The organism is Rhodopila sp., from assembly GCF_965276935.1.
In the GTDB taxonomy this organism is placed as follows: domain Bacteria; phylum Pseudomonadota; class Alphaproteobacteria; order Acetobacterales; family Acetobacteraceae; genus Rhodopila.
In genome coordinates, this window is record NZ_CBDIBS010000004.1 from 2185151 (window position 1) to 2300493 (window position 115343).

The window sequence follows — 115343 nt, forward strand, 5'->3', positions numbered from 1 at the left end:
GCCTGGTAGGCATAAAGCGGATCCATCACCAGCGGCAGCACCAGCCGCGACGGATCGGCGACCCGTGAGAAGCCGCCGTTGCGATCCGGCGACCATTGCATCGGCGTACGGACACCGTTGCGGTCACCTAGGTGGATATTGTCGCCCATGCCGATTTCATCGCCGTAGTAGATCACCGGCGTTCCGGGCATCGACAGCAGCAGATAATGCATCAGCTCTATCCGCCGGCGATCATGCTCCAGCAGCGGCGCCAGGCGGCGGCGGATACCCAGGTTCAGGCGGGCGCGCCGGTCGGCGGCATAGGTTTCCCACAGGAAGTCACGCTCGGACTGCGTGACCATCTCCAGCGTCAGTTCGTCGTGGTTGCGCAGGAAAATGGCCCACTGACAATTCTCCGGGATGTCCGGCGTCTGGCGCAGGATGTCGGTGATCGGGAAGCGGTCTTCCCGCGCGATCGCCAGGTACATGCGCGGCATCAGCGGGAAATTGAATGCCATGTGGCATTCGTCGCCGTTGCCGAAATAATCTTTGGTGTCCTCCGGCCACTGGTTGGCTTCGGCCAGCAGCATCTTGTCCGGGTAGTGCGCATCCATTTCCGCGCGGATGCGCTTCAGCGCCGTGTGGGTCTCCGGCAGGTTCTCGTTGTTGGTGCCTTCGCGTTCAACCAGATATGGCACCGCGTCCAGGCGAAGCCCATCCACCCCCATCTCGGCCCAGTAGCGCAGCACGGACAGGACCTCACGCATCACGCGGGGATTATCGTAGTTCAGATCGGGCTGATGAAAGTAGAAGCGGTGCCAGAAGTAAGCGCCCGCGGTCTGGTCCCAGGTCCAGTTCGAACGCTCCGAGTCGACGAAAATGATGCGTGTGCCGGCATATTTGCGATCGTTGTCGGACCACACATAGAAGTCGCGATGCACCGAACCGGGTTTGGCCTGACGCGCCCGCTGAAACCACGGGTGCTGGTCAGAGGTATGATTGACCACCAGTTCGGCGATCACCCGGATGCCACGATCGTGCGCGGCGGCAATAAACCGCTTGACATCGGCCAGCGTGCCATAGTCCGGATGGACGCCACGATAATCCGCGATATCATAGCCGTCATCCAGCAGCGGTGACGGATAGAATGGCAGCAGCCAAATCGTGTTGACGCCCAGCTCGGCAATATAGTCCAGCCGCGAGATCAGGCCAGCGAAGTCGCCGATTCCATCGTTGTTGGAATCGAAGAACGATTTGACATGAAGCTGATAGATGATCGCGTCCTTGTACCAGAGCGGATCGGTATCAGCGATCTGCCCAGTACGCGGACTGGTACGAGGATGCGGATGCAGTACATTCATCTCTGGACCCTTAGACCAGCGTCAATCGCCATATGCGAAACGGTAGCTCCGCGGGATCGAGCTGGATGCGTTGGGTCTTTCCATACCAGATGAATGTATCGCCGCGCATCAGATCTTCGACCGCGATGCCGGCACCGTCGGGCAGGCCGAATTCCCAAAGTGGGATCTCGATCGTGGCCGCCTGCACATTATGCGGATCAAGACTGACCGCGATCAGGATATCGCCCTTAAGATACAACAGGATCTGTTCGTTATAAGCAGTCTGAAAACTCAGCCCCAGATGGCTCTGCAACGCCGGATACAGCCGGCGGAGACGGTTCAGCGCGGTGATCTCCGGCACGATGTTTCCGGCGGCGGCATAGTCACGCGGCCTGATCTCATACTTTTCCGAGTCGAGATATTCTTCCCGCCCCGGCAGCGGCGCCGCCTCACAGATCTCGAAGCCGGAGTAGACGCCCCACAGGCCCGACAAGGTCGCCGCCAGGGCCGCCCGGATCAGGAAGCCGGGCCGTCCGGCGGTTTGCAGGAAGATCGGATTGATGTCCGGCGTGTTGACGAAGAAATTCGGCCGAAAGAAATCCGCCACCGGCGGCGTGGTCAGCTCGGTCAGGTATTCCGTCAACTCCTGCTTCGTGTTGCGCCAGGTGAAGTAGGTGTAGGATTGCGAGAAGCCCACCTTCGCCAGGCGGTACATCAGCTTGGGCCGGGTGAACGCCTCCGCCAGGAACAGCACGTCGGGGTGCCGGCCTTGGATATCGCCGATCATCCAGTGCCAGAACGGCAGCGGTTTGGTATGCGGGTTGTCCACCCGAAAGATGCGGACACCCTGATCGATCCAGAACTGGATGACGTCGCGCAACGCCAGCCAGACCGCGGGAAAGGACGCCTCGCCAAAGAAGTCCGGATTGACGATATCCTCGTATTTCTTCGGCGGGTTCTCGGCGTAGCGCATCGATCCATCGGGACGCCAGCGGAACCAGTCCTTGTGCTGGCTGACCCATGGATGGTCGGGCGCGCACTGGATGGCGAAATCGAGCGCGATCTCCAACCCGTTGGCCCGGGCCGCAAGCAGCATCGCGCGGAAATCGTCCAGGCTTCCCAGCGCCGGATGCACCGCATCATGACCACCTTCAACGCCGCCGATGGCATAGGGACTGCCGACGTCGTCGGCCTCGGCCCGCAGGCTGTTGTTGCGGCCCTTGCGGTTGACCGTGCCGATCGGGTTGATCGGTGGGAAGTACAGCACGTCGAAGCCCATCGCGCGGATCGCCGGCAGGCGCTCGATCACGCCGCGGAACGTGCCGTGCACCTTGGGATCATGCGTGACAGATCGCGGAAACAGCTCATACCAACTGGCGAAGCACGCGGCCGGCCGGTCGGCGCGAACCGTGCGGACCGCGCTTCTGGTGGCGAAGGGACGATCATCCGCCGCCCGCATCGCCACCGTCATGTCATCGGACAGCAAAGCCGCCACCTGCTCGGCAGGATCGGTGGATCTGCCGAGGCGGTCGATGATGGTGCAGCCCTCCCGGCGCGACGCCTGCTCGACCAACTGGCGGCCTTCCTGAATCTCCAGGTCCACAACCTGACCGGCGGCGACCTTGGCATTCAGATCATGGGTGAACGTCGCCCACTGATCCCACCAGGCTTCGACCGCGAACTGGTACAGCCCGATCCGATCAGGCACCACGGACGCCGCCCACCGGTCATTCGCTACCAGCCGCATCGGCACGCGCTGCCACGTGGTTTCGCCCGCCGCCCGCCAAAGCACGGCGGCGGCCAGGATGTCATGACCATCGCCGATTATGTCCGCGCGGACGGTAAGCTCCTGGCCGACCACCGTCTTGGCCGGGAAGTCGCCGCCCTGAACCACCGGTTCCACGGCCTCGATCGCCAGGCGGGATGACTCGGCCCAGGAACGGTCCAGCTCAAGCCCTGATCCACCAATGATGTCGGTGGTGCGGCAGCATGCCAGAACGCGCACCTCACCGGGCCGCAGGGCCTGATCGGCGGCCGCCGTCTCCCGCACCGAGAACGCCGCGCCGGCGGACGGCGGCAGTGGCGCCAACTCGATTGGCATGGCTCTGGGGCGTACGGTGTCCGGGTTGATGACCACCAGGCTGGCGACCACCGCATCCCGAATATCGGCTGCCGACGTTCGTATCCAGGCAGTGACGGACGCACCTGGGGCGGTGATGGGCCGGATCAGGGCCGCGCGCGGCAATTCGCCGGCCATGCGGTTTGCCGCGCTGATGTCGGCCGACAGATCAACCGGCGCCTCATCGCGCGCCGCTGTCATGTCGGCCGGTTCGGCGCGTATCGCATCGAAGCGGCGGGCGGTCGCGTATTCAAACCCCATCGGCATGAACAGACCGTCCCCGGTAGCGGCCGCGACGCCAAGCGACAGCCGATACGCGGTGGCAAGATCGGCATCGGGCGGCAGGCGTGCGGCCAATCGCTCTCGGAAGGATGGTTCCACACTAGCGAGGGACGGCGCCACCTGCCGCAGCGCCTCATGTTCGTCCAGCAGCCAGGCAGCTCGGCCGTCCCACCAGGCGGCGGAGGAGCAGGTCAGATCAAACCCCACCCCAGCCAGGCCAGGAAGCATCTCCCACGCCACGCCGGGCGTCCAGGCCAGATACACCAGGGCGTTGGAGGACGCGGCGCGGCCAGCGGCGATCACGCGGCGCCAGAACGATCCCGGCACATGGTCCAGGGTCAGGCAGCGGAACCCGGCGATGCCGGTTGTCAGCAACCGCCCGAGTTGCTGGATCCACCAGTCAGAAATTGCGTCCGACAAGGCGGTTTGGTCAAACCGCGGAACCGCGACATCCGGCGGACCAGGCGGCCGTCGCGGATCAGGCGCGGCGCCATCGGCGGTGGCAAACCATTCCGGCTGGCGAGAGCGAACCGGCGCATCGATGGCGATCTGCCCCGGCGCGATATCCAGCAGAAGCTTCAGACCATGAGCATCCGCCTGCCGTACCGCCAATGCCAGTCCCGCCTCGGCGCTGCCATCGAAGCGCAGGGCAGGGTGCAGCCGATCAAACGTCGCATGCAGGAAGATATCGCCATTGGCGCCAGGCGCGAAGGGCGGCGCCAGGCACACCTGGCTGAACCCCATCGCGGCGACGCGGGCGAACGTCGCAGGCCAGGTGTTCAGCGGGCCGGCGACAAGCGGATGCAGGTGATAGATTCCAGGTCGCATGCGATCAACCGCTCATACCGGACGGGGAGTGGAACAGACCTGCAACAGCATCGTGACCGGCCGGCGAATGGGACGGCAGGAGGCCGTAGAGGAGCAAGTTCATCACGCGGGGACAACGCCCGCACGCGCATCGAGGTTCCGCTTCGCCCGGATTAACGCAACGCCAGACCCGGTTCACACCAGTGTCAGAAGTCCCGGTCGCCTGTCACGCCGCCGCGCTTTTCAGGGATGTCGACGCCGTGGGCGGTCCCGCCCTCAGTCGTTCGGCATCGATTTCGCGGATTTCACGATAGATCGCATCGGTGATCGCGCGCGGCGGCAGAGCGAACCATACATCATCGGTGTATCGGCCTCGCACGCGGGTAAAGGCTTCCTCGACAATTTTATCGCTCATGTAATGTTGTCTCCTCATCCCGCCCAGTGACGCGAATGTCGGTTTGATGGCGTTGACCAGAGCCTGTTTTGTAATAGAACGTGAAAAAAACGTCAAAACCTCATTATCTTCAGGGATGCTGGCCACATGACTGAGTCGCACAGACATATTTTGATACTGGTTACGCAGATTGTGGCAGCGCAAGTCCGCCATAACGCAGTCGCGGCTGATGCGATACCCAGTCTAATTCATAGCGTATACAATACACTATCGGATATCGGCCAAACGTTTTCCCGCGGCGCGAGCAAGACCGCACCAGCATCGGATGGTGTTGATGGCCATCATCACAACCATCAAGAGCAGAACGAAAAAGGTCTCAGCTCTGCGTTGTGTGCATATGTGCATCCCGCCTACGGGCAGACAGTGTTTGAAGATCGCTTGATCTGCATGGAGGACGGGCTGAGCATGAAGATGCTAAAGCGCCATCTTCTCGCGGTTCATGGCATGACGCCTGAGGAATACCGCGCGAAGTGGGACCTGCCGGACGAGTATCCGATGGTCGCTTCGGATTATGCCAAGCTCAGGTCCAGCCTGGCGCTGCAAAGCGGGCTGGGTCTGAAACCGGACCCGCGCGCCGGCAAGCCGCGCAAGGGACGCTGATCGAACCCCGGCCGGGGGATGAACGCCTGGACAACCGATCCCCAGGCACCAGGAACCGGTTGACCCGCATCAATCATCGCAATCATGTGACCATAATGTCGCGCTGTCAGGCCAATATCGCCGGCGCGAGCGGATTTACCCGCGTTTCTTGCTTGCGCCGGCCATCCGCGACGGTGTCGGCGACGCGGCTCTGGCCGAGCGTTTCACTTTCGCCGCGGCTTTCGGCGGTGCCTTGCCGGCGCGCAGATCCGCGATCGTTGCCCGCGTCGTGATCTGGTCCGGGTTCATGCGCAATTCGATCAAGGCCGGCCTGCCACTCTCGATGGCGCGCTGAAAGGCAGCGGTAAAGGCATCGGTTTCGGTCACCACCTCACCGTGCCCGCCGTAGGCGTCGATCAGACGGGCGAAGTCGGGGTTGGTCAAGGCGGTGCCGGAGACACGCCACGGGTAGGCCCGTTCCTGATGCATGCGGATGGTGCCATACATCTGGTTGTTGAATAGCAGCACGATCGGCGCGACGCCGTGGTGGAAGGCGGTGGCGATCTCTTGACCGGTCATCATAAAGCCGCCGTCGCCGACCATGCTGACCACCATGCGCTCCGGGAAGGCGATCTTGGCACCGACCGCGGCGGGCACGCTGTATCCCATCGCGCCGTTGGTCGGGCCGATATAGCGTTGCCCGTCGGAAAAATTCAGGAACCGGGTTGCCCAGCCGGCGAAATTGCCGGCATCCGTGGTGACGATGGCATCGGGCGTCAACAGCCCCTCAAGGTCCCGCATCACAGTACCCAGATTAAGCGTGCCCTGGTAGTTGGGAACGGCACGTTGCGCCTCCCGCAGCGACCGCAGCTCCTGCGTCCATTTCGACCAGGTAGGCTTGATCGGCTCCAGTGCCGCCGCCGCCACGGCGAAGCTGTTGAGGTCGGATACCATCCCGAGCGCGGTACGGAAGACTCGGCCGATTTCGGCGCCATCCGGCAATACCTGGATGATCGGCACGCTGCCGGCCATGTCCAGCAGGGTGTAGCCCTGGGTGACCGCGTCGCCAAGGCGGCTGCCGATCGCCAGGATCAGGTCCGCCTCCTTGAACTTCGTGACAAGCCCCGGATCGGAACCGACACCAAGGTCGCCGGCGAAATTCGCCTGCGTGCCGTCGTAATGCGCCTGGCGGCGGAAACCCACCGTGACCGGCACCTGGTTCGCCAGCAGGAACCTTCGCAGTGCCGCTCGGCCTTGCGCCGTCCAGCAGGAGCCGCCGACGACCGCGACCGGCTTTCTCGCCTTCGCCAGCATGGCGCGCATGCGCAGCAGCGCGTCCGGATCGGGGAAAGCCGAGGTGACGACAGCGCGCGGCAGGTCGGCAACAGTCACTAGGTCCTTCTGCATCTCCTCGGAAAGGGCGATGACCACGGGACCAGGGCGGCCGCTGGTGGCGACATCCACCGCGTGGGCGACAACCTCCGGAATGCGCTGGGCGTCATCGATCTGAGTGACCCATTTGGCCAGCGGCGCGAACATCTGGCGGTAGTCAACCTCCTGGAAGGCGTCCCGGCCGGTGTCTGCGTGCGCGATCTGGCCGACGAACAACAGCAGCGGCGTGCTGTCCTGCATGGCAACGTGGACCCCAATCGCGCCATGGCACGCGCCTGGCCCGCGCGTCACCATCGCCGCCGCCGGGCGCCCCGTGAGCTTGCCGTAAGCGTCCGCCATGTTCACCGCGCCAGCTTCGAACCGGCAGGTCACCAGCTTCAGCTTCTGCCGCTGATCGTAAAGGCCATCCAGGGTATCAAGAAAGCTCTCGCCCGGCACCTCGAAAACATGATCGATGCCCTGCGCGACCAGCGCATCCGCCAGTATGCGGCCGCCATGACGTACCCCGCCGCGCATTGCTGGGCGAACCCCTGGGCGCAGCGTGTTACGCGACTTGCGCGCCTGAGCCGGTTCCATCCGTCATTACTCCCCTGTCCGAAGGACGATAGGCGCCCGCTGTTGCGGCGTCACGCCCCGTCGCCTTAGCCAGGCGATAACGCCCCTGGCCGCCTCGGCCAGACGATAACGCTCCTGGCGGCGTCGGCCAGGCTGATAACGCCACCGTGCTGCGCTGCCACAAAGCCACCACGAACAGCACCTTGTGTTGCCGCGACCGCTGCCGATCTTGCGTTGCATCAATACCGGGAACGGAGAGTTTCATGCTGCGGAATCTGGCTTGGCAGGCGACCGATACGCTCACCCGCGCGCAGTTGCACATGGTGGAGGCGCTGGCCGATGCGATCAGCCTGACCGGTGATGATCAACGCCGAGCCCTGAACCTGACCACAGGGCAATGGTCCGCCTGGACTGACTTCCTGGCTGACGACGCGGCACTGCCAGCCGAACCAAACCTGCCCGAGATGCTGCGGAGGTTGGCGGAGGTTGCCTTCAACCTGTCAACGCTGGTCGAGCGACGCTCCATCGCCACCTGCGGCGGGTAGCGCAAGCCAGCCGCGTCGATTACGTTCCTCGGATTGTATCGGTCCGGCCGATACCAGAGCGGGAGGCGATGATGCGGGCGATCTTCGTGCAGGTGAAATGCGAGATGGGACAGGCCTATCGCGTCGCGCGCGAGGCGGCCGACCGGATCCCGGAGATGTCGGAGTTGTTCTCGACCTCCGGCCAATATGATCTTCTGGGGAAATTCTATCTCGACGGAGACCAGGACATCGGTCAGTTCGTGACGGAAAAGATCCAGACGCTGCCGGGGGTCAAGGACACCTATACGCTGATTACCTTCAACGCCTTCGGTGGCGTGGCGGGATAGCTGTCGCCTGAGCCGGATCAAGCTGCTTGATCGCGGGCTCGCGTGCTGCGAAAAAGGCCCGGCAACCCCCACCAACCGTCCAAGGAACCGCAGTGCCGCCCACCACCAGAACACTGACCGAAGGTCAACGTGCCTACGAAGCCAAGCGCGCCGCCAAGGCGGGCATGAGCCTGGACAAATGGCTCGCCAGCAAGCAGCGGCAGCAGGAAGCCGAGGTCAAGGCCAGACTGAAGGCCGAGATAGCCGTGAAACCACCGAAGCCGCCGGGCTTTTTCGCTCGCCTGCTGGAACGCGCGCACCGCCCGTTTGGCTCCTGATACCCACGCCAGCCTGGCTGCCCATGCTGACTGGAGCGTCGATCCGCGTAAACGCTGGGTCACTGTCGCCTACCGCACCGGCATTGGCTGGGGCCTTGTCGCGCCGAACCTGGTCGGGCCGATGGACAGCTTCCTGTCCCGCCTGATCCAGCAAGCCGCGGGCGGCGCGGTGGCCTTGGGCGTCGACCTGCCGATCGGGCTGCCCCGCGCCTACGCGGCAACCCGTCCGGAAGCCGGATTTCCGACATTCCTGGGCAATCTTGCCACCATGCCGGATTTTTTTTCGGTCTGCGCCACGCTGGCCGACATTCGTCATGACCGCCCGTTCTACCCCGCTCGCGGTCTTGCCGGCATGACCCGTCTCTCCCACGCTCAGGCGCTCGGCCTGTCGAACGCCGCCGACCTATCCCGCCAGTGCGACCGAGCCACGGCGGAACGCCCCGCCGGTGCGCCGCTGTTCTGGACCTTGGGGGCGAACCAGTCCGGCAAGGCCGCCATCGCCGCCTGGTTGGGCGTCATCCTGCCGGCGCTGCACCGCGAGGCATCCTTGCATCTATGGCCTTTCGAAGGATCGTTCCGGTCATTGCTCGCGCCGGGATACGTTGCGCTGGCGGAAACCTATCCGGCCGAAGCGCTCCGCCACCTCGACATCCGGCTGCGCGGCAGCAAGCGGCGTCAGGCGGATCGTATCGCCTGTGCCGGACCCCTGCTCAGCGCCATGGACCGTCTGTCAGTCACGCCCGATGATGCGATGCGGCGGCAGACGCTGGCAGGCTTCGGCGCCGACGCGGCCGGCGAGGACCGCTTCGACAGTGTCGTGGGCGTGTTGTGCGTGCTGAATGTGCTGGCCGGTCATCGGCCCGATACCGCGCCGGACGACGGATGGATCCGCAACTGGGAAGGCTGGGTGCTGGGTCAGACCGCATCGCCGCTTGATCGGCCCTGTTCACTGCCACTACCTCCGCGTGGCGGCCGGTGACAATCGTTGACCGGTACATCGGCCCGCAGCTTCCAGCGAAGTCATTCATGCAAGCCACCGGAACGATACCCTGCAATTTCGTGGCCCTGGCCCCATGTCGCATCCGCCCGCACATCATGGCGCTGCCTAGGATATCTTGGACGAAGACAGCATGAGCAATTCATTGAGCCGACTCGCCACCCATGCCGCGTATGGCGCCAGCCAACTGCCGCGCCTTGCCTGGTACGTCGGGCATGGCGTTGCCATGCGCCGGCTGTCGCAGGTGGCCCGCGTCCAACAGAACGAGAGCAAGCGGCCTCGCGCCCGCACCAGCAAGCCGGTGCCGGATCGGCGCCGCCTGCTGGCCGACATGGCCATCCTGCTCCGCCAGGACGTCGCCAACATCAACGCCGGACTTTACCCGTTCCCAATCGACCATGATGGATCACTGTGGACCCGGCTCGACCGCTCGCGCCTGTTCTTCGCGGATTTGCCTGAAATCCATCGCCGCCGAGAGAATGGGATGAGCAGCGAAGTGCTCAGCCCGCAGTTCCTCGGCAAGCGGCCGCGTTACTATCTGCAGAACTTTCATTTCCAGTCAGGCGGCTGGATGACGGATGAATCCGCCCAGCGTTATGATACCCAGGTCGAGGTGTTCTTCAGCGGCACCGCCAACGCGATGCGCCGGCAAGCCTTGCCCGCGCTGCGTGAGGCCTTCGCCGAGCGCGACCAGCGCGGCTTGAGACTTCTTGATGTCGGCTGCGGCACGGGGCGCTTTCTCGATTCGATCAAGCAGACCTGGCCACGGCTTCGCATCACCGGCCTCGATCTGTCGGAAGCCTACATTCGCGAGGCGAAGTCTCATCTGCGCCGCTGGTCCCACACTGATCTGTTGGTCGCGAATACGGAGGCGATTCCGCTGCCGGACGCCAGCCTGGACGCGGTGACCAGCACCTTCCTGTTTCACGAGCTGCCGCCGAAGGCCCGCCGTAACGCCTTCGCGGAATTCGCACGCGTGTTGAAGCCAGGCGGCCGGCTGATTGTGCTGGATTCGCTGCAGTCCGGCGATGATCCGGATTACGAGGGCACGCTCGAACTCTTTCCGCAGAACTTCCACGAACCGTATTTCACCAGCTACACCAAGGAAAATTTTCCCGAGCTCTCGCAGGATGTTGGACTGGCCTACAGGCGCGACGTCAGAGCCTTTGTGTCCAAGGTCATGGTGTTCGACAAGCCGTCGTCATGACCCGCCGCCATGCGACCGCGTTCCATCAGCATCTTCCTCCCAGCCGATCGCGCGCCGAAGGAATGTCATGCCGAGGGCGGCGAAGCGCGCGATCTCCGCGTTGTCCTTGCCGTAGCCGTGGCCGCCCGCTGCCGGTTCATAAAATAACGCATCGTAGCCCATGGCCTGCAGCTTGGCGGCCATCTTCCGGGCATGGCCGGGATGCACCCGGTCATCGCGACGGGTTGTGGCAAGCAGGACAGGCGGGTACGGCCGTCCCGGTTCGGCCGTGTGATAGGCGGACAGCTTGCCCAAATACGTCCAGTCCTCCGGCTTGTCCGGGTTGCCGTATTCCGCGATCCAGCTCGCGCCGGCCAGCAATCGGCTGTAGCGGCGCATGTCGATCAGCGGGATGGTGCAGAACAGCGCGCCGAACCGCTCGGGATAGCGGGTCAGCATGTTGGCGATCAGCAGGCCGCCATTCGAGCCGCCTTCCGCCGCGATCCGCTTCGGCCTTGTCACGCCGATCCGCACCAGGTCGGCGGCGACCGCGGCGAAATCGTCGTGGCTGAACCGCTTGCCGGCAAGCCGGCCGGCTTCGTGCCAGCGCGTGCCGAACTCGCCGCCGCCGCGGATGTTCGCCAGGACCGTCGTGCCGCCCCGCTCCAGCCAAAGCTTGCCCGTGGCAATGCGGTAGCTGGGCAGGGACGAGATGCCGAAGCCGCCATAGGCGGTCAGGTGCACCGGTGCCTCGCCGGTCGGCTTCGGTGGCCCGCACATCACATACGGGATGCGTTCGCCGTCGCTGGAGACGGCCTCATGGCGCGTCACCGCCAGCCCGGTGGCGTCGAACGCCGGCGGCAGCCGCTTCAGTACCGCCGGCGTGGCACTGCCGGCGCCGGTCAGCAGCAGGGTAGGCGGCGTCACCGGATCCTGCGCGATGGCCAGCAGGCTGCCGTCGCTTTCCTCCGCCTCGTTGTCCAGGCGCCAGGCGTTCACCGTGCCGATCGGCGGCAGCCCGGTTAGCGGCACAGGCTGCCAGTCCGTCGGGCTAAGAACCAGATAGACCGGCCGCAGATCATCCAGCACGCTCAGCAGCAGCCGCCCGCTGGTCCAGAAAAACCCTTGCAGGGCAAGACGCGGTGCCGGCTCGAACACCTTGGTGAAACGTCGGTCGCCGGTCAGGAAGTCGTCCAGCCGGATTGCCGCCACCACGTCCGGCTGGAAGGTCTCGGTCCCCGCCGTCCAGGCCGAGCGGCCACGCACTGCCAGCCAGTCGGCGTCCCAGGTGAACCATGCGTCGGTCGGCAGGTCTACAAGCTGCTGCGGCCCGGTGCGGTCGCCGAACCAGACCTTGCTGTCGAAAAATCCGGTCCTCTCCGCGAAGATCAGCCGCTTGGTAGCGCGGTCGAGGCCGCCCCAGGCGCTCATGTTCGCCGGGTCGGTCTGGAACAGGACCGGACCGTCGGCCCACGCCGAACCACGGCGCCAGAGGCGGACGCTGCTGGCATAGCCGGATGCGGTGGCGCCGCCCAACGCGGTGGACAGCAGCAGCGTGTCGTGATCGAGCCACTCGACGCCGCTCTTTGCCTCCGGCAGCACGAAGCCGTCCGTCACGAACCGGCGCGCGACGAGATCGAACTCCCGCAGCACGACCGCATCGCTGCCGCCCCGCGACAACCGGAGCATGGCTCGCGCGTGCTCCGGCGGCAGCGTCACGGCGCCCTGCCAGATCCAGTCCGCGGCCTCGGCGGCGGCCAGCGCGTCAAGGTCCAGCAGGACATCCCAGTCCGGTGCCGCGGCCCGATAAGCGTTTAGCGTCGTCCGCCGCCAAACCCCTCGCCGGTGATCGGCGTCCTTCCAGAAATTGTACAGCAGGCCGCCGCGGCGCGTTGGCACCGGCAAGTTGTCGGGCCGGTCCAGCAGGCCGCACAACATGTCCCCATCGGCCGTGAGGCGCGCGCCGCCCAATCGTTCAATCGTGGTTCGGCTCTGCATATCCGCCCAGGCGGTGGCACCGGCGCCGTCCACCTCCTCGAGCCAGAGGAACGGATCGTCATCGGGATCGGCCAACGTCGGGCGCGGGTCGCTCATCCTTGGATGGATCGGCGGCATTGTTTGAAGGTCTGCACTCTCAAGGCCAGCGCACCTCCGGCGGCAGGCTCATGAGGATCGCCTCCACGTTGCCGCCGGTCTTCAGGCCAAACAACGTGCCGCGGTCGTGGATCAGGTTGAATTCCACATACCGGCCGCGGCGGACAAGCTGGTGGTCGCGCTCTGCCTGGGTCCAGGCCTGCGTCATCCGCCGGCGGACAATGCGTGGATAGATATCAAGAAACGCCTCCCCGACCTCGCGGGTGAAGGCGAAGTCCGCCGCGGCATCGCCGGTGGTATGATGGTCGAAGAAGATGCCGCCGGCACCGCGCGGTTCCTGCCGGTGCGGCAGATAGAAGTAGCGATCGCACCAGGCCTTGAACGTCGCGTAGTAGCCCGGGCCGTGCCGATCGCAGGCGAGCCGAAGCCTCGCATGGAAGTCGGCCGCGTCCTCGATCGCCTCGGGCGTATCGAGCCGCATCGGCGTCAGGTCGCCGCCGCCGCCGAACCAGCCCTTGGTGGTCACCAGCATGCGGGTGTTGAAATGCACCGCCGGCACCAGCGGACTTTGCATATGCGCGACCAGGCTGATGCCGCTGGCCCAGAACCGCGGGTCCTCCGCCGCGCCCGGAATCTGGGCGCGGAAATCCGGGCTGAACGTCCCCCAGACGGTGGAGACGTTTACCCCGACCTTCTCGAACACCCGGCCGCGCAGCACGCTCATGATGCCGCCGCCGCCCCCTGCCTCCGCGCCAAGTGGAAACTCCGCGCCCGCCTCGGTCGGGCGAGTCCAGGCGGTGCGTTCGAACCGCCCTGCCGGCCCGTCGGCCAGCGGCGCATCCCGCGGCAAGTTTTCCTCGATCGCCTCGAACGCGGCGCAGACGCGGTCGCGCAGGGACTCGAACCAGCCGCGGGCGTCCGGCTTCAACGCCTCATAGGCGCTGTTCGAGGCCAAAACCGATGGAGCTTCGTTCATCAAAGGGCTTGTTCCAGCACAACAGTCAGGCTAACCCCCTTGTCGCCGGTATTGCGAGAAAGCGGGAGCGGTTGAAAGAATGCGACAATTATGATGAACGGGGCAACCTGATCCTTGGCAATTCGCCTGTTCAGGCCAATTGTTCAATTTAACAGCAACCAGCCGCTCAGTCTTCTTGGCTGAAGCGGCAATTTGAGGCAAAGATGGCTGATCGATACGCCGCTACCGCGCCCTTCAATAAGGTCGCTAAACGCGAACCGCCGCAATCGATTGCCGGCGCCGCGGCGGTTGCTGGCGCCAGGATCATGACCTTGCCGCTTTGTGACGCCCCGCTTTGTGGCGCAACGCATCCACCCAGCAACGTGCTGGCGCTGCCGTTGATGCACATTGGTCTGACGCCGGTCACCAAGGCTCAAGCCACTACAGTTGCATGGCAGGGCAAGCCGAACTTCGTCCGCCACGATCTGGCGTTCCCGCTTACGTGATTGCATCCGATACCAAAATCAGCGTCGGCTGACACCGTCAGTCTTCCGCCCGCGACAGGAAACCAGCCATGGCCGGCATGAGCAAGAGTGATTTCGCCAATCCAGTGATCAACTGGATCGACACCCGTCTGCCTATCTTCTCGATGATCCAGAAGGAATACGGAGTTTTCCCGACTCCCAAAAACTTCAATTATTTCTGGAATTTTGGTGCGCTGGCATTGGTGACTTTGGTCATCATGATCGTGACCGGCATCTTCCTGGCGATGAACTACCAGCCGAACACGACACTCGCCTTCGACTCCGTCCAGCGCATCATGCGCGACGTCAACTATGGATGGATGATCCGCTATATTCATCAGAACGGCGCGTCGATGTTCTTCATCGTCACCTACATCCATATCTTCCGTGGCTTGTACTATGGCTCATACAAGACGCCGCGCGAACTGCTGTGGATGCTGGGGGTGGTAATCCTGCTGCTGATGATGGCGATCGCGTTCATGGGCTACGTTCTGCCCTGGGGCCAGATGTCCTACTGGGGTGCGACCGTCATCACCAACCTGTTCTCGGCTTTCCCGATTGTCGGCTCGAAGATCGTCACCCTGCTCTGGGGCGGCTTCAGTGTCGACAACCCGACCCTGAACCGGTTCTTCGCCCTGCATTACCTGCTGCCGTTCGTGCTGGTGGCAGTGATCTTCCTGCACGTTGCCGCGCTGCACATCACCGGTTCCAACAACCCGTTGGGCATCGACGTGAAATCGCCGCAGGACACGCTGCCGTTCCACCCGTATTACACCATCAAGGACAGTGTCGGCATCTGCGTCTTTCTGCTGGTCTTCGCCCTGCTGGTGTTCTTCGCGCCCAACTTCCTGGGCGACCCGAACAACTTCATTCCCGCCAATCCGCTGCAAACCCCCGCTGACATCGTGCCGGAGTGGTACTTCCTGCCGTACTATGCCATCCTGCGCTCGGTGCCGAACAAGCTGCTGGGCGTCTGCATGATGTTCGCCTCCATCCTGGTGATGTTCGTGCTGCCGTGGCTCGACACCTCCCGCGTCCGCAGCGCGCGGTTCCGCCCGATCTACCGCCAGCTCATCTTTGTCTGGGTGGCGGCGTTCGTCGGGCTCGGCATTTGTGGCGCCCACAGGCCAGAGGGCATTTGGGTTGTCCTCAGCCGGGTTTGCACGGTCTACTACTTCCTGCACTTCCTGGTGATCCTGCCGGTCCTCGGCAAGCTGGAACGGCCGCTGCCGTTGCCGGAGAGCATCAGCCGTCCCGTCATCGGCAGGCGAGGCGGCGGTCCGCTGCCATCCGGCGCCGCCGCGAAGCCGATGGAGAAAGCCTGATGCGCACGCCGCGTTTCCTGCTGGCCGGCACTTTTGTCGCCAGCCTGGCCGCTGCCGGTTCCTTAGCCACGCCGGCGGTGGCGCAGGACGAACCCCTGCCGCACCAGAAATGGAGCTTTGCAAGCCCGTTTGGCACCTTTGACCAAGCCGCGCTTCAGCGTGGATTCGAGATCTATTCCCAGGTCTGCTCCAACTGCCATTCGATGACGCTGATGCATTACCGGGACCTCACCGGCATTGGCCTGAATACGGCGCAGATCCAGGCGGTCGCCGCCGCCGTGACCGTACCGCAAGGCGTTGATGATCAGGGCCAGCCAAAGGATGGGCCGGCCTCGCCAGCCAGCCAGTTCCGCTCGCCGTTCCCCAACGCCAAGGCAGCGTCGGCCGCCAACAATGGCGCCGTGCCGCCGGACCTGTCGATGATCGTCAATGCGCGGGAGGGCGGACCAAACTACGTCTATGGCGTTCTGACCGGCTTCGTCCCGCCACCCGCCGGCTTCAAGGTTCCGGAAGGTCTGTATTACAACAAGCAGTATCCGGGACATCTGATCCACATGCCGCCGCCGCTGCAGGACGGCACCGTCAGCTACACCGACGGGACAAAGGATAACCTCGCACAGGAAGCCCACGACGTCGTCACCTTCCTAAGCTGGACTGCAAACCCCGAGATGGTGGAACGCAAGCAGCTTGGTGTGCGTGTCGTCCTGTTCCTGGTGTTCATGACCGGTCTCACCTATGCCGTGAAGCGCAAGGTCTGGTCCGACGTCCACTGATCCAACCCAGCCGGTGATCGGGATCATCGGCGGCTCCGGCCTGTATGATATCGACGGCCTGGAGGCAAAGACCTGGCGCCGGGTCGAGACCCCGTGGGGCACGCCGTCCGACGAGCTGCTGTTCGGGCGCCTCGCCGGCATTGACTGCGTCTTTCTGCCCCGGCATGGACGCGGCCATCCGACATCGCCGACCCACCTGAACTATCGCGCCAATATCGATGCGCTGAAGCGCTCCGGCGTCACCGACGTGATCTCGCTATCGGCGGTCGGCAGCCTGAAGGAAGCGTTGCCGCCCGGCCATTTCGTCGTCGTGGACCAGTTCATCGATCGAAGCTTCGCGCGCGAGAAAAGCTTCTTTGGCGACGGCATCGTGGCACATGTCTCCATGGCGCAACCGGTCTGCACACGGCTCGGCGACGCCTTGCACGCCGCCGCCGCCAACCTGGCGCTGCCAATTACCCGTGGCGGCACCTATCTGGTGATGGAGGGCCCGCAGTTCTCCACCAAAGCGGAAAGTGAGCTTTATCGAAGCTGGGGCTGCAGCGTCATCGGCATGACCAACATGCCGGAAGCCAAGCTCGCCCGTGAAGCCGAGCTTTGCTACGCGACGGTTGCGATGGTGACGGATTTCGATTGTTGGCATCCGGGCCACGACCATGTCACGGTTGAAGCCGTGGTCCGAGTTCTTCTGGCCAACGCGGATCACGCGCGGTCGCTCGTGCAAAGCGTTGTGCCGGCGATCGGGCAGAAGCGGTCGCTGTGTCCCTGTGGCTGCGACCGCGCGCTCGACCATGCCGTGATCACTGCATCCGATCGCCGCGATCCGGCGCTTGCGGCGAAACTGGATGCCGTCGCGGGGCGTGTGCTGACGTCCTGAAAGCACGGGTGTCAAAGGGGCCCGCCGCCTTTGGTCTACCGATCAGCGGTCTCGGTCTTTTTCGGCTCGGTCAGGGACTTCGTCACCTCGGTTGCCTGCCTGACTTCAACCGGGCTCGCCGCCGCCGCGCCGGCGCCCAGTTTCACGCCGCCATCAGGCTGCGGCACGGTGATTGGTTTGACCTCCACAGGTGCGACGCCCTGTTTGCCGATGTCCAACTGTGTCGCGACCTTTGGGGCGAGGTCCACGACCCGCCCGTCGACGTATGGTCCGCGGTCCTCGATCTTCACCGTGGTGGTTTTTCCGTTCGCCAGGTTTGTCACCTTCGCCACGCTTCCCAGCGGCAGCGTCTTGCTGGCCGCGATGTTGGAATTCGGGTTCATGCGGCGGCCGTCCGCCATCTTTCGGTTGGCGAAGTGACTGGCGTAGAACGACGCGCGTCCACGTTCCTTGCGGCCCGAGCGGTCGACATGCACCCCGCCATGCGGCGTCGTATCCGGCATCTTGTCCAGACGCTCGGCCTCCTGCTTCGCTTGCGGCGAGTCTGGCGACAGTTCGGCCGCGATTGCGGCAACTGGTACACTGCCGATCAACCCAGCGAGCATAAGCGCACGCCATGCTGTCATTATCTTTGTCTCCTTCTTTGTTCGGTATAGGATGCGAAAGCAGAAGGTTCCAATCAACACGACGAATTTGTTCCTAAATAGGAACAAATGGGATGAGCCTGCGTATCTCGCTATCGCCGCGGATACGGTGAAAAAGACCTGCGAATCCAGACCTTGATCTGGAACCGGCACTCATTCCCGCGCAGCGCCACGGTCCGCTTGAACGCAACGTCCTGGTGCAGTCAAATTAATTTGAAATGTGTTACGGTATGGTGGAAAGATGTCATCGCCATGTCGCCGGTCTACTTCCTCTGCGCGCCCGCGTTCTCCCACACAACGTCGAGACAGCGGGACTTCTTCAGGCCAGACGATAGGGGCTGTCTCTCAACGGGTAAATATTTGGAATGGTTAATGATCTTGAAGGCAGCATGTGTCGGAGTCGACCAATCAGCATGCTGACGCAATTCCTAGCCATTCTCATGGCTTTCCTGTCCCTGAACCTGATCCAGCCGCGATCTGCCCAGGCCAATGGGTCAGCGGACGCGATTGCCGACGTCGTTGCGAAGGTCGGGCCTGCGGTTGTCAGGATCGTGACCGTGAAACCGGCCAAACCGGCAACCGATAAGCCAGGAATGGATGTCGCCAGCGCCTCGGGCGAGAAAAACACCATGGCAATAGGATCGGGCTTTCTGATTGATCCATCCGGCTTCGTGACCACGAACAAGCATGTCATCGAAGACGCGGTCGCGGTCTATGTGGCAACCGCCGATGGTGTCCGCCACAGGGCGTCCATCATCGGCATCACCTCGAAAGCGGACATGGCGCTGCTGAAGATCGATACCGACAGACCGCTGCCTGTCGTTCGGTTTGGCGACAGCGACAAGATGCGCGTCGGCGACACGGTCATCGCCATCGGCAGTCCATTCGGCTTCGATGAGACCGTCACCGCCGGCATCGTCAGCGCCATCAACCGCGACATCATGGAAAGCCCGTTCGACGATTACATTCAGACCGACGCACCAATCAATCATGGCAACTCGGGCGGCCCGCTCTTCAACCTGTTGGGTGAGGTCATCGGCATGAACAGCGTCCTGTATGCGCCCAGAACCTCCGCCGGTTCGGTCGGGCTCGGGTTCGCCATCCCATCCAATGAATTGCATTTCGTCATGCGGCGTCTGATGAAGGATGGTCAGATCAGGGCAGGCATGCTGCCGATCCGCACGCAGCAGCTCACCTGGAGGATCGCGCGGGCAATCGGCGCGCCCGGCCTGCATGGCGCTCTGGTCGACTCGCTCGATACCGGGGGCGACGACATGATGAATGGTCAGATCAGGTCTGGTGATGTGATCCTCGCGTTTGACGGGCAGCCCATCTCGGATCCGCGTGACCTGGCACGGAAGGTGGCACAGGCACCGATCGGCGGCGACGCCTTCCTTGACATCTTTCGCGACGGTGCGCGGCAGGTCGTCCACGTGGCGATCCAGGGATGGCCTGAAGGCAGGCCGCCCGTGCTCCGCGAAACCTCGCCAAGCAGCTTTGGCCTGCAACTGGCGCCGGCATCGAAAGACGGCGTGCTGGTGAGTGCCGTTGATCCGACCGGCTCAGCGGCCGACAGCGGCATCCAGAAGGGCGACGTTATTCTGCAGGTGCAGCAGCAGCCGGTGTCCGATCCCGACCAGGCGCTGCGCGTTCTTCAGGCGACCCGCACGAACAAGCGCGCCTTCACCGCGCTTTTGGTGGAACGCCACAAGCAGCGCACATGGATCGCGATCGCGGTTCCCGAGTAGGGACCTGTTGCGGCGTGCCAACCAGACCATGAATGCCTGATTGAACAGCGCTGGCGTGAGATCCGTCGTGGCCGGCGCACGCTGGCGTTCGGCCGCGATGCCGCCGAAGCCCCGCCTTTCAGTCAGGTCGGGCGCTCCCGTCGCGTTGCGACCGACCGCCCTACGCGCGCCGCGCAATGTCATGCATCATGGGACCGTTCTCACCACCAGCACGGAGTCGCCTGATCATGCATCCATGCCGCCGTCGCTTGGCCCTTGCTTTCGCTGTGTTCGTGCTGGCCGCGCCGGCGCTCGCGCAGCGGCCCGATACAGGGACATCGCCGCCCCCGCCTGGGCCGACAGCCCCTCAGGCGAGTCCTCCTCAGGCAGGCCCGTCGCGCAACCCTGACGCCGCGGACCGTGACATGATGGCCAGCATGGAGAAAATGGCCCAGGACATGACAGATGTGCCGATGACCGGCGACCCGGACCGCGATTTCGCCGCGATGATGATCCCGCACCATCAGGGTGCCATCGACATGGCGCGGGTGGAGCTGCGCTACGGCAAGGACCCGACGCTGCTGCGACTGTCCCACAAGATCGTGGCCGCCCAGACAAGGGAAATCACCCAGATGCAGCGCTGGCAGCTCCGCCACCATCCATCGCAATAAGACATCCCGCATGATCGCCTGCTTATACGTCGCCTTGGGTGGCGCCCTGGGCAGCGTCGGCCGGTATGGTTTTGGGCTGATGGCAAGCCGCGTGTGGGGCGACGCGTTTCCCTGGGGCACGATCGCCATCAACATCGTGGGCAGCTTCGTCATCGGCTTCGTCGGCGCGTTGACCGTGGCGGACGGCGCCATGCCGGCCGGTCCAAACCTGCGAGCCTTCGTGATGGTGGGCGTCTGCGGCGGGTTCACCACCTTCTCCTCGTTCAGTCTGCAGACATTCTCCCTCGCACGGGACGGCAACTGGTTCGGCGCGATGGGCAACATCATGCTGTCGATCGTGCTGTGCCTGTTGGCCGTCACCGCCGGCCAGATGTCCGCCGAACGGATCGGCGCCGGGCGGAAGCAGGCAGGCTTCATGTCACCCACGATACTCGCGTTGCTGGATCGGCCCGAGACGGCTCGTTCGGTGCTTGCCGCGGCCGCGCTGGCGGCGGATCGGTTCGGCTCCGGCCGCATCGAGGCGCTGCACATCCGTTACGACGCGATGGAAGACTTCATGCCCACCGAAGACGTCATGACGGAGGATCGCCAGCGCGAAGTCGATGGCCGCGCCGCCCGCCGCACGGCGGAACTGCACGCCCTGTTCGATGCCTGGCTGCCCCGCGACGACGCGGCGACGTGGCGGGACGTGACGGGGGAGACCGCGAAGATTGTCACCGCCGAAGCCGCCAATGCCGGCCTGATCGTCATGGGTCGGCCGCCCGCCAGCCACCCTGGCGGCATGCGTCAGGCCCTGCATGCCGCACTGTTCGACGCTCGCCTGCTGACGTTGCTGGTGCCGGACGTTGCGCCAGGCGTGCTAGGGCAGCACGTCGCGGTCGCCTGGAAGCCGAGTGAGGCGGTGGACAAGGTGATCGAAGCGGGGCGGCCGCTGCTGCTGCGGGCGGATCGGGTGACCGTGCTGATCGGACGGGAGGAAGCCGGCCATGAGGCGGAGCCAGCCAATTTGCTCCGTGCGCTCACGAACGCCCATGTGCCCGTGGAGGTGAAGCGCTTCCAGGTCGGCGGCCGGAGCATTGGCGAGGCTATCCTGGCCGAGGCGCGCCTCGTCGAGGCCGACCTGCTGGTGATGGGTGCCTACACGCGCAGCCGGATCATCGAGATGATGCTCGGCGGCGCCACCCGCGACGTTCTGGCGAACGCCGATCTGCCGGTGCTGCTGCATCATTGATCTGCGGCGGACATACCGTGCCTGGGATCATAAGAAGGCGCATGGCGGGCAAGACCCACGGAATCAGCCCGCGCCGGCGCTATTTCGCTCCGTCGATTTGCGTCAGGTAAGCAACAATGGCCGGCACGTCCTCCGCCACGATGGGCGCTTTGTAGGTGGTCCGCATCTTGTTTACCTCCGTTTGCCAAACGGACGCCGGCAAGGGCGGCTGGGTCAGCACCATGCCTGGTGAATGGCAACCGGTGCAGTTGTTGTTGACCGCCTCCGCTCCAGCGGCATTCGGGAAGGACCGGTCGCTGCCAGGAAGGTCAACGCTCACTGAGTGCAGGGTAACACCGGCGGCCGTGACAGTGGAGGAGTCCGCGCGCACGGCGCCAGACCCCCTGACGGCGGCCCACATGACGACCGCAAGCACGACAACGATGCGGTTGACTTGGGAATTGCTGAACACGGCCATGGCGAACCTCCTCGGTCAGGCTTCGCGAACGGTCAGATGCACGCTCTCGATGACATTGCGCATGAAACCGCCACTGTTCCAGTTCGGCTGCGATGGCTGGACCACACCCGCGGTGTTGGTGCACCGCGCCATCAGGGTCAAGACGCCCGATGCCGGCGCGCGGACCTCGGCTGTCCACTGCCGAAACCCATAGGTCCCTTCGTCGCGGCCTAGTGTTGTATTCAGCCAGGTCTTACCGCCATCGGCGGACAGGTCCACCCGCGCGACGCCACGGTCGCCGCCGAAGGCAATCCCACGCACGGCCACCGGTGCATCACGCCTGATGGTGGTTGCATCGGACAGGTTGGTGAAAAACGATCGTGGCACCATGCGGTTGATCGGCACGTTGTTGAACCCGGTCTCGCCGGGCTTGACGCTGGCACCCGGCGTGTCGGGAATGAGATAAGCCGCCTTCATCCAGTAATTCTCGTCCGGCGCGTCCAGGACCTCGATATCGTTCAGCATCTTGACCCAGTAGGTCGAGTACCAGCCGGGCACGATCAGGCGCAGCGGAAAGCCGTTCAGCAGCGGCAGTTGCGCCCCGTTCATCTGATAGGCCAGCATGACCTCACCGTCGCGCGCATGATCGATGCCGAGCGACTTCATGAAATCCGGTGCGCCATCCACCACCGGCTCATCCAGGCCATTGAAGCGTGCGGCGACGGCGCCGGCCTTGACGCCGGCGCGGTCCAGCACGTCGCGCAGCCGCACGCCGGTCCATTTCGCGTTGCCCATGGCGCCGTTCGCCCACTGGCCGCCGGAAACGCGTGGCTGGAACAGGCCGCGTGAATTGCCGGAACACTGGTTGACCGCGGCAAGCTCGACCCGCGGCAGAGCCAGCACATCCGCCATCGACAGCGTCAGCAGCTGGTTCACCTGACCGCGCACCGTCAACCGGAAGGCCGCCACGTCGATCTGTTCGGGTATCACCCCCCAATGCCAACGCACGAAGAACTGGTCGTTCGGGGTGAAGACATCGCGGTCGAACACGGGAAACGGGGTCTCCAGCAGCGGCGGCCGGGTCCGCTGCAGGATCATCTGGCCCTTTTCCGGAAAAGCCGTCGTCAGCGCCCGCTCATCTGGGCCGCCCGGAAGGTCGAGTTTGACGACGTCATCGGCCCAGGCTGGTGCCGCGGCGAGCATGGCCGCCGCCGCCTGCAGGACATGACGCCTGCTTCGAGCGTGATTGATCCATTCCAGGCTTGACATGCCCCATCTCCTCCAATCGCGTTCATCCGACGGCGGTCTCGCGGCAGGATGGTAGGGGCGCCTTAACCGTCCGCCCGGACAGCATCACCTGTTAAAGCGCGATTGGTTTAGGTTGACCCACGAATCGCGCTTTAACTCGTTGTTTGATCGCGTGATTCACGCTTTCTGACTGGGTCAGCCTCAGGCAATCACGCTCTAGTGAAAGACAACAGGCCGATATTGCTCCCACGGGACATCACTCGCGGGAGAACCGGGCGCGCTGCATGACGACGCCCTGCCTGCCGCCGTGTCGTCTGCTACTGCACCGTCGATTTCGGCGTTGGCACGATCCGCGTAATCACCATGGCGGAGCGATCCAGGTACTCCGGCGTTCGCGGCGCGATCTGCGTCTTCCAATGATCCGACTCATAGACCGCCTTGTACAGGGCTTCCCGCTGCGTCTCGCTTTCGAACCGGCGCAACCAGACGTACACGGACGCATCCGTCTCGCCCTGGAAGCTGCCGCAGATCACCATGCCCTTCGACATCTGGAAGGGAATGATCTCCTGTTCCATCATCGTCACCCAGTCGTCCATCTTGCCGGGCAGCACCTTGTATTGGCGCAGTTCGTAGAATGCCATCGGTTCCTCCTGTCAGGATCGGGACGCCCCCGCCTGCTTGCCAGCAAGCCACGATCCGCGTCGGGACGCAACGTTCGCGGCCGGTTCAGCGCGCCGTGGCCGGCGTCTTCCCGCCTTCGGCGTTCTGTTGCTGGGCGGGCAGCGCCTTGCCGCCCGCCTCGGCCCGCGCCTGACGCAGCAGGTTGCCGCACCGCGCGTCCTGCGCGTCCGAGGTGCCGAACTGGATCGTCGGCAGGATCGCCAGCGGGGCGAACAGGATGCCAAGCCCCACCGCCGCGCCCGCCCGCGCCGCGACCTCCGCCGCCGGGCGGATGCTCGGATCCCTGAACGTGCCGCCAACATCGATGTCGGTCGGCAGCGACAGGACACTGAAGTGTTTGGCGGCGGTTTTTAGATGCAGGTCGACCTTCTCGTCCCGCAGATCAACATTGCCGCCAACGTTGGTCAGCGCCTCACCGGTATCGAGCAGGAACGCCTTGAAATCTAGTACTCCGCGCTTCAGCGGCAGGTCGCCGACAAAGCACTGCACGTCCGTCTTCTGCGGAATGCCGAGTGCCGAGAGCAGGGCGTTGCCGAACTGAAGACCGGTCAGATCGACCAGCAAGGCTGACAGGTTGCCGCCGGCCATCGCCATCTTCACCCCGCCATCTCCGTTCGCCATCAGCGATGCCATCGAGTTGCCGGTGCTGTCGATCGTGCCCACGCCGCTGACGGTGCCAGCTCCCTTGAAGGTGTGCGTCGCCGCCATCAGGCGCGACACATCCAGGTTCTGCATGCGCAGATCGATCTTCGCCCGCACGTTCTTTGTCGATTCAGGCGTCAGGTCGACATCGCCGGTCAACTGTCCCTTGCCGACACCAAGGCTGATCGGGTGCACGGTGATGCGCCCGTCCACCACGTCCAGCACGACCGTAAGGTTGTCGAACGGGACGTCCTTGCCTTCGATGTGCGCGCTTTTATAGCGCAGGTGGATGTTGGCCCAGGTCAGCCGCGGCACGCTGATCGGCGTGTTCGGCAGCAACTCCGGGCTGGCTCTCGCCGCCGCGACCTCCTTGCGCTGCCGCGGCGTCTCATCCTTGCCGTTCAACTGGCCCGGCTGGCCGCCGATGAAGCCATTGAGGTCGGTCAGGTCAACCCGGTTCGATCGCAGGTCCATCGTGACATCTGGAATCTTCTTCTTGCCGGTTTCGGCCGCGTCCGGTTTCTCCTCGATGCTGCCCTCGACATCGGACTGGCCCAGCCGGCCACGAAAATCCTCGAACTTGATGTCGCTGAGACCAGCGAAATCCAGCTTGCCCGCCACTTCGTACGAGGGTGTCTTGGGAATTGGAAAGCCTACCAGCGGCTCCAGCAGCCCCATGTCCGGGCCGCTGAAACGCAGGTTCAGGTCCGCCCCCTTCAGCGCCAGCGGATCCCGCACCGTACCCTTCAGCCCAACATGGGTGGGACCGTTCGCCACCGTCAGGTCGATCGGCCAGGGATGCTCCTTGTCGCGCAGCGACAGCAACGCGCCGCCAACCAGGTGGGCCTCGATCGGCTGGGCGGCGTAGGTGCCGTTAGCGCTCACCACGATGGACGAGCCGTTGCCCGCATCGTCCCGCGTGGCGATCCGCGCCTTGAAATCAGCCTTCAACTGCGGCAGCACGACATGCGCATCACCGTCGGTGATCTTCAGGTCACCGATCTTGGGCGACGCGCCGCCGCCGCCGCCGCTTCCAGTCGAGAACTTGAAGTTGGCGGAGCCGTTCGTCGTTTCGGCCGCGTAGACGACAGGCCGGTCGAGCCCGATCAGCGGCAGGACCAGGCCGTGGCCCTGGATGTAGGCCCACACATCGGCCTGCACCGTCAACTGCTTGACCGATGCCAGCGGCGGATCGCCGCTCCGCCAGTCCGGCGGGTTGGCGATCACCACGTCGTCCGCGGCGATCTCGGTGACGCGGCCCAGCCGGACGTGCAGGTGGGCGATGGTGACCGGCCGGCCAAGCGCGGCGGAGGCGCGGGACTGCACGATTGGGATGAACCAGTCCCAGTTCCAGAACACGACCAGCAGAACGATCAGCACCACCGGAATGCCGACCCAGAGCAGACGTCGTGTGGTGCGGCTACCTGTCATGCAGACGTAACGGGCCGAATCATCGAAGGTTTCCGATTGGTTTCCGCACAGATCATAAAAGCCTTGTGTAGTAAACGTATCGAATCTTCAAGCGCGGAATGTCACCGGCAGGCGGCTGCCGCTACCGATCCTCCAGCCAGCCCAGCAGCGCGTTGCGGAACGGCAGCACACTCTTGTAACGCAGGATTTCGACTGGCAACGCCCGCACCGCGGCAGCCAGCGCCGCCGCCCGAGCGGGCCTGTCGATGGCTTGGGTCAACGGGTAGACATGCACGCGGATGCCGAACAGCACCGCCTCACTCGCCGGCAGGCGCCGCAGCGTCTGCCGCTCCACCCGCAGGAACAGCCGCGATCCCGCGTTCTCCGGCGTGACGTCGCTGCCCCCATCGACCCGCCATTTCCCTTCCGGCTGGAACAGCGCCGGATCGTCCAGCACCGACCAGTTCAGCCGGGACGCGATCGGCCCCACCTTCAGATGCCGCATGAACCGGTCCACCGGGCGAGCCAGGCGGTCGGCGTAGAACGGCACCGGACCGTGAACGCCGACCAGCGGTTTGCCGATCTTGTCGATCAGCCGCCACCGGCTGGGAAAGCACAGCACCGCGGCGGTGAACACCGGCCCTTCGGCACCGTTCTGGATCACGCAGAGATCCTCCTGCACCAGCCTCCCCGCCAGTTCCAGCGGGTCCAGCGCCGGGTGTTCCAGATCCCACGTCTCATGGCTCAACTGGTTGTGCAGCCTCTGGCCCTGGCGGCTGAACCAGTCCGGGTGATGCGCCGTCAGGGCCGCCGCGATCAGCGCCAGCGCCTCCGCCCGCGCCGGACCAGAGGCAGCGCCGGCGGCGAATACCTGATCATGCGCGGTTTCCAGCAGACGCCGGCGCTCCGCCATGTCCGGCTTGTAGGCCTGGTCGAGTTCAAACCACGCCGCCTCCGGCACGGTCACCAGGTCCATCGCCATGCGATAGGGTGCAGCCTCGAACGGCAGATGCACCGCCTGCTCCGGCAGCGGCCGCATCGTCTCAACCGCTCAGGAACGATCGGATGAGCATGATCTGCGCCGGGTCGAGCAGCGCTGGCGCGTGCCCGGTCTCCGGCACCTCGGACAGCACGGCGCCGGACGCCGCCATTCGGGCGGCTGTCTCCGCCAGCAGCAGATCGCTGGCCGCACCGCGGATCACCAGACGCGGCATGCGAATGCGGTCCCACAGCGGCCACATGTCCACATCAGCCGGATCATGCCCACGCAGCGGTTCGGCGATGCGGGGGTCGTAGTGCATGGTAAGCCGCCCATCCGGCAGCGCCCGCGCCGAGTTGCGCGCCAACTGCGCCCATTGTTCGTCGGTCAGCGGTCCGAACGGCGCATGGATCAGGCGCAGATGCCGCTCGATCGACTCAATATCCGGAAACCGCGACATCAGCGGCGAGTCGCCGGAAGCCACCATGTAGTCCCGGATCCGTGCCAACGCGCCGGCCGGGATGAACGGACCGATGTCGTTCAGCACCACCCGGGTGATCGGCGTGCCTTCGGCGGCAGCGATCAGCATGCCGCAGACGCCGCCCAGGGAGGTGCCGACCCAGGCGACCGTCGTCCCGATCCAGGCCAGCAGGTGCGTCAATGCGGTGACATAGTGCTGTGCCTGATACAGCATCGGATCGGCGAGCCAGTCCGACTCTCCGCGCCCCGGCAGGTCAGGGCAGATCACCCGGAACCGGTCGGCCAGGCCGGCTGCCAGCGCATCGAAATCCCGTCCGTTGCGCGTCAGGCCATGCACGCAGACCACCACCGGCGCCGCCGGATCGCCCCACGCCTCGAATGCCATGCGGTGAAACTGGCCGGCGAGCAGGTAGCGGACCGAGCCGGCCATGGGCGCATCGGAACGGCGCACCGCAAAAGGGGATGCCACGGAAGGGGGCGCCACGCAGGACCGGGCATCCGCAGGCAGCGAACCGGGGAACGGCGCGCCCATCAGACCACCCCCTTCTCCCGCAGCGCCGCGACGGCAGCCGCGTCCAGGCCCAGGCGGTCACCCAGCACCGCCTCGGTGTGCTCCCCCAGCAGCGGCGGGGGAAGCCGGTAATCCACCGGTGTCGCCGACAGTTTCACCGGATTGGCGATCATCTTCACCGGCTGGCCGGAGCCGTGCGCCATCTCCAGCACCATGTCGCGCGCCAGCACGTGCGGGTCGGAGAATACCTCGGACAGCTTGTTGATCGGGCCGCAGCCGATCTTCAGCGTCTCCAGCCGCTCGACCCACCAGCCAGTCGGCTGCTGCCGCATGATCGGGCTTAGGGTGTCGGTGACAAGCTGGCGGTTGCCGACCCGCGCGGCATTGCTGACGAAGCGCGGATCCTCCAGCAGATGGGTCAGCTTGAAGGCCTCGCAGAAGCGCTTGAAGGTGGCGTCGTTGCCGATCGACAGGACCATGTGGCCGTCGGCGGTGGGGAACACCTGATAGGGCACGATGTTGGGATGCTGGTTGCCCAGGCGCACCGGATTCTCCCCGGTCGCCAGGTAGTTCATGCCCTGGTTCGCCAGCCAGGCGACATGAGTGTCCAGCATGCCGATGTCGATCTGCTGGCCTTCCCCGGTCAGGTCGCGGTGCCGCAACGCCGCCAGGATGCCGATGCAGCCGTACAGGCCGGCGAACAGGTCGGCCACCGGCACGCCGACCTTCTGCGGCAGGCCATCCGGCTCGCCGGTCAGGCTCATGACGCCGCCCATCGCCTGGATCAGGCTGTCGTAGCCCGGCCGCGGCGCATAGGGACCGGTCTGGCCGAAGCCGGTGATCGAGCCGTAGATCAGCCGCGGGAACCGGGCGCGAAGCTGCTCGTAGCCGAGACCGTATTTCGCCAGCGCGCCGACCTTGAAGTTCTCCACCAGGATGTCGCTGCCGGCGATCAGCTTCAAGGCGATCTCCTGCCCTTCCGGCCGGCCGATATCCAGGGTGACCGATTGCTTGTTGCGGTTCACGCCGACGAAATAGGCGCTTTCACGGGTGCCCGACATGGTTGGCGGGGCGAAGCCGCGGGTGTCGTCGCCGGCACCGGGCCGCTCGATCTTGATCACCTCCGCGCCAAGGTCCGCCAGCATCTGCGCACAGGTCGGACCGGCCAGGACACGGGTCAGATCGAAGACGCGCAGGCCCCGGAGCGGACCGGTGGCTTGTACGCCCGCAGGTTCTGTCATATCGCCCTCCAGTTGTAGTTGATCTTTCGCAGCACAACTCGGTAAACAGTCTAGATCGCCAAGAGGCAAGCGACCAATCCCGAGAGCGGGATATGGCCGAACAGCCCGGGACGGGGATACACGGAAAATGACTCAGGACTCGATTGAAGGACCGCGATCCTGGCACGCCGCTCTGCTGACGTTGCTGATTCTGTCGATTTCGTTTGGCTCGCCTCTGATCATTGTTGTTGGCCTGAAGCCGATGCAGGCGGCGCTGCATGTCGATCGCGGCGTGCTGTCGGTGGTGGCGGCGCTGGTGTGGATCGGCAACGGTCTCGGCGGTATCCTGATGGGCTGGCTGGCGGACCGCATCGGCGTGCGCCGGACGGTGATGCTGGGCGTGACCATGATGGCGGCCGGTCTGGCCCTGTCCAGCCTGGGGACCATCTGGGCGCTGCTCGTCGGCCATGGCCTGCTGATCGGTTTCCTGGGCAATGGCGCCATCTATGCGCCGCTGATAGTCCATGTCAGCCGCTGGTTCGATCGCCGCCGTGGCACCGCCATCGCATTGATATCCTCCGGCCAGTATGTCTCGGGCATCATCTGGCCCACCGTCATGCAGGCCGGGATCGATCGCTATGGCTGGCAGGCGACGATGCTGGCCTACGCCGTGGTGGTGCTGGCACTGTTGCCGCTGCTGCCCCTGCTGCATGCCGCCCCGGAAGCCAAATCCTCGCCGCTCGGCCCTGCCGCCGGCTTGCCTGGCGCCGGCCAAGCCGTCCTGGGCATGCCGCCCAATGTCGCGATGGCACTGATCTGCCTGGCCAGTTTCCTCTGCTGCGTGCCGATGGCGCTACCGGCGTCCCACCTTGTAGCGCTCTGCGGCGATGTCGGAATTCCCGCCGTCCAGGGCGCCGCGATGCTGTCGGTGATGCTGGCCTGCGCCTTTCTGTCCCGCCAGTTCTGGGGCGCCTTCGCCGACCGCTTCGGCGGCCTGCGCACCATAATGACTGGATCATTCTTTCAGATGCTGGCAATCGGCGCCTTCATGCTGACCCGGAACGAGATTGGCCTGTTTACCATCGCTGGCGCCTTCGGACTTGGCTTCAGCGGCATCATACCATCCTATTCGGTGGCCATCCGTGACCTGTTCCCGGCGAAGCAGGCGTCCTGGCGCATCCCGATGGTGTTGTTCACCGCGATGTCCGGCATGGCGGCCGGCAGTTGGTTCGGCGGCTGGCTGTATGATGTGTATTTGTCCTACACGGTCGCCTTCGGCGTCGGGGTGCTGTTCAACCTCGGCAACCTCGTGGTGATCGTCGCGCTTGTCAGCCGCCTGGCGCGTGATCCCGCGCGGCGGCGCTCCGGCCTGATGCGGGCGAAGGTAGGCCAGGGCGCTGCCTTGGACCCGCAAAGGGGCTGATGCCCCTTTGATCCCCGTCCAGGGATTTGGCGGAGAGGGGGCTACTCAGTCGTTGCAACCGCCTCGGTCGCCCCCTCTCCGCCAAATCCCTAAATGGGTTCCAAGGGCGTCAGCCCTTGGCGGGGTTCGGGGCAGCGCCCCGATCTTGCTTCCTCTCACGCCGCCGCTCCGCGGCGCAGCAGCACCAGCATCAGCAGCATTCCCGGCACCGCACCGGCCATGCACACACCATAGAACAACGGCCATCCCAGCGACGCTGCCATCACGCCGGACACCGCGCCAAGCGTGTGAATGGCAAGCTGCGGCAGCGAGGACAGCAAGGCGTATTGGGTCGCCGCGAATTCCCGCGCGCACAGGGCTGACAGGAACGTGAGGAATGCCGCATCCGCCAGACCCTGGGCAAATGCCTCCAGCGTGACGGTTGCATACAGGGTCGGCTGATCGCCGGCCGCACCCGCCAGCACGACGTACATCCCCATCGCCACGGTCTGCGCCCAGCCGGTGATCAGCAGCGTTCGCCCGACACCGATCCGCGTCACCAGCCAGCCGCCGAAGGTGATCCCGGCCAGCGTCGCGCCAAGCGAAAACAGCCCGGTTCCGGCGATCGCCGCCTTGTCGAACCTCAGATGCCGGTAGAACGGCGCGGTCATCAGGCCGGCCATCGCCTCGCCCAGCTTGAACAGCGCCACGAACGCGACGATCAGCAGCGCCGAGGGCCGCGCCAGGAACGATCGCACCGGCTCGACCACCGCATGACGCAAGCCGGCGGCCGGACGTCCAGGGCTGGGCGGTTCGCCCGGCGCCAACAGCGTGATGCCACAGCCGCAGGCCATCAGGGCGGCGCCCCCCAGCAATGCTGCGCGCCAGCCGAACAATCCAGCCGCGGCGATGATGCCGGTGGTGGAAACCAGCAAGGCGATCCGGTAGCCCCACACATAAGCCGCCAGTGCGACCCCCTGCCGCCGCTCCGGAAAGACCTCGATCCGCCAGGCATCGATGGCGATGTCCTGAGTCGCCGACAGGACCGCCACGCCGGCCGCGGCACCAAATGCCAGCATGGGAACCCCCAGGACCAGAACCCCCGGATCGGCCAGCGCCAGCAGCACCGCGGCAACCGCCAGCAGCGGCTGGATCAGCATCAGCCAGCCGCGTCGTCGCCCCAGCACGCGCAAGCCCGCCATCGGCGGCGGCTGGTCCAGCAGCGGCGCCCAAAGGAATTTCAGTGAATAGGCAAGGCCGATCCATGCCGTCAGCCCGACCACCGCCAGCGAGACCCCGCCATCGGACAACCACAGACGCAGCGTGAAGCCGGACAGCGGCAGCGGCAGCCCCGAGACGAAGCCATAGGCCGCCATCACCGCCAGTTGCCGATCAAGGCGCATCCGCCGGACTTACGCCATGATCGGTTCAGAATGCATCATCACCAGCGTCCGATCATGGCTTGACTCCCGGTCTGATCACGCGATCCACGCCTTCCGACGGGTGAACCTCGTGGCATCACGCGCTACGCCGGAATATTCGCATCCCCCCGGCCCAACGCGCGCTGCATGGTCACGACATCGACCCAGCGGCCAAACTTCACACCGGCGGACTTCATCGTGCCAATCATATGAAAGCCCAGGCTGGCATGCACCCCGATCGAGCCGACATTCTCCGAATCACCGATCACCGCGATCATTTGCCGCATCCCCTGGGCGGTGGCGAGTTCAATCAGCTTCGCCACCAGCGCCTTGCCAACGCCCTGGCCGCGCACGTCCTCGCGCACGTAGATGCTGTCTTCAACGGTATAGCGGTACGCGGAGCGTTCGCGAAACGGTGTATAATAACCAAACCCGAGGACGCCGGTCGCATCACAGGCCGTCAGCCAGACGCAGTCCTGCCGCATGACCTTGCGCAAGCGTGCCAGCATCTCCTCCACCGGCGGCGGCTCTTCCTCGAAGGTTCCGGTTCCGTTCAGGACGTGATGCGCGTAGATGGTCTGGATGTCAGCGATGTCGGCTTCCGTTGCATGTCGAATATCCATATCCGTCACATTCCTTCCTGATCGCTGCCCCGAGACTATGCGGAAATTTTCGCCTTGACGACTGGCCGTTCCACGGCACGCCACGAATAATGGGGTTTCGCTGCTGACCCTCGCCTGACAGTATCGGAAACGTCGTAAGGCGCCAGCTTTGTTCGGCGGCGGTTCTAGTGCGATGTCGAAATAAAGATTTCTGTTGGATCGCCGGCTTCAATTCGACATAATCGTGACCGTGATCGACAAGTCGCCGAGATAATGACGATTTGGGGATGTGGTTCGCGGAAATCGGCCCCACCGGTCCGCTATTCGGTGGATGTCGGGGATCTTGCATCCGTGTTATCAACCGGGCGAAGCAACGTGGCCACCTGGATCATCGCCGGGATGGTTCGCCGTTGCCTGCTGCGCCGCTAAAAGGGTTAGCTTGTGGATATATCCGACGGACACTCACCGGGGTCACTCGGCGGCAACCGCGCGCCGATAACGGTTGCCCGGTCGAATGCGAGTGGCGGCGGCAGCGGCGCTGGCATGTCGTCCGCCGCGGCTGCCCCCGGCAGCGGGCCGATCCATCCGCGGCTGCTCGCGTTGATGATGGCGGCCCGCTATTACGGTCTGGAACTCGATCCCGCCGATTTCCGGCCCGGTCCGAACGAAACCGCGCCCACCGCCGCGGCCCTGTCGAAATGGGCCCAGGATACCGGCATGTGGTCACGCGCGCTTCGCCTGCGCTGGCGGCATCTGTTCTCCGTCACCGGCGCCGGCCCCGTCGTCCTGCTGTTCAACGACGGGTCCGCCGGCCTGCTGACCGGCTCCAACGCCGAAACCAGGATCGTCTTCATCCGTGATCCGCGCGCGCCGGAAGCCGAACCGCCGATCCCGGTCGACGAGATGCGCCTCGCCGAGGTCTGGAGCGGTGATGCCGTCCTGCTGCGGGCGGACCGCAGCCAGTCCGAGGCCGACCCGCCCTTCACCCTGCGCTGGCTGACCAGCCTGGTGATGCAGGAAGGCAAGCACCTCCGCGACCTGCTGATCGCCTCGTTCTCCATCAGCATCCTGACCATCGTGCCGCCGCTGATCGTCATGCAGGTGGTCGACCGGGTGCTGTCCCACCACAGCTACTCGACGCTGTTCCTGATCTCCAGTTTCGTCCTCGTCCTGGTGCTGTATGAAACCTTGCTGGGCTACGCCCGCCGCCTGATCATCCTGGTGGTCGGCGTGCGTACCGACGCCAAGCTCAACCTGCATGTGTTCAACCGCTTGATCCGTCTGCCGCTGGACTACTTCGAGCGCCACCCGGCCGGCGAGACGATGTATCGCGTGACCCAGGTCAACGCGGTGCGCCAGTTCATCACCGGCAAGCTGATGACCACCCTGCTGGACATGATCACGCTGGCGGTCCTGCTGCCGTTCCTGTTCTACCTCAACGCCACCCTGGCATGGATCGTGCTGGTCTGCGCCACATCGATCATGCTGATCATCCTGGCCTTCCTGCGGCCGCTCCGACTGATCTACAGCAGGGTGATCGCCGCCGAGACGATGAAGTCCGCCGTGCTGGGTGAGACGATCTTCGGCATCAAGACCGTCAAGTCGCTGGCGCTGGAGCCGCAGCGCAAGGCGCTGTGGGACGAGAAGGTCGCCGAGGTCGGCAAGTGGCGCATGGAACTCGGCAAGCTGTCCAACTGGCCGCAGACCCTCGTCACGCCGATCGAACGGTTCATGTGGATGGGCGTCATCCTGGTGAACGCCTACCTGGCGCTGTCGGACGAGAGCGGCACCTATCAGATGGGCAGCATGATCGCGTTCATGATGCTGGCCCAGCGCGTCAGCACGCCGCTGGTCAGCCTGGCACGCCTGGTGGAGGAATGGGAGGAGGTCGCCGGCTCGATGATGCAGGCCGGCGAGGTGCTCAACCGGCCGCTCGAGATCGATGCCGCGTCCGGCGGGCTGCGACCGAAATTCGCCGGCGCGGTCAGCTTCGACGACGTCACCTTCACCTATGCCGGCACCAAGCTGCCCGCGCTCGACCGCATCAGCTTCTCAGTTCCAGCCGGCACCATGCTCGGCCTGGTCGGCCGCTCGGGTTCCGGCAAATCCACCGTCACCCGCCTGTTGCAGGGCATCAACCGGGAATATTCCGGCTTCCTCAAGATCGACGGCGCCGACCTGCGGGAAATCAACCTGCGCCACCTGCGGTCCAGCTTCGGCGTCGTGCTGCAGGAGAACTTCCTGTTCCGCGGCTCGATCCGCGACAATATCCTCGCCGGCCGTCCGGGCCTCACGCTCGATGACGCGATCCGGGCCGCCCGTCTCGCCGGCGCCGAGGAATTCATTGAGCGGATGCCGAACGGCTATGAAACCTATATCGAGGAAGGCTCGCCCAACCTGTCCGGCGGCCAGCGCCAGCGCCTGGCAATTGCCCGCGCGCTAATCACCGACCCGCGCATCCTGATATTGGATGAGGCGACCAGCGCGCTCGATCCGGAATCGGAGGCGCTGGTGAACGCCAACCTGGCGCGTATCGCCCGCGGCCGGACAATGTTCATCGTCTCGCACCGGCTGTCCTCCCTGGTCGATTGCGACCTGATCCTGGTGCTCGAGCGGGGCCGGCTGATGGATATCGGCCCGCATGCCGCGCTGCTGGAGCGTTGCGCCATCTACCGCACGCTCTGGAACCAGCAAAACCGCCATCTCAACAAAGAAGGTTCAGGTCATGCAGCTCTTGCTCCGACCCTCCTCCAAGGCGATTAGTACGGCGGCGGCTGACCGGCACGATCCGACCTTGCCGGCCATCCTAGAGTATCAGTCGCCCTCCAGCGCGATCATCAACATGCCGATGCCGCGGATCGCGCGCGGCTTCACGATGACCATCACCAGTATGATCCTGGCGCTGATCGTCCTCGCCGCCGTCATCAAGGTCGACCAGGTCGTCACCGCCAGCGGCGTGGTTGTCTCCCGCGCGCCCACCGTAGTGGTGCAGCCGCTGGAGACATCGATCGTTCGCTCGATCGACGTGTCGGTCGGCGACGTCGTGCATGCCGGCCAGGTGCTGGCCCGCCTCGATCCCACCTTCGCCGCCGCCGACCTCGGCGCGCTGGTCGCGCAGGTCGCCGCGCTTCAGGCTCAGGTCTCCCGCATGCAGGCCGAGATGGCCAACCGCCCGTTTACCTACACCGGCCTGGAACCCAACCTGGCGTTCCAGGCCGCCGTCTATGCCCAGCGCCAGTCGGAATTCAACTTCAAGATGGAGAACTACCGGCAGAAGGCGGACAGCCTGGCCGCCACCCTGGCCCGCTCCCGCGCCGACGAGGTCAGCTATGCCGACCGGCTGAACTACGCCAAGACGCTGGAGCAGATGCGGCGCGACCTTGAGCATATGAACGTCGGTTCAAAGCTGAACACCCTGTCGGCGATGGACAGCCGAGCCGAGATGCAACGCAATCTGGATGCCGCGCGGGAGACCTCGGCCGGTGCCCAACGAGACCTCGCGGCGCTGATCGCCGAACGCAACGGCTACGTGCAGAGCTGGCATGCCGATGTGGCGGAGAAGCTGACCGATGCCCTCGCCAAGCTGTCCGATGCCCGAGAAAACCTGAACAAGGCGCAGCTCCGCCGCCAGCTCGTCGAGCTGCGCGCGGAACGCGATGCCACCGTGCTGACGGTCGGCAAGGTGTCGGTTGGCTCCGTGCTGACCGCGGGCCAGCAGTTCATCACCCTGGTGCCGTCCGACGCGCCGCTGGAAGTCGAGGCCAATATCGCCGGCAAGGACGATGGACATGTCCATGTCGGCGATCCCGTCGATATCAAGTTCGATACGTTCCAGTACTCGCAATACGGTCTGGCGCACGGCGTTGTCCGCCTGGTCAGCGCCGACAGCTTCTCGGCGCAGGACGAGCAGCGCAACCCGACCGGCGCCGCACCGATGCAGCAGACGATGGGCACGGTCTGGTATCGCTCCAGGATTACACTCGATGAGATCAACCTGCATGGCACACCGAAGAACTTCCATCTGGTTCCCGGCATGCCGATCGAGGCGGACATCCGGATCGGCAAGCAGACCGTGATGCACTACCTCCTCGGCAAGCTCGTGCCGCTGGCCACCGAAGGCATGCGGGAGCCGTGAAGGCTCCCCGCCAGCCGTAACCGGACCGAAACAGACCCCGGACGCAACAGACATGGCTCTTTTCACCAGGCTCATCGCGGGGTTCTCGCCGCAAGCTGCCTTGAGGCGGGCAATCCGGCTGCAGGAGGACGGCGACGTCAAGTCCGCCTTCCCGCTGCTGTCGAAGGCGGCGCGCTCCGCTCTGCCGGAAGCCGAGTTCCGCATCGGACGCTGCTACCTGGAAGGCGCCGGCGTCCCGCCCAGCCGATCCGAAGGCGTGCGCTGGGTCGAGCGTGCGGCGACCAGGGGCTATGTGGAGGCGCAGGCTCTGCTCGCGACACTCTGCCTGCACGGCATGGCGGCCGGCGAGTCCGAGGCCGGCCCCGCCGTCGGCAGTGGCCTGTTCAGCGGTCAGAGTCTAGGTGAACCCGATTTCGCCGCCGCCGCCAGATGGGCGCGTCTTGCGGCGGAGGGCGGCTCCGTCGAGGGGCAGGCGGTCCTTGGATATATCCTGACCGGCGGCCCGGAAGACTTGCGCAACCTGCAAGAAGGCGACGATTGGTACAAGAAATCCGCCGCCGGCGGGTGTCCGCAGGGCCAGCTTGGCTATGCCCTCGTCCTGGCCCGGGACGCCAACAACCCGGAGAACCAGGCGGAACTGCTGCGCCACCTGCGAGAGGCGGCGGACAAGGGCTTGGCAACCGCCTTGTACCTCTTCGGCATGGTCAATGAACGTGGCCTTGGCGTGCCGCAGGATCGCGCCGTCGCGGCGAATTGCTACCGCCAGGCGGCGATCAAGGGCCATCGCGGCGCCCAGGCCCGGTGGGGCTTCGCGCTCATGCAGGCCAACGGCGTCGAGGCGAACCCCGTGGAAGGCGAGTCCTGGCTCCGTCGCGCCGCGCTGGCCGGCGATGCGGAAGCCGCCGCGCTGGTCGGCGACATCTATGCCAAGGGCGGTAGCCTGCCGCCGAACTACGCCGAGGCGGCCATGTGGTTCAAGCGGGCGGCGGACGCCAACCATCGCGGCGCCGCCCGTGCCCTGGGTATGCTGCACCTGACCGGCGCCGGCGTGCCGCGCGATCAGCAGGAGGCCGCCAGGCTGTTCCGCGTCTCCGCCCAGGCGGGTGACACCAACGCCCATGTCGATCTCGGCAACCTGCTGCTGCGCGGCCATGGCGACGAGCAGGACCAGGTCCGCACGCGGGAATGGTTCGAACAGGCGGCGGCCTCCGGCGACCTGATCGCGGCGTTCAATTTCGGCGTCTGCCTGGCCGAGGGCGTCGGCATCGAGCGTGACGACCGCAAGGCCGCCGAATGGCTGCTGCGCGCCGCCGATGGCGTGGTCAACGCGCAATACTGGTACGGCCGCATGCTGGTGGAAGGTCGCGGCGTCGAAGCAAATCCCGAGGCAGGCCGCATCTGGATTACCAAGGCCGCCGATGCCGGCATGATCGACGCCCAGGTGATGCTCGCCGACATGATGCTGTCCGGACGCGGCGGGTCCAAGGATCATCCGGCTGCCCTCGTCCTGTTTCAGAAAGCCGCCGACCAGGGCCATGTCGGCGCCATGTTCGCCATCGGCGCGATGCATGGCGGTGGTCACGAGGTGGCGATGGACCGCGTCGTCGCTCAGCGCTGGTTCCAGTCCGCCGCCGAACGCGGCCATCCCTATGCCCAGATGATGCTGGGGCGCTACCTGTACCGCAACCTCGCCGGCGTGCAGGATACCGAGACCGCCCGCCGCTGGCTGGAACGTGCCCTCGCCCAGGGGATGCAGGACGCCAAGGCCGATCTCGCCGCGCTGCCGCCCGCGCGGGAGACGCTGCCGGAGACCACTCAAACAGCGGCGATTCAGGCCGCCGGCGACTGACCGGTGCGGCCGAGCGGCACCGGTGAACAATCCGTCGTCGCGCTCGCCCGCACTGCAGTGGCGCATGGCCATGCCGCACTGGCCGCCGGGCAGACCGGCCTCGCGCTGCGCTGGCTGGATCGCGCCCATCGGCTGGTGCCGGACGATCCGAATGTGATGTTGTCGCTGGCGAGCGCCTGCCTGGCGCAGCATCCCAGCCGAGCCGCCAGCCTGTTCCGCATCGTCGCGGAAAAGCACGATAACCGCCATGCCTGGTTCGGCGTCGCCGCGGCAACCCTGCGCAGCAGTGCGGCCGCCGCGGCCGCCGAACCGCTCGCCAGCGTGCTGGCTGGACATGCCTTCAGGCCGGATTTGGCGGCCCTCGCGGATCAGGTTGCCTGCGTTGCCGGCGCTCCGGGATGGTGCGGCCTGAGTTCCGGCGGCACGCTGGAAATTCATCCCGCGAGCCCGGCCAGGATCGAGATCCGTCTGGACGGCAAACCGCTTCGCGGCACCCGCCTGCCTGCCGGCTGGACAAGCAACCGCCGCATCGACGTGTCGATCGGCGGCCGACCCGCCTTGGGCAGCCCAATTCAGATCAGCCGAATCCGCCGCACCGTCGGTTGTGTGGAAGCCTGGCAGGGCGGCATCCGCGGCTGGGCCTGGCATCCTGGCGACCCGGACTCGCCCGTGGTGCTGACCGTGACGGGCCCGTCCGTTCGGCATCAGCGGACCGTCCACGCGAGCGCCGAGACCGTCGATATACCGGATACTGGACCGCTCGCCCGGCCGCGGCTCTTCAGCTTGACCGCCGACGCCCTGATGCAGGCCCAAGGAAACCCCAAGGGGAACGTCCAGGGGAAAGACAGCGGGAATACCAACGCGCTGATCCATGTCCGCGGCCCGGACGGCTGGGACCTGCTGGGCAGTCCGCTTGATCCCGCCGCCGAACCGGCAGCCCAGCGCGACGCGGCTCGCCTGCTCGCGCGGCTCTATCCTGCCCAACCGCGCACGGCAGCGGCCCGCGGCCGCATCGCCCTGTCAGGTCCCATGTTGCGCGCCAATGCGCCGGTTCCCGCCGAACCGGTTGGCGTGGATCGTCGCAAGCGTGAGGTCACCGTGGTGATCCCGGTGCACGACGGCGCGGCGGTCGTCACGGCGTGCCTGGCCAGCGTGCTCGCCGCTGCCGCTTCGGGTACACGCGTTCTCGTGGTGGATGACGGCTCATCGGATGCGGCACTGATCGCCACGCTGGATAACCTGGCGCGGCGCCGCGAGATCAGGCTGATCCGGCACACCCGTGCGCTGGGCTTTCCAGCCAGCGCCAACGCCGGGATCCTGGCGGCGGCCGGTCGCGACGTGGTGCTGCTGAACAGCGACACGCTGGTGCCGCAAGGAACATACCAGGCGGTGTCGCAGCCGAAGCCCCAACGCTGGCTGGATCGCCTGCGCGACGCGGCCTATAGCGCGCGCAACATCGGCACCGTGACGCCGCTCTCGAACGACGCCTCCATTCTCAGCTATCCCGGCAATACCGGCACCAATCCTCGTCCCGACCAGGCGACAACCGATCGGCTGGATCGCCTGGCTTGGCGCGCCAACGGCGGCGAGGTCGTCGATATTCCCGTCGGCGTGGGATTCTGCCTATACCTTCGCCGCGACTGCCTGAACGCGGTGGGACGCCTGCGTGCCGACCTCTTCGCCCAGGGCTACGGCGAGGAGAACGACTTCTGCCTGCGCGCGCGCCGGCTGGGCTGGCGCAATGTCGCGCTGGCCGGGCTGTTCGTCGGCCACCATGGCGGCACCAGCTTCGACACCAGCGCCAGCCATCTGCGCGCGCGCAACGCCCGCATCATCGAACGGCTGCATCCAGGGCACGACGCCCTAATCGCCCGCTTCATCGCGCAAGATCCCTTGGCGCCCGCCCGCCGACGCATCGATCTGGCCGCCTGGAGCGCCGGCGGGCGGGGCAGGGAACCCGCCGTCATCCTGATCACCCACAACGACGGCGGCGGCGTCGAGCGACGTATCGAACAAGCCAGACGCGACCATGCCGCCGCCGGGCGGCGCCCGATCGTGCTGCGCCCGGCGGCGCAGCCGGATGGCGGCCTCGCGATCGCTGTTCAAGACGGCACCGCGCGCGGTTTCCCGAACCTGATCTATGCCATGCCACGCGAACTGTCCGCCCTGCTCCGGTTGCTGCGCGCTGCCAGGCCGGCCTGTGTGGAGGTGCATCATGTCCTCGGCCATTCACCCGCGATCCATGATCTGGTGACCCGCCTCGGTGTGCCATACGACGTGCATGTCCACGACTACGCCTGGTTCTGTCCGCGCCTGTCGCTGCTGGGCGCGCATGATCGATACTGCGGCGAACCCGATCTGACGGACTGCGAGGCATGTGTCACCGACCTCGGCCATTTCTTGTCGGAGACCATCACGGTCGCCGCGCTGCGAACCCGTTCGGCACGCTTCCTGGCCGCGGCACGCGCTGTCGTTGCACCTTCCAACGATGCCGCCATCCGGATGCGGCGGCATTTCCCCGGCCTGTCGCCGGTGGCCATTCCGCATGAGGACGATGCCGCCATCCCGTGCGCTGGCCGGCGCACGCAACGCGACGGCCGGCTGCTGATATGCGTGGTCGGCGGCATTGGCGTGCACAAGGGCTATGACGTCCTGCTCGCCTGCGCGCGCGATGCGGTTCGGCGGGACCTGAACCTTGAATTCGTTGTTGTCGGCCACACGATCGACGATGAACGCCTGCTGGCGACTGGCCGCATCTTCGTTACCGGTCATTATCAGCCGGACGAGGCGGTTGCCCTGATCACCGCCCAGCATGCGCGCCTGGGTTTCGTGCCGTCGATCTGGCCGGAAACATGGTGCCTCAGTCTCGGCGACATCTGGCGGGCCGGCCTGCCGGCCGCGGCATTCGATATCGGCGCGCCGGCTGAGCGCATTCGTGCAACCGGAAGAGGTTTTCTGCTTCCATTAGGTCTATCTGCGGGTGCTATTAATAACGCATTGGTTGTAGCGGCCGGGGCGCCTCATCATGCATAACACCGCGAACGCGCTTCATCCCGCCCGCGACCCTGCCTGAGCCGTCGCATAAGCTGAACAATGCCCAGAACACCAAGAGGTCGAGACAATTCCATGTCCGAAGTCATGAGCGCCGAGGTGGCCGCCGCCAAGCCGGGACGGCCCAAGCGGAAGGCGGAAGATGCGCCCGCGTCCCCAGGTCGCGTCGCTGAACTACGTGTGTCAGCGCATTTGATGACGCTGGAGACAGGCCTTTACTGTGTGTTCCCGACACCGGGAAGCCCCGAGCCGGATCCGGCCACCGGGCTTCCCGGTGTCCGGGTAACGCCCGCACCCGGCATAGCCGGCCGGCCGGAGGCTGTCAGCGTCAGCACTTTCCGGGAAGACGGCTGGCTCAACGGCACCGCCGCGCTGGTGCGGGTGACCGACGGCGCCGCACAGATCCTCGTGTCGGTCTATCAGAATATCCGTCAGGGTGCCGATGCGGCGCCGCGCCTGCAGGTTCTGCGGCTGAGCAAGGAGCCAAACGGTGCCGCGTCCGAACCGCAGCCGGCGGCGCTCCGGCCTCCGCCGCCCGCCGACCATGCGCCGCCGGAAAACGACCCGGCGGCCAATCCGGAAATCATGGCCCACGTACAGCGCATGGGCGACGTCGGCGGCACCATCGGCGACTGGATCGGCGTCAAGGGCAGCAAGCAATGGATGGAAGGCTTTGGCCTCGCACCCCAGGGCCATATCTCGATGCAGGACATCGAATACCAGGCCGTGCTTGGCCGCAACTGGCTGTCACCCTGGGTCGAGGGTGGCAAATACTGCGGCAGCCGCGGCATGGCACTCCCGCTGCTCGGCCTCAAGGTCCGGCTGAAAGGCGAGGCGGCGACGGCGTTCACCTGCACCTATGCGGCGACCTTTGTCGATGGCACCGCCGTTGGACCGGTCAATGCCGGCGAATCCTGCGAGGCGGAAAGCCTGGCGCCGCTGGAAGCCTTCCAGATCATCATGCAACCGCATAACGCCGCGGTGAAGCTCGTGAAGGACCTGAAGAAGGCGGACGACAAGAAGCCAGTCCCAAGGCCGAAGCCAAAGCCGTCCACGAAGCTGGCCGCGCGCCGCTAGCACATCCGATGGGACGAGTGCCGAATGCGAACAGCGCCTGAAGCGGATTCCAGGCGCCTTCGGTTACCAGGATCATCGCGGTACGCTCCACGTCCGGATGGAAGCAACCGCGCTAGCCGGCGGATCGATCACGTGAGGAACCCAGCTTGAAGTTTCTGTTTGTCCATCAGAATTATCCCGGGCAGTTCCTGCACATCGTCCGCCATCTGGTCGCCATGCGGCGGCACGAGATCCTGTTCATCACCGAGCCGAACATGAACGAGATCGCCGGGGTACGCAAAATTCCCTATCTGCGTCCGGCACTGAACAACAAGGAAACCCATATCGCCGCGCGCGAACTGGATGACGGTGTCAGGCGGGCGGAGACCGTCTTCAAGGCAGCCTATGGCCTGAAGCATCTCGGCTTCAGGCCCGACATCATCATCGGCCACCATGGCTGGGGCGAGATGCTGAACCTGCGCGACGTCTGGCCGGACGTGCCGATGCTAGGCTACATGGAATTCTACTACCAGTTCAACGCCGCCGACGTGGGCTTCGATCCGGAATTCCCGCACGATCCACTCGACTACCCGCGGATCAGGGCGAAGAACGCCATCAACCACATCGCGCTGAACCTGGGCGGGGCGGGGCAGACCCCAACGCGATGGCAGTTGTCGACCTATCCGGACTGGGCGCGCAAGCGGATCGACGTGGTCTGGGAAGGCGTCAATCTGGACGCCTGCAGCCCGGATCCGCGAGCCCACAGAAAGCCGCTCAAGATCGGCGGCATGACGATCCGCCCGACCGACAAGCTGGTAACCTACGTCGCCCGCGACCTGGAGCCGTATCGCGGTTTCCACATCATGATGCGCGCACTGCCGCACCTGTTGCGGGCGCGTCAGGACATCAAGGTCGTCATGATCGGCGGCGATGGCGTCAGCTACGGCAGCGCGCCCCAGCAGGGCGGCACCTGGCGGGAGCAGATGCTGAAGGAACGCGGCGCCGAGATCGACCTGGACCGTGTCGTGTTTCCCGGCCGCGTCAGCTACGAGACCTACATCGCCACCCTCCGGCGATCCGACGCGCATGTCTATCTGACCTACCCCTTTGTCGCATCATGGTCGCTGCGCGAAGCGCTGGCGGTCGGCTGCCCGGTGCTCGGCAGCGACACCGAGCCGGTGCGCGAATTCATCACCCATAGCGATAACGGGTTGCTGGTTCCGTTCCTCGAGCCGGCGGCCATCGCCACGGCGGTGCTTGATTTGCTGGAGGACAAGGCGCTGTCCCGCAAGCTGCGCGGCAATGCGCGCCGATACGCCGAACAGCGGCTGGCGATGGAGGATTATCTCGCCGCCTATGACGCCACGATCGGACGGCTGACCGGAGAGAATCCCGCCTCCGCCGCCGTGGTGGCGGTGCCCAACCTACCGACATCTTTCGCCACCCTCAGGCGGCGCAAGGCCGCCTGAGCAGAAACCGGCATGCCGATGGCGGTCGGCATCATCGTCATTCATGCTGAGTGAAACATGCTCCAACTGGGCATCAGACGCTCATTTCATCTCGGCGATCGATGCCGTTTACAGCGGCTCCGATGCTAACGATTTCTTAACAAACGAGCGATATAAGGAAGCAACCAGTCCTCGGGAATTGCCTAAAAGTAAACACCAACGTCGGCCATGCCAAATCTTTCGATCATCTCCCATTTTTACAATCAGCCGCACCTTGTGCAGGAGCAAATCGCTTATTGGGAGACGCTCCCGGACGCCATTCTATCGCAGGTCGAGTTCATTCTGATCGACGATTGCTCGGAGCAGCCCCTGCTATACGGTCCTACCAGGATCGACTTGAAGGTATTCCGTATCGTTACACAAATTGCATGGAACCAGCCTGGTGCAAGGAACCTGGGCAGCTTTCATGCGCGCGCGGAATGGGCGCTGTTTTTCGACATCGATCAGCGATTTTATAGCGAACCTCTCGACGCTATTTTAAAGAATCTGGCTCATATGGACCCGATGACGATGTATAACTTGCGCAGCAAGAAATCTCGTCTGGGCGATCAGGATTGGTCCGACAGGCCTAATTCAGCCTCGGATCTCTGTTTCCATCTTAATACGTTTCTAGTCAACCTGCCCGCGTTCAAACTTCACGGCATGTACGACGAAGATTTTTCCGGTCATTACGGTTACGATGACACCTACATGCTCAATGTTTGGGCCAAACAAGGCGGCAAGCGCGTTCTATACAACGATCACGAATACTTTAACGAGGTGGGCATCGGGACGGCCGGCCTCGATCGCGATCTTGGCTACAACCTGTCATTGGCGGAAAACAAGGTCCGGGCGGGACTGCATAACTCCAGTGGCGTCTTGCGCTTTGCCTGGGAGCCGGTGCAACTCGTGACTGAACGACAGACACCCCTTGCGGACGCACATCGCGATCCGAACCCGACCTGCCGGGATCTCATGCGGCGGCTCCAGGGCACGGATATTTATGCCGGGTTCGTCCCCACTTTCGCCGAGGATCGGCAAGGCTGGAACAGCCAGCATCCGGCGTTCGATTGCATCGTCGCCGAAGTCCGCCCGAGCGTCATCATCGACGTCGGCGTGTGGAAGGGCGGATCAACCATCTATCTCGCTGAAGCACTCGAAAGGCACGCCGTCAAGGGAACTGTCATTGCCGTCGACACGTTCCTGGGCAGTCTCGAGCATACGGACATGGCATCGGATCTGGTCGATCTCATCCCCCGGCGCCATGGCACGCCGCTGTTGTACGAGCAGTTTATTACCAACGTGGTTCGATGCGGCGTGAGCGACCGCGTCGTCCCGCTCCGCCAGACATCAACGCTCGCTGCCAAGCTGCTACAGCGCATCGGTGTGCAGGCCGGCCTTATTCACATCGATGCTTCGCATGAGTATGACGATGTGCTGAAGGATGCCCGGGCCTACTGGAATATTCTCGCGCCAGGCGGTTATCTGGTGGGCGATGACTATCACCCGGTTTGGCCTGGGGTGATGCAGGCCGCCGATGAATTTTCCGCCGAAGTTGGTGTGTCGCTATCCATTCAAACGCCAAAATGGATCATCCAGAAGCCGCGTTGATTGTCGGGCGGCATGCCGCCCAAGGTGGTTCCATTCGCGATTCAGGATCTGTTCAGGTATCTCGATTGCCCACGGCGCGGACACGGCGTTGAGCTCGGGCTGAAGACCGAGGTGGATGTTTTGCCATCAGCACCACAAGACGTCGCTGCCGTGCCATACAAGGTCTTGCTTGGCGCCCTTTGGCCGAGGCCGCGGGTCAGGACTTGGGCCCGTTGGTCTAAAAGAGGTTCAGATGGATGTCAGGCTGGAAGGGATGATTGGGACGATCGAGGGTGCCTGGTATGGGCTCTACCGCGAAACCGCGAAAATCGCCCAGGTCCCGGCGCAACAGGCTGATTTCCAGGACTTTGGGAATGGCTATGCCTTGGACAAACGCCATCCCGCCATAATTGTTCGCATGCAGATGCACCGGCAAATGATGCAGCGTGAGTTTCTCCATTAGCGTTATGACCTTGCCGAAAAATGCCGGCTCGTTGAGCCGGTCAAGATCATGGATTTCACAGACGATGACTTCAAACCGTTGAAGGCTTCGCGGATCAACCGACGAAAACACGTCATACTCGGCGCCTTCGATATCAAACTTCAGCAGCGGACGTTTGCCGCCGAGCGGTTCAAGTTTCGAACAGATATCGGTGAAGTCCAGGTAGCTGCCTTCACTGCTGGTTCCCCAACCAGCCTTGTAGAACGTGAAGTTGTCATGCGACGTCGGGGCGTGTTCGATCGTGTGATCAAATTGCAGGATACGCGCGCCGGCCTCCGCCAGTCGCAGATCGAAGCTGACATCGGAACCCACTCCGATCGACAGGACGACATCGCAACCAAGGCTGATCGCAGGTAGCACGTAGCCGCCGTCATAATCGTTGCCGACTCGAACTTTCTCGGCTGGAAGCATCGACCAGGGACGGATCATCCTGATGAGGTCCAGCACCTCTTTCTGAACGATTGCATGGGCACCGGGCATGACCGGTCCGACATCGGCCTTCGCCACCGGCGGAACGGCCGCGATTTGGGCTCCCCCCGCCGCCAGTTTCGCTAGTTGCCGCGCGGCGTTCTGCCAATTGAATACATCTAGAACCCGCCCACGCGCTGCGTTGAAATGCGTCCTTTCGAGGGTCTTGCCGACAGCGAAGCCGTCCATCGCACTGATCAGTGCCTCGAGATCAGGCTCGATGTATCGCCTGACGGACCCTTGCTCGGGCCGCTCGATCGCACGGAACTGTCCAGCGATCCGGCAAGCCACGCCGTCAGGACAGAAGTCATCGGTTGCCCCACCGTCCGTAACGATCACCGATGTGCCGCAGGCAATCGCCTCCAGCACCGGCAAATTGAAACCCTCGGCCCGATATGGCGAGACGTAGCAGTCCGCGATGCCATAGAGCGCCCGCAACTCCGCCCCGCTCAGATTGCCGCTGATCACCGAGATTGCCGCCAAGGTGTCGCTGGTCAGCAGTGATGGGTGATCCTTGCCGACGTTTTGGACCGTCTGCTCGGTCGTGACGCCGTACAGGCCGCGCTGGTCCTTGACGATCAGGCGCGCCCTGCGGCCCTGCTGGCGCAGCACGGCAAAAGCCCGCAGAAGCAGGTCGACGCCCTTGTTCCAAAACGAGCCGCCGACATTGACAAAGACGATCTCATCGTCGCGGATGTTGAGTGTGGCCCGGTTGATCGCGCGTTCCTCGCCGGTGAGCGGGCTGAAAACAGTGGTATCAACGCCAAGCGGAACGATCTTGACCTTGTCGGCGGCGAATCCGAATTCAACGATACGGTCGCGCGACCACGATGTCGTTGTTACGATGCAATTATCGTCGCGCGAAAAAAACCCATAGCGGCTCGGTTCGACCGCTAGGCTATTCCTCTCAAGCCCTAATTCGGTGATCATGAAGGTCAGGGTTCTGCGCCGGTCGTTGTCGGCTCCGGCGATGAAGGGGTAGGAGATCCGATAGACACAGTCAGTGTGGGCGTCCCCCGCGGGTGCGAGCGCGTCGATCTGCTGCTGTGCGATCGATGAAAAATTCGGCGCGTTGGTCTCCCGGCTCCACGCCTTGTTGAAGAATGGCAGATCCTGATGGAATAGCTGCAGGCCGTCGATCTTCAGCAACTCAAGGATCTGGTATTGGTTGATTAGCCCGTAGGAATGATTAAGCCCTCGCCATCCCTCGATGAGCAGCGCCGTGCGGGGCTGCGCCGCGACTTCGGTCCTGATCGGCGACCCGGTGTATGGCGGCATGTCATTCTCTATGTCTTGGTCGGCCTGGCTTGGCACGGGCGGCGTGGGACTAGGTTCGGCGATTTGTCGATCAGGGCAACCAGTCAGCGCCTATCCCACCGTGACAGTTGCGCGCCAGTCAGCGGTTACCGCGGCGGCAAAGCCTCGCGCCGAACCAGTTGCCCAGCATTGGGACAACTCGGGGCGTGCTCAAAGCGGAAGCCCGATGAACTGTTGGCGGTTGGACGAAGCGGAATCATCTGCTGCATCTCAGGCTCCGGAAAGGAACCCAACTCTGCCCTGCCGTTTGTTAAGGAAAGGTTAACACCTGACGTTGCCGCAGGCTACTTTCGGCGGTCGATCTCGTCGGACGCGTCCCGGCTGCTCGTCGTGAACCGGCGCACCCCGCGGGTCGCTACGTCCAGACCATTATCGATCGCCTCTTACTACATCCCGGCGCCTTGTGGCGCGACAAGCGACGCAATGCCGCCGATCGCGGGCAAAAGGACCCTCATGGCCGATAGCGCCGCCGCGCCCATCCACCTTCAAGGCAATCTGATGCAAGGCCGGCGCGGACGATGTGCCGGGGCAGCCGATCGTCCGGATGGCTGAACAGCATGGCGCCGTCAGTTGCAGCTATACGCCGTTCTTTGATCAGAATGTCTGCCTGCCGAACGGTGCCGTGGTGTTGTGCTGAATGGACTACGCGCTCAAGCACCGGATCGGCAACTTGCTGGAGCAGGATTATTACGACATGCTTGCCTCCGGCCGCCTGGCTCGGCTAGTCGGCGAGAACATCGACCCGCGCTTCTCTCGCAACTCGCTGTGCAAGATCTGCGATTGGGCGAAGCTACATCACGTCCAAGCGGTCAGGCAGTTCTGGCACAACGCCATGTGATGGGTGAAAGTTTGAGCATGCTGGAACGGCAACCGCGTTGAAATTCGTCAAAGCGGATCAACCCTATCACCGAATGTGTTCGTTGATCTGTATTACGCTCATTATGTTTCAATCGTTCAAGCCGATGGCCTCGAGGATCCAGGACTTTTTGTCCCTGAAGAACATATTGTCATGGTAGTAAAACGTCTGGACCAAAAAGTCCGTGCGCGAAGTCAGTCTCGGCACCTCCTTTTGGATTGAAGGTTAATGCTTCAAAAAACATTTTGCCGCATCAGACGTTTGTTTCTGAATACGCGGTGTCTGATATTCTTGATCCTTGCGATTACCGCGGCCCTGACGGCTCTGACGTTCCGACCCGCGATTGCTGGCAACGATGTGGCTATTCAGATTGTTGATGCATTCCAGGCTTTATTCGGTGTGCATGAGCATTTTCGGCCTGTGCATGCAAAGGGCATAGTTTGTGAGGGCAGCTTCATGCCGGCTCCAGGAGCAGCATCATTGAGCCAGGCTGCCCATTTACAGGGCGGCGATGTCCCTATTACGGTACAGTTTTCGGACTTTTCTGGAATACCCACGATCTCTGACAGTGGCGCCTTCGCCGGTCCGCGGGGCATGTCTATCAAGTTCATGCTTCCGGACGGGAGTGACACCGATATTGTCGCGCATTCCTACAATGGCTTCCCAGTCTCCACGCCTGAGGACTTTCTTGCCTTCCTGAAGGCGCTCGCGGCAGCGACCCATGGAGGCCCGTCCAAAGGTTCTGAACTCGACCAGTTTGCCGCCGCACATCCACACGCTCGCGAATTTTTAGATTCTCCCATGCCGGTCCCGCTCAGCTATGGCACGGAAAGCTTTTATGGAGTGAATGCGTTTCTGTTTACCAATGCTGCTGGTCAGAGCCGCTACGGGCGCTACATTATTCGGCCTTTGGCGGGGGAGGCGCACCTTACGCCAATGGATGCTGCTGGCCGCGGCCGCAATTTTCTGGCACAGGAGCTTTCAGGACGGCTGAAAGCAGGACCTGTGGAATTCCGTCTACTTGTTCAACTTGCGGAAGCAGGAGATAACGTCCGAGATGCCTCGGTGCCGTGGCCGCCAAATCGCCCCATCATCGAGCTTGGGACACTGTCACTTGGTAAACTTGCCGCTGATAATAGTGCGCTGCAGCGAGAGCTGTTTTTCACGCCCATGAACCTGCCACTAGGCATCGGAGGTTCAGGCGACCCATTACTTGCCGCTCGGACTCGGGCATATGGCAATTCCTACCACCGCCGCCACGACTAGAAGACATGCGGATGGTGATACACCGGATGCCGTACGGACCGTCGCATGACTCGGATGCCAAGTGTCCGGCCGTCGGCCCACGAACAGCAACGGCCAGCCCAATTCAACCGCGAAACCGCCCGCGCCTCTTGCCCCGGCCCATCGGGTTGTGCGACGACACATACAGTCGCGGACCGCGCCGAACATCGCGAGCAAGAGGTACAGATGGCCGACAGCGCCCCCGCACCAATCCCCCACCTCCAAGGCAGCCTGATGCAAGGCCGGCGGGGCCTCATCATGGGCGTGGCGAACGACCGGTCGCTCGCCTGGGGCATCGCCGCCGCCTGCGCCGCGCAGGGCGCCGACCTCGCCTTCACCTTCCAGGGCGAGGCGCTGGAGCGGCGGGTGCGCCCGCTGGCGGCACAGGCCGGGTCCAATCTGCTCTTCCCCTGCGACGTGGCCGACGAGGCCAGCATCGACGCCGCCTTCGCCAGCCTGCGGGACCGCTGGGACGGGCTGGACTTCCTGGTCCATGCCATCGGTTTCGCCGACAAGAACTTCCTGCGCGGCCGCTACCTGGATACCCCGCGGGCGGCGTTCCAGCAGGCGATGGACATCTCCTGCTATTCCTTCACCTCGGTCTGCCAGCGGGCGGTGCCGATGATGAAGCCGGGCGGCAGCCTGCTGACCTTGACCTACCTCGGCGCCGAACGCTGGGTGCCGCACTACAACGTCATGGGCGTGGCCAAGGCGGCGCTGGAAGCGTCGGTGCGCTATCTCGCCGCCGATCTGGGGTCGGCCGGCATCCGCGTCAACGCCATCAGCGCCGGCCCGATCAAGACACTGGCCGCCTCGGGCATCGGCGACTTCCGCTACATCCTGCGCTGGAACCAGCTCAATTCGCCGATGCGGCGCAACGTCACCATCGAGGAGGTCGGCGGCGCCGCCGTCTATCTGCTGTCCGACCTCGCCGCCGGCGTGACCGGCGCGGTGCAGCACGTCGACTGCGGCTACAACATCGTCGGCATGAAGCATCCGGACGCGCCCGACATCGCCGTGGTGGAGGGCTGACAGCTCGGCGGCATGTCGCACAACAGCTTCGGCCACCTGTTTCGCGTCACCACCTGGGGCGAGAGCCACGGCCCATCCATCGGCGCCGTGGTGGACGGCTGCCCGCCACGCCTGCCATTGACCGAGGCGGACATCCAGCCCTGGCTCGACCGCCGCCGCCCCGGCCAGTCCAGGTTCACCACCCAGCGTCAGGAACCCGACCAGGTGCGCATCCTGTCCGGCGTGTTCGAGGGCCTGACCACCGGCACGCCGATCAGCCTGATGATCGACAACCAGGACCAGCGGTCGCGTGACTACGCCGCCATCGCGGCACAATTCCGGCCTGGGCACGCCGACCTGACCTATGACCTGAAATACGGCATCCGCGACTATCGCGGCGGCGGCCGCGCCTCGGCCCGGGAAACCGCCATGCGCGTTGCCGCCGGCGCCATCGCCCGCCACGTTCTGGGTCTGGGCGCGACCATCCGCGGCGCGCTCGTCCAGATCGGCCCGCACGCCATCGACCGCGCCCGCTGGGACTGGGCGGCAATTGAACAGAACCCGTTCTTCTGCCCGGACCCGGTGATGGCGCGCACCTGGGAAGCCTACCTCGGCGACGTCCGCAAGGCCGGCTCCTCCGCCGGCGCGGTAATCGAGGTGATGGCCGACGGCGTGCCGCCCGGCCTGGGCGCGCCGATTTACGGCAAGCTCGACGCCGACATCGCCGGCGCGCTGATGTCGATCAACGCTGTCAAGGGTGTCGAAATCGGCGACGGCTTCGCGGCGGCGTCACTGTCGGGTGAGGCGAACGCCGACGAGATGCGGATGCAGGACGGCCGCGTGGTGTTCGGCTCGAACCATGCTGGCGGCATCCTCGGCGGCATCTCCACTAGCCAGCCGATCGTGGCGCGCTTCGCGGTCAAGCCGACCAGCTCCATCCTGGCATCGCGTGCCTCGGTGGACCGCTTCGGCCAGGACATCGATGTCGTCACCAGGGGCCGTCACGACCCGTGCGTCGGCATCCGCGCCGTTCCGGTGGGGGAGGCCATGCTGGCTTGCGTCCTGGCTGACCATCTGCTGCGGCATCGGGCACAGAACCCGGATGCGCCCATGGCGCCCCGCCTGCCGCGCAACTGATCGCTAGGCATCATCAACCCGCCTTGACGGTTCGAAATAAACGCGCGTGTATGATGTGTTTTTAACAACACGCAAGACGTCATGATCCCGCACCTCACCTTTGCCGCATCAGCAACAACGGAGCCTTTCGTTCGCCTGATCGGTGGCGAACGCTGGCGTCAACGCCTTGCGGAGATCCGCGATCTGGCCGCGGCCGGTCCCCGCGCCGGCCAAGCGATCCGCCAGCGGCACGCTCTGGAACTCACCGTCGAGAAGTTGCGGCGGGTGCGCAACGCGCCGCTTTCGGTTTCCGAGGCGCTGCTGGGGCGTCTCGCGGTGGAAATCCCGCTGCTCGCCGCCAGCCTGTCGCCAGCCGGCCGTGATCGCCTGCTCGAGCGGCTCTGGCTTGCGCTGACCGATCAAAATACCCTGATTCCGGTGTTTCATCTGATCCGCACCGCCATGCTGCAACGCGCCCGCGGTTTCGCCGTGGTGTTTACCGGCCTGGAAAACGACACCCCGCACGACCTGCTGCTGACGCGGAATGCGACCGAAGCGGAAGTCGCCTGCGATGTTCTGACGGCCGAGGAAGGCCGTGACGTGCACCGTGGCGCCTGGTTCCGCTTGGCCGACCGGATCGATCCGGACCTGCAGACATGGCTGGCGGCACATCCTGGACGGTATCTGCTCAAGATGACCCTGCCGCAGGGCCTGCGCGGCGGCCTGCACGATTCCGGCCCGGACAGCGAGCCGCTGGCGCATCTGCACCAGCGTATCACCACCATGCTGGAAACTAGGACCCGGCAGGATTACGACCCGGCGATCGTGCTGCGTCTCGATCCGCTGCTGCTGGCGGGCGCGCAGGCGGAGGACATGGGACTGCTGTCCTCGCTGCGGCGGGAATTCGGGCCGGAAGCGCATCTGTCGGTCACAACCGCCGGCGGTGGCGTCTTCGTGATGGCCGCCCGCGCCGGTCGGGAAAACGAGGTCGCCATCGCCATCCGCCACCGGCTGGCCGCGCTCGCGCCGGTCCGCCTGAGCGGCGAGCGGCCCGGCATCCTGTCGATGTTTGTCGAGGACACCGACCGGCTGGAATGGCGCGGCCTGCGCGAACGGCTGGAGTTGGAGGGCGAGGCCCGTCAATTCATGACCAACAAGGCAGCCCGACCCGTGGTTGCCGTGACCTTTGCGTCCCGGCTGGAGCTGTTCGGCCTCGGCGAGCCCGATGCCGCGGCGGAAGGCGAGATCAGGTTTCGCAACCCAGGCCACCCCGCCGCGGGAATCGCGGCGCTGGCGCCCGCGGTGCTGTCGTCTGGTTGATCGCGCGATGGTGTGATCGGCGCCGGTATCGGTTTAAGCGAGACGCCACCTCATATCCAACGCTTCGGCGTGTTGCCGCCTTGTCTTCTTGGCTGGATGCGCGGATCGGCTGGCGATTGGAGAGGTGGAGCATGACGGACGCTGAGTACAGTCAGAAACTGGACGAACTGGATCAGCTTTTGAATGACCCTGCGGTGCCGATGCAGCCGGATCGGATCTGGTCGCTGCTGGCCGATGTTTCCGGGCGCGACCTGACGCCTCCGGCCAGGGGCGGGACCAGCGAAATACCATCCATGGCAGGGCGGTAGACCGGGCGCGGCCATTCCAACATGTCAGCCAACGACCCAAGATACCATACGTCATCACCCAAGGGCTCAAGCCACACGCAGCCTCGCAGTGGCTCGGTCCTCGCGTCTTGCCACTTCAGCAGCAATGCGCCGGGTTTCGCGTTCAAATCCGCGCGGAGAAGAGCCTCCGTCGTTCAATCGCCAGAGAGATAGCTGGCCTCCGTACTCCAGCCAAGTGACGGCCCGGTGCCTCGATATGCTCGGTTCATGAGCGCGACGATGGTCGGGATGTCGTCGTCCTCGACGGGTATGAACACGCTGCCTCTTTCCTGCTTCCTTTCGTGCAGCGACTCCTTACCGGAAGCGGCAGCGAACTGCGATATGGACGTGTTGGGTCAAGCCGGCGCTGGAAGTCGCCGGGCGATCTGAACCGAACTTTCGGCTCCGCTACGACCGGACCCCTAACTCGCTGGCTTCGGGCATATCGGTTTCCCTCGGCCAAGGGACGGCTGCCATTGCTCAAGACGCCCGCCGCATAGCTCTGTCGACGCCCTGTCTGGTTTGGCGTTGTGCCGTTCGCCACATCAGTGTGATCTGCGTTCACGAACCGACGGCCGTCGCCGGTCTAGTCCGTCACATCGCGGTGCGGCGCGAACCCGAGGCAAACTCGGGGGTTGCCATTGGGCGTCACCCAGAATGGAGATTTCAATGGCTGAGGATGTGCGAGTTGCCGCTTTTCTACACGCAAAGGCGAGCCAGGATCACGCCGTTCGAGATGCGGCCCTGGCCTGCGTCGAGCCGACCCGCGCGGAGGCCGGCAACGAGATGTATGTGCTGCATCGCGACGCCCAGGATCCCCTGCTGTTCGTCTTCATGGAGCACTGGAAAAGCCAGCAGGCGCTTGATCAGCACATGCAGACGCCGCATTTCAAGGCCTTGACGCAGGCGCTGGATGGCAAGCTGGCCCAACCGATGATCGTCCACGTCCTGCACCCGGTGTAAATCAACGCGCGGTCCGTCCGCTCGGCCTGGCCGGCTGGCGGCGCACCATGCTCTCGACGCCACGGCGACCGCGCAACCGCCGTGGACGCCTCGCGGTGCCGGCCTTGCCTTGACACAGGTTTGGATGGCTACCCTGTGACCCATCTTGACCACGTCCCTACGCGATCGCCTCCCGTCCCATCGCCAGGAACTTCTCCCGTCGCCTGCTCCGCAACGTCGCCGCGTCCAGGCCGTCGAGAGCCGCCAGCGCCTCCTGCACCGCTTGTCCGACCGCCTGCAGGGTGGCCGGCTTGTCCCGCTGCGCGCCGCCCAGCGGTTCGGCGATCACCTGGTCCACCAGCTTCAGCCGCAGCAGGTCTTCGGCCGTCAGCTTCAGCGCCTCCGCCGCCGCCGGCGCCTGCGCCGCATCGCGCCACAGGATCGAGGCGCATCCCTCCGGCGAGATGACCGAATACACCGCATACTCCAGCATCAGCACCCGGTCGCCGGTGGCCAGCGCGACCGCGCCGCCGGAGCCGCCTTCGCCGATGATGGTGGCGACGATCGGCACCGGCGCCTCCAGGCAGGCCTCGATCGAGCGGGCGATCGCCTCCGCCTGGCCGCGGGCTTCCGCATCGATCCCCGGAAACGCGCCGGAGGTGTCGATGAACGTCAGGATGGGCAGCCCGAAGCGCCCGGCCAGCTCGATCAGTCGCCGCGCCTTGCGGTAGCCCTCCGGCCTCGCCATGCCGAAGTTGTGCTTGACGCGAGATTCGGTGTCGGTGCCTTTCTCGGTGCCGAGAACCATGACCGAGCGTCCCTGAAACCGGCCCATGCCGCCCAGCACGGCGGCGTCGTCGGCGAAGGCGCGATCGCCCGCCAGCGGCGTGAACTCGGTGATCAGGCCATCAATGTAATCCTGCGCCTTCGGCCGGTCCGGGTGACGCGCGACCTGGGTCTTTTGCCACGGAGTCAGGCGGCCGTAGGTGGTCCGAAGCTGCTTGTCGGCCACCGCCGTCAGGCGGGCGATCTCATCGGTGATGTTGATGCCGTCCGGCTCCGACATCCGCCGAAGCTCCTCGATCTTGCCCTCAAGTTCGGCGATCGGCCTTTCGAAATCGAGGAAATGTCGCATGCGGCGCGCCGTTTAGAGCAATATCAGCCTGACTGGAATAGCGAAGCGATCTCAGGCTGATGAAATTGCTCGTGAAACACAGCTAGAGCGGTTCCACGCTTGGTGGAACTGCTCTGGCACATTTTCGGGCCAGCGAAAGAATGTCCAGGCGAGGATTGCAAAGAACATCGCCCGAAAGATCGCGCCAATGCAGGCGCCGCTGTCTTGACGTGGACGGCTGGCAAACCACGTCTCGACTTCGGATGTAGCCTCGGCTACACTATGTGGTGAAGGGCGCAGGGTATGGCCGATACTTTATCTTTCCTGGAAATCGAGCACCGTCAAGGATGAACGATGCGGTAACGGTTGCAACCCTGTCCGATCGGACCTCGACCGCGGCGCGCACCGCGCTGTCCGGGCGGCGCGGCGGACTGCGGGGCTTTCTGCCCTTTATCGGCCCGGCGGTCGTCGCCTCCATCGCCTATATGGATCCCGGCAACTTCGCCACCAACATCCAGGCCGGCGCGCGCCACGGCTATATGCTGCTGTGGGTCGTGCTGCTGGCGAACGTCATCGCCATGCTGTTCCAGGCGCTCTCCGCCCGCCTGGGCATCGTTACCGGCCACAGCCTGGCGACGCTGTGCCGGCTGCATTTCCCTCGACCCCTGGTCATCGCCATGTGGATCGGCAGCGAGGTCGCCGCCATGGCCACCGATCTGGCGGAGTCCGTGGGTGCTGCGATCGGCATCAGCCTGCTGCTGCATCTGTCGCTGATGAACGGGCTGCTGATCACCTTCGCCATCACCTGGGGCCTGCTGATGGTGCAATCCCGCGGCTTCCGCCCGATCGAACTGATCATCACCGGCTTCGTCGGCATAATCGGTCTGTCATATCTGATCGAGATGATCATCGCCCCGCCGGACTGGGGCGCCTTCGCCTTCCACAGCGTGGTGCCGCGGTTGACCAACGCCGATAGCGTGGCGCTTTCGGTCGGCATCATCGGCGCCACCGTCATGCCGCACGCCATCTACCTGCACTCCGCCATGATGCCGGGGCGGGTGCATGCGCAGGGCGACGCGGAACGCCGGCGGCTGCTGCTGTTCTCCAACATCGAGGTGGTGGCGGCGCTGACGGTCGCCGGGCTGATCAACATGGCGATGCTGGCGATGGCGGCGACGATGTTCCATCGTGGTCATGCCGACGTGGGCGAGATCAAGACCGCCTACCATACACTGCTGCCGCTGCTGGGCGGCGTGGCGGCGGCCGCGTTCATGACCTCCCTGCTCGCGTCGGGGATCTCCAGTTCAGTGGTCGGCACCATGGCCGGCCAGTCCATCATGCAGGATTTTGTCGGCTTCCGTATACCGCTGTGGGTGCGGCGGGTGGCAACCCTGCTGCCGGCGCTGGTGGTGGTTTGGGCCGGCGTGCAGCCGACCCAGGCCCTGGTGCTCAGCCAGGTGGTCCTGAGCCTGTTCTTGCCGGTGCCGATGATCGCCCTGCTGGTGCTGATCCGCCGCCCGGCGGTGATGGCGCAGTTCGCCATCAACCGCTTTGTTCAGACGCTGGCGGTGATCGCAACCGTGACGGTGCTCGGCCTTAACGTGATTTTATTGTTGCAAACCTTGGGCATTTCGCCAGACCTGTTCGCCAGCACCTGACTGATCATGTTTGCCATGGCGCAATCCCCCGCTCGGCCGGCCGCCGACACGGCGCTGCCAGCCGAACCCACCCAGGCCAACCGGTTCGGCAAGGCCCGTACCGCGCAATCCGGCGCGCTGCTTGAAGACTACGTCGAACTCATCTCCGACCTCCTCACCAACGGCGGTGAAGCTCGGCCGACCGATATCGCCCGCCGACTGGGTGTGGCGCATGCCACCACGATCAAGACGATCGGCCGACTGAAGCGGGAGGGGCTCGCGGTCGCCAAACCGTATCGTGGCGTGTTCCTGACCGAGGCAGGGGAGACCCTGGCCGCCCGTGTGCGCGCGCGTCATCGGGTCGTGGTGGATTTGCTGTTGGCCGTCGGCGTGCCGTCGGAAGCGGCGGAGTCGGACGCCGAAGGCATCGAGCACCATGTCTCGGACGCGACGCTGGCGGCATTCGCCCGGTTTTTGAAGCCACGCACTTGAGCTCGCCATCGTGGCGACGCCGGCTTGAGGCGGTTTCAAAACCGGTATTGGTGCCTGCCGGTCGGCCTATGCGGACATGACGGGCCCAACAGGCCAAAGCTCGATACCTGGCCTGCAACTTGTGGCCAGCCAAGAACGATATGCTGCCATCTCCCGTCGCATCGGTGGCGACGTGGAGCGGATCAAGACGCGCCTTCTTGCTGACGCGCCGGCAGTCTGGACGTTGGCGTTCTGGCTTCTGCTAGACTGACATCCGACCGGACGGTTGCGATGCAGTGCTGACATCAAGTCCGTTTTCGATGCTCCACCCGACAAGGCGGAAGACACCCAGCTTGATGCCGCGACCAAAGCTGACATCAGGCGTGGCCTGGGCATCCCAAACGCGGCGGCGGGAATGGCTGCTGAAGCTGGTCCGAGGCGAGCGGGCGGCATCCCCCATTGCCTGATGCGCGAATGGGTGGCGGAATGTCCCTGTCTCATGCACGACAGGACCACCCGCGGCGGCATCCGCATTCCCTGGCTTCGCGATGGGTTTCGACGAGACCCAACGAAGCCTTGAGTCGTCATTGGGGCACCCTCGCGCCATGTTTCCACGTCGCTCGGTCCATACGATCTCCCTTGCCAGACCTACGCCTGTGCCCGCCATTGCCTGCCCCGCCGGTTTCCCCTATTTCCAGCCGACCGGCTTCGTCCGAACCCATGTCATCAGCAAGGTGTAACGAGATGGCTGATTTTGTCATTCCCCCTCCCGCGATCACCGCCGTGCCGGTCGCCGGCGGCGGTGTGTTTCCGGTCCGCCGGGTGTTCTGCGTCGGCCGCAACTATGCGGAACATTCGCGGGAGATGGGCAGCGACCCCGACCGGGAGCCGCCGTTCTTCTTCATGAAGCCAGCCGACGCGCTGCTGCTGAACGATGCCGACATGCCGTATCCGCCGAAAAGCACGCAGCTTCATCACGAGATGGAGCTGGTCGTCGCGATCGGCGAGGGCGGCGCGAACATCGCCGAGGCCGACGCGCTGGCGCATGTGTGGGGCTATGCCGCCGGCCTGGACATGACCCGCCGCGACCTGCAGAACGCCGCCAAGAAGGAAGGCAAGCCCTGGGACATGGGCAAGGGGTTCGACCACTCCGCGCCGATCGGCCTGATGGTGCCGGCGTCCAAGGTCGGGCATCCGGCGTCCGGGCTGATCGAGCTGAAGGTGAATGGCCGCGTCCGCCAGACCTCCGACCTGTCGAAGATGATTTGGAATGTTGCGGAGACGATCGCCTACCTGTCCGGGCTGGTGAAGCTGGCGGCCGGCGACCTGATCTACACCGGCACGCCGGAGAACGTGGCGGGTGTGGAGCGCGGCGATCTGCTGGAAGGCGTGGTCGAGGGTGTCGGCACGGTGCGGACCCGCATCGTCTGATGCCTGGTCTGCGGGTCGCGACCTGGAACATCAACTCGCTGCGCCTGAGGGTCGGATTGCTGGACCATCTGGTCGAGGCACTGAACCCCGACGTAATCTGCCTGCAGGAGACCAAGGTGCCCGACCCGCTGTTCCCGGCCGAGGCGTTGCAGCCGCTAGGCTACCCGCACACCGTGTTCCGCGGCATGAAGGGCTACAACGGCGTCGCCATCCTGTCCCGCCTGCCGATGGAGGTACACGATGCCGCGCCGGACTGGTGCGGCAAGGGCGACTGCCGGCACGTGGCGGCGCGGATTTCGACACCCAGCGGGCCGATCGAACTGCATAATTTCTATGTGCCGGCTGGCGGCGACGTGCCGGATCGGATGGAGAACCCGAAATACGGCCACAAGCTGGCGTTCATTGCCGAAACCCGCGCCTGGTTCGCGGCCCAGCCCGGTCTGCCGCGCACCGTGCTGGTGGGCGACCTGAACATCGCGCCGCTGGAGAACGATGTCTGGAGCCACCGGCAGTTGCTCGACGTGGTCAGCCACACGCCCGCCGAAACCGCGGGTCTGAACGCCTGGATGAACGCCGGCTTCATTGATGCCGTGCGACATTTCGTGCCGGCCGAGCAGAAGCTGTTCACCTGGTGGTCCTACCGCAACAAGGACTGGCGCATCGCGGACCGCGGGCGAAGGCTGGACCATGTCTGGGTCACCCCGGATCTGCGGTCCATGCTGAAAAGCCAAACGATCCTGCGCGATGCGCGGGATTGGCCGCGTGGGTCGGACCATGTGCCGGTGTGCGTGGAGATGACGGTTTAGCAGCCTGCCGGAATAAGGGTCTCTGCGCGATAACCGTTAATGGCGCGGCACCATGCGGACATCATGAATGTACAAGCTGGTTCAAAGCTCATACAGGGGCTGAAGCCTATGCGGTCGGCGCCGGCCGGACCGCCGGCGGATGCCGAACCCGAGCGACATCCCAGTTTCGATCATAGTTCGCCTCGTCCCGCCATCTGCTTGATCCGGTCCGCCGTGCGGCAGGCGATCGCCTGGATGGTCTCGGACGGGTTCACCCCGCCCACCGTCGGGAATACCGAACCGTCGCAGATCCACAGGTTGGGGATGTCCCAACTCCGGCAGTCCGCGTTGACCACACTGGCGTTCGGATCGTCGCCCATCCGCGCGGTGCCGTTCAGGTGGTTGGTGTCGTCCTCCTGGCGAAAGATGTCCCGGCCGCCGGCCGCGCGCAGATGCTGCTCCATCTGGTCCATGCCGTGCCGGATCAGACGTTTGTCATTCTCGCTGTATGTATAGGTGATCCGCGGGATCCGCAGGCCGTACTGGTCCTTGTCGTCGGCCAAGGTGACCTGGTTATGCTCATAGGGCAGCAACTCGCCGACCATCCGCAGCCCCGCCTGGTGGTTGTACTGCATCATTTCAGCGCGCAGCTTCTCGCCCCACAGACCGCGGGCGCCTGCCTGCACCGCGACCCACTCGAGCGGCAGCGGACCTTGGCTATAGAACAGATAGGAGCCATCAAAGTCCTTCGTCGGATGCTGATCGACGTAGTTCCAGTGCTCGTTGATGGTGAGTGACGGCGGACCCTTGTAGCAGCGGATCTCTTCCTGCATCACGCCCCAGACGGACTGGTTGGACTGGGTCATCAGGTATTTGCCGACAAGGCCGCTGCTGTTCGCAAGTCCGTCGGGAAAGCGGCTGTTCTCCGACAGCAGCAGCAGGCGCGGCGTTTCCACCGCATAGCCGGCGACGACGACGTTGCGGGCCTTCTGAAAGCGCCAGCCGCCGGCGCGGTGGTACTGAACCCCGGTTGCCCGTCCGGCGTCGTTCGTCTCGATCCGCCCGACCATCGCGAGGTCGCGTATTTCGGCGCCGGCCGCGATCGCCCGCGGGATCCATGTGGTCAGAGCACTCTGTTTGGCGTTGGTGGAGCAGCCGATCCGGCAGAAGCCGCGGTAGACGCACGGCGGCGACAGGCCGCGCGGGGCGGAAACGGTGGCGAGCGGGCAGGCGGCCCATGCCGTGCCCATGGCATTCGCGCCGCGCGCCAGGACCAGTCCGGCGGCGTTCAGCTCATGCGGGCGGTAGGGATAGCGCCGGCGCTTCGGTCCCCATGGGTAGTTGATCGGACCCGAGATCGCCAGCGCCGCCTCGACCTCGTCGTAGTAGTGCCACATCTCACGCCAATCGAGCGGCCAGTCCACGCCGTAGCCAAGCTTGCTGCGCGACTTGAACCACTCCGGCCGGAAGCGCAGCGACACCATCTGGAAATGCACCGTGCTGCCGCCGACCGACTTGCCGCTGTTGTTGACGCCCATCTGGATCGGGTTTTCACCGTCAATGATCCGGTCGTCGGTCCAGAACAGCTTGGTCTGCTCGGTTTCGTCGGAGGCGAAATCCTCCAGCGGCCGCCAGAACGGCCCGGCATCCAGCGCGACGACGGAAAAGCCGTGTTCGGCAAGCCGGCAAGCGAGCGTGCCGCCGCCGGCGCCCGTGCCGACAATGGCGAAATCGACTTCCTCGGTATCCGAGTACTCGCGCATCGGTGTCCACGCGCCGGGGCGAAACACGTCGGGCGCACGCCCGCCGGTCGCACGCGGCCGATCGAACGGATCGCTCGCGGCGGTAACGTAGCCTTCATAACAATTATCCTTGGCCGACACGCCTGTTCTCCCGCAGTGCCTTGGCTTCCTCCCCGGGCTTGGCTTCGGCTGCCTCCCAGGGGTCGTGACGGTCGAAACCCATCCGGACATAGCCGCGCGGACTTGCGGGGCCACCCCAGCCGATCTCGTTCCAGGCGATCGGATGGGCGTAATAGGCGTTGATCACGTCATGAACGACGCGTTCCTTGAAAAACAGCTTGCTCGGCATACCGCCCCAGGCCGGCCCGGACAGCGCGCCCTCCTGCATGCTTTTCAACAGCGCATCCTGGTCCGCCGAACCGATCTCGTGAAAGCGGCGGCCGTCATGAGCCCGTTTTGCCTCGTCATCGAGCGCGGCAAGGCCTCGCTTCCAGGCCTCGCCCTGCAGCGGCATGCCGGCGTGCCGGTACCCGTCCTCTCGGCCGATCCAGACCTTTTCGTCGACATAGGCGGGAAGCGGAACCGCCGGCCGGTCCGCCGGCTGGGGCATCATCCGGCGACAAAGCGCCTCCAGCGTCCGCCACTCGTCGGCGGTGAAGAAGCGCGGCCCGTCCGGCACATTCAGCCGCCGGTCAATGGCGCGCCGGGTCTGCTCGTTCCAGGATGGGGTATCCCGCTTGGAGAGCACGTCATAGCCGGGATAGCGGGCGTCAGTCATCGGTGTCGCCTCCCAGCAGGCGCAACGCGGCGAGGCCGGCAATCGCCAGGCCGGTGAAGCTGGGCGGGGCCGGGATCGGCGGACCGTTCAGCAGGTTCTGGCTCCAGTTGCGCCACCCTCTCATGCCGCGGCCCACCCCGTAGACATGGAAACCCGCGCCGGCGAAACCGAGCAGTGCGGTAAAACGCAGCCACCAGCGGGTGGTGCGCCGAAGCGCAGGCGATGTCTTGGGCAACAACGCCGTGGCGGCGATCAGCGCCGCGGCGACGGGTGGCGCGGCCACCGGCAGGACCATGAACGGATCATGGAAGGAGCCACGGAAATGCAGCAGCCCGACCTCGCCGACGGTCCCGGCAATCCCAGCGCCGGTGATCGCGGCCACGGTGCGGCCAGCCGGCAGGCCGAGCAGGCGCGGGGCGACGCCGAGCGGCATATCGCGCAGGCGCTCGGACAGAAAGCCCAACATGCCGGACAGCGCGAGCGCCGCCGGCGCGCCGACCGGTGCCGCAAAAAACAGGTTTATCCAGCTAAGCCCACCTTCCCGCTTGCCGATGTTGTAGAGGTGAAAGCCGGTTCCAGCCACGCCGGTCGCCGCGGCCAGGGTGTAGATCACGTTTCGCACCGGATGGCTCCTGCCGCGCTGATCGACGATGCCATGCGCACTCACCGCCAGGTTCAATGCGGATGAAATCAAGGGCACGAACATCATCCTGTTCTCGAAGGAGCCGCGGTAATGCTCGATGGCGCTATCCGCCAGGACCGAGGCGGCAAGCGTGGCCGCCGCGCGGTTCAGGCCGCGGGCCGCGTTCAGCGACGTGGCTCGATCAGCGGTCTTGCCGGGGCGCGCCGGCGTGGCCTGGTAGGCGACCGTTACGACCGCATCCGCTGCTTTGGCCGCGGTGGGAGACGCAATGTCGGCCACTGTGCGACCCAGGCCAGCAGGGCCGGAAACTCTATTTCCGCCCTGAACCACGTCGCGTTGAACCACGTCGCGTTGCAGGGCGGTTCGCACGCCTTTTGATCCGCGGCCTGTCCCACGGCGAAGGACAGTGCGCCACCTGGCAGGTACCGCCGCCTCAGCCGCCCCGTGCCGGAGCTTTCCAGCGATGGTCTCCATGTGTCCACCTCTTGCCGGCATCGCGGTCTACGCCAGGCCGTATCTGTGCAGCGTGTTCGCGACGCTTTTGTCTTCGTCCGCCTATCGTGCACGGTCACCGCTTGCGGGGCGTGGCTTGCCCGACATCACGACAGGCCGCGCCGCCTTTCCTGATGTCAGGTCGGGTAATGCGCGCTGTCACCGCCGGTGACGTCATAGGTCGCGCCGCTGACCATCCGCGCCTCATCCGAGGCGAGGAACACCACGACGGGCGCCACATCCTCCGGCGCGATCCAGGGGAGACCCAGGGGTGTCTTCTTGGTCTGCGCCTCGGCCGCCGTCTTCTCGTCCTGTGCCTCATCCCCGGTCGGCTGCTTGCCAGCCGTCCCGATGGCTTGCTCGTAGCGCGATTCATGCCGCGTCAGCGGCGTGTCAATGAGACCTGGTATGAGAGCATTCACGGTGATCTTTCGCGCGCCGAATTCCAGCGCGGCGGACTTCATCAGCCCGATGATGCCCCATTTGGAGGCCGAATAGGCGGCGCCGGTTTTCGTGCCGTGCTGCCCCTGGGTGGAAGACGTCACGATGATGCGGCCGCCACCCCGCTTGACGAGGTAGGGAGCCACGGCGCGGATCGCGTTGGCCGTGCCTGTCAGGTTGATATCGATCTGATCGTGCCAGTCCGCATCCTGCATCTCGAGCAGCGGCTTGAACGCCTGGATGCCGGCATTGGCGAACAGGATGTCGATCCCGCCGAACACCTTCTCAGTCTGCTGCGCCGCCTCCCGGAGCGCGCCGAGGTCCCGCTGATCAAGCTGGATCGAGAGCCAGCGGCCACCTGCCTGCTTGACCAGGCGGCCGGTCTCCTCAAGCTCCTGCTCGGTCGGCTGCTCGAAGTCGGTGGTGGCACTCGCCCGCGCGGCGAGGTCCACACCGACCACCTCCGACCCTTCCCGCGCGAAGGCCACGCAGGTTGCCCTGCCAATGCCTCGTGCCGCGCCGGTGATGATGGCCACCTTGCCGGCGAGCCGCCCATTTCGCGGTGTTTGGCTCATGTCCCGTCCTTTGTGTTTCCATGCATCACCGGCAGCTTCTCCTGCGGCAGCGCGTCGAGCAGGCGGCGGTCGATATGCAGATGCGCCTGCACCAGTTCGTGCGGCGTCAGCGCCATCCATTGCTTGAGAGAGATGTCGGCGAAGCGGTCGCTCCTGAACATTTCAAGAAAGCGCAGCGTCGTGGAGCCGGTGTTCTCGATGTAGTGGCCCATCGCGTGTGGCACGTAGCCGACATCGCCGGCCCGGTAGTCGAAGGTGCGCGCCTTGCCCTCGGAGGCGAACACCGTCATCCGCGCCTCGCCGTCGATGTAGTACTGCCATTCATCGGCCTGCGGGTGCCAGTGCAGCTCCCGCAGGCCACCCGGTTCCACCTCCACGAACGCGGCGGCAACCGTGCGGGATGCGGGAAAGTTCCGCGAATCCACGATCCGCACGGTGCCCCCGCTGGTCCGTTGCGGCGCCTGTGCCAGCAGGCGGTAGCTGAAGCTCTGCCGCGCCCGTGGGCCGATGCGGTTGCCGTCGATCGGTCCGGGCACCTCGGTTGGAAAGATGTAGAGTTCCTGCTTCGGTATCGCAGCCAGGGCGCTTTCCGGCCAGCCGAAATTCTTGGCGAGCACGCTTTTGGGCGTATGCGCGAACCAGTCCGAAATCAGGAACGTGCTGTCCTCGGAAAACCCGCCGCTGTCGAAGACCAGAAGGAACTCGCAGCCGTCCGGCTCCAGGCCCTGGATCGAGTGCGGATAGCCGGCCGGAAAGAACCAGAGATCACCCTGCTGGACATCGTCGACGAACTGCCGCCCCTCCTCGTCGACGGCGGTGATGCGGGCGGAACCATAGAGCATGTAGGACCACTCGCCTTCCTTGTGCCAGTGCAGCTCGCGCACGGCACCCGCCTTGAGTCGCATGTCCACGCCGGCCAGCGTGGTCGCGACCGGCAGCTCACGTTCGGTGACCTGCCGCGCCCAGCCGCCCGGTTCCAGCCGGTTGTGCGAATCGGCGAAGGAGAACTTGAGGTTGGGGATCGTGCCGCGATCCGTCTCCGGCGGCGCCAGAACGTCCTTGTTCTCGCGGTCGCGCAGCACGTCGCGTGGCCCCGGATCGTCCGCTCCCTTGTCACCGCGGATCGGCTGCGGGTCACTGCCTTGTTGCTGAGAGGGAATGTCCATGCGCTGCTTCCTGCTTGGAATCTGCGGCTATAAGCCTTGATCCATGGCGGGAGTTTGGGACTTGCGCGTGAATTCTTGTTGAGGGCAGGTTCGCGTGAACCCTCGCGAAGTTTCATGATCACGGGTTGTGGAACTCGGCCTCGGGTCGATCTCGCCATCGCCGACAGCCGGATCGGCAATACCATTGGCACTCTTCCGACCAAAGTCGCCCTGCTATCGCAGACGCAGGCGCCGAGGCTTTTTCGCGGACAGGGGGACTGGGCTCTCCTGTCACGCCCCGGTGCGACACATGGTGGGAACAGCTATGCGGGAAGGATTTGCCCAGCGTCACACCGGCCGAATTTCAGAAAAACTTCGGCTGCTACCGGGGAAACCGCCGTCCGGTAAACCATTACCATCACCGATCACGACCGCGACAACCTGGTGCTGCTTCCCGCAGACGACTATCGCCGGCTGAACAAGCGCGACCGCGAGGCTTTGCATGTTGCAGAGTTGAGCGACCAGGATATCGAGGCGATCCGCACTGCCGAAGTCCCCAGGGACACCGCTGCTCTTGACCACGAACTAAAGTTCTGACGCGTCTCCCTTCCGCAATTTTCCCAGGAAGGTCACATCTGATCAGGCGCAAGTTTCGTTAGGAAAACGCGCGCCGTAATCATTCGGACAATTTGAAACTGGCCGAGCGCCAGCAGGTCCTTGTCGCTGGTCACGATAACCCTGGCCTTCACGGCGATGGCCGTGGCGATAACATGGTCATCGTTCGGATCGCGGCAAACCTGGCCAATGTCCGGCAGCGAATCAAGAAACACCGCGGCGGTTTTCCGCAGCGCGTCGCACCAGGTCAAGACCGCCTCTTCCGCGACGCCATAAGCGGATTTCAAGCGCGGCGACACCAGGGCGTCCCATGTTTCATCGAGCAGGATCGGCGAAAGATGCAGGGTGAATGTGCTCCGGTTAGCCAGCGTCAGGACCAGGCCGGGAACAGAAAGGCGCTGACAAGGACAGACGCATCAACGACGGCGCTTGGCGGCATGGAAGGCTCTTGCTTCGTCAACCGCCGCGAGGATGTCCGCTTCCTGCTCCGGCGTCGGTTCGCGGCCGGCGATGCTGACCGGCTTGAGGATGATGGTGCCGGCGGCGGTTACTTCCGCCTCCAGATAGTCGCCTTCCTTCAGTTGTGCCGCCGCACGGATGTCTTGCGGCAGTGTGATCTGCGCGGCGCGGCGTAGCCGGACGAGCGACATCGGCGGGTCTCCCGAATGCAACACGGGCATGCTTCTATCTCTTGGATGCGAAAATCGCAAAATAGGAATTTACGATTTTACTATATTTCATCACCGGACTAGAGACATATTGGCAATAGTCCTTATGGCCGTCCCTTAACCCGAACTTTGCTGTGTTTTTGAGCCATCCGGTTGATTACCAAGGAAACGTGCCACGAACGTAGTCAAGCATTTGGCGAATTTCTCCTTGACACAGGCCGAACCGGTTTGATTCCATGCCTCATGCACATCGCCAAGGTCCCAAACCGTAACGCCAAACCGTCCTTCCTCCTGCGCCAAACCTATCGCGAGGACGGCAAGGTCAAGAACCGCACGCTGGCCAACCTCTCCAAGCTGCCGGTCGAGCGCATCGAGACTCTGCGTGCTGCCCTGCGTGGCGACCCGCTCGCCCCGGTTGGTGACAACGGCTTCGAGATCCGCCGCTCGCTGCCGCATGGCCACGTGCTTGCGGCGCTGAGCGTGGCACGGCGCATCGGCCTCGACGATCTGCTGCCGCGCCGCGCCCCGCCGCGCCGCCGTGACCTGGCGCTGGCGCTGATCGTCGCCAGACTGCTCGACCCGGCGGCGAAGCTGGCGACAGCGCGCATGCTCGACAGCGCCACCGCCAGCCACTCGCTGGGTGAAAGCCTCGGCCTTGGCTGCGTTACCGCCGGCGAAATCTACACCACCCTCGACTGGCTCGGCAGCGAGCAGGCCTTCATCGAAAACCAACTCGCCCGCCGCCATCTGAAGAACGGCGCGCTGGTGCTCTACGACGTCACCTCCACCTACCTCGAGGGCCGCTGCTGTCCGCTGGCCCACCACGGTTACAGCCGCGACAGCCGTGGCGATCGGCCGCAACTGGTGATCGGCCTGCTGTGTGCCGCGGATGGTTGCCCCGTGGCGGTCGAGGTGTTCGAGGGAAACACCGCCGACCCGGCCACCGTCGCGGCGCAGATCAGCAAGCTGAAGCAGCGCTTGCGGCTGCGCCACGTGGTGATGGTCGGCGACCGCGGCATGCTCACCGCCGCACGGATCGAACAAGCCCTCCGCCCCGCCGGCCTAGACTGGATCACCGCGCTGCGTGCCCCGGCGATCCGGCAACTGGCGGAAGGCGGACAGCTGCAATTCTCCCTGTTCGACACCCGCGATATGGCTGAGATCAGCAGCCCGGATTATCCCGACGAACGGCTGGTGGTGTGCCAGAACCCGCTGCTGGCGGCGGAACGCCAACGCAAGCGTGACGCGTTACTGGCGCTGACCGAGGCCGACCTGAGCAAGATCCAGGCCCGGGTGACGCGCGCGAAGAACCCTCTGCGCGGGGCTGGGGACATCGGCCGCGCGGTCGGCGCTCTCCTGGGCAAACGCAAGATGGCCAAGCATTTCGCGTTGACCATCACCGACGCCGCATTTGACTTCACGCGCAAGGCCGAAGCGATCGCCGATGAAGCCAGGTTCGATGGCTTTTACGTGCTGCGCACCAACCTCCCCGCCAAGCAGATCGATACCGCCGGGACCGTGCGGGCCTACAAAGCCTTGGCCCAGGTAGAGCGCGCGTTCCGCTGCCTCAAGAGCGTCGATCTGGACCTGCGGCCGGTGTTCCATTGGACCGCGCCGCGGGTACGCGCGCATGTCCTGCTGTGCATGCTGGCGTATTACCTGGAGTGGCATATGCGCCAGCCGCTGGCGCCGATGTTGTTCGACGATCATGACCGCGCGTCGGCCGAAGCAGAGCGGACGTCGCCAGTGGCCAAGGCCAAGGTCTCCAAGGCGGCTTATCGCAAGGCCTCGACGCAGCGCGTGGTGGACGCTAGCGGCGAGCTCCAGCCGGTGCACAGCTTCCGCACCCTGCTGGGCGATCTGGCAACATTGGCCCGAAACACCGTCTGCTTCGCAGGGCAGAAGATGCTTACCGTTCAGACCACCGCAACGCCGATACAGCGCCGCGCACTCAGTCTGTTGGGGGTCGAATTGACGGCAGCGTAGACAGCAAGCAGGTGGGGTCCGGAGTCGGATCAATGACTTACGTCGAAAAGACGGTAAAGTTCAGCTTAAGGGTTGCGCTTCGGACATTTTTTGTGGGTAAGGCAATTCAACAGGTTGCCTTGGTCTGGGGGCAGGTCCTATCTGCGCTCCTCACACCACGCGCGCCAAGCATGCCGCAGAGCCGTGCCGAGGCTGCGCCCGAACCGCGGCGCATCGCATAGCGGACTGCGCCGCACCTGCTCCCGCAAGCCGGCCCGCAGCGCAGCCAGCGCCGGAAGGTCGGCGGCACGCGCCACCGCCATCTCGATGTAGTCCGCCACCGACCCGGCCAGCCAATCCGCCAGGCCGGCATTGCTGAGGTGGCTGGCCGAATGCCGCGCCGCGAACAGCTCGGTCGGCAGGGTGATCGTGGGCACGCCCATCCAGAGCGCCTCGCACGTGGTCAGGCCGCCGGAGTAGGGGAACGGGTCCAGCACCATGTCGATGCCGCCATACTCGCCCATGAAACGACGATGGCCGGAGGAGCCGCGCAGTTCGATGCGCTCGGGATTGATCCCATGTGCCGCGAAGGCCGCCAGCACCCGATCGGCGGTCGGTTCGTCGCCGAACTGGTGGGTCTTCAGCACCAGGCGCGCGCTCGGTATCCGGTGAAGGATGACCGACCAGGTTTCGATCACCCGCGGCGTGATCTTCGCCAGGTTGTTGAAACAGCCGAAGGTGACATAGCCGTTCGCCAGGGCGGGCAACGGCCCGACGTCCGGCGCATAGGGCGGTGGGCTGTAGCAGACATAGCCGTCCGCCAGGCGCAGCAGACGCTCGGTGTACAGCGGCTCGAACCCCGGCGGGGTTTCCCACCGGTCGGTCATGAACCAGTCAATCTCCGGCAGGCCGGTGCTGTGGTTCTGCATGCCGACCCACTTGATCTGCACCGGCGCCAGGCGATGGGCGCAGGCGGGCATGCGGCCGGAGTCGCCGTAGCCGCCCAGGTCGATTAGGATGTCCAGGCCACGTTCCCGCGCGGTGGCGACCAGCGCGGCGTCGTTCATCGTATCGACGCGCAGCCAGTCCCGCGCCACGGCGCGGAAGCGGCACGTGATCGGGTCCTCCAGCGTGGTGTTCTGGGTCAGGCAAACAAGGTCGAACCGCTCGGGATCCAGGGTCTCGATCCCGGCCACGGTCAGCCATCCCACTGGATGGGAGCGGAATGATCCAGACAGCAGACCGACCACCAGCTTGCGATCCGGGTCGGGGGAGTTGCCGAAGGCCGGTTGATCGGTGCGCGGCAAGGCAGCGGTGGAGTCATGCAAGGCGGCCAGCAGATCCCGTGGCGTGGTGGCTTCGTGGTACGGCAGGACGTTGCACAAGGTCCGTCGCGGCAGCGAGGCCACCGGATCGAGCGCAATGGCCTGGCGGGCCGCCGCCACGGCTTCATCCTGCAAGCCGAGGCAGACCGTGGTGCTGGCCAGATTGCAGAGCACGGAGGGGTTCGGCCCGAACCGAGCAAGCACCGCCAGCAGGATCGTCCTGGCTTCGGCGTGCCGGTGCAACTGCATCAGCACCGCGGCGTGGTCGTTGTGCGCCTGCGGATTGTCGGCTTGCAGCGCACGCAGACGGCGCAGCACCGCCTCGGCCTGCCTGAGCCGCGTCGACCGCGCCAGCAAGCCGCCGAGCAGGGCAAGTGGCGCGACCGCGTCGGGGGCCAGCACGGTCGCTGCCTCCAGCGCGTCGATGGCGTCGGCGCGGCGGCCCAGGCGTTCCAGCAACATGCCCCGTGCGGCCTGCGGCATGGCATTCAGCGGGTGCCGGTCGCAAGCCACCTCCAGGCGGCTCAGCTCCGCCTCGGCCTGGTTCGCCTCGATGGCGACCTCGACGCCGTGCAGGACGTAGGACAGCTCGTCCGGCCGCAGGCATTGCGCCTTGACGAACGCCGTCAGGGCGATGCCCGGTGCGCCGGTTGCCCGCAGCGCGAGACCCAGCGTGTCCCACATCTCGGCGTTGTCCGGCGTCACGCCGCAGCAGCGCAGCAGCAGGTCGCGGGCTTCCAGGGCTTCGCCACGGGACAGCAGCAGCCCGCCGAGGGCGATCAGCGCCGCCGGCCGGATTGGATTGCGTTCAAGGACCTCGCGATAGGCTGCCTCGGCGCCCGCCAGATCGTTGCCGGCGCGCAGGCTTTCGGCGATGCGCAGCACCGGCTCATCCCAGTCGGGCAGGTGCGCCGCGACCTTGTGCATCAGCGATCGGGCTGCCTCCCGCTCGCCCGTCCGGTCCTTGGCGATCGCCAGATTGAGCACGGTTGATGGATTGCGGTCTCCCAGCGCGACCGCGCGCCGCAGCGCGCTCAACGCCTCCTGGAACCGGCCGCCGGCGAGCAGCGCCATACCGTCCGCCGCCTGCCGCTGGCCGGAATCCTGGTCCAGCGGTTCAGCGATCTGGGCTTCACCCGTCATGACGCAGGCGCTCGACCACGATCAGCATTCCGGGGACCCCCTGTCCGGCTTCCTGTCGCATCGGCTGGCGGTCCATGCGGACCATGCGAAAGCCGGCGGCGCAGGCAGTCTCGAAGATGTAGTCCGCGGAGTGGGCATAGCGGCCCAACCGGTGCAGTGCCCATGATCCGTTGCCGGGGACGACACCGGCATGATCCGCCAGCAGATCCTCGATCGAGAAGACAAACCAGCCGCCGGGTTTCAGTCGTGCATGCACGGCGGCGAAGACGTCCTCCAGCGCGCCGAAATAGACCAGCACGTCGGCGGCGATGATCAGCGGCCACTGTTGCGGGCTGTCCGCGGTCAGTTCGGCCATGATGTCGGCTTCCCGCAGATCGGCGTAGAGGCCCTTGGCGCGCGCCTGATCCAGCATGCGCGGCGACAGGTCGACGCCGGTGATCGGTCCCAGCGGCAGGTCGCTGGCCGCCAGCGCCACCAGGCCGGTGCCGCAGCCGAGGTCGAGCACCGGGCCGAGCGGATGTCCCGCGGCAATGACTGGATGGGCTTCGAGCGCGAGGCGGATGCGGACGGGCACGGTGTAGCTCAGCGAGATCAGATGGGCCTCGAACCGATCGGCATAGCCATCAAACACCGCCTTGATGTACTCCTCCGGCGCCCGCTTGCCGCTCGGCATTGCCCCGGCCGCCATGACAAGATGGCGGACATAGGGATCCTCGGGACCAAGCTTGAGGGCATCCTGATAGGCGATGGCGGCTTCCTCGTGGTTGCCCAGGCTGGCGAGGGCGTGGCCTTTCATCCCGAAGGTGCAGGCATCGGCGATGCCGAGCAGGCGCGCCTGTTCCGCCATGCGGACCGCACCGTCGAAGTCGCGCCGGCGCATGCACAGCAGCGTGGCGGCGTTGTTCAACGCGACGTTGGCCGGACTGATCGCCATTCCCTCTCGCAGCAGGCGCAGCGCCGCCTCGGTTTGTCCGGCTTTCTCCAGCGCGGTGGCGAGGGCCTCGCGATACGTCGCCGCGGATGGCGCGGCGGCGACGGCGTCGGTCAGGCAGGCGATGGCATCGCCGGTGCGGCCGAGTTCCAGCAATGCGTTGCCCAGCAGGGCCTTGGCCGCGGGATCGACACGGTCGAGGATCACCGCCTCGGCCGCATCCCGTGCCGCGCCATCCAGATCGCCCTGCGTCCGCGACAGTTCGGAGCGGGATTTTCGCAGGCCGGCATGGGCGGGGGAGGCAATGATCGCGTCGGTCAGGGTCCGCATGGCGCGGTCGAGGTTGCCGTCCCGCCAGTCAAGGCGCGCCATCAGCAGGGCGATGTCCGGGCAGCCGTCGGGCGACAATGTGCGGGCGGCGGCCAGCAATGGGCGGGCGGCGCCGGTCCGGCCGGCATCGATCAGTTGCGCGACCCGGTTGCGCAGCGCACCGGCATCAGCGGTGACGGGAGTCATGTCCATGGAAAGGCTCCTTTTGAGCCGGCCGGTTGCAGTCAGACCAGGATGCCGCCCGAGGGGGATGATGTGGACGCGTTGGCCGCGTTGGCGACCAGGTAGCGTTGAATGAAGTTCTGGACGAATTTCGGGTCCTGGAACTGCGATATGTTGAGCCGGCTGCTGATCGCCCTCTCCTGCGCCTCCAGCGGCTGGATGGCGATCGCCTCGGGTAGCCCCAGCGCCGTGGTCACCACCGTCCGCAGGGTGGAGTTGCCGAGGATCTGGTCGACCGAGGTGATCGACGACGCCTGTTGCCCAAACGCCAGAGCGTTCGCCACCCCTGGGTTGGCGTTGTCCTCGTTCTGCTCCCAGACGGTCTGGGCATAGGCTTGAGCGATGGCGTTGATGGTGGTCGGGTTCTGGATGACGGACAGGCCACTGGTGGCGAAATTGTAATTCGCGGCAGCGGTTTTCCAGCGCGTGTCGGTCAGTTGGTTGGCCAGCGAGTTGGTGTTGGTCAGGTCGGATGTCAGCGCCGCCTTCGCCAGCCCGGTGTAGGCGACCTGATCGCCCAGACCATTGGCGGTCAGCAGCACGTTCATTACGGCTGGGTTGGACAGAAGCTGGTTGACGCTGGTCGCCGACTGAACGGCCTTGGTGAACTGACTGACCGCCTGCTTGACCGTCGGCTGCTGCGCGGTCGCCGCGACGTCCTGCGTCTGGTTCTTCAGGTCCGACGTGTAGGCCTGGATCTCCGCCTGTCCGGACGGGGCGCTGGAACCGCCGCCATAGAGCGTGTCGAGCAACGACGACTGTGCGCCCGGCATGGCCGCGAACAGCGAGGTCAGGTAGCTCGATGAGATGCTCATGCGTCCGCCTTACGGTTGTCCGGACAGGCCCGCGATGAAGTTCTCGTTGATCGAGATCAGGAAACCGAAGTCGGGCGCGTCCTGCTCCATCTCCCGTTGCACGGACATCGAAATCGAAACGATCCCCGCCCGTGTGGCTTCCGGCAGTGCGTTGGCGGGATCGCGCATCAGGTCGTTGACTGTCAGCCAGAGCCGGCGGTTGTCCGCCAGGGCGCGGACCCGCTGGATACCGGTGGCCTGCCGCGCCGACTTCAGCACGGCGGTGGCATGGCGGAAGACATCGGCCTCCTGATCGCGTTGGGAGCGATTGCGGGAGGCGGATTCATAGGCTCGGCTGGCCTGATTCGAGCGTTGCATGACAATCATTTTTCCCTATTGGATGGGGGAGGTCCGGCGTTTTGCCGACGACCGCGTCCTCGTGCTGGATAATGCGGCGGATCAGCTTGAGAGCCTGGTAGCAGTCATCTTCCTCGGCCGCGATCAGCGCCTGGTTCAGCATCAGGCGGACCAGGTCCGAGGTGGTCGCGTCGCTGAAATCGGCGATAAAATGCCGAGCCGCGTCCAGCCCGCCTTCGCGCTCCGGCTCGGTACCGATATAGGCGGTTTGCAGTGCGAAGTAGATCCGCCGAGCGGGACTGTCGGCCTGGTCCGGCGCCATGATCTGCTTGCCGAACAGGAAGCGTGCCCGCGCGGTCAGTTCGATACGCGACCGGGTCCGGAAACGAATCGGCGCGCCGTTCACGATCATGACCTCGCCTTGGCGCAGCTCCAGCACGAGATTGGACATGATATGCCTTCCGCGAAGCGAATACGATGCCTCATGGCCAAGGCCCTGCGGCTGGTTGTCGGTCGTTCAGTCTTCCGCGCGCGCCGCGCCAGCCGGCATGACCGGTGGCGCGATCGCGGACGGCGGATTACCTGAACAGGCTGAGCAGGCTTTGCGGTGCCGAGTTCGCCATCGACAGCGACTGGGTGCCGAGCTGCTGGCGGATCTGCAGCGACGTGAGCTGGGCCGATTCCTTGGCCAGATCGGCATCGACCAGGGCGCCAAGACCGCTGTTCAGCGCGTCGATCTTGTCGTTGTTGTAGCTGACCTGGTTGTTCACATAGTTGATCTCGCTGCCAACGGTATTGAGCCCCTGGCCGACCGAGTTCTGCTGGTTGATGAACGTGCCGGTCGCGGTCATCAACGCCTGGACCGTCGTTGCGCTGCCAAGTTGTGTCGTGGTGAACGCGATCGAGTTGTACAGCGCGGAGCCGCTGAATGTGGCGATGCCGTAGGACGATCCGGACTCGTTACGGGCGACCGCAACGCGGGAGAATGAGCCGTTGCTGCCGGAGACGTTTCCGATCAGGGTCTTTCCGTTATAGTCGGCGTCCTGGATGAATGTCTGGATTTGCGTGACCTTCGAAGCATACTGCTTTTCGTAGTTCGTACGCTCGTCCGCCGAAACGTTCCCGGATGACAGGTTCACCAGGATGTCACGCATGCTGTTCATGGTGTTCGAGATATCGTTCAGGCCCGACTGTGTCGTGGACAGCAGGCCTTGCACGCCGCCAAGCTGCTGGTTCGCGGCCGTCAGCGCGCCGACGGTCGAGCGCACCGATTGGGCGATCGCATACGCCGCGCCATCGTCGGTCGAGTCAGCGACGCGGAAGCCAGTGGAAACCTGCTTCTGCACAACACCGAGCTGCGTCTGCGTTGTTTGAAGCGACTGGAGCGCGATCATCGCGCCCATGTTGGTGTTTACGGAATCAACGGACATGGTGTCTTACCCTTCTAGTCCAAATTGCATCTGTGCTGCATCTTGCGGCTTGAGCGGAATAATGCGCGGTGAGAATTAACGAAAAATGAATCAAACCCGGTTTTTCATGCCGCCGGAAGAAATTTCGCCAGCGAAAGCGTGTTTTCACTGGCGATCAACTGGTAGGATGCCTGCAGTTGCGTGTTGGTCTGCGTCAGCTCGGATAAGGTCTGCGCCATGTCGACTTGCTGAACGTCGGAAACCTGGCTGGTCAGCGCCGTCTGCGTGTCGGAAAGCTGTGTCTGGATCGTGGTCAGGTTGGACTGGTTGTTGCCCAGCGCGCCGATGTCCGTGCCCATCGCGCTGACCACGCCGTTCAGGCTGGTCCTTGTATCCTGCACCAGGGCGCTGAAATTGGGATCGCTCACCTGCGCGCTGGTCATCGACCCGATCGTCGCCAGCGACCGCATCAGGTCGCGCATGTAGGACCCGGTGGTGGAGGTCGAGGTGTCGCTGGAGTTGGCAAAGGAATTGGCGCTCGCCAGCAGACCGATCTGCACCGTGCTGTCGGTGCCGACCTGCACCACCGGCGCGGCGAGACCGGCGGTCGGCTGCGACATGTAGGCCGAGAAGGGCGAGGTTCCGGCCGCGTTGGACTGCCCGATCGACAGGGTCGCGGCGATGGTGGCGGTGGAACCGTTGGTCGACAGGCTGGAGACGGCACTGTTGATCTGGGTGTAGAAGCCGGACGTCAGGATGCTGTCCGCCGCCGGCACCGGCGGACTGGTGCTGTCGGCGCCGCCAAACACGTAGACGTTGCCATCCTGCGTATCCAGCAGGCCGGCGACCTGTTGCAAGGCCGATCGCGCCTGCGCCGCCGTGCTGGAAACGCCAGAGGCCGCGTTGGCTCCCGACAGGTTGTTCATGTCGGCGTAGAAGGTCGAGGCGATGGACTGCAACTGGGTCAGCGCGCTCTGGCTGACCGTCATGCTCGACGTCGCCTGGTTGATGTTGGTCTGCCAGGTCTGCAACGATGCGATCTGCGGGTTCAGGTTCAGCGCGACGGATGCGCCGGCGCCGAGGCCGGCGTAGCTTTGCGACACCAGCCCGGTGCTGGCCTGCTCGGTCAAGGTATCCACCTGATTGCGCAGGCTTTGGCTGTTGGCGGTCAACTGCCCCATGATGCCGTAGCCGCTCTGGCTTATGCCGCCGATCCCGCCGCTCATGCGCCGGTTCCGACGGTTGTCAGCAACTGGCTGAACATCGACTGGACTGCCGCGATGATATGGGCATTCGCCTGATAGGCGTTCTGCAGGCTGATCATGTTGGACAGCTCGGTATCGATGTTCACGCCGCTCTGGGCGGTTACCTGGGCGACCAGGCCGGTCTGCACCGCCTGCTCATTGGTCAGGCTGCCGCTCGTCGCGGCGCTCTGCTGCGACTGCGCGGCGATCATGTCGGTGGCATAGTCGGCGAGCGAGGATGCCGAACCGAACGGCGCCGACAGGGTTCCGCCGGCGCCTAGACCGGCGGTGTTGAAGACGGGCTGCGCGACGCCGGTCTGCACGTCGTTGCCGAAGGTGTTGTTGATGACGCGGGAGATCAGGGTGGTAAAGCCGGCCGGTCCGCCAGCCGGGTTTGGCGTGAAGGCGCTCGCGCCCGTCGGACTACCAGTGATCGAGGTGGTGCCGTCACGCACCAGGGCGGCATTTGCGGTGATCTGCGGGTTGACCTGGATCGTCGCGGCGTAGCCGACGTAGCCTGCCTGGACCGGCGTTCCGCCGCCGCTGGGCACGTTGCCGGCGGGATCGGTGAACAGGCTCAGCCCCTGGCCGGCGAACCGGCTCGACAGGTTGGCGGAGAACTCGTCCAGCTCCGCCTGGCCGGTCGGCAAGGTCTGGTCGCGCAAGGTCAGGTCGGCGCCGATCCGGCCGTCGGTCAGGCTGCCGGTCACATCCGTCCCCCCCAGCATGACGCCGGGCAGGCCGCCGCCTGGATAGTACGCACCGGGATTGGCCGAACCGCCCGCGATGGAGAAGGGGGTCGTGCCGGCATTGGTCGGCAGCGACAGGCCGCCGGTGGTAACAAGCAGGATGCCGCCGTTCGGCTGCTGGATCGTCTTGATGCTGGTCAGGCCAGACAGCGTCTGCACCGCCGCATTTTGCTGGTTCTGCAGGTCCGCCGTGCTTCGCCCAGCCTGCTGGGCGGCAATGATCTGGGTGTTGAGCTGGCCGATGGTTGAAAGCGTGGTGTTCAGGGTCCCGACAGCCGAGACCAGATCGTTCTGCACCGCCTGGCTCTGCGCCGAATAGGCTTGGCTCAGGTTGTTGATGCCGCTCGCCAGGGTGGCGGCGGCGCCGACCACCGTGCTCTGTTGCGTCTGGCTGCTGGGATCGGTCAGCAGGGTGGAGAACTGGTTCTGCAAGGTGCCAAGCAGGCTGCCGAGATCGTTGCCCTGGCCGACGGTGCCGAGGACGCTGTCGATCGACTGCAAGGCGGTCTGCGTCGTGGTGAGGCCTGTAACAGTTGCATTCTGCTGCTGCAATGATGCCTGCAGCGCCTGGTCGACCTGGATGGTCGCCGGTCCGGTACGGACACCCAGCCCTTGGCCATCCGCCGTGATGTCCTGCTGCGCGCTGCTCTCGACCGCATACGCAGGCGTCCCGGCATTGGCGACGTTCTGCGACACCAGCGCGAACTGGGCGCTGATGTTCGCCAGGCCACCGGTGGCGATCGAGAGGGCGCTGTCGAGACCCATGCTCTATCCGGTTGCGGTCAAGCCACCATGCTGATGGTGGTCTGCAGCATCTGGTTTGCCGAGGTGACGACCTTGGCGTTCGCGGAATAAGCCTGCTGGGCGACGATCAAATGGGAGAATTCGGTCGCGATATCGACGTTCGAGCCCTCGATGGAGCCGGTCACCAGGTTGCCGGCGCCGTTCGTTCCGGCCGCGTCGGCCAGCGGCGTGCCGCTGGTCAACGTGCCGGTGAACGCCTGGCCATTCTGCCGCTGCAGCGAGTCGGGGGCGTTGAACGTCACCAGCGGAACCTGGGCGACGGTCCGGGTCTGACCATTGTTGTAGTTGACCACGACATCGCCGTTGGCCTGCGTCGTCACGCCCGAGAAACTGCCTGGCGGGACACCATCCTGCGTCAGACCTTCAAGATTGTATTTGGTACCGGCATACTGCGTGACGCCCTGGGCCGATCCGTAGGTGCCAAGGTTGAGCGAGATCGTCTGGTTGCCTTGCCCAAAGTTCGTGGTGAACTGCAGCGTCGCCGGCTGTCCGGCGGTAAAGCCCGTGGCGGTTACCGTGCCAGGGTCGGTGGCCGAGGTGGCGATCTGCCCAATGGTGCCTTCCGGCACCGCGTTGCCGCTGGTCGCACCAAACTGGATGGCCGCCGATCCGGCGTCCGGGTTGCTGGTGTCGTCGGGCACAGCGACCTGAACCGTCCAGTCGCTGGCCGCATTCTGCGTAAAGTTCAGGTTGACGGTATGCGCCGTCCCCAGCGAATCATAGACGGTGATCTGCGAGGACAGCGGCGCGGCGGTGGTCGCGGTACCGCTGGCCGGGGTTGCGGGAAGGTTCGCCGACAGCGTCACATTTTGCGTCGAGACCGGGTTGTAGCTGGTCTGGGTTACCTGGATCGGCGCCAGCGCGTTCTGATCGACCACGCCGCTGGTTGGGTTCACTGACCATCCGTTCAGGTACTGCCCAGCATCGTTCACCAGATAACCTTGCGAATTCATCGTGAAGTTGCCGTCCCGCGTGTAGTCCTGCTGCGGATTGAAGGTCGGCGTGCTGGCGCTGCTGGTGCTGGCGCCAGTCGCCTGCGACACCGCGAAGAAGCCCTGGCCGGAAACCGCCAGGGCCAGCGGGTTGTCCGACTGACTGATGGTGCCCTGCACGTTGTTGACATAGTCAGGCGTCGCCACCACCGCGCCCGGCTGGTTCTGCGTCGCCGTGCTGGTGGTGAGATAATCCTGGAAACTTGTATCGACACGCTTGAAGCCGGTGGTCTGGCTGTTGGCGACGTTGTCGCTGATATTGCCGAACGAGTCTGATTGCGCGGTCAGACCACTGATCGCGGTATCGATGGCGCCGAACAAGGACATCGGAAGAAGCTCCAGAACTGAATAGCCAGAAAGAGAGCAGAAAGCGTGCCAATCCCGAAGTAACGGATTTTGCTGGCTTCTCGGCTTCGCCAGAGCGGCAGAAACAAGCCTGGCGGCAGAATTGACCCGGCAATATCTGCCTGGTGGGCCGAACATGATGGCACGCCCGAGTGGGTTTTCGGCCTGGCCGGCGGATGAGGCGGCTTGGCCCGAACATTGCCTAGTCCCGGACCAGGAGAGACATCATGCACGCCGCCCTTGCGACCGCGCTGCTTCCAGGGGGAACAGCGTCCGCTCTGTCCCTATCGGCATCGGCCGCACCGACTTCGTCCGGGCCCTCGGCCTCGGGCGGGGCGGATCATGGATTTCAGCTTGCGCTGCAAGCCGTGCAAGATGCCGCGACACCGACGGCTGCCTCGTTGCCCGCCGGCGGTGCTCCGCCAGGCCTGCGGGCGGCCGCATCGTTGCCTGCAAGCGGTGCTCCGCCAGGTCCGGAATCGGCTGGGACCGCCGTCACACAACCGCCGGGGACTGCCGCCGCGCCGGCCGAACCTGAACCGGCCGCCGCGGCCTTTTTGGGCGCACCCGCTCGGCCTGCGCGGACCGAGCAGAAGACAGCCAGCGGGGGAACCGGCAAGGGACCGACCAAGGCCGATCCTGCGATCAATGATGAGGATGGTGGTCAGGCGGCCGGCGCCACAGCGCAAGATGCGCCTGCGTCCACGCCGGTGAATCAGGCCTCGTGGCCTCCGACGTCGCAGGACGCGGTGCCGCCAGCGGGCAACGGAAATGAGCCATCACCCAGTCCCCCGCCGGAGACGCCTGTCGCGCCGACAGAAGATTTGACCGCGCCCGCCGTGGCTGCGTCCGCCGCGACAACGGCAGCCCCGACCGCCGCCAGCATTGCGGACGGTCCTGGCAGTGCCAAGCGTACTGGCCGCTCGACAACGCCTTCCACGGCCGCCGCCTGGCAACCTGTCCCGACCGATGTTGCCCTGCAGGCGATCGCGGCAGGTCACACGTCTTCGGGTCAAATCTCTGCCTCGGATTCCGGGACAACGTCCGCGACCATACCTCATGCGATGGGCCTGGGCTCGTCGGGTGTGGTTCCAGCGGGCATGGTTCCAGCGGGCGCGATCGCGGCAGGTCCGTCACCGGCTTCGCGGAACGAGATAGCCAAAGCCGCGCCACAGGCCGGCGGCACCGGACAGCCGTCGCGGCCAGGTGAAACGCCCGCGGCTCCGGCGAAGGCCGAGACGCTGTCGGTGGCCGCGGTGGCGAAGGTGGACGCTCAGACACTGACGATCCTGGGCGATCCGGCCGGGACCACCGACCTGACGGCGGGTCTGGCACTTCCCGCCGTCGCCGGATCGGCTGATCCGCGGGCGACGACACCCGTCCATCCGGCCAGCGGTTCGGCGGTCGGCAACCTCGCCTCGCCCGCCCAGCAGGTTGCCCCGGCGTTGCTGTCAATGACGCAGAGCCACGATGGCACGCAGCACATGACGCTGCGGCTGAATCCGGCCGAACTAGGCATGGTGCAGGTGCGGATCGATCGGGCCGCCACCGGTCCGGCGAGCGTGGCGATCACGGCGGAGCGTTCCGATACGCTGCAGATGCTGCGACAGGACACAATGCAGCTACATCGCACGCTCGATCAGGCCGGCGTGCCGGCCGAGGGCCGAACCATCAGCTTTCACGTCGAACCGGCAGGCCAGCCCGCGTCGTCGGGCGGCAACACGTCCTCCAACGGCAACTCAGGTGGTTCATCCGGGGGTTCATCGGGAAACACCCCAGGGCACACCGGCGGCAATGCCAACGGCAGCGGATCGGGCGGCTACGCGGCACGGGACAACGGCGGCTACGCCGGCAACCGGCGGCCGAACCTTCCGGCCTCGCAAGCCGAGCGGCAGGACGAAACGACGACCCCCACATGGCTGCGAGTCGGCCTCGACATCACCGCCTGAACGTCAAAAGGACCTTTGAGCCATGAGCATTTCCGCCACCAACAACGCCACCAACGGCACCGGCGCCACCACCAGCGGCACCGGCGCGTCATCCTCCGGTTCCGCCATCGCACAGACCGGCACCGCCGCGATCGCCGGCCTCAGCAGCAACTTCAACGACTTCCTGACCCTGCTGATGACGCAGTTGCAGAACCAGGACCCGACCAGTCCGCTGGACTCGAGCCAGTTCACCAGCGAGCTGGTGCAATTCTCCAGCGTCGAGCAGCAGATTAATACAAACACCAACCTGACGCAGTTGATCTCGCTCACCCAGGCCAGCCAGGTCGAGCAATCATCCTCCCTGCTCGGCAAGCCAGCGACCGTCACTAGTTCGCAGCTTTCGCTGCAGAACGGCGTCGGCGCGATCAACTTCAACACGAGTACCGCGGAACCGGTGGCGATCGCGGTCTACAACAAGGCCGGGGTCGCGATTCAGAGCGGAACGCTCAACAGCAACGCCGGCGCCAACACCTGGCAGTGGAACGGCGCCAACGCCAACGGCGTCACTCAGCCGGATGGGGCCTATACCGTCACCGTCACCTCGGTCGGCACGAACGGCGCCACGTCGCAGATACCGTTTACCGTGACCGGCACGGTCACCTCGGTGCAAAACACCAACGGAGCCGTCCAGCTTCAGATGGGCGGCCTGACGGTGCCGTTCAATTCGGTTCAATCGGTCGGGAGTTGAGGCATGGCCGTGGTGGGATACTGCTACCTCAAGGCGCGGCTACCTCAAGGCGTGGACGGGCGGTTGGCGTCGTCACGGTAGATCAATAACGGCCGGGGCAACCCGGCCAGGCATCAGGCATGGTTGCCGCATTGCATTGCAACGGACCCGTGGGTCTGGCTTCGAGAATAGCCGCCGGGCCGCGTCCAGCACCGCAAGGCGTGAGTGGCCGGCCCGCGTCCGCCATGACACAAGGCCTAACCGACACGCGCCGATCCCCGTTTTCCCGCATCTTGATGGTTGGGACATGTCAGGCGGCGCGCACGTCGAGCCATGTGCTCTGATAGGTGGCGCCGGCGCCCATGTCGGTATAGGTGTCGGCACATAGCATGTTTACAGTGCCGGCCTCGGCTTCCTCATCCGGGCGCTGGCCGGGAACCAGGACCACGCCGGGCTGAACCTCATCGCGCACCCGCAGACGCAACGCGATCTCGCCGCGGTCGTTGCTTAGCCGCACGATCTGGCCATCGGTCAGGCCGCGGGACAGAGCGTCGGCCGGATGCAGCACCGCACACGGCGTCCCTTCTCGCTCGCGCAGGAACGCCACGCCGGAAAAGGCGGTGTGGCTCTGGAAGTAGCCCGGGGTCGTCAACAGACGCAGCCGGTCTCCCCCATCGACCGGGTCAGCCGGATCAGGGTGCCAGTCCGGCATCGGCGGCAGCCCCTGATCGGCGAGGGTGGCTGAAAAGAACTCCAGCTTGCCGGACGGCGTGCGAAACGCCTGGCCACCCTTCCCGGCGATCGAGACCGGCTCGCCGGTCAACAGCCTGTCCGGATCGACCGCCGCGGCGCCGGTCACGCCGTTGAGCAGCGCCCTCAGCAGGTCCGGCGGCGCCAGGCTGAAGACTGGATCGGTCAGCCCCAGGCGCGCCGCCAGGGTCTGCGTCAGCCGCAGGTTCGACCAGGCTTCGCCCTGCGGCGCCACCGCGCGGTGACCATACTGCATGTAGTAGCTGCCGTAGCTGCGGTAGAAATCCTCGGTCTCCAGATAGGTCGTCGCCGGCAGCACGATATCGGCGAAGCGGGCGGTCGCGGTCATGAAGGGATCGTGCACCACGGTGAACAGGTCGTCGCGCGCCAGGCCGGCGCGGATCCTGGTGGTATCCGGGTTGGTCACCGCCGGGTTGTTGGCGGCGATGAACAACGCGAGGATAGGCGGATCGGTCGCCTGCTGCAACGCCTCGCCTAGCCGCAAGTGGTTGATGGTGCGGGCCGCGGCCGGGCCGGACGGCTTGCGCACCGCGTTGTAGTTCAGCTCGAAGGACGCCGCGGTGGCCAGGCTGGCGCCGCCGCCGTAGCGGCCATAGGCGCCGGTCACGCCGGGCAGCAGCGCGACGGTCCGCAGGTTCTGGCCGCCGTGGGTGAAGCGGCTCATGCCGAAGCCGATCCGGATGAATGGCGTGCGTGCGGCGCCGTACAGCGCGGCCAGACGCGCCACATCCGCGGACGTCAGGCCGGTGATCGCGGCGACGCGGTCCGGGGTGAAACGGGGAAGCACATCACGCTCCACCTGGTCGAAGCCGATGGTGTGTGCGGCGAGGTAGTCGCGGTCGGCTTTGCCGTCGCGCACCAGCACGTGCATCACCCCCAGCGCCAGGGCGGAGTCGGTGCCGATGCGGATCGGCAGGTGCCAGTCGGCGGCCTGTGCTGCGCGGGTGCGGCGCGGGTCGATGACGACGAGCTGGACGCCACGCTTGCGGACCTGCTCGATCTTCGCCCAGAGATGAACGTTGGTCGCGTGCAGGTCGGAGCCCCAGCCGATGACGAGGTCGGATTCGACAACGGACTCCGGATCGGCACCGCCGATCGGGCCGACGGTGGCATCCCATGCGGCCTCGGCGCAGGAATCGCAGACCGTGCCGCCGAGCAGACGGCTGCTGCCCAGTGCGTGGAACAGCCCGTTCGTCAGGCCGCGGTTCATCAGGCCCTGATGCGCGCTATAGGCGTAGCCCAGGATCGCCAGCGGCCCGTGCACCGCGATCAGGTCCCGCCAGCGGCCGACGATCTCGTCCAGCGCCTGGTCCCAGGTGATCGGCGTGAAGCGGCCGTCACCCTTCGGACCGATGCGCCGCAGCGGCGTTGTCAGACGCTCCGGCGAGTGCACCAGGTCCATGTCGCGGTTCACCTTGGCGCAGGCGAACCCGGCGGTGAATGGCTGGTCCGGATCGCCCTGGATGCGGATCACCCGACCCTCCTCGACATGCGCCAGCAACGAGCACATATCTGGGCAGTCATGTGCGCAGACGGTCCGGATGATGGGCACAGCGTGTCTCCGCGATGGATCGATGGATCAACTACCGCGAAGGATGGCCTGGCGGGAAGGACCACTTGGCACGCGATCTTGTGGACCAGTTCGATCGGCTATCCAGCGCGACATGACGCTACCACGGTCCAGGGAGTGAACCAGTGACTCTCGACGAACTTGCGGACTTTTTGATCTCCACCAGCGCACCTGCCGGCTGCATGGACCTTTCGGAGCTTGACGGATTTCTCGCCGGCCTGATCGCCGGCCCGGTCGAGGTGCCGCCGCGGGAGTGGCTGGCGGAGGTCTGGGACAACGAACAGCCCGACTACCAGAACCCGGCCGAGGCGGACGCCGTGCTGCAGGCGATCTTCGCCCACTTCGCGACGATCGAGACGGCGCTTGATACGTCGCCTTTGGTCTATGCGCCGATCCTCTGGCAGGACGCCTCCGGCACCACCGTGACGGACGACTGGGCGGTCGGGTTCATGCAGGCCGTGAGCCTGCGCCCCGAGGCATGGCAACCGGCGCTGGCGGACGAGGACGCGTCGCTGCTGCTGATCCCGATCGCCAGCCTAGCGGAGATGGGGGTGCCGGAGTCGGAGCGCGGCGAGCAGGCGCTGACGGACGAGGCGCTGGAGGGTCTGATCCAGGACGCGGAGCAGGTGCTGCCGGTCTGCGTTCTAGGACTGCGGCGGTTCTGGCGCGACCGCGCCCAGGGTGTGGGCATGGTTCGGCATTAGTGTCCTGCCCCCGAAGTTCGTCATACCTCATGATGGGCGGAGGGCATAGGCAGGCCACTGAAAACAAAGAGCGAGTGGCCGGGGCAGGGGTTCGCCCACTATGGCGAACTTCTGACCCAGGACATTCCCCATCATGATGCGTCAGCTCGCCGTTGACCGACAACAGCGCTTCCGCGATCGGGTTGGTGGCCCTATCCTGCCATCATGAACCACGATCCTCGTATTGCCGTCGACACTGATCGTCCCGCTGTCGAAGCTGTTGTCCGATCGGCTTATTCTCATTACGTGCCGCGTATTGGTCGGGAACCCGGGCCGATGCTCGACGACTACGGCGCGCTGATCCGGCAGGGGCGTGTCCATGTCGTTGATCATAACGGGGCGATCGGCGCCATCCTCGTGCTGATCCCGGAGCAGGATGCGCTGCTGCTGGACAACGTGGCGGTCGCGCCGGCGGCACAGGGATTGGGCCTGGGCCGGAAGATGCTGCAATTCGCGGAGCAGGCCGCCCGGGATGCCGGCTATCGGTGCATCAGGCTCTATACCCATCAGGCCATGACGGAGAACATCGCGTTGTATTCCCGCATCGGCTACGTCGAGACGCATCGTGGCGAGGAGAAGGGGTTGCCGCGGGTCTACATGACCAAATCACTCGACTGATCGACGCGGGCGCCGATCACGCACGGTGGCATCGGTTGACGCATATGACGTGCTGGTGGTCGGTGGCGGCGCCCAAGGTCTTAGCCGCTGGCCGGCAACGCGCCTACGGCATCCCGCCTGGCTGCCTCATGAGCGCGAACACGCCGAATCTGTTCGCGGCGGGGCGCATGGCGGACGGTGACCAACAGGCGGGTGCGGCGATCCGAGTCATGGGAACCGCTTTCGCCACCGGTCAGGCAGCCGGCGTCGCGGCCTGACCGGTCGGGCACGATGGCCTTGCAAATCACCTTCTGTTCAAACAATCGAGCGAATCAGGCTTTGCCGTCCGCCGCAAGGGGATCATTGCGAATTTGTGTGCGGCCGATAGGGATAGGCCCGGCCATGACGGCGGGTGGTAGATGAAGCGGTTCCAGTCACCGTGAAAACACTCTAAAGCAATGTTCAAGCAGCGGGCGACGACCGTGCCTGCTCCGCATGCCGCCGCGGTACTTCGCCCTGCAAACGTAAAGTTTCCCGACACATTGTCGGCAAGGCCGCTCAAGCGCCTTTGAAATTCCAAGATGTTTTCTTATGGCACCAATCTTGCTCACGCTATTGTATGACGCAGGGCCGAAGGCTTTAGCCCTGCATTTGTGTGGAGCAAGCGATGAACCGGATGTTAACACTTGTCGTCGCCACGGGCGCGGTGCTCGGCACGGCGGCGGCGCAGGCCACGACGATAACAACGGCAACACAGACCATCACCTTCGGCCCGGGGCCGACGGAGTTCGTCAACGCGTCGCAACCCCTGGCGCTGTTCAACAGCGGCCTCGGTAAGCTCGACTCGGTCACCATCGGCGGCAGCTACGGCTTCACCTCCACCATGACGATTACCAACAGTGCCGCCAACGCCTCCAGCGGGTCGGCGAGAACCGAGTCCGCGGCGGCCTTCAACTCCGGCAACAACGCGATCAACAGCGTGATCCAGAACTTGCTCGACACCAATGGATCAAGCACGGTCGGCGGAACGACGCTCAATCCAGCGGCGTTCGACATCCTTGGCGGCAAGTCGAACTACAACCTTGCTGCCGGTGCCTCGACAACCGCGAGCAGCAATGCGAGTACGGTGATCATCGCCTCAGTGACGGACAATACCGCGGCCGACCTGCAAGCCTTTCAGGCAGCCGGCGGCGGCGCCGCCAACGTGCTGTTCAATACCGCGACCGCGACCGTTCTCTCCAACACGGGGGGCAATACCAGCGCCATTGAGAACACCGCCGCAACCGGCAAGATGACCCTCTACTACACGTACGACCAAACCTCGCCGCCGGTACCGCCGCCGGCGCCGGTGCCGGAGCCCGCCTCGATTGCCCTGCTCGGCGCCGGCCTGCTGGGCGTTGGCGTGTTGCGCCGGTCCCGCAAGTAATCCCAATCGGCGCTGACCGGCTGACCGGCTGGCCGCGGCACCGGCCGATGGCGCCTTTGGCCGATCGCGGATGACCTAGTATCTGATCGCAGAGAAGCGTGAGACGCGTAGCGGCCACGTTTCGGCGCGTGAATCAGATACTTCAGGCCAATAGCGACGTATCACGCTTCTCTGATGCGCGATACTAGAGCGTAATCGCCTGAGGCTGACCCAGTCAGAAGGCATGAATCACACGATCAAACAATGAATTAAAGTGCGATTCGTAGGTCAACCTAAACCAATCACGCTTTAAGCCTGCCCATCCATTCGGATGCCGGGCAGCCTCTCGGTTCAGCGTGTAGAAGTGGCATTCGTCCACCTCATCGGCCTGCAGCCGCCGCACCTCTTCGGCCGCCGCCACGATGCCGATCATTCGCCTGATCTTGAGATCTCGTCGGTGCCCCTCGAACAGCCGAGTCGTCCAGCACGGCACACGATCGCGCCGCACATGGCGGAAAACTTTACAGCCTGGGCGCAATTCGAAACCGACATAATCCCCGGCATGATCGGCGCGAAAATGGCCGTCTCGACGCGCAGGTCCACAATACGAAAGTAAACCGATGTGTTGAAGAAACACCAGGTGATTGCTTTTGTCGCGCCGATATCCGGCTTTCGCTTTAGAGCGTGATCGCCTCAGCTCGACTTTCCGCAATTTGGAGGTTTGGACGATCATGTCATGGCCCAGAAGATATCCTGGTGAGTGATAAACGGTAGCGCCTCATCGAGGGACAGGATCGTCCGGCCGAACGGACCTGTGGCGGTCCATCGCTCGTTCCAGAGCGACCAGTAGAGAATTTCGAACTTGTTGTTTGATGGCGTTGCGCGCAGCCGCGCGACCGGTGCGCCGGATCTAGCATCGTAGAGTGTGTAGCCGCGGTTGCGTCGTTCCGCCAATAAGGTCCCTCTGGCGCAGCGGAAGGCCTCGATGTGCTGAATGATTGCGTCGTCCATCGCGCCCCACGATAGACGCTTTCGCAGCGCGATGTCGTGATCCCTTCGTGATCCCTTGGCGGATTGTCCGATCTGTGCCGCGGGGCTCTTGCGCGGCATGGGCGTTTTGCTTGGATATCTGCGATGATCGCCAAGCGCACCCAACGCATCCCAGTCGTCTCCCCTGTGCCCGCGATCCTGCTGACATGGCTGGCCCCGTTTCGCCCGTGCTTCACGGCCCCGGTCTGGAACCACATCCTGGTGCTGGTTGCCGGCGCCGTCCTGGCCCCCGGCAAACGCACCGTCAGCCAGGCGTTGCGCGTCATGGGGCTGGCCGCGCAGCCTGGCTTCGGCCGCTACCATGAGGCGCTCAACCGGGCGCGCTGGGATGCCCGCGCCGTGGCGCGCCGGCTGCTGCATCATCTGCTGGCGGTGCTGGGTCCGCAGGGTGAGGTGGTCATTGCCATCGACGACAGTATCGAGCGGCGCTGGGGTCGCAAGATCGAGGCCCGCGGCATCTATCGTGACCCGGTGCGTTCGTCGCGTGGCCACTTCGTCAAGACCAGCGGCCTGCGCTGGTTGTCCTTGGCCGTCGTGCTGGCGGTGCCCTTCGCCGGCCGGCACTGGTCGCTGCCGTTCCTGACCGTGCTGGCGCCCTCGGTGCGCTGGAGCGAGGCGCACGGCCGGCGGCACAAGACCCTGACCGATCAGGCGCGTCAGGCGATCCTGCAAAGCAAGCGCTGGCTGGCGGATCGGCGTGTGGTGGTGGTCGCCGACAGCAGCTTCGCCGCCCTGGAACTGATCGCCGCGGTGCGCCGCCATGTCTGCCTGATCACCCGGCTGCGTCTGGATGCTGCCCTGTTCGAACCCGCCCCCGCGCGCCGACCCGGCCAACGCGGCCGGCCGGCCTTGAAAGGCCAACGCCGGCCCAAACTTAGCGCCGTGCTGGCCGATCCCGCCACCGTCTGGACACGGGTCACGATGGCCGAATGGTATGGCGGCCAAACCCGCGTGCTGGACACGATCTCCGGCACCGCGGTCTGGTACAGCTGCCGCCTGCCGCCCGCCCCGATCCGCTGGGTGCTGGTGCGCGATCCCACCGGCGCGCGCGACGCACAGGCATTCCTGTGCACCGATCTCGCGCTTGACCCCATGGCGATCCTCAGTCGGTTCGTGTTGCGCTGGCGGATCGAGACCACCTTCCAGGAGGTCCGCCAACATCTGGGCGTCGAGACCCAGCGGCAGTGGTCCGATCTGGCCATCCGGCGCACCACCCCGGCGCTGCTGGGGTTGTACTCGCTGATCACCGTTTGGGCGCATGGGCTGATGCCAGCGGCGAACACCGCAGTCCGGCCGCATACCGCCGTTTGGTACGACAAATCCCAGCCAACGTTTAGCGACGCGATCGCCGCCGTTCGCCGCGTGCTTTGGATGCCCGAGGGTTTTTCCATGTCCCGGCAGCACACCGAGCACGTGCAAATTCCCGCTCCATTGCTACAACGCTTCGTGGAGACACTATGCCTCACAGCATAAATTGCGGAAAGTCGAGCTCAGGCTGACCCAGTCAGAAGGCGTAAATCACGCGAACAAACAATGTGTTAAAGCGCGATCCGGTAACAGGGGCAAAACTGTGGGCAGCGCCTGTTCAGGCGGGGCGGAACTGGCCTCTGACATACCGATCGAGCGGCTGAACGACGATGTGCCCTGGCGTCGTGAGTCTGCTGCCCAGATAGTCCCAGAGCGCGATGCCAAGTTTGTCGCAGGTCTTGGCGAGACCCAGAAACGCATCACGGCAGTCGCGGCCGCCGTCGCTGCGTGTTCCGGCGCTGACGTTTCGCCGGGTCACGTAGCACCGGATGTCGTTCTCTGACCCGTTGGTGTGGAGCGGGATTTCTGGCCGCTGCAGCACCATCAGCAACTCGGCCTTGTTGGCATGCAGCCGCTTGAGCAAGCGGTCCAGCGTGACGAAGCCGGTACGGCGCAGGAAGATGCGGTCGAACCGCGCGCGCAATCCGACAGCCCGGCGCGGGCTTGGCTTGAGCCGGTAAGCCTTGAGACTGGTGTAGAAGTCCCAGATCAGGCTGCGCACCCGGGTCTGCGCCGCGCGATGCATGTCGGTGAAGGCGTCCAGCTTATGCACCAACCGTTCCGCATGGACCCAGCACAGCGCGTGATGTCCGACGTTGAACTGGCCGGCGTCATCGCTCAGCACGACGGCATCGCAGAGGAATTTGTGCGCCTGAACGCTGCCCCACACGGCGGCCTCTGTGGCAACCCGCACCGGATCGGGCGTCACCTCCAGTGCGGTGAAGCCAAGGCGGTCGAGATGCGCCAGCCATGCTTTGTGATTGGCAAAGCGCGTCTCCGGCTGACCCGCAAGGCGGGCGATCAATGGCGTGGCCAAAGAATGCTTTCGCATGTAGCCATAGGCTGCGTCGTTGAGCACATAGTCGCTATGACCGGCACGCAGCAGGTCGAGGAAGTTCAGCCGGGTTTTCGATGTGCGGGTGGCGAACCAGGTGAACCAGTCATTGCCGATCTGCGTGCAAAAGCCGTTCTTGGCCTTATGCCGTGCCCCGGTATCGTCCACCGAGACGTAGGGCGCCGTCGCCAGCCCGGCGCGCAGAACGTCCTGGGCTTCGGCGACGAAATCCGCCTGCTTGTCAGTCAACAGGCGTTGTAGCTGGCGCTTCGAGATCGACACGCCGACCGAGCGCAAGAGTGTCGTCAGCCGGGCTAGCGTGGACTGCCCCTGATGGTAGTGCATCAGCACGAAGCGGCGAAGTTCGGGACCAAAATGGCCATCGATCCCCGCCGGCAACGGCGCCAGCAGCGTGCGTCCATCCGGCGTGACCCAGCGCTCGCGCTGGTACCGGGTTGCACATACCGAAATCACCAGATCCTGCACCAGAAATGGCTCATGACCCCGGAAGCACGAGCCTTCCGGGACGGCGACCTTCACCACTTGGTCTTCGATGCTGACCCGGGGCGCCACCTTGCCCCGGAACCGCCGCTTCTCGTTCTTGGCGGGCCTGGGCGGCTCTGTCCCCTTGTCCATGCCGCTCGGTTTGATCGTCGGACGGCCCGTCAAACCTTTCAGACGGGCGATCTCTTCGCGTTGCTCACCAATGACCTTTTCCAGAGCGGCGACTTTACCAAACAGCTCAACCAGCAGAGCCTCAAGCTCTGCACGACTCAGCCCGGAAAGGGACGGTGGCGCCGGCACACCTGTAAAGAACCCGACCAAGTCGAGCCAGAGCAAGAGAAAATGCGACGGTGCCCACAGTTTTGCCCCTCTTACGCGATCCGTGGGTCAACCTAAACCCATCGCGCTTTAATATGAGGAAACTGCGGCAGTCCGCCTAAACAGGTTTGCGGGAAGATTGACCAGAGCCGGTGGTCTTGAGGACGGACTGCACAAACGCGGTTTTTGCGTTGCTGTAGGCGTTTCGGTCATCCTGGTGTTTCTGCGCTAACTCCTGCTTCAGGCGGGCATAAGCGCCTCGCACCTCAGGATCGCGCCGCAATGAATCTCTGAAGGAAGTCAGTGCCAGACCATCGGGATGGTCGTGTTGGATGATTTGCAGATGGTGGGTTCGTTGCGTCGGGTTCGGTCGCAAGAACCAAAGACGATAGTTATGATTTGGATCCTCCGGCCAAAATAGCCAGCCGTCCGCTTCCAGGACCGGAATTGCCGCGTGGCACGCAGCCAGCGATCGCACCGGCGCCAACAGATCGACAATCGGCTTCGATCGCAATGCCGGCACGGATGTTGATCCGATGTGCTCGATCTTTGCCGCAAGCCACGGCCTCAGGAGATGTGCCAGCCGCGCTTGCTGTTCGGCGAAACGATCCTGCCACGCCGGATCGTAGTCAGTAAGCGCTATGGACTGATCTAGCATGGACAATCCTGCCGAATTCTAAAACAACCAGTCCCATACGATTTCTGACGGATTGTGCAAGGATCGAGCTGCTGCTCCACCCTGCGCTGGTACCACGACATTCTGCATAGCGCACCAAAAATGGTCCAGCCCGGAGCATCCCATTGTGTCCATGGCAAATGTCCGCTGGTCACTCTTTTCAGACAGCCGATCCGGGACCCTGCCAACCGCCGCCAATCCCTGTAGCCTGCTCCAATCAAGACCAACCGGAGGAACCCAACCATGAAAATCGCCCGCATCGAGGATCTGCACGCCGACGCCGGCTGGCGCACCTTCTCCTTCCTGAAAATCACCACCGACGACGGCCTGGTCGGCTGGTCGGAATACACCGAGGCCGACGGCAGCCGCGGCCTCACCGCCGTCATCCATGGCATGGCCGAAGCGCTGATCGGCACCGACCCCCGCCCCGTCCAGGCCATCGACTCGACGCTGTACGTCAAGCAGGTCCAGGCTCCCAACGGCGTCAACCAGCGCGCCATCGCCGCCATCGGCAACGCCCTGCTCGACATCAAGGGCAAGGCCCTCGGCGTGCCGGTGTATGAACTGTTCGGTGGTCCGGTCCGCACCCGCATTCCGGTCTACTGGTCGCACTGCGGCTCCTACCGCGTGCGCAATCACCAACTGGTCGGCTCCCCGCCATTAAGAACCTACGACGACATCGCCGCCCTCGGCGCCGAGGTCAAGCGTCGCGGCTTCAACGCCCTGAAGACCAACATCCTGCCGTTCGACGGCGAGAAACTGACCAATTTCGGCCCCGGCTTCGGCCGCACCCCCGGCTTCCCGGAGCTGAATGCCGATCGCAAGACGCTGCAATCGGTGAAAGACCTGCTGGGTGCCTTCCGCGCCGGCGCCGGCCCCGACATGGGCCTGCACCTCGACGTCAACTACCACTTCAAGACCGAAGGCAACCTGAAGATCGCCCGCGCGGTGGAACCCTTCGACCTGACCTGGCTGGAGATCGATACCTGGGACCCGCAATCCCTCGCGCTAATCCGCCGCCACGCGCCATGCCCCGTCGCGTCGCTGGAATCGGTCACCGGCCGCCGCGCCTTCCGCCCGTTCCTGGATGCCTATGCGGCCGACGTCGCCATCATCGACGTGATCTGGAACGGTTTCCTGGAATCCATCAAGATCGCCGCCATGGCCGAGGCTTACGAAGTCAACGTCGCGCCGCACAACTACTACGGCCACCTCTGCTCCGCCATCAGCGCGCATTTCTGCGCCGTGGTGCCGAATTTCCGCGTCATGGAGATCGACATCGACAGCGTCGCCTGGCGGGATGAGCTTTTCATCGACGCGCCGGTGATAGAGAACGGCGCGCTGATCATCCCCAACCGCCCTGGCTGGGGGATAGACGTGAACGAGGCGGCGGTCAGGGCCCACCCGCCGAAAGGACAACCATGACCGAAGCGACCCCTAACCCAGCGACCCCCAACCCGGCGACTTTCGACATCCTGGGCATTGGCAACGCCATCGTCGACGTGGTTTCCCCCGCCGACGACCAGTTCCTGTCCCGCCACGACATGCGCAAGGGCGCGATGATGCTGGTGGACGCGGCGGCGGCGGACACGCTGTATGCCGCCATGCCGCCCGGCCAGGAGAGCAGCGGCGGTTCGGCCGCCAACACCTGCGCCGTCGCCGCCGCCCTCGGCGCGCGGGTTGCCTATATCGGCAAGGTGGCGGTCGATCCCCTCGGCGTGGTGTTCCGTCACGACATCAAGGCGGTGGGCGTGCATTTCCCCACTTCGCCGCTGACTGGCGGCGCGCCCACCGCGCGCTGCCTGATCCTGGTCACGCCGGACGGCCAGCGCACTATGAACACCTTCCTCGGCGCCTGCGTCACCCTGGACGGCTCGGACGTGGACCCGGCGCTGGTCGCCGCCGCCAGCGTCACCTACCTGGAAGGCTACCTGTTCGACCCGCCGGCCGCACAGGCCGCCTTCCATAAGGCGGCATCGGCGGCACACGCCGCCGGCCGCCAGGTCGCCCTGTCCCTCTCCGACCCGTTCTGCGTCAACCGCCACCGCTCGGCCTTTCGCGACCTCGTCGCCCACCACGTCGACATCCTGTTCGCCAACGAGACCGAGATCACCAGCCTGTATGAACAGAACACCTTCGAAGCCGCGGCCGAGGCGGCGCGCGCCGATGTCGGCCTGGCCGTGCTGACCCGCGGCGAGGCCGGCAGCCTGATCCTGCGCGGCGACCAGAGCATGACTGTTGCTGCCGAACCCACTCACGTGCTGGACACCACCGGGGCCGGCGACGCCTATGCCGCCGGGTTCCTCACCGGCCTGACCGCCGGCAAGCCGCTGCAGGTCTGCGGCCGCATCGGCAGCATCGCCGCCGCCGAGGTCATCAGCCACTACGGGGCGCGCTTGGCTGCCGACCTGCACGGACGCATCGCCGCGCTGGCGGGCTGATCCATCCGAATGACTCGCCCGGACGGTATTGCACTGCCGACGGTGGCGCAGGACACCGTGCCCGTCCTCGGCCTGCTGCAGCTCCTGGCTTCCGTGGTCCTGCTGTCCAGCGCCTGGCCGCTGACCAAGATCGCCCTGGCGGCCGGCTCCACCCCGCTGTGGTTCGCCGAAGCGCGAGCGGTCCTGTCCGGCGCGGTGGCGTTCGTCCTGCTGGCGGCGATGCGGCGGCTGCGCCTGCCGAGGCGGCCGGACTTTCCCGCCATGCTGGCCGTCGGCGGCTTGCAGCTCGGCGCCTATTTCGCTCTGGCGCATGAGGCGGTCGCCTGGGTCCCCGCCGGCCGCACGGCGATCCTGGCGAACACCACCACCATCTGGGTGGTGCCGCTGTCGCTGCTGTTCCTGCGCGAGCATATCCCGGCCCGCCGCTGGATCGCCACAGGCCTCGGCCTGACCGGCGTCGCGGTACTGGTCAATCCCGTCGCGATCGACTGGTCATCCGCCAGGATCCTGGTCGGCCACGCCTTCCTGCTGGGCGCCGCCCTGTCCTGGTCCATCGCCATCATCGTCACGCGGGCCGCCAGGCCGGCCATGTCGATGTTGGCCCTGCTGCCGTGGTGCTTCCTGGTCGGCTCCCTCGTGCTGGCGCCGGTGGTGTGGTGGCACGCCTCCACCGGCACCCTCGGCACCCAGCCGGTATCGTGGTGGGCGCTGGCCTATATCGGCCTGATCGCCGGTCCTGTCGGCACCTGGTGCGTGATGCAGGCAACCGCCAGCCTGCCGGCGCTGGTCGCCTCCCTGGGATTCCTGACCACGCCGGCGGTCAGCCTGATCCTGGCCAACGTCGTCCTGCATGAACCGTTCACCCCCGATCTGCTGGCGGGTTCGGCGCTGATCATGTCCGGCGTTGGCATTGCCGCCTGGCCGAGGCGGCGGCACGCATGATCCTGCACACCATCGAATCGGGCATCGGTCCACCGGTGGTCCTGCTGCACGGCCTGTTCGGCGCCGCCCGCAATTTTGGCGCGGTACAACGCGCGCTGGCACCACAATTCCGGGTCATCGCGCTGGATATGCGCAACCACGGCGACAGCCCGCACGGCGCTGACATGCGCTACGCGACTCAGGCCACGGATGTGGAGCAGACGCTGGGGGCGCTGGGCGTCGGTCAGGCGGCGGTGGTGGGCCATTCGATGGGCGGCAAGGCCGCGATGGCGTTGGCACTGGCGTCGCCGCGGATGGTCGGGCGCCTGCTGGTGTCGGACATCGCGCCAGTGGTCTACCAGCATGGTAACGCGGCGATGGCGGCGGCGATGCGGTCGATCGTCCTGACGCCCACGCTGACCCGCCAGCAGGCCGACGCGGCGCTGGCCCCGGCCGTGCCGCGCCCCGACATCCGCGCATTCCTGCTGCAGAACCTGCGCTTCGGCGCCGAACCGCACTGGCGCATCGGCCTGCGGGAGATCGCCGCCTCGATCGCCGATCTGGAGGGATGGCCAGCCAGCGCTGCCGACCCCGCCACGCGAGAAAGGGTTGACCCGGCCGTCCGTCCCTCAAACCAGTCTGCCCAGATGGCCGCGCCAGGCCTGGCCATGACGGCCGGAGAAGGATCCTGCTACCCCGGTCCCACACTGTTCGTCACCGGCGGCAACTCCGACTACGTGCGAGCCGAGCATCGTCCAATCATCCGCACGCTGTTCCCCGCCGCCCGCTTCGTCGCGGTGAAGCACGCCGGCCACTGGGTGCATGCGGACAATCCCGCCGGATTCCTGTCGGTGCTGGAGGCCTTCCTGCACGACTGGAAATAGCACCGCCCGCCGGCAACCAGGCCGCGAATCCCATGAAGATTCAGCGAAGCATGGCTGCGCGGCGTCAGCCCGGCATGTTTTTCGCTCGTAAGCCGAGGACTTCCATCATATGTGTGCACCGCAACATACCCATAGCCAGGCTTTTTTATGCAGATCAGGAACGTCGCGATCATCGCCCATGTCGACCATGGGAAGACCACCCTCGTGGACAAGCTCCTCGGCCAGTCGGGCGCGTTCCGCGAACATCAGGTGGTGACCGACCGCGCGCTGGACCGCAACGACCTGGAGAAGGAGCGCGGCATCACCATCCTGGCCAAGTGCGCCTCGGTGGTGTGGCACGACACCCGCATCAACATCGTCGACACCCCCGGCCACGCCGATTTCGGCGGCGAGGTCGAGCGCATCCTCAACATGGTGGACGGCGCCATCGTGCTGGTCGACGCCGCCGAAGGCGTCCTGCCACAGACGAAATTCGTCGTCGGCAAGGCGCTGGCGCGCGGCATCCACCCGATCGTCGTCGTCAACAAGGTCGATCGCGGCGACGCCCGCCCGGACGAGGTCCACACCGAGATCTTCGACCTGTTCGCCGCCCTCGGCGCCTCCGACAGCCAGCTCGATTTCCCCATGCTGTATGCCTCCGGCCGCAACGGCTGGGCCGATCCGACCCTGGACGGCCCGCGCAAGGACCTGTCGGCGCTGTTCAATCTGGTCGTGTCGCACGTGCCGGCGCCGACGGTGAAGCCGGACGCACCCTTCGCCATGGTCGCCAGCATTCTGGAATACGACAACTTCCTGGGTCGGGTGCTCACCGGACGCGTTGAACAAGGCATGGCCAGGCTCAACATGCCGGTCAAGGTGCTGCGGCGCGACGGCTCGGTCGTCGAGACCGGCCGGCTGACCAAGCTGCTGTCGTTCCGCGGCCTCGACCGGGTGCCGGTCGACACTGTCATGGCCGGCGACATCATCGCCGTGGCCGGCCTGTCGGAGGGCACCATCCCGGACACCATTGGCGCGCCGGAACTGACCGGACCGCTGGAAGCCATCCCGGTCGATCCGCCAACCCTGGCGATGACCTTCCGCATCAACGACAGCCCGCTGGCCGGCCGCGAGGGCAAGAAGGTCACCTCCCGCCAGATCCGCGAGCGGCTGTTCCGCGAGGCCGAGGGCAACGTCGCGATCCGCGTGACCGATTCGAACGAGACCGAGGCATTCGAGGTCGCCGGCCGCGGCGAGCTTCAGTTGGGCGTGCTGATCGAGCAGATGCGGCGCGAAGGCTTCGAACTGACGATCGGCCGCCCCCGCGTGCTGACCCGGCGCCACCCGGATACCAACGACCGCGAGGAGCCGATGGAGGAGGCGCTGGTCGATGTCGACGAACCCTACACCGGCGTGGTGGTCGAAAAGCTCAGCCGCCGCAAGGGCGAGATGACCGACATGCGCCCGTCCGGCGGCGGCAAGGTGCGGCTGACCTTCAACATCCCCAGCCGCGGGCTGATTGGCTACCATGGGGAGTTCCTGACCGACACCCGCGGCACCGGCATCATGAACCGGCTGTTCGCCGGCTACGGCCCCTGGAAAGGCCCGATCGAGGGCCGGCGCAACGGATCGCTGATCTCCACCGAGCCCGGCGAGGCGATCCACTACGCGCTGTTCTACATTCAGGAGCGCGGCACGATGTTCGTCAATCCTGGCGAGAAGGTCTACCAGGGCATGATCCTGGGCGAGCACAGCCGCGAATCCGACCTGGAGGTCAATCCGATCAAGGAGAAGAAGCTGACCAACGTCCGCGCCGCCGGCAAGGACGACGCGATGCTGCTGATCCCGCCACGGAAAATGAGCCTGGAGCAGGCGATCTCCTACGTCGAGGACGACGAACTGGTCGAGGTGACTCCCGCCGCGGTGCGCCTGCGCAAACGCTACCTGGACCCCCACGAGCGCAAGCGCCATGAACGCAGGATCGATGCCGAGGCACTGGTCTAGAGCATTTTCACGGTGACTGGAACCGCTCGATCTACCACCCGCCGTCATGGCCGGCCTCGTGCCGGCCATCTTCCCCCAGCGTTTGTGCGCGGATGGCCGGCACAAGCTCGCCTATGACGAGAGGAAGGCCTACACCCTTTTCCAGTCACCCTGAACGCGCTCCAGGTTGACGCTGCCAACACCGCTGCGCCATGTATCCCCTTTTACGCCAAGCATCACGGTGATGAGCTGCGGCATCCGCGAGCCGTTCTTCACCCCAAAGGCGGCGTGATGTCAGGCATGATGCCGGATAGCGACCCGCGCCGGCAGACTGCTCCGTTCAAATTTTTCGTGCCGTGACTCCATCGCTTATCGCACCAGGACGACAAACCCGTTCGCCGGCAGATTGATCAAGGCTGAGCTGGGCATCTCGTTCCAGGCTACGCCCGCATCAGCCACCACCACCCCTTGATTCCCAAACACGTGAGGGTTTGGCAACGCGTCGTAGAAATCGCTGTTGAAGATTTCCCGCCAACGGCCCCCCGACGGGAGCCCGACGCGATAGCCGGCTCTGTTCGTCTCCTGCAGGTTGGCAACCACCACCACGTCCTGTCCGCTGCCCTCGATCCAGCGATGGATTGCGATAACCCGATCCAGAGGATCGCCGACGAAGGCATGCAGCGAGTCACTCCGCAGCGCCGGCATGGTTCGGCGCAGGTGGACAAGGTCGCGACAGAACGCCAGGTAGTCGCGCATCGCCGGGTCCGATTGCAGGCCATCCCACCAGATCAGCAGATAGGCATGGAAATTGATATCGTCGCTCCATGGCTTGTCCTCAAGGATCTCCTGCCCCATGAAGAGCTGCGGCACGCCGCGCCCAGCGAACAGAAGTCCGGCCGCCAGCCGCGCCCGACTACGGGCGAACCAGGAGCGCGCATCGGAGGAATCCGCCAACGCCGGGATGCGCGGGCCGCCGCCTTGCGGCACGATGTCATGGTTTTCGATGCAGTTGACCACGCTCCAGGGTCGCTCGAACCCATCCGGCGTATTGAAGGCTAGTGCCAGGGCCTCGATATCGACGAACGCATGATAGCCGCCGCTGGCCTGCCCGATGACCTGGCGCACGCCGTCGCGCAGCTTGTCGCCCCAGGCAGCGTCGAAGCCGAGGCCCGCTGGCGAAGCGCGCACCGCCGCCGCTCTGTCATCCGCCCAATATTCGGCGATCTGGATCGCCCGCGGCTTTACCGCCCGGGCGGTACTAGTCAAATCCTGGCAGAATCGGCCGCCGCCGTTCCGATCGATCACCGTTACTTCATCGTAGCGGATCCCGTCGATGTGAAATTCCTCGAAGCATTGCTTGACATTATCAATCAGGAACTGGCGAACATCCTGGTTCCAGTAGGCGAAGACACTGCCTCCGACCCAACCCTGATTGGTGAAGTAAAGGCTGCGATTGTCGTCGCCGTATGGCTGCCGATCGAGAAACTTGATGCATTGATCATTGAAGCCAGGCCCCGCATGGTTGAACACCAGATCGAACAGCACCGCGATTCCGTTCAGATGAAAGATATCGACAACGCAGCGAAGCTGGTTGGGTCCCGGACGTAATTCGTCGATCCTGATTGGCGGCTGGCCCTGACGGGCAAGCAACGCGTTGGCCTTTCGCAGATAGCGGGCAAGCTCGGCTGCATCGTTGACCTGGTAGTCCATGTCCGGTGAGTACAGATCAAGACCATTGTATCCCGCACTGGTCTCACTAGGGAACTCTTGGATCGGCAGCAGTTGAACGCCATTGATGCCCAGGTCGCGCAGGTAATCGACACGGTCGAGCAGATCCAGGAACTTGCCGATGGCGCGCCGCTTGTCGTGGCCTTGCGCATCCACCGCATAATAAACGCCGATGTGGAGCTGGTACAGGATCAGGTCGCGAAAGTCGGGCAGCCGGAAACCGCCGTCGTGCCACGCATAGGACGCTGGATCGCGTACCAGGCAATCGGAGACCGGATAGGCGGGCGCAGTACTCAGCTCGCGGGCCCGCGGGTCGCGCTTGAGGCCGGTGCTGCCGGAACCGACCACCCAGAACCGGTATGGCTCGCCATCGCCCGCACCCGCCACGAAAGCAGCCCAGAAACCATTTCCTATCGAGAACATCGCGGCGTTGGGCGCCGGCACGAACCCCGCTTGTGAAGTGGCTTGCGCCTCACCGCCATCCAGCACGAAGACCTGCCGCGCGGCCGGTGCCCAAAGCCGGAATGTGACGCCGCCTGGCACCACTGTCGCGCCCATCGGCGTGCTGCCGTCGACGCCGGTTCTGCTTGTCTGCATCGCCTTTCCCCTAGCCGTAGCCGCCAAACATGAACAGCATCATGTCTTCATCGGACAGATTGATCAGGCCACGCGGATTGATCAGGCCATGCGGATTGCCGCCCGTCCGCACCGCCGGATGATCAGGCTGCGGCATGTGTACCTCCTGATCGTTCCCGAGCGCCGGCTGACCGTCCACCAGAAACTTCCAGGTGCGGACCTGCCACGATAAACCTCCGCACCAGTTGCTTTGCGACGCTACGACCGCATCACGTATTATCATTGAAGGATTTAAACTATACGATCTGGTCTGGATGTGACCTGGCGCACATCGCACAATCGGCGATAGGGTTAACCACCCGCTCAAGGCTCGAAGCGCGAATACAAAAGCATAAATCGCACTGCAGCAAGATAAGGGCGTCGATGAACACTGATCAGGCTGAGCCCGAACCCAAATATAAAGACCCGGAGGAAACCAACCGGACCGGCTCGCCGCCTCCGGGCTTCGAGCACTCGCTATGCGATGCCGAGATCCTGCTCGGCTTCGCCGCCGAGAAGGCTGCGCTTGGCACGGCCTCGGGCGGCACGATCGTGGATGGCATACTGGACGCACGCATTGCGATGGAGGCTCACGCGGTCACCAAGGATGTGCTGCGGCGATTCTGGATTGCGGTGTCCGAGCTGTCGCGTATCACGGGAAACGTGACCGCCGTCTCGCTCGCCGCCTCGAGGTCCAGCCCGATCCGCTGGCTGAAGCTGCGCGTGCTGGTACTCGTATGCGCGGTGGTCCTGGGCTCGATCGCGCTTTTTATGAACAACTCCACTGCCGAGGAAGTCATCGAGCTGATTACCCAGCAGAACAGTGCAGCGCTCAAGCTCTGGTCGGACATGCAATTTTACCGCATCGAGGACGCGCCCGCTGACCAGGAGAGCGTGTTGCAGCGGCGCGCCTTCGCGGGTGTGGCTCAGCCACGATCGGCCGCTGTGCCACACCTGACGCCAGACGAGCTGTTCGGGGAAATCGTCGAGTTCTCGCGCAACAGCAACTGGCTGCTGGAGACCGCGAGCCGGCTGAATTACTGGTTCAACCCATCACCAATGCGCATAGACCCATCGCCGGTGAAGTTCGACAAGGACAATCCCCATCACGTCACGGACATCAATGTCCCGCCCCAGATCAGCACCACGTCGGAAATCGTCAATGCCGGCCTGACGCAAATTGTCGCCTATCAGCTCATCCGCAACTTCTCGCTGGCGGCATACAAGACAAACTGGGTGTTCTATGGCGGCATCACGACCTATGTCCTGCCGGCGGTCTACGCGCTGCTGGGCGCCACGCTCTATGGCTTCCGGCTGTCGGCGCGCCTGATCCGTAACCGCTCCTTCCTGCCCTCGGACGCGCACAGCGCGCGCTACTTCATCGCGCTGATCTCGGGCATCGTCATCGGGCTGTTCGGCTCGCTGGTGCCGAAGAACCTCGCCTTGCCGCCATTGGCGGTCGCCTTCCTCGTCGGCTATGCGGTCGAGATATTCTTCTCGCGCCTCGACGACCTGATCGCCCGCTTCCGGCGGGACAATGCATCCCGGCCGTTCCCGCGGGCTCAGGCGATGCCGGCGGAGTAAGCAACAGCGTTCGGCCGTACCGCGGAACCCGACTGCCGAATTCGCAACGGCCGGCAAGCGCCAGCGCGGTGCCGAGCCTCTCGTCGGGATCCGAACAATCGGAAAGCCAAGACACGTCCAGGACGCCTTCTATGGCAGCTTTGCCCGCCACAGCGACCAGCCGTAGGTGGCAAGATACAGGTAGCGCGTGCCGTCAGGCTGCGTCATGGCCTGGAGGTCCATCCCCTGATCCACATACGGCAGACCGTCCGAGGCGATCATCCAGGTGTTGCCTGAATCGTGGGTTGAGTAGACGTTCGTCCTGCTGGCCACGAATACTGCATTGAGATCCGGCGCCTCGATTGAGGTGAAGGGCACCGTGTTTGGCAGTGAGCCGCTGGCAGCGTTCCAGCTTTGGCCGTCCCACCGTATCACGTATCCATTGCCGCCGGCATTGTACGCCGCGAACGCGATCGAGGAGAAGATCTCCACGACACTGCTGACGCTGGCGGAACCCGTGGCTGGCGGATTGATGAAGAGCTGTGACGCGTTGCTGCCGTATGGCTGCGTAAGCTGGTAAAGATTGCCGTTGTCCGTGCCGGCAATGACATCCGTGCCGTCGCGTGAAGACACCGCCGATACGTTTCCCGATCCAATCAGGCCCAGCGGGTCCCAATGCATGTTGTCGCCGTCGGCGTCGGCAAAAAGCCCATACACGGTTTGCGCAAGCCCCGCCGCGGCCAACATCGTCTGCCCGGCGGAATTCGCATAGCGCGGGACGCGCACCGGGCTGACCGGCGCATTGCTCGTCAGCGGGTTCTTGGCGTTGCTGCCGATCGGGACGCCCTGCTGCGTGTTAAAACCAAAGGTGGGGGCGCCGCTCGCGTTGGATCGGTCCGAAGACCACGGAAAGGGACTTCCCGAAAACTCGCCTTCCAACAGCAGATCGGTCGCATTCGGCAGTCCAGAGGGTCCAACAAACCGCACGTTGCCTCCGTCGCACCCGCAGTCGGTCAGATGCTCCCATGCTCCAGGCAACTGGGCGAACAGGGTGCCGTTGTCCTGCAAGGCAGCCGCCACCAGTCCATTCACCCGTGAGCTGGCGCTGGCATGGTAGATTTGCATGTTGAAGAGATGTCGGCTCCAGTTGCTCGTGAATTTGGGTGTCCCGCCTTGGACCAATCCCCCGACCGACGCCACGCCGCCATCGCTGCCGATGAACAGCGTCGTCGGGTCGGTCGGGTCGAACGTCAGCGCATGCACATCCGCATGAAGATTGCTATACAGGCCCAGGTTGTCACCAAGCTTCGTCCATGAATTTCCCGAATCGTATGAAACGAATGTTCCGCCGGTCTGACTGCCTGACCAACCTACGGCGACGGCATGACAGTCGCTGGCCACGGCAATCGAATTGTTCCACCAGCCCTGGCCGTCGGAGTTGGCTGGCGTCGTAACGAGCGACCAGGTTTTCCCACTATCACCCGAGTGCCAGACACCGGCGATCAGGCTGTTGTTCGCGTCCGCGCCGACCGCGTACATCGAAGTCGGATCTTGCAGGCAGGCAGCGACAGATGTTCTTCCGACGAACAGGAAAAGGTTTCCGGCGCCCTGATCGACACGCGCCGCGTTCAGCACCAGGTTTCCTCCAGACCACCCGCCCCAGAAGATGACCTGACCAGGCGCCGCGTGCGTCGTATCGTTCGTCGAAGCAACAATCGTCGGCTGACCGTTGTCGGTCGTCGGACCGAGTGCCAGGCTTGAGAATCCCGTGGACAGCGACGCCGGACCGGTGCCGGATCCGGCGACAGCCTGACCCCACTGGTATGTGCCGTGTGCGCTCGGTGCCGATGGAATCGCCGACCACCAGACCCCATTGTCGCACGCCAGGACAATAAGGCGGTTGACGACAAGAAGCTTGTTGATGTTGCCGCATGGGGGCTTCGGGTTGACCTGGTACCAATTCAGCAAGGGGGCGTTGGCCGACGTGTCCGTCTCCCACAGCACGCCACCGGGCGATTCCGCATTGTTGTAAGTGCCAGCGTAGACGTGTCGCGAGCCGTCGGGACCCAGGGCCAGCGACGTCATCTCGACCGAGGTCCACGAACCGCTCAGGGGAATAGCCTGCTGCCGGATGGTGATCGCCCACACCCCGCCGGTATCCGCCGCGACCACCAACCCGCCAAGCGGATCGCGGAACTTGATGATGTCGTTGACGTGCCCGGCGTTCCAGGCATCGGAGTTCGGGTCGTTCTGGCTTTGAATGGCCAAGACGTCCGCCTGCGACCATTGAATGCTGGTGTCATCTGGCAAGCTCGATCGGGGCGGCGTTGGCGGACCGGCCGGAGATTGTGGGCAGGCGGAAACAGCGAGCCCGACAATGACGAGGATCAGCGCTCGCGTGCCGGTCCGGATGACGTCCACGGCACGCGGCAGCAACGGCGCGAACCTGTATCGGCAAGCGGACAGAGTAAGAGCTTGCGACCAGGTGACGGGATCTCGCTTGCGATTGTTGAAACTGGAACGAAACGATCGATCCGACTCGTACGTCATGACGCTCCCACCTCTGCTGTTCACTCACCGCCGGTCTGCTGGCCGGACCGCCTAGATGCACTCCTGCTTTCCGCCGCCCCAGGATGCGTTATGGTTATGGCAACTGACGCGGGACGCTCGATGGGCAAAAGAGCTGTGTCACATATACGCCCGGTAGCGCGAAATCCTGGATCACCACCGGCCGCGTCATCGCGAAAGGGCGCTCCGCTCCGGCCAGGCACGGCGGCACCTCGGTGGTGGCGTTGATTGTCAGCACTTGGCCTAATCCGATCTGTGGGAGGAGATACGTTCCGTCCGCGCGCGTCTTCGTCGCGATCGGGAGGCCCGCACCAGCGACCGTGACAGCGACCCCGCCGACGCCCTGCCCGGTCGTCGTGTTGGTGACACGTCCCTCGATCCTGCCAATGTCCGCGGCACGCTTCCGCCGAAGCGCAAGGTCGACATGGGCCGCACGCCCCGAACGAACTTCGGCGTCGCGGCGGACGGTGTCGTATAGGTTCGACCACGCCACGATGGAGACGACCGTGCTTGCCGCACCGTCATCCACCGGGACAGGCACCGCAAAGCTGTAACGGCCGTCAGCGTCCGTCGCACCCTGCAGTCGCTGAACGCCGCGTTGCCACTCCACAACGGCATGTGGCAGCGGCTTGCCTCCAATGGCATCCGTCACGACCCCTGTTATCAGCCCCGAAGCGGGCGCTGGGCGCGGTGCGGAGGTGGCGGCGCCCGCGGATTCAGCCGAACCGCCGGCGCCCGGCATCGCGCTACAGTTCGCTGTCGCAGCCACCAGGATGGCCGCTCCCATCGCTCGTGGTATCCAGCCCGGCACCGCTGACCGTCGGTGGCAATGTGCGGCCACGCCTGGAACGGGACCGCCAGGCTGTCCGATGGAAGCGGACCAGGCCGTCGCATTTGCAATGTGTTGCGCAATCATCGGTTCCGTCGCTTCAGCCAAAAACCTTCTGCAGCGTCGCTACCGAAACGTGCGGCCAGCTAAAGTTGGGTCCCGGAGGCGGTCCGAGTATCGGGAAGTTCAGCAGCACCATTTGTGCGTATTGAAGTTGCAGAAAACTGCCATTGATATTGGCGTGACTGACCTTCTCGATCCAGAACGTCGCGTAGACCAGTGCCGAATTCGCGTTTGGCGTCAGGAACGGGATGTTCTCAATGCCGCCTCCGCCGTCCGCTACGGCGACCGGAGCAGCCGGCAACGGCGCGTTCGCTGTCGTGCCGAACTGGATCGGCGTCTGCGATGCGATGTTCAGCACGGTCCCTTCAAACGTGAAGCCTTCCGCGACCTGCTTGTTGATAATTTGCTGCAGCAGCTTGATCGGGTCGTTGACCACATCCTGGATGGCAACGCCGTCGATATTCGGGGGAAGCGGGACCGCCGGCGTATTGCCGAACGGCGTCCTGGGATTGAGCGCGCTGGCGGCATTGGCGATGGTATATTGCGTGAAGCCGTGGGCCGGCGCTGGCGGCGGCGGTGGAGGCAGATTGAACTCGGACGTATCGGCCGCGAAGATCGCGCCTCCCACCGGAAATGGAGTGCTGTTGAAGGAAGGAAAGATCGAGCCACGATATTCCACCGCTCCGGCCTTGAGCGTCGGCGGTCCGGTAAAGCGCGCGGCCACACCTTCCGCGAGAATTGCATTGCCATGCGGAATGGAACCCATTCGCGCGATGATCTGCTGTCCTGGCGGCGCCGTGACCGGCGGCTGGGTCGTGCTGGGTTGCGTGATCCAGATGCCAGGTTCGATATGCAGGGCGCCGCCGGTCACGGCATCGCTGATCTTTTGCAGATATGTCAGGCCGAACAATTCGATGTCGTCCTGTACGAAGCCGCGATTGGGAATCGACGAAATGATCGGATCGAACTTTAGGTGCTCCTCTGTCTGATTGAGCTCCAGGTAAAGTATCGCATTTCCCTGTTTGTCGGGCCGTGCCACGAGATTGAAACCCGTCCCCATCCAGGTCCCCGCCAGATCCGACAGAAGACCCAGATCCGCCAGGACCTGGTTGGCGGGAGGGCTTCGACGAACCGTGGGAATCCTGTTCTCGGGCGGTGCTTGTTCCACATTCGTTGCTGACATGACTTTCTCCGCGATCGTGAAAGGGATGGGAAGTCGGTATGTCTCGCGGTCGGTAGGCCCTACCGCGTAAACCGGTGCCGGAACACACCGCTTGACGCCCGGCTTGGAAACGAAAGCTGCGACTGTAACGCGATGTAGGGCACGCTTCCGCTGTCCTGAAGCATGATCACGCTGATCGGAACGTTCGAAGTGTGTGAATCATGCGGTCAAGCAAAGATCTAGATGCAACAGTGCGTCGGGTTGCCGCCGCGTTGAACGCACAGACAGCAAGCGACGCAGTCGTCGTCGCCGCCGCACAACCGGAAACAATTCTGCCTGCTCAGCGCCGGCCGTACGCCGCCGCCGTCCGCGCGGTCGGCAATGGTCAGATAGCTCTGCGCCGAGGCCTCCAACGATGCGGCCGCGGTGAAACCAGGAATACGCATGCTCCTCTCCTTTCGCGATGGAATACTTTTCAAACACGCTCGTAGTAAGGCTGCAGCTTTGTCACGAGAAACGGGAATTCCTCGCTCACATCCACCCGGGTAAAGAACTTCTCCCCGACATCCGTCGCCCGATTGCGGAACGCGAAGATGCATTCAACGATCCGCCGCGCGCCGCTGAGTGACGACGGCCGCACCTCTATTCCGCTCAGTGACGCATTGCCGGCATGCTGCGCGGCCACCAGTGCATAGATCGCGGGATAGCGCACCGCGAGATAGTTGATCGCGCGATCCTCGTCGCTCGCCCCGGCATTGTCGGTGATCTGCAGGATGCGCTCCAGCAACTCTTCGGCCATCGGCGCGAACGCTTCCGCGGTGCTGCCCTCGGGCAGCGGGATCGTGCCGATCAGCGCCGGCCGGTCGAACGAGTAGATCGTATCAAATGTTATCATCGGCAGCATCAACCCGTTGCACAGCTCCGGCGCGGCCAGCCCGCCGCGCACGCCCATGACCACGTCGACATCCAGCGGGCTTGGCCTCGGCCGCACGGCGTCAATCAACAGATCGATCTCGGCGGCATCGGCAGGCTTCAGCAGATAGGTCTCCAGCCCTTGCACCCGCAGCACCCAGCAGAGCTTGCGCGCAAGGTAGCGGTTCTCGCGTCGGTCGAGCACGGCGTGGAGGATGGCGCGATCGGTCAGCCCATTTGTCCCGGACCGGGTCGTTGCCTGTACAAGTTCCTTCTCGACCGCCGCGCGCGGGATGCGCGGCTCGATCCTTCCGATGACGTAGACATAGGTGGCTTGTGCCGTCGTCGCGCACGCCTGGCAGGGCGTGCCTGCCGACGCGACGGCATCCGTCATGATGTCGCTCATCGCTCCCCTCGCTTTGTTCGCTGCGGCGCAAGGGTCGGCCACCCCTTCATCACCAGCGCGCGCCCTCTGCGGCCGCTGCGGGTTCGCGGCCTAACAGCGTCGGCAGCACCGCTGAAACGATCATCAAGACCGATCGCCCGCCCCGTCACAAACCCTCGCAGGTGTCCGGCGCGCAGCGCTGTCGCGCGCTCGCATATCGTCTGGCTCACGATGCCATCTCCGCTCCGGTCAGCGTCTGCCATGCCGCCGCCGCATCGAGCAGCGGCGGCACCAGGGTGGGCCGCCGCTGCGGCACCAGCGCCGCGCGCAGCGCAGCCGCGCTGATACCCCTGGCCAACGACGCCAGCAGCGCGGCGGCCCCGCTCACCAATGCCGTCGCCGTGCTGCTGCCGCCCGCCCACATGGTCGCACCCGCGGGCCCCAGGCCTTGCATCCGCTCTCCAGGTGCCGCGAGCCCGCGTCCGATCGAATGACCCAGGTTGCAGTCGTCAAGCGGCCGCCCCGCGCGGTCGCTGCCAGCAACCGCGATCACCCAGGGATGGCGCGTTAAGGCCGATCCGCCGATCGCTCCGTCATTGCCGGCCGCCGCCGCCACGACGGCGCCTCGCCGCATGGCATGATCCAGCACGGCCGATAGCCGTGCCGTTTCGGCCGCTCCCGCGCGACCAAGGGCCGCGCTGATGTTGATCACCCGCGCACCCGCGTTCGTACACTCGATGATCGCATCTGCAAGTTCGGCCGCTGTCGCACATGGCGCATCACCCGCGAAGATCGGCCGCAGCAGCAGCGTGCAATCCGGACAGATCCCGGCAGTCATGCCGCCACGCTGTGCGCCGAGAATGCCGGCGATGAAAGTACCATGCGCGCAGGCGGCACTCGTGCAGGGAACCGTGGTCGCGACCGGCGGCCCAAGCGGCTCAATCCGCGTCTGTGCCAGCGCCGGATGATCCTGCGCCACCGGGCCGTCGATCAACGCCACCGCAACCTCCGCGCATCCGCCAGAGCGTTGCATCAGCGCATCAAGGCGCACGACGGATAATAAGCCCGATCCTGACATCGGTAGCCTTCCGGATGCGACGTGGGAACGGCGGAAATCCGATTGTCTGAAACGAGACGAAAGTGCCGCCGTCGGTATTGCAGGCTTTTGCTACCAGCGCTGCGCAACCCCTGACATCGTCAAAATTGACTGTGGCGGCAATGAATCGTCCGATGCCCCGCGGCTGAAGCGCCGATTTGGCTTCACGTCCGCGTGAATCACGCCGACGAGTTCAGCAATCCGGTGAGATCCGGTCGTTTCAAGGAGCCGATGTATCTGCGCCCGCACCGTGTGCACGCTGGTGGCGCGGTCAACAGCGATCTCTTTCGGCGCACGGCCACTGGCAAGCGCTGCTGCTACGTCGGCTTCCGCCGGGCTGCACCCGAACTCCAAACGGATCCTGTCGGGGGCCGGGGAATGCCGCGGGCGCGAAAAGTCGACAAACAGAAGCGCGCTGCTGGAGCGCAGCAGACTGAACGGATTGTCGCATGTCACTCCGGCAGGGACGACCTGAATCATCCCGGTCAGGCAGCCTTGCGCCTTGAACGCGATTTCGCCACCACCGTCGCCACGGCAGGCATCGGTAATCAACCCCCGAAGCCGCCGCGTGTCCGTTTCGTTGCCAAGCCTTACCCTCCCCTCGATGTCCAGGCGAACGCCACTGCCCCGCGCCAGCATCTCCTCGGCGGCCGGCGAGTAATCGGCGATCCGCCCGTCGTTGTTCACCAGTACACAGGCGATCCCTGCGCGCTCGATCGCCGTGCGCAGCATGGTTTCGCGTTCCAGATGCTCGGTGAACACCGTGCTGAGACGCACGGCACGACGCAGATGCGCGATCACCGAAGTCCAGGACAGAACCTCGTCTCGCTTTAACGGAGCATCGCGTGAGTGTAGATCCAGCACCGCCAGGCGATCTTGATCGTTCTCCAGCGTTACGCCGGTCTGGTAGCGACCGCCAGATGGGATCAGGAAGTCCTGGAAGTACATGTCATGTGCGACGAAGTCGTCGGAAAGGAACTCGTGGCAAAGCATGATCGTCCCGGGTGGCCCGGCAGCATGCCCGGCCGCCGGCAGCAAGGGATCGAACACGTGCCACTCATGCATGTATCGATCCGCGACCTCAGGATCCATGCTCCGCGTGCCGTGTACCTTCAGACGTGGTCGCAAACCTCCGGTCGCGCCGGCTGCCTTGTCGAGCACGACCACATGAGCACCCACCCCGCCCACAGCGTCCGCCAGCAGGGCAAGTGCGGCGGGCCATTGCACGGGATTAAGCGCCGCCTCATAGATAACGCCGAGGAGATGGTCTGTCGCGTCCATGACCGTACCCCTTCAATCGGTCCTCGACAGGTGGACAATGAGAGTCTTGTCGCCGGTGTCTCGCCGCCACCGTGGTTGCCGCCGTTCGTCATCAACGGCGATGCTGGATCAAACCAGTCTACGAGACGGGCGCCAATCTCGAGTAAGTCATCCGTCGTTCTCCAGCATTCTTGACTGGCTTTTGATCATCAGACGTCGGTTTCGACCCGACAGGTGGTCAAAGCTGCCATGGTGATGCTTCAGGCTCTTGGGGATGGCGTCTGGTCGGCGCGTGGCGGGGTTTCGGACAAGCGGTGCGGGGACGTATCCCATGGCAGACCTTGGCATATCGGCCGTCTCGCTGTTCTTAAAGCGTGATTGCCCTTAAGGCTGACCCAGTCTCCGGGCCCAATCCTTGGCGTCAGGCGATCGTGTAACGACTGGTGGCAACGTCGCGGTCTGGTGAAGCGAAGGACCGGACCAACCTCCCCCTCATCGTCATCCGCCCTCGCCTGGCATCACGGCACCAGCACGGTGCTCCCCGTCGTCTGCCGGCCCTCCAGCGCGACATGCGCCGCCGCGGCATCCTTCAGCGCGTAGGTCTGGTTGACCTGGATCTTCACCGCGCCCGACCGCACCGCATCGAACAGATCGGCCGCCACCCGCTCCAGGTCGGCGCGCTTGGCGGTATACGTCGCCAGCGTCGGGCGGGTCAGATACAGGCTGCCCTTGGCCGCCAGCACGCCCAGATCGAACGGCGCCACCGGACCGGATGCATTGCCGTAGCTCGCCATCAGGCCGAGCGGGGCGAGGCAATCCAAGCTGGCAGTGAAGGTGTCGCGGCCGACGCTGTCGTAGACCACCGGCACCATCGCGCCGCCGGTGATGCGCTTGACCTCCGCCACCAGCCTGGCGGTGCCAACCACGGCGTGCGCGGCGCCATGCGCGCGCGCGAGTTCCGCCTTCGCCTCGCTGGAGACAACGCCGATCACCGTGGCGCCCAGCGCCTTCGCCCACTGGCACAGGATCAATCCGACACCCCCCGCCGCCGCATGCACGACGATCGTGTCGCCGCTTTTCACCGGATAGGTGCGGCGGATCAGGTACTGCGCGGTCATGCCTTGCAGCATCATCGCCGCCCCGGTCTCGAAGCTGATCGCCACCGGCAGCTTGACCAGACGGTCGGCGGCGATAACCCGGTCGGTCGCATAGCCGCCGATCGGCCCGGCATAGGCGACACGGTCCCCCACCACGACATCGGTCACCGCCGAACCCACCGCGGTGACCGTGCCGGCGCCCTCCTGCCCGATGATCAGCGGCAGGCCGGGCGCCTTGTACAGGCCATTGCGAAAATACACGTCGATGTAGTTCAGGCCGACCGCGTGGTGCTTGATCAAGGCCTCGGTCGGCCCAGGCTCGGGGGTCGGCACCTCCTCCCAGACCAAGACCTCTGGGCCGCCGTTGGCATGAATGCGAATCGCCTTGGTCATGTCATTCTCCATTGAGCGACTGTTGTCACAGCAGGGGACGTTACAGCAGGCTACGTTCCGGATTTTCCAGGGCCAGCAGCCAGCGCTTGGTCGCCAACCCCTCGCCGCCCGAATAGCCGCCGAGATGCGCCTTGGCGACGACCCGGTGGCAGGGGATGATCAGCGGGATGGGATTGCGGCTGTTGGCCTGACCCACCGATCGCGCGCTGCCGCCGACCGTGGCCGCGATGTCGCGGTAGCTGCGCACCGCGCCATAGGGAACCTCCATCAGGGCCTGCCAGACTGCTCGCCGATAGGCCGTGCCGGCGGGGGCGAGCGGCAGGTCGAAGCTTTGCAGGTCGCCATCGAAATAGGCCTCGAGCTGCGCCTGCGCGCGGCGGAGCAGGGTGGTCTGGTCCTGGTCGCGGCCCCAGCCCCAATCGAGGGCGACGATCGCGCCATCCGCCTCGGCGATGGCCATGTCTCCGATCGGTGTATGAAGCGATAGCTGCGGCACGCCGACGATCCATGATCCCGAAACATCATGCGAGGCGCGCTTGCGACTTGTGTCAAGGGCGGATCCCCGCATTCGAACGTCGGATGAAACCGCTCGCATTGCACGTCACACGCTTTGCCTGTAGAACCGAGCAATCACACAATCAGCGGCAGCGCTGCCCGGTTCGCCGCATACGCGCGATCATACTCGATCACCCGCGCCACCTCCGCCGCCGCCGCTGTTCCGTAGATCCGGCCGAGCAGATACAACGTCGTATCAATCGCCAGGGACACACCGCCGCCGGTCACCACCCCCGCATCCACCACCGAGGCGACAAGCGGCCTGATCGCGCCGCCGCGACCCAGCAGGTCGAGCGGCGCCTCCACCTCCTGCCCGGCCGCGTGCCGCCGTGTGGTCGCCGAACCGCCATCCAGCACGCCCGAAGCGGCAAGTATCAAGGCACCGGTGCAGACCGAGGCAACACGCCCTGGCCGCAACCGCCGCAGATACGCCAGCAGCGCCACGTCCGCCGCCGCCGGCCAGCCTGGACCGCCGCAGACGATCGCCACATCGCAGTCCGGTGCCGCATCGATTGCATGCTCCGCGAGCACCGTCAGTCCGCCGGACAGTCGCACCGGCCCGGTTTGGCGCGCGATCACCACCGCCCGGACCGCCGGCAGCACATGGCGCGCCATGGATATCACGCCGAGGGTGCCGCCGATGTCGATCGGCTCCACGTCCTCGTAGATCAGCACGCCGAACAGGGACGGGCCGGAACGCTGTTTCATGTCGATCCCACGGCACATCGTTTGCACCCTGATCCGATCATGCCACGGGACGCACCCCCGGCAAAGGAGGCTTCACATGAGCGGTCAGGTCGAAACGGCGGCTGGGCTAGGGGCGCTGGATCGCCCTTCGACAATGCGCCACGTGCTGTGGGCGAGCATGATCGGCACGGTGATCGAGTGGTACGACTTTCTCATCTACGGCACTGCCGCCGCGCTGGTGTTCAACAAGCTGTTCTTCCCCAGCTTCGACCCGGCCACCGGAACCCTGGCGGCATTCGGCACCTACGCCGTCGGCTTCATCGCGCGCCCCCTCGGCGGCACCCTGTTCGGCCATTTCGGCGATCGTCTCGGCCGCAAGACGATGCTGATGCTGACCCTGCTGATCACCGGCGGCGGCACCGTCCTGATCGGCTGCCTGCCAACCTATGGCCAGCTCGGTTTCGCCGCACCCGTGCTGCTGGTCGTGCTGCGGTTTGTCCAGGGCATCGGACTGGGCGGCGAGTGGGGCGGCGCGGTGCTGATGGTGGTCGAGCACGCACCCGCCAACCGGCGCGGCCTGTACGGCAGCCTGGTGCAGATCGGCTTCCCGATCGGCGTCGCCGCCTCCACCGGCATCTTCATTCCGCTCAGTGCCATGCCGGCGGAGGCTTTCCTGTCCTGGGGCTGGCGCATTCCATTCCTGGTCAGCATCCTGCTGGTCGCGGTCGGCCTGTTCGTGCGGATGCGGCTGAGCGAAACCCCGGCCTTCCAGCGCGCCCGCCAGGCCGACACGCTGGCGCGCCGCCCGGCGTGGGAGGTGATCACCCAAACCCCGCGGGTCTTCCTCATCGCCGTCGGCATGAAGATTTCCGAGGTTGCCTGGGTCTACGTCCTGACCGTCTTCGCCATCGTCTACGCCACCACCCGGCTGGGCCTGCCGCGGCCGCTGATCCTGAACGGGATCATCGCCGGCGCCCTGCTGGAACTGATCACCCTGCCGCTGGCCGGCTGGCTGTCCGACCGCTTCGGCCGCAAGCCGATCTATTTGGCCGGAGTCGGGCTGTCGATCGCCGCGGCCTTTCCGGTGTTCTGGCTGCTGGACACGCGCGATCCGCTGGTCGTCGTGGCCGGCCTGGCGCTGGTGATGAACTTGACGCACGCCATCGGCTTCGGTATCGGCGCCGCCTGGATGCCGGAGCTGTTCGGCACCCGCGTGCGCTACACCGGCGCCTCCCTCGGCTGCCAGGTTTCGGCGGCGATCAGCGGCGGCTTCGCCCCGATCATCGCCACCGCGCTGCTGGGCTGGGCCGGCGCGACCTGGCCGGTGTCGCTCTACCTGGTGGTGCTCGGCCTGGTGGCGGCCATTGCCGTGCTGGCGGCGAAGGA

Annotated in this window: 100 protein-coding genes (2 of these 100 running past the window's edge); 48 read left to right on the top strand and 52 right to left on the bottom strand. The window is 65.0% G+C overall.

The features are described from left to right. The 3 genes from treS to ACQY4S_RS26505 form a co-directional block, all read right to left on the bottom strand. Positions 1–1340: the 5' end (the start) of a maltose alpha-D-glucosyltransferase gene (gene treS / locus ACQY4S_RS26495; RefSeq protein WP_428488166.1), read on the bottom strand. 1942 nt of this gene lie to the left of the window's left edge; 1340 of the gene's 3282 nt are visible here — the first part of the coding sequence; its start codon is at positions 1338–1340; its stop codon lies beyond the left edge, outside the window. 10 nt (positions 1341–1350) lie between these two features. Then, a complete protein-coding gene (locus ACQY4S_RS26500; protein WP_428488167.1) occupies positions 1351–4548 on the bottom strand; it encodes a maltotransferase domain-containing protein in 3198 nt (1065 codons plus the stop codon). 205 nt (positions 4549–4753) lie between these two features. Next, positions 4754–4942, bottom strand: a complete 189-nt coding sequence (locus ACQY4S_RS26505) for a hypothetical protein (protein ID WP_428488169.1) — start codon at positions 4940–4942, stop codon at positions 4754–4756. A 126-nt stretch (positions 4943–5068) separates the two neighbouring features. Between ACQY4S_RS26505 and ACQY4S_RS26510 the strand changes: the two genes are divergently transcribed. Then, positions 5069–5581 (top strand): MucR family transcriptional regulator, encoded by a 513-nt coding sequence (locus ACQY4S_RS26510; RefSeq protein WP_428488170.1) that lies wholly within the window; start codon positions 5069–5071, stop codon positions 5579–5581. A gap of 135 nt (positions 5582–5716) precedes the next feature. On the opposite strand, the gene ACQY4S_RS26515 is transcribed toward ACQY4S_RS26510, so the two are convergent. Beyond that, entirely contained in the window at positions 5717–7528 is a 1812-nt protein-coding gene (locus ACQY4S_RS26515; RefSeq protein WP_428488171.1) for a thiamine pyrophosphate-dependent enzyme, read from the bottom strand. 242 nt (positions 7529–7770) lie between these two features. Between ACQY4S_RS26515 and ACQY4S_RS26520 the strand changes: the two genes are divergently transcribed. From ACQY4S_RS26520 to ACQY4S_RS26540, 5 genes are all read left to right on the top strand, one after another. Beyond that, positions 7771–8052, top strand: a complete 282-nt coding sequence (locus tag ACQY4S_RS26520; RefSeq protein ID WP_428488173.1) for a hypothetical protein — start codon at positions 7771–7773, stop codon at positions 8050–8052. 68 nt (positions 8053–8120) lie between these two features. Next, entirely contained in the window at positions 8121–8378 is a 258-nt protein-coding gene (locus tag ACQY4S_RS26525; RefSeq protein ID WP_428488175.1) for an Lrp/AsnC ligand binding domain-containing protein, read from the top strand. Between the two features lie 92 nt (positions 8379–8470). After that, positions 8471–8695 (top strand): hypothetical protein, encoded by a 225-nt coding sequence (locus ACQY4S_RS26530; RefSeq protein WP_428488177.1) that lies wholly within the window; start codon positions 8471–8473, stop codon positions 8693–8695. Next, positions 8685–9674: a hypothetical protein gene (locus ACQY4S_RS26535; RefSeq protein ID WP_428488178.1), complete on the top strand. Its 990-nt coding sequence runs from the start codon at positions 8685–8687 to the stop codon at positions 9672–9674. Before ACQY4S_RS26530 ends, ACQY4S_RS26535 begins: the two co-directional genes overlap by 11 nt. A 151-nt stretch (positions 9675–9825) precedes the next feature. Continuing rightward, positions 9826–10899 (top strand): class I SAM-dependent methyltransferase, encoded by a 1074-nt coding sequence (locus ACQY4S_RS26540; protein ID WP_428488180.1) that lies wholly within the window; start codon positions 9826–9828, stop codon positions 10897–10899. Here the strand turns inward: ACQY4S_RS26540 and ACQY4S_RS26545 are convergent. Beyond that, the gene (locus tag ACQY4S_RS26545; RefSeq protein WP_428488181.1) at positions 10894–12972 is read right to left on the bottom strand and encodes a prolyl oligopeptidase family serine peptidase; all 2079 of its coding nucleotides are present in this window, start codon (positions 12970–12972) and stop codon (positions 10894–10896) included. The two genes, ACQY4S_RS26540 and ACQY4S_RS26545, sit on opposite strands and share 6 nt — an antisense overlap. A gap of 40 nt (positions 12973–13012) precedes the next feature. After that, complete coding sequence (gene hemF, locus ACQY4S_RS26550) at positions 13013–13948, bottom strand: oxygen-dependent coproporphyrinogen oxidase (RefSeq protein WP_428488182.1); 936 nt, start codon at positions 13946–13948, stop codon at positions 13013–13015. Positions 13949–14151: 203 nt separating this feature from the next. Here hemF and ACQY4S_RS26555 point away from each other — a divergent pair, with 203 nt between their 5' ends. The 4 genes from ACQY4S_RS26555 to ACQY4S_RS26570 all read left to right on the top strand — a co-directional run bounded on the left by ACQY4S_RS26555 (position 14152) and on the right by ACQY4S_RS26570 (position 17426). After that, positions 14152–14433, top strand: a complete 282-nt coding sequence (locus ACQY4S_RS26555) for a hypothetical protein (RefSeq protein ID WP_428488183.1) — start codon at positions 14152–14154, stop codon at positions 14431–14433. Positions 14434–14501: 68 nt separating this feature from the next. Next, positions 14502–15776 (top strand): cytochrome b, encoded by a 1275-nt coding sequence (locus ACQY4S_RS26560; RefSeq protein ID WP_428488184.1) that lies wholly within the window; start codon positions 14502–14504, stop codon positions 15774–15776. Further along, positions 15776–16549 carry a cytochrome c1 gene (locus tag ACQY4S_RS26565; RefSeq protein ID WP_428488186.1) on the top strand — a complete coding sequence of 258 codons (774 nt, stop codon included), beginning with the start codon at positions 15776–15778 and terminating at the stop codon, positions 16547–16549. Before ACQY4S_RS26560 ends, ACQY4S_RS26565 begins: the two co-directional genes overlap by 1 nt. 13 nt (positions 16550–16562) lie before the next feature. After that, the gene (locus ACQY4S_RS26570; protein ID WP_428488187.1) at positions 16563–17426 is read left to right on the top strand and encodes an S-methyl-5'-thioadenosine phosphorylase; all 864 of its coding nucleotides are present in this window, start codon (positions 16563–16565) and stop codon (positions 17424–17426) included. 35 nt (positions 17427–17461) lie between these two features. Here ACQY4S_RS26570 and ACQY4S_RS26575 read toward each other — a convergent pair whose 3' ends face one another. Continuing rightward, complete coding sequence (locus tag ACQY4S_RS26575; RefSeq protein WP_428488188.1) at positions 17462–18052, bottom strand: septal ring lytic transglycosylase RlpA family protein; 591 nt, start codon at positions 18050–18052, stop codon at positions 17462–17464. Positions 18053–18483: 431 nt separating this feature from the next. Here ACQY4S_RS26575 and ACQY4S_RS26580 point away from each other — a divergent pair, with 431 nt between their 5' ends. The 3 genes from ACQY4S_RS26580 to crcB all read left to right on the top strand — a co-directional run bounded on the left by ACQY4S_RS26580 (position 18484) and on the right by crcB (position 21699). After that, on the top strand, positions 18484–19818 hold the full coding sequence (locus ACQY4S_RS26580) for a trypsin-like peptidase domain-containing protein (protein ID WP_428488190.1): 1335 nt from the start codon (positions 18484–18486) through the stop codon (positions 19816–19818). A 227-nt stretch (positions 19819–20045) separates the two neighbouring features. Next, positions 20046–20468, top strand: a complete 423-nt coding sequence (gene copM / locus ACQY4S_RS26585) for a CopM family metallochaperone (RefSeq protein WP_428488191.1) — start codon at positions 20046–20048, stop codon at positions 20466–20468. A 10-nt stretch (positions 20469–20478) separates the two neighbouring features. Continuing rightward, positions 20479–21699 carry a fluoride efflux transporter CrcB gene (crcB, locus tag ACQY4S_RS26590; RefSeq protein ID WP_428488193.1) on the top strand — a complete coding sequence of 407 codons (1221 nt, stop codon included), beginning with the start codon at positions 20479–20481 and terminating at the stop codon, positions 21697–21699. Between the two features lie 79 nt (positions 21700–21778). Here crcB and ACQY4S_RS26595 read toward each other — a convergent pair whose 3' ends face one another. From ACQY4S_RS26595 to ACQY4S_RS26625, 7 genes are all read right to left on the bottom strand, one after another. Continuing rightward, the gene (locus tag ACQY4S_RS26595; RefSeq protein WP_428488194.1) at positions 21779–22156 is read right to left on the bottom strand and encodes a c-type cytochrome; all 378 of its coding nucleotides are present in this window, start codon (positions 22154–22156) and stop codon (positions 21779–21781) included. 15 nt (positions 22157–22171) lie between these two features. Then, positions 22172–23404: a molybdopterin-dependent oxidoreductase gene (locus ACQY4S_RS26600; protein ID WP_428488195.1), complete on the bottom strand. Its 1233-nt coding sequence runs from the start codon at positions 23402–23404 to the stop codon at positions 22172–22174. A gap of 296 nt (positions 23405–23700) precedes the next feature. Next, a complete protein-coding gene (locus ACQY4S_RS26605; RefSeq protein ID WP_428488196.1) occupies positions 23701–24024 on the bottom strand; it encodes an NIPSNAP family protein in 324 nt (107 codons plus the stop codon). Positions 24025–24109: 85 nt separating this feature from the next. Beyond that, positions 24110–26137: an AsmA family protein gene (locus ACQY4S_RS26610; RefSeq protein WP_428488197.1), complete on the bottom strand. Its 2028-nt coding sequence runs from the start codon at positions 26135–26137 to the stop codon at positions 24110–24112. Between the two features lie 121 nt (positions 26138–26258). After that, positions 26259–27155, bottom strand: a complete 897-nt coding sequence (locus ACQY4S_RS26615) for a heme-dependent oxidative N-demethylase family protein (RefSeq protein WP_428488198.1) — start codon at positions 27153–27155, stop codon at positions 26259–26261. Between the two features lie 4 nt (positions 27156–27159). Then, positions 27160–28044, bottom strand: coding sequence for an alpha/beta fold hydrolase (locus ACQY4S_RS26620; protein ID WP_428488199.1), 885 nt, complete (start codon positions 28042–28044; stop codon positions 27160–27162). 62 nt (positions 28045–28106) lie between these two features. Then, positions 28107–29327, bottom strand: coding sequence for a CaiB/BaiF CoA transferase family protein (locus tag ACQY4S_RS26625; protein WP_428488200.1), 1221 nt, complete (start codon positions 29325–29327; stop codon positions 28107–28109). A 127-nt stretch (positions 29328–29454) separates the two neighbouring features. Here ACQY4S_RS26625 and ACQY4S_RS26630 point away from each other — a divergent pair, with 127 nt between their 5' ends. Further along, on the top strand, positions 29455–30729 hold the full coding sequence (locus ACQY4S_RS26630) for an MFS transporter (protein WP_428488201.1): 1275 nt from the start codon (positions 29455–29457) through the stop codon (positions 30727–30729). 155 nt (positions 30730–30884) lie between these two features. On the opposite strand, the gene ACQY4S_RS26635 is transcribed toward ACQY4S_RS26630, so the two are convergent. Further along, the gene (locus ACQY4S_RS26635) at positions 30885–32111 is read right to left on the bottom strand and encodes an AmpG family muropeptide MFS transporter (RefSeq protein ID WP_428488202.1); all 1227 of its coding nucleotides are present in this window, start codon (positions 32109–32111) and stop codon (positions 30885–30887) included. A gap of 122 nt (positions 32112–32233) precedes the next feature. Then, positions 32234–32752 carry an N-acetyltransferase family protein gene (locus tag ACQY4S_RS26640; protein WP_428488203.1) on the bottom strand — a complete coding sequence of 173 codons (519 nt, stop codon included), beginning with the start codon at positions 32750–32752 and terminating at the stop codon, positions 32234–32236. 522 nt (positions 32753–33274) lie between these two features. Here ACQY4S_RS26640 and ACQY4S_RS26645 point away from each other — a divergent pair. From ACQY4S_RS26645 to ACQY4S_RS26675, 7 genes are all read left to right on the top strand, one after another. Further along, complete coding sequence (locus ACQY4S_RS26645) at positions 33275–35494, top strand: peptidase domain-containing ABC transporter (RefSeq protein ID WP_428488508.1); 2220 nt, start codon at positions 33275–33277, stop codon at positions 35492–35494. Then, positions 35457–36866 (top strand): HlyD family type I secretion periplasmic adaptor subunit, encoded by a 1410-nt coding sequence (locus ACQY4S_RS26650; RefSeq protein ID WP_428488204.1) that lies wholly within the window; start codon positions 35457–35459, stop codon positions 36864–36866. Before ACQY4S_RS26645 ends, ACQY4S_RS26650 begins: the two co-directional genes overlap by 38 nt. Positions 36867–36918: 52 nt before the next feature. Next, positions 36919–38715 (top strand): tetratricopeptide repeat protein, encoded by a 1797-nt coding sequence (locus ACQY4S_RS26655; RefSeq protein ID WP_428488205.1) that lies wholly within the window; start codon positions 36919–36921, stop codon positions 38713–38715. 3 nt (positions 38716–38718) lie between these two features. Continuing rightward, positions 38719–41748, top strand: a complete 3030-nt coding sequence (locus ACQY4S_RS26660; protein WP_428488206.1) for a glycosyltransferase — start codon at positions 38719–38721, stop codon at positions 41746–41748. A 93-nt stretch (positions 41749–41841) separates the two neighbouring features. Next, positions 41842–42843, top strand: a complete 1002-nt coding sequence (locus tag ACQY4S_RS26665) for a hypothetical protein (protein ID WP_428488207.1) — start codon at positions 41842–41844, stop codon at positions 42841–42843. A gap of 146 nt (positions 42844–42989) precedes the next feature. Continuing rightward, positions 42990–44291, top strand: a complete 1302-nt coding sequence (locus tag ACQY4S_RS26670) for a glycosyltransferase family 4 protein (RefSeq protein ID WP_428488208.1) — start codon at positions 42990–42992, stop codon at positions 44289–44291. 207 nt (positions 44292–44498) lie between these two features. Further along, on the top strand, positions 44499–45920 hold the full coding sequence (locus ACQY4S_RS26675; protein ID WP_428488209.1) for a CmcI family methyltransferase: 1422 nt from the start codon (positions 44499–44501) through the stop codon (positions 45918–45920). A gap of 217 nt (positions 45921–46137) precedes the next feature. On the opposite strand, the gene ACQY4S_RS26680 is transcribed toward ACQY4S_RS26675, so the two are convergent. Next, positions 46138–48147, bottom strand: coding sequence for a glycosyltransferase (locus ACQY4S_RS26680; protein ID WP_428488210.1), 2010 nt, complete (start codon positions 48145–48147; stop codon positions 46138–46140). Between the two features lie 676 nt (positions 48148–48823). Between ACQY4S_RS26680 and ACQY4S_RS26685 the strand changes: the two genes are divergently transcribed. The 6 genes from ACQY4S_RS26685 to ACQY4S_RS26710 all read left to right on the top strand — a co-directional run bounded on the left by ACQY4S_RS26685 (position 48824) and on the right by ACQY4S_RS26710 (position 54081). After that, positions 48824–49024, top strand: coding sequence for a hypothetical protein (locus tag ACQY4S_RS26685; protein ID WP_428488211.1), 201 nt, complete (start codon positions 48824–48826; stop codon positions 49022–49024). A gap of 246 nt (positions 49025–49270) precedes the next feature. Then, positions 49271–50308, top strand: coding sequence for a catalase family peroxidase (locus tag ACQY4S_RS26690; RefSeq protein WP_428488212.1), 1038 nt, complete (start codon positions 49271–49273; stop codon positions 50306–50308). 204 nt (positions 50309–50512) lie between these two features. Continuing rightward, a complete protein-coding gene (gene fabI / locus ACQY4S_RS26695) occupies positions 50513–51358 on the top strand; it encodes an enoyl-ACP reductase FabI (protein ID WP_428488213.1) in 846 nt (281 codons plus the stop codon). Positions 51359–51370: 12 nt separating this feature from the next. Next, a complete protein-coding gene (gene aroC / locus ACQY4S_RS26700) occupies positions 51371–52474 on the top strand; it encodes a chorismate synthase (protein WP_428488214.1) in 1104 nt (367 codons plus the stop codon). An 81-nt stretch (positions 52475–52555) separates the two neighbouring features. Next, positions 52556–53773, top strand: coding sequence for a hypothetical protein (locus tag ACQY4S_RS26705; RefSeq protein ID WP_428488215.1), 1218 nt, complete (start codon positions 52556–52558; stop codon positions 53771–53773). A gap of 131 nt (positions 53774–53904) precedes the next feature. Next, entirely contained in the window at positions 53905–54081 is a 177-nt protein-coding gene (locus tag ACQY4S_RS26710) for a hypothetical protein (protein WP_428488216.1), read from the top strand. Positions 54082–54254: 173 nt separating this feature from the next. On the opposite strand, the gene ACQY4S_RS26715 is transcribed toward ACQY4S_RS26710, so the two are convergent. Further along, on the bottom strand, positions 54255–54377 hold the full coding sequence (locus tag ACQY4S_RS26715) for a hypothetical protein (protein ID WP_428488217.1): 123 nt from the start codon (positions 54375–54377) through the stop codon (positions 54255–54257). A gap of 391 nt (positions 54378–54768) precedes the next feature. Here ACQY4S_RS26715 and ACQY4S_RS26720 point away from each other — a divergent pair, with 391 nt between their 5' ends. Next, the gene (locus ACQY4S_RS26720) at positions 54769–55062 is read left to right on the top strand and encodes a putative quinol monooxygenase (protein WP_428488218.1); all 294 of its coding nucleotides are present in this window, start codon (positions 54769–54771) and stop codon (positions 55060–55062) included. Between the two features lie 157 nt (positions 55063–55219). Here the strand turns inward: ACQY4S_RS26720 and ACQY4S_RS26725 are convergent, their stop codons facing one another. Further along, on the bottom strand, positions 55220–56176 hold the full coding sequence (locus ACQY4S_RS26725) for an acetyl-CoA carboxylase carboxyltransferase subunit alpha (protein ID WP_428488219.1): 957 nt from the start codon (positions 56174–56176) through the stop codon (positions 55220–55222). 326 nt (positions 56177–56502) lie between these two features. On the opposite strand from ACQY4S_RS26725, the gene ACQY4S_RS26730 reads away from it, so the two are divergent. From ACQY4S_RS26730 to ACQY4S_RS26745, 4 genes are all read left to right on the top strand, one after another. Continuing rightward, positions 56503–57813 (top strand): Nramp family divalent metal transporter, encoded by a 1311-nt coding sequence (locus ACQY4S_RS26730; protein WP_428488220.1) that lies wholly within the window; start codon positions 56503–56505, stop codon positions 57811–57813. A 15-nt stretch (positions 57814–57828) separates the two neighbouring features. Then, positions 57829–58284, top strand: coding sequence for a manganese-binding transcriptional regulator MntR (mntR, locus tag ACQY4S_RS26735; RefSeq protein WP_428488221.1), 456 nt, complete (start codon positions 57829–57831; stop codon positions 58282–58284). A 723-nt stretch (positions 58285–59007) separates the two neighbouring features. After that, positions 59008–59694: a fumarylacetoacetate hydrolase family protein gene (locus tag ACQY4S_RS26740; protein WP_428488222.1), complete on the top strand. Its 687-nt coding sequence runs from the start codon at positions 59008–59010 to the stop codon at positions 59692–59694. Continuing rightward, entirely contained in the window at positions 59694–60500 is an 807-nt protein-coding gene (locus ACQY4S_RS26745; RefSeq protein WP_428488223.1) for an exodeoxyribonuclease III, read from the top strand. Before ACQY4S_RS26740 ends, ACQY4S_RS26745 begins: the two co-directional genes overlap by 1 nt. Before the next feature lie 170 nt (positions 60501–60670). On the opposite strand, the gene ACQY4S_RS26750 is transcribed toward ACQY4S_RS26745, so the two are convergent. The 5 genes from ACQY4S_RS26750 to ACQY4S_RS26770 form a co-directional block, all read right to left on the bottom strand. Next, positions 60671–62362: a GMC family oxidoreductase gene (locus tag ACQY4S_RS26750; protein WP_428488224.1), complete on the bottom strand. Its 1692-nt coding sequence runs from the start codon at positions 62360–62362 to the stop codon at positions 60671–60673. After that, on the bottom strand, positions 62346–62999 hold the full coding sequence (locus tag ACQY4S_RS26755) for a gluconate 2-dehydrogenase subunit 3 family protein (protein WP_428488225.1): 654 nt from the start codon (positions 62997–62999) through the stop codon (positions 62346–62348). Before ACQY4S_RS26755 ends, ACQY4S_RS26750 begins: the two co-directional genes overlap by 17 nt. Next, a complete protein-coding gene (locus tag ACQY4S_RS26760) occupies positions 62992–63921 on the bottom strand; it encodes a hypothetical protein (protein WP_428488226.1) in 930 nt (309 codons plus the stop codon). The genes ACQY4S_RS26755 and ACQY4S_RS26760 overlap by 8 nt, the downstream gene beginning before the upstream one ends. 350 nt (positions 63922–64271) lie before the next feature. After that, entirely contained in the window at positions 64272–65150 is an 879-nt protein-coding gene (locus ACQY4S_RS26765; RefSeq protein ID WP_428488227.1) for an SDR family NAD(P)-dependent oxidoreductase, read from the bottom strand. Next, complete coding sequence (locus ACQY4S_RS26770; RefSeq protein ID WP_428488228.1) at positions 65147–66316, bottom strand: oxalate decarboxylase family bicupin; 1170 nt, start codon at positions 66314–66316, stop codon at positions 65147–65149. The genes ACQY4S_RS26765 and ACQY4S_RS26770 overlap by 4 nt, the downstream gene beginning before the upstream one ends. Before the next feature lie 423 nt (positions 66317–66739). On the opposite strand from ACQY4S_RS26770, the gene ACQY4S_RS26775 reads away from it, so the two are divergent. Further along, positions 66740–66892, top strand: coding sequence for a hypothetical protein (locus tag ACQY4S_RS26775; RefSeq protein ID WP_428488229.1), 153 nt, complete (start codon positions 66740–66742; stop codon positions 66890–66892). Between the two features lie 32 nt (positions 66893–66924). Here the strand turns inward: ACQY4S_RS26775 and ACQY4S_RS26780 are convergent, their stop codons facing one another. Both ACQY4S_RS26780 and ACQY4S_RS26785 read right to left on the bottom strand, forming a co-directional pair. Next, positions 66925–67290: a putative toxin-antitoxin system toxin component, PIN family gene (locus ACQY4S_RS26780; RefSeq protein WP_428488509.1), complete on the bottom strand. Its 366-nt coding sequence runs from the start codon at positions 67288–67290 to the stop codon at positions 66925–66927. Positions 67291–67326: 36 nt separating this feature from the next. Beyond that, positions 67327–67560: an AbrB/MazE/SpoVT family DNA-binding domain-containing protein gene (locus ACQY4S_RS26785; RefSeq protein ID WP_428488230.1), complete on the bottom strand. Its 234-nt coding sequence runs from the start codon at positions 67558–67560 to the stop codon at positions 67327–67329. Between the two features lie 261 nt (positions 67561–67821). Between ACQY4S_RS26785 and ACQY4S_RS26790 the strand changes: the two genes are divergently transcribed. Continuing rightward, positions 67822–69564, top strand: a complete 1743-nt coding sequence (locus tag ACQY4S_RS26790; protein WP_428483124.1) for an IS1634 family transposase — start codon at positions 67822–67824, stop codon at positions 69562–69564. 137 nt (positions 69565–69701) lie between these two features. Here ACQY4S_RS26790 and ACQY4S_RS26795 read toward each other — a convergent pair whose 3' ends face one another. The 9 genes from ACQY4S_RS26795 to flgE all read right to left on the bottom strand — a co-directional run bounded on the left by ACQY4S_RS26795 (position 69702) and on the right by flgE (position 80170). Beyond that, a complete protein-coding gene (locus ACQY4S_RS26795; protein ID WP_428488231.1) occupies positions 69702–72011 on the bottom strand; it encodes a tetratricopeptide repeat protein in 2310 nt (769 codons plus the stop codon). Beyond that, positions 72001–73464 carry a tetratricopeptide repeat protein gene (locus ACQY4S_RS26800; protein ID WP_428488232.1) on the bottom strand — a complete coding sequence of 488 codons (1464 nt, stop codon included), beginning with the start codon at positions 73462–73464 and terminating at the stop codon, positions 72001–72003. Before ACQY4S_RS26800 ends, ACQY4S_RS26795 begins: the two co-directional genes overlap by 11 nt. A 32-nt stretch (positions 73465–73496) precedes the next feature. Continuing rightward, positions 73497–74309 (bottom strand): DUF1217 domain-containing protein, encoded by an 813-nt coding sequence (locus ACQY4S_RS26805; RefSeq protein WP_428488233.1) that lies wholly within the window; start codon positions 74307–74309, stop codon positions 73497–73499. Positions 74310–74318: 9 nt separating this feature from the next. Next, complete coding sequence (locus tag ACQY4S_RS26810) at positions 74319–74666, bottom strand: flagellar biosynthesis regulator FlaF (protein ID WP_428488234.1); 348 nt, start codon at positions 74664–74666, stop codon at positions 74319–74321. After that, on the bottom strand, positions 74632–75096 hold the full coding sequence (locus ACQY4S_RS26815) for a flagellar biosynthesis repressor FlbT (RefSeq protein WP_428488235.1): 465 nt from the start codon (positions 75094–75096) through the stop codon (positions 74632–74634). Before ACQY4S_RS26815 ends, ACQY4S_RS26810 begins: the two co-directional genes overlap by 35 nt. Positions 75097–75223: 127 nt before the next feature. Then, positions 75224–76075, bottom strand: a complete 852-nt coding sequence (locus tag ACQY4S_RS26820) for a flagellin (protein WP_428488236.1) — start codon at positions 76073–76075, stop codon at positions 75224–75226. A 104-nt stretch (positions 76076–76179) separates the two neighbouring features. Next, complete coding sequence (locus ACQY4S_RS26825; RefSeq protein ID WP_428488237.1) at positions 76180–77280, bottom strand: flagellin; 1101 nt, start codon at positions 77278–77280, stop codon at positions 76180–76182. Continuing rightward, positions 77277–78812, bottom strand: a complete 1536-nt coding sequence (flgK, locus tag ACQY4S_RS26830; protein WP_428488238.1) for a flagellar hook-associated protein FlgK — start codon at positions 78810–78812, stop codon at positions 77277–77279. The genes ACQY4S_RS26825 and flgK overlap by 4 nt, the downstream gene beginning before the upstream one ends. 17 nt (positions 78813–78829) lie before the next feature. Continuing rightward, positions 78830–80170: a flagellar hook protein FlgE gene (gene flgE / locus ACQY4S_RS26835; protein ID WP_428488239.1), complete on the bottom strand. Its 1341-nt coding sequence runs from the start codon at positions 80168–80170 to the stop codon at positions 78830–78832. A gap of 245 nt (positions 80171–80415) precedes the next feature. Between flgE and ACQY4S_RS26840 the strand changes: the two genes are divergently transcribed. Then, the gene (locus ACQY4S_RS26840; protein WP_428488240.1) at positions 80416–82137 is read left to right on the top strand and encodes a flagellar hook-length control protein FliK; all 1722 of its coding nucleotides are present in this window, start codon (positions 80416–80418) and stop codon (positions 82135–82137) included. 22 nt (positions 82138–82159) lie between these two features. Next, entirely contained in the window at positions 82160–82864 is a 705-nt protein-coding gene (locus ACQY4S_RS26845; RefSeq protein ID WP_428488241.1) for a flagellar hook assembly protein FlgD, read from the top strand. Positions 82865–83153: 289 nt separating this feature from the next. Here ACQY4S_RS26845 and ACQY4S_RS26850 read toward each other — a convergent pair whose 3' ends face one another. Continuing rightward, positions 83154–85166 carry a molybdopterin-containing oxidoreductase family protein gene (locus ACQY4S_RS26850; protein ID WP_428488242.1) on the bottom strand — a complete coding sequence of 671 codons (2013 nt, stop codon included), beginning with the start codon at positions 85164–85166 and terminating at the stop codon, positions 83154–83156. A gap of 143 nt (positions 85167–85309) precedes the next feature. On the opposite strand from ACQY4S_RS26850, the gene ACQY4S_RS26855 reads away from it, so the two are divergent. The 4 genes from ACQY4S_RS26855 (at position 85310) to ACQY4S_RS26870 (ending at position 87950) form a co-directional block, all read left to right on the top strand. Next, a complete protein-coding gene (locus tag ACQY4S_RS26855; RefSeq protein ID WP_428488243.1) occupies positions 85310–85888 on the top strand; it encodes a UPF0149 family protein in 579 nt (192 codons plus the stop codon). Positions 85889–86203: 315 nt separating this feature from the next. Then, entirely contained in the window at positions 86204–86545 is a 342-nt protein-coding gene (locus ACQY4S_RS26860; protein ID WP_428488244.1) for a GNAT family N-acetyltransferase, read from the top strand. Between the two features lie 44 nt (positions 86546–86589). Continuing rightward, positions 86590–86802, top strand: coding sequence for an FAD-dependent oxidoreductase (locus ACQY4S_RS26865; protein WP_428488510.1), 213 nt, complete (start codon positions 86590–86592; stop codon positions 86800–86802). 389 nt (positions 86803–87191) lie between these two features. Continuing rightward, positions 87192–87950 carry a choice-of-anchor E domain-containing protein gene (locus ACQY4S_RS26870; RefSeq protein WP_428488245.1) on the top strand — a complete coding sequence of 253 codons (759 nt, stop codon included), beginning with the start codon at positions 87192–87194 and terminating at the stop codon, positions 87948–87950. 214 nt (positions 87951–88164) lie between these two features. Here ACQY4S_RS26870 and ACQY4S_RS26875 read toward each other — a convergent pair whose 3' ends face one another. Then, positions 88165–88662 carry a methylenetetrahydrofolate reductase gene (locus tag ACQY4S_RS26875; protein WP_428488246.1) on the bottom strand — a complete coding sequence of 166 codons (498 nt, stop codon included), beginning with the start codon at positions 88660–88662 and terminating at the stop codon, positions 88165–88167. After that, complete coding sequence (locus ACQY4S_RS26880; protein WP_428485857.1) at positions 88659–89039, bottom strand: hypothetical protein; 381 nt, start codon at positions 89037–89039, stop codon at positions 88659–88661. Before ACQY4S_RS26880 ends, ACQY4S_RS26875 begins: the two co-directional genes overlap by 4 nt. 24 nt (positions 89040–89063) lie before the next feature. On the opposite strand from ACQY4S_RS26880, the gene ACQY4S_RS26885 reads away from it, so the two are divergent. Next, a complete protein-coding gene (locus tag ACQY4S_RS26885; protein WP_428485858.1) occupies positions 89064–90452 on the top strand; it encodes an IS701 family transposase in 1389 nt (462 codons plus the stop codon). Positions 90453–90564: 112 nt separating this feature from the next. On the opposite strand, the gene ACQY4S_RS26890 is transcribed toward ACQY4S_RS26885, so the two are convergent. Further along, positions 90565–91977: an IS66 family transposase gene (locus ACQY4S_RS26890; protein WP_428487382.1), complete on the bottom strand. Its 1413-nt coding sequence runs from the start codon at positions 91975–91977 to the stop codon at positions 90565–90567. Between the two features lie 304 nt (positions 91978–92281). Next, positions 92282–92821: a GrpB family protein gene (locus ACQY4S_RS26895; RefSeq protein WP_428488247.1), complete on the bottom strand. Its 540-nt coding sequence runs from the start codon at positions 92819–92821 to the stop codon at positions 92282–92284. Positions 92822–93082: 261 nt separating this feature from the next. Between ACQY4S_RS26895 and ACQY4S_RS26900 the strand changes: the two genes are divergently transcribed. The 5 genes from ACQY4S_RS26900 to typA all read left to right on the top strand — a co-directional run bounded on the left by ACQY4S_RS26900 (position 93083) and on the right by typA (position 99065). After that, complete coding sequence (locus tag ACQY4S_RS26900; protein WP_428488248.1) at positions 93083–94264, top strand: mandelate racemase/muconate lactonizing enzyme family protein; 1182 nt, start codon at positions 93083–93085, stop codon at positions 94262–94264. Beyond that, positions 94261–95280: an adenosine kinase gene (locus tag ACQY4S_RS26905; RefSeq protein WP_428488249.1), complete on the top strand. Its 1020-nt coding sequence runs from the start codon at positions 94261–94263 to the stop codon at positions 95278–95280. Before ACQY4S_RS26900 ends, ACQY4S_RS26905 begins: the two co-directional genes overlap by 4 nt. A gap of 9 nt (positions 95281–95289) precedes the next feature. Beyond that, positions 95290–96222, top strand: coding sequence for a DMT family transporter (locus ACQY4S_RS26910; protein ID WP_428488250.1), 933 nt, complete (start codon positions 95290–95292; stop codon positions 96220–96222). Further along, complete coding sequence (locus ACQY4S_RS26915) at positions 96219–97085, top strand: alpha/beta fold hydrolase (protein WP_428488251.1); 867 nt, start codon at positions 96219–96221, stop codon at positions 97083–97085. Before ACQY4S_RS26910 ends, ACQY4S_RS26915 begins: the two co-directional genes overlap by 4 nt. 147 nt (positions 97086–97232) lie before the next feature. Next, positions 97233–99065 (top strand): translational GTPase TypA, encoded by a 1833-nt coding sequence (typA, locus tag ACQY4S_RS26920; RefSeq protein ID WP_428488252.1) that lies wholly within the window; start codon positions 97233–97235, stop codon positions 99063–99065. A 348-nt stretch (positions 99066–99413) separates the two neighbouring features. Here typA and ACQY4S_RS26925 read toward each other — a convergent pair whose 3' ends face one another. Further along, positions 99414–101369, bottom strand: coding sequence for an alpha amylase C-terminal domain-containing protein (locus ACQY4S_RS26925; protein WP_428488253.1), 1956 nt, complete (start codon positions 101367–101369; stop codon positions 99414–99416). A gap of 10 nt (positions 101370–101379) precedes the next feature. Then, positions 101380–101505, bottom strand: a complete 126-nt coding sequence (locus ACQY4S_RS26930; protein WP_428488254.1) for a hypothetical protein — start codon at positions 101503–101505, stop codon at positions 101380–101382. Positions 101506–101630: 125 nt separating this feature from the next. On the opposite strand from ACQY4S_RS26930, the gene ACQY4S_RS26935 reads away from it, so the two are divergent. Further along, positions 101631–102971, top strand: a complete 1341-nt coding sequence (locus ACQY4S_RS26935) for a hypothetical protein (RefSeq protein WP_428488255.1) — start codon at positions 101631–101633, stop codon at positions 102969–102971. Positions 102972–103100: 129 nt separating this feature from the next. On the opposite strand, the gene ACQY4S_RS26940 is transcribed toward ACQY4S_RS26935, so the two are convergent. The 10 genes from ACQY4S_RS26940 to ACQY4S_RS26985 form a co-directional block, all read right to left on the bottom strand. Further along, positions 103101–105218, bottom strand: coding sequence for a hypothetical protein (locus ACQY4S_RS26940; protein WP_428488256.1), 2118 nt, complete (start codon positions 105216–105218; stop codon positions 103101–103103). 376 nt (positions 105219–105594) lie between these two features. Continuing rightward, positions 105595–106305, bottom strand: a complete 711-nt coding sequence (locus ACQY4S_RS26945) for a hypothetical protein (protein ID WP_428488257.1) — start codon at positions 106303–106305, stop codon at positions 105595–105597. Between the two features lie 142 nt (positions 106306–106447). Further along, positions 106448–107593, bottom strand: a complete 1146-nt coding sequence (locus ACQY4S_RS26950; protein ID WP_428488258.1) for a heme-binding protein — start codon at positions 107591–107593, stop codon at positions 106448–106450. Positions 107594–107811: 218 nt separating this feature from the next. Further along, the gene (locus ACQY4S_RS26955; protein WP_428488259.1) at positions 107812–108018 is read right to left on the bottom strand and encodes a hypothetical protein; all 207 of its coding nucleotides are present in this window, start codon (positions 108016–108018) and stop codon (positions 107812–107814) included. A 29-nt stretch (positions 108019–108047) separates the two neighbouring features. Then, positions 108048–108890 carry a hypothetical protein gene (locus ACQY4S_RS26960; protein ID WP_428488260.1) on the bottom strand — a complete coding sequence of 281 codons (843 nt, stop codon included), beginning with the start codon at positions 108888–108890 and terminating at the stop codon, positions 108048–108050. Between the two features lie 205 nt (positions 108891–109095). Beyond that, positions 109096–109902: a S8 family serine peptidase gene (locus tag ACQY4S_RS26965; RefSeq protein ID WP_428488261.1), complete on the bottom strand. Its 807-nt coding sequence runs from the start codon at positions 109900–109902 to the stop codon at positions 109096–109098. A gap of 135 nt (positions 109903–110037) precedes the next feature. Further along, a complete protein-coding gene (locus ACQY4S_RS26970; protein WP_428488262.1) occupies positions 110038–111246 on the bottom strand; it encodes a hypothetical protein in 1209 nt (402 codons plus the stop codon). 497 nt (positions 111247–111743) lie between these two features. Then, positions 111744–112715: a quinone oxidoreductase family protein gene (locus tag ACQY4S_RS26975; RefSeq protein WP_428488263.1), complete on the bottom strand. Its 972-nt coding sequence runs from the start codon at positions 112713–112715 to the stop codon at positions 111744–111746. A gap of 40 nt (positions 112716–112755) precedes the next feature. Continuing rightward, a complete protein-coding gene (locus ACQY4S_RS26980) occupies positions 112756–113211 on the bottom strand; it encodes a methylated-DNA--[protein]-cysteine S-methyltransferase (RefSeq protein ID WP_428488264.1) in 456 nt (151 codons plus the stop codon). A gap of 134 nt (positions 113212–113345) precedes the next feature. Beyond that, positions 113346–113978: a DJ-1/PfpI family protein gene (locus ACQY4S_RS26985; RefSeq protein ID WP_428488265.1), complete on the bottom strand. Its 633-nt coding sequence runs from the start codon at positions 113976–113978 to the stop codon at positions 113346–113348. A 76-nt stretch (positions 113979–114054) separates the two neighbouring features. Between ACQY4S_RS26985 and ACQY4S_RS26990 the strand changes: the two genes are divergently transcribed. Beyond that, positions 114055–115343, top strand: the 5' portion of a protein-coding gene (locus tag ACQY4S_RS26990; RefSeq protein WP_428488266.1) for an MFS transporter. The gene runs 97 nt beyond the window's last position; 1289 of the gene's 1386 nt are visible here — the first part of the coding sequence; the start codon lies at positions 114055–114057; the stop codon falls past the right edge of the window.

Coding starts and splice junctions, on each gene's coding strand:
- ACQY4S_RS26785 (WP_428488230.1), bottom strand. CDS start 67,560: ATGTCGCTCGTCCGGCTACGCCGCGCCGCGCAGATCACACTGCCGCAA.
- ACQY4S_RS26515 (WP_428488171.1), bottom strand. CDS start 7,528: ATGGAACCGGCTCAGGCGCGCAAGTCGCGTAACACGCTGCGCCCAGGG.
- ACQY4S_RS26985 (WP_428488265.1), bottom strand. CDS start 113,978: ATGAAACAGCGTTCCGGCCCGTCCCTGTTCGGCGTGCTGATCTACGAG.
- ACQY4S_RS26685 (WP_428488211.1), top strand. CDS start 48,824: ATGGACTACGCGCTCAAGCACCGGATCGGCAACTTGCTGGAGCAGGAT.
- ACQY4S_RS26565 (WP_428488186.1), top strand. CDS start 15,776: ATGCGCACGCCGCGTTTCCTGCTGGCCGGCACTTTTGTCGCCAGCCTG.
- ACQY4S_RS26965 (WP_428488261.1), bottom strand. CDS start 109,902: ATGCAACGCTCTGGCGGATGCGCGGAGGTTGCGGTGGCGTTGATCGAC.
- ACQY4S_RS26605 (WP_428488196.1), bottom strand. CDS start 24,024: ATGGCATTCTACGAACTGCGCCAATACAAGGTGCTGCCCGGCAAGATG.
- typA (WP_428488252.1), top strand. CDS start 97,233: ATGCAGATCAGGAACGTCGCGATCATCGCCCATGTCGACCATGGGAAG.
- ACQY4S_RS26690 (WP_428488212.1), top strand. CDS start 49,271: ATGCTTCAAAAAACATTTTGCCGCATCAGACGTTTGTTTCTGAATACG.
- ACQY4S_RS26655 (WP_428488205.1), top strand. CDS start 36,919: ATGGCTCTTTTCACCAGGCTCATCGCGGGGTTCTCGCCGCAAGCTGCC.
- ACQY4S_RS26900 (WP_428488248.1), top strand. CDS start 93,083: ATGAAAATCGCCCGCATCGAGGATCTGCACGCCGACGCCGGCTGGCGC.
- ACQY4S_RS26810 (WP_428488234.1), bottom strand. CDS start 74,666: ATGCAACGCTCGAATCAGGCCAGCCGAGCCTATGAATCCGCCTCCCGC.
- ACQY4S_RS26825 (WP_428488237.1), bottom strand. CDS start 77,280: ATGAGCGGCGGGATCGGCGGCATAAGCCAGAGCGGCTACGGCATCATG.
- ACQY4S_RS26870 (WP_428488245.1), top strand. CDS start 87,192: ATGAACCGGATGTTAACACTTGTCGTCGCCACGGGCGCGGTGCTCGGC.
- ACQY4S_RS26970 (WP_428488262.1), bottom strand. CDS start 111,246: ATGGACGCGACAGACCATCTCCTCGGCGTTATCTATGAGGCGGCGCTT.
- ACQY4S_RS26805 (WP_428488233.1), bottom strand. CDS start 74,309: ATGAGCATCTCATCGAGCTACCTGACCTCGCTGTTCGCGGCCATGCCG.
- hemF (WP_428488182.1), bottom strand. CDS start 13,948: ATGAACGAAGCTCCATCGGTTTTGGCCTCGAACAGCGCCTATGAGGCG.
- ACQY4S_RS26730 (WP_428488220.1), top strand. CDS start 56,503: ATGAACGATGCGGTAACGGTTGCAACCCTGTCCGATCGGACCTCGACC.
- ACQY4S_RS26950 (WP_428488258.1), bottom strand. CDS start 107,593: ATGTCAGCAACGAATGTGGAACAAGCACCGCCCGAGAACAGGATTCCC.
- ACQY4S_RS26625 (WP_428488200.1), bottom strand. CDS start 29,327: ATGACAGAACCTGCGGGCGTACAAGCCACCGGTCCGCTCCGGGGCCTG.
- ACQY4S_RS26955 (WP_428488259.1), bottom strand. CDS start 108,018: ATGCGTATTCCTGGTTTCACCGCGGCCGCATCGTTGGAGGCCTCGGCG.
- ACQY4S_RS26925 (WP_428488253.1), bottom strand. CDS start 101,369: ATGCAGACAAGCAGAACCGGCGTCGACGGCAGCACGCCGATGGGCGCG.
- ACQY4S_RS26520 (WP_428488173.1), top strand. CDS start 7,771: ATGCTGCGGAATCTGGCTTGGCAGGCGACCGATACGCTCACCCGCGCG.
- ACQY4S_RS26895 (WP_428488247.1), bottom strand. CDS start 92,821: ATGCTAGATCAGTCCATAGCGCTTACTGACTACGATCCGGCGTGGCAG.
- ACQY4S_RS26975 (WP_428488263.1), bottom strand. CDS start 112,715: ATGACCAAGGCGATTCGCATTCATGCCAACGGCGGCCCAGAGGTCTTG.
- ACQY4S_RS26595 (WP_428488194.1), bottom strand. CDS start 22,156: ATGGCCGTGTTCAGCAATTCCCAAGTCAACCGCATCGTTGTCGTGCTT.
- crcB (WP_428488193.1), top strand. CDS start 20,479: ATGATCGCCTGCTTATACGTCGCCTTGGGTGGCGCCCTGGGCAGCGTC.
- ACQY4S_RS26890 (WP_428487382.1), bottom strand. CDS start 91,977: ATGGACAAGGGGACAGAGCCGCCCAGGCCCGCCAAGAACGAGAAGCGG.
- fabI (WP_428488213.1), top strand. CDS start 50,513: ATGGCCGACAGCGCCCCCGCACCAATCCCCCACCTCCAAGGCAGCCTG.
- ACQY4S_RS26960 (WP_428488260.1), bottom strand. CDS start 108,890: ATGAGCGACATCATGACGGATGCCGTCGCGTCGGCAGGCACGCCCTGC.
- ACQY4S_RS26790 (WP_428483124.1), top strand. CDS start 67,822: ATGCACATCGCCAAGGTCCCAAACCGTAACGCCAAACCGTCCTTCCTC.
- ACQY4S_RS26510 (WP_428488170.1), top strand. CDS start 5,069: ATGACTGAGTCGCACAGACATATTTTGATACTGGTTACGCAGATTGTG.
- flgE (WP_428488239.1), bottom strand. CDS start 80,170: ATGTCCTTGTTCGGCGCCATCGATACCGCGATCAGTGGTCTGACCGCG.
- copM (WP_428488191.1), top strand. CDS start 20,046: ATGCATCCATGCCGCCGTCGCTTGGCCCTTGCTTTCGCTGTGTTCGTG.
- ACQY4S_RS26635 (WP_428488202.1), bottom strand. CDS start 32,111: ATGCGCCTTGATCGGCAACTGGCGGTGATGGCGGCCTATGGCTTCGTC.
- ACQY4S_RS26905 (WP_428488249.1), top strand. CDS start 94,261: ATGACCGAAGCGACCCCTAACCCAGCGACCCCCAACCCGGCGACTTTC.
- flgK (WP_428488238.1), bottom strand. CDS start 78,812: ATGGGTCTCGACAGCGCCCTCTCGATCGCCACCGGTGGCCTGGCGAAC.
- ACQY4S_RS26820 (WP_428488236.1), bottom strand. CDS start 76,075: ATGTCCGTTGATTCCGTAAACACCAACATGGGCGCGATGATCGCGCTC.
- ACQY4S_RS26815 (WP_428488235.1), bottom strand. CDS start 75,096: ATGTCCAATCTCGTGCTGGAGCTGCGCCAAGGCGAGGTCATGATCGTG.
- ACQY4S_RS26910 (WP_428488250.1), top strand. CDS start 95,290: ATGACTCGCCCGGACGGTATTGCACTGCCGACGGTGGCGCAGGACACC.
- ACQY4S_RS26770 (WP_428488228.1), bottom strand. CDS start 66,316: ATGGACATTCCCTCTCAGCAACAAGGCAGTGACCCGCAGCCGATCCGC.
- ACQY4S_RS26615 (WP_428488198.1), bottom strand. CDS start 27,155: ATGCGGCCGCTGCCGGAGCAGGCGGTGCATCTGCCGTTCGAGGCTGCA.
- ACQY4S_RS26885 (WP_428485858.1), top strand. CDS start 89,064: ATGATCGCCAAGCGCACCCAACGCATCCCAGTCGTCTCCCCTGTGCCC.
- ACQY4S_RS26705 (WP_428488215.1), top strand. CDS start 52,556: ATGATCCCGCACCTCACCTTTGCCGCATCAGCAACAACGGAGCCTTTC.
- ACQY4S_RS26795 (WP_428488231.1), bottom strand. CDS start 72,011: ATGACGGGTGAAGCCCAGATCGCTGAACCGCTGGACCAGGATTCCGGC.
- ACQY4S_RS26930 (WP_428488254.1), bottom strand. CDS start 101,505: ATGCCGCAGCCTGATCATCCGGCGGTGCGGACGGGCGGCAATCCGCAT.
- ACQY4S_RS26665 (WP_428488207.1), top strand. CDS start 41,842: ATGTCCGAAGTCATGAGCGCCGAGGTGGCCGCCGCCAAGCCGGGACGG.
- ACQY4S_RS26875 (WP_428488246.1), bottom strand. CDS start 88,662: ATGATCGTCCAAACCTCCAAATTGCGGAAAGTCGAGCTGAGGCGATCA.
- ACQY4S_RS26555 (WP_428488183.1), top strand. CDS start 14,152: ATGGCTGATCGATACGCCGCTACCGCGCCCTTCAATAAGGTCGCTAAA.
- ACQY4S_RS26725 (WP_428488219.1), bottom strand. CDS start 56,176: ATGCGACATTTCCTCGATTTCGAAAGGCCGATCGCCGAACTTGAGGGC.
- ACQY4S_RS26860 (WP_428488244.1), top strand. CDS start 86,204: ATGCTCGACGACTACGGCGCGCTGATCCGGCAGGGGCGTGTCCATGTC.
- ACQY4S_RS26740 (WP_428488222.1), top strand. CDS start 59,008: ATGGCTGATTTTGTCATTCCCCCTCCCGCGATCACCGCCGTGCCGGTC.
- ACQY4S_RS26710 (WP_428488216.1), top strand. CDS start 53,905: ATGACGGACGCTGAGTACAGTCAGAAACTGGACGAACTGGATCAGCTT.
- ACQY4S_RS26525 (WP_428488175.1), top strand. CDS start 8,121: ATGATGCGGGCGATCTTCGTGCAGGTGAAATGCGAGATGGGACAGGCC.
- ACQY4S_RS26540 (WP_428488180.1), top strand. CDS start 9,826: ATGAGCAATTCATTGAGCCGACTCGCCACCCATGCCGCGTATGGCGCC.
- ACQY4S_RS26745 (WP_428488223.1), top strand. CDS start 59,694: ATGCCTGGTCTGCGGGTCGCGACCTGGAACATCAACTCGCTGCGCCTG.
- ACQY4S_RS26765 (WP_428488227.1), bottom strand. CDS start 65,150: ATGAGCCAAACACCGCGAAATGGGCGGCTCGCCGGCAAGGTGGCCATC.
- ACQY4S_RS26575 (WP_428488188.1), bottom strand. CDS start 18,052: ATGACAGCATGGCGTGCGCTTATGCTCGCTGGGTTGATCGGCAGTGTA.
- ACQY4S_RS26600 (WP_428488195.1), bottom strand. CDS start 23,404: ATGTCAAGCCTGGAATGGATCAATCACGCTCGAAGCAGGCGTCATGTC.
- mntR (WP_428488221.1), top strand. CDS start 57,829: ATGGCGCAATCCCCCGCTCGGCCGGCCGCCGACACGGCGCTGCCAGCC.
- aroC (WP_428488214.1), top strand. CDS start 51,371: ATGTCGCACAACAGCTTCGGCCACCTGTTTCGCGTCACCACCTGGGGC.
- ACQY4S_RS26500 (WP_428488167.1), bottom strand. CDS start 4,548: ATGCGACCTGGAATCTATCACCTGCATCCGCTTGTCGCCGGCCCGCTG.
- ACQY4S_RS26560 (WP_428488184.1), top strand. CDS start 14,502: ATGGCCGGCATGAGCAAGAGTGATTTCGCCAATCCAGTGATCAACTGG.
- ACQY4S_RS26880 (WP_428485857.1), bottom strand. CDS start 89,039: ATGCCGCGCAAGAGCCCCGCGGCACAGATCGGACAATCCGCCAAGGGA.
- ACQY4S_RS26580 (WP_428488190.1), top strand. CDS start 18,484: ATGCTGACGCAATTCCTAGCCATTCTCATGGCTTTCCTGTCCCTGAAC.
- ACQY4S_RS26840 (WP_428488240.1), top strand. CDS start 80,416: ATGCACGCCGCCCTTGCGACCGCGCTGCTTCCAGGGGGAACAGCGTCC.
- ACQY4S_RS26675 (WP_428488209.1), top strand. CDS start 44,499: ATGCCAAATCTTTCGATCATCTCCCATTTTTACAATCAGCCGCACCTT.
- ACQY4S_RS26640 (WP_428488203.1), bottom strand. CDS start 32,752: ATGGATATTCGACATGCAACGGAAGCCGACATCGCTGACATCCAGACC.
- ACQY4S_RS26720 (WP_428488218.1), top strand. CDS start 54,769: ATGGCTGAGGATGTGCGAGTTGCCGCTTTTCTACACGCAAAGGCGAGC.
- ACQY4S_RS26680 (WP_428488210.1), bottom strand. CDS start 48,147: ATGCCGCCATACACCGGGTCGCCGATCAGGACCGAAGTCGCGGCGCAG.
- ACQY4S_RS26650 (WP_428488204.1), top strand. CDS start 35,457: ATGCAGCTCTTGCTCCGACCCTCCTCCAAGGCGATTAGTACGGCGGCG.
- ACQY4S_RS26865 (WP_428488510.1), top strand. CDS start 86,590: ATGACGTGCTGGTGGTCGGTGGCGGCGCCCAAGGTCTTAGCCGCTGGC.
- ACQY4S_RS26915 (WP_428488251.1), top strand. CDS start 96,219: ATGATCCTGCACACCATCGAATCGGGCATCGGTCCACCGGTGGTCCTG.
- ACQY4S_RS26800 (WP_428488232.1), bottom strand. CDS start 73,464: ATGGACATGACTCCCGTCACCGCTGATGCCGGTGCGCTGCGCAACCGG.
- ACQY4S_RS26505 (WP_428488169.1), bottom strand. CDS start 4,942: ATGAGCGATAAAATTGTCGAGGAAGCCTTTACCCGCGTGCGAGGCCGA.
- ACQY4S_RS26545 (WP_428488181.1), bottom strand. CDS start 12,972: ATGAGCGACCCGCGCCCGACGTTGGCCGATCCCGATGACGATCCGTTC.
- ACQY4S_RS26845 (WP_428488241.1), top strand. CDS start 82,160: ATGAGCATTTCCGCCACCAACAACGCCACCAACGGCACCGGCGCCACC.
- ACQY4S_RS26610 (WP_428488197.1), bottom strand. CDS start 26,137: ATGACAGGTAGCCGCACCACACGACGTCTGCTCTGGGTCGGCATTCCG.
- ACQY4S_RS26755 (WP_428488225.1), bottom strand. CDS start 62,999: ATGACTGACGCCCGCTATCCCGGCTATGACGTGCTCTCCAAGCGGGAT.
- ACQY4S_RS26945 (WP_428488257.1), bottom strand. CDS start 106,305: ATGGGAGCGGCCATCCTGGTGGCTGCGACAGCGAACTGTAGCGCGATG.
- ACQY4S_RS26630 (WP_428488201.1), top strand. CDS start 29,455: ATGACTCAGGACTCGATTGAAGGACCGCGATCCTGGCACGCCGCTCTG.
- ACQY4S_RS26645 (WP_428488508.1), top strand. CDS start 33,275: ATGTCGTCCGCCGCGGCTGCCCCCGGCAGCGGGCCGATCCATCCGCGG.